Source organism: Pontibacter deserti (assembly GCF_023630255.1).
Lineage (GTDB): Bacteria > Bacteroidota > Bacteroidia > Cytophagales > Hymenobacteraceae > Pontibacter > Pontibacter deserti.
Genome location: NZ_JALPRS010000001.1, coordinates 2,018,498 through 2,133,840 on the forward strand (window position 1 = coordinate 2,018,498; position 115,343 = coordinate 2,133,840).

Below are 115,343 nucleotides of genomic sequence, written 5' to 3' on the forward strand. Positions count from 1 at the left end.
TATCTTTTTCTGAAGCAGTTGCCCAGCTAAGTTTCACTTTGTTGTGGTCTGCTTTGGCAGCAAAACTTATCAATTCAACAGGAAGTATACCAGGGGCTTTAGTTTGTTCGATGCTCCAGGTCATACTAAAATCATCAATAGCTAGACCATGATCATCGTAGAGGTCGTTCAAATCTTTCCAGCGAAGCATAACATAATGTCCGGCAGGTATAGTTACGGGTACCACAGCTGACAAAAACTTACGGTTTGCAGATGCATTTCCGTCTAAGCCGCCAGGGGCTGATTTAAAGACAGGGCTTTTAAAATCGAGCTCTGGCACATTTGTCCAGCCGGCATCTGATTTTGGGGACAGATTAAAGGCAGCTGCATCAGCGTTTATAGCATACCAGAAAGTTGTTGCCTGTTGGGGAGCTGAAGAGCTTGAACTACGCCATTGCTCTCCTGTAAAGCTGATGTTGAGGGCTGTAATGTTACTGCCGGTATTGTTCTGTATAAGTAATCCCCATGCAAATTCGCCAACTGTAGCGGTAGCCGAACTGATAGCACCTAATGCACGATCTGTACTACCGGCCGGTCCAAAACTATAAAGTCCACCAGCGTTTGAAGATCCCGTACCGTAAAGCAAAGTTGTTGTAGTAGGTATAGTTCGATTCAGGTACCACCCCGGGAAGTACTGTGTGCCGCTTACCCATGTTCCTGTGCTTGTTGCTGGTAGCGCATCAAAGTTTTGGGAATAACTTGTTGTGAAAGAATTAATACTGATCTGGGCACTAGCATCCGGAGAAACTAATAGTCCTAGTAAGAATGAGCCGCAACATAAAACTTTTGTAATCCGAGTAAAATGTTTCATCATACGCTATTATACCTTAAGCTGTAATCCTATTTCTTTAGTGGAACCCCCTGCTCCAATAATTGTCAGCTTAACTTTCTGCGTATTATTATAGTTCAATTTTTAATTACAGAGTATTGAAAAATTTCTATTTTGTTGTTGCTACCCTAGGCATGTGTCTACTCATGTTTAATTAAGCATCGAAAAATTGATTATATTCAAGGGTTAAGATATAAATAGATCGTTTATGAACACGAAACTTCTCATGACCTCCAGTGCAATAGTTTTGGGTATTACAGGCTTATTGCTTTCATTTCTACCGCAGGAGATTTTGGAATACGCTGGTGCAAGTTCAGTTGTGCTCTTCCCAATTTTCCTGCAACTGCTTGGTGCTGCCTATTTGGGTTTCGCCATGCTAAACTGGATGGCAAAAGGCAACCTGATTGGTGGTATCTATAGCAGGCCTGTTGCTATAGGTAACCTGGCACACTTCGTTATCGGCGGACTAGCCCTTCTAAAATCTGCATCTACGGTACCTGATGGAACAGCAATGTGGATAGCAGGTGCCGTTTATACTATTTTCGCTGCACTGTTTGCTGTAGTTACTTTCACACATCCTATCAAGGAAGTACAAACTTCAAAGGCATAAAAGCATATACTTATTAGTCCGGTAGTTCATCCGGAGAAGAGCATTTACCAAGGGCTGTGTTTAAAATAATCCTCTGGCAAAGCCAGGTGGCAGCAGACTTCTGTCCTTTATTTTTGTCTTCTTAACAAATTAACAAATCAATTTTTCCACAGGAATAGGTCAATAACAGAACGTGTTAGCTATTTTTCCACGTAACATACCCATCGTTTTGATTTTTTATTCCTAAATCTTCAAATTACCTTAGCAGTCTAAACCTGTTTTATTATGACTCAATTCGGAAATAACGCAGACATCCGCAACGACTGGAGTCTGGACGAGATAAAAGCGATTTACTATAAGCCAGTGCTCGAACTAATTGTAGAGGCGGCTAATGTTCATAAAAAATACCAGGCTACCGGAGAAGTACAAGTGTGTACTTTACTTTCTGTTAAAACCGGTGGTTGTCCTGAGGATTGCTCCTACTGTCCGCAGGCAGCGCGTTTCCATACTGATGTAGAAGTACATAAACTGTTGAGTCAGGAGCAGGTGCTAACTGCAGCACAGCGTGCAAAAGATGGTGGCTCTACCCGTTTCTGCATGGGTGCTGCATGGAGAGAAGTGCGCGATAACCGCGACTTCGACAAAGTGCTGGACATGGTGAAAGGCGTTAACGAAATGGGCCTTGAAGTTTGCTGCACGCTTGGTATGGTTAACGAATACCAGGCCGAAAAGCTGAAAGAAGCTGGCTTGTATGCTTACAACCATAACTTAGATACATCACAAGAAAACTATAGCAATATCATTACCACCCGTACCTACGACGACCGCCTGGATACGATTGAAAACGTGCGTAAAGCTGGCATCTCGGTTTGCTCTGGTGGTATTATTGGCTTAGGTGAGACTGATGAAGACCGTATCGGTATGCTTCATACCTTGTCTACCTTAGTGCAGCATCCTGAATCTGTTCCGGTAAATGCGCTGGTTCCGGTAAAAGGTACACCACTTGAGAACCAGCCATTGGTTACGGTCTGGGAAATGGTACGCATGATCGCGACAGCCCGTATCCTGATGCCAAAAACAATGGTTCGTCTGTCGGCTGGCCGTGAGCGCATGAGCGTAACTGATCAGGCTTTATGCTTCCTGGCTGGCGCGAACTCCATCTTCACAGGTGAAAAACTGTTGACAACGCCAAACCCGGATTTCGATCAGGATAAAGCCATGTTCGAACTGTTAGGTTTATCTCCACGCAAATCGTTCAAAGAAGAAGCACAGCACGTGTGCTAGTTATTAGTACTTAGACATTAGATATTTCTTTTACTGATTACTCATTCAAGAGTCTAAATACTAACATCTAATGTCTAACATCCTAAATAAACTGCAGCAAAAGCTGGCTGAACGGGCAGCGCAGGGGAACTTGCGTGCGCTTAAAACCAGTACCGGCCTGATAGATTTCTGTTCTAACGATTACCTCGGGCTTGCCCGTTCTGAAAAGCTTCGTGAGTTAATAAGTCAGGAAGAAGACAAGTATAAATCATTGCCATTGGGCGCGACCGGCTCCCGGCTTTTATCCGGTAACCACCCGCTTTTCGAAGAACTGGAACGTATAATCGCAGCTTATCACAAAGGTGAAGCGGCATTGCTTTTTAACTCTGGTTACATGGCAAATGTGGGGTTGCTATCGGCCCTACCGCAGCGTGGCGATACCGTTTTTTACGACGAAGCCAGCCATGCTTCTATGAAAGACGGTTTGCGCCTGAGTTTTGCGAAGAGCTACAGTTTTAAGCATAACGATGTAGCTGATCTGCAACAAAAGCTAAAGCACGCTACCGGGCAGATTTATATTGTGGTAGAATCGGTTTACTCGATGGATGGAGATAAGGCTCCGCTTGAAGAACTGGCTATACTTTGTGATGAGCATAATGCCGCCCTTATAGTTGACGAAGCCCATGCAGTAGGCCTTTATGGAGAAAAAGGAGAAGGCTTAACAGCAGCTTTGGGTTTACAGGATAAAGTTTTTGCACAGGTGATAACTTACGGTAAGGCCATGGGCAACCACGGCGCCGCTATAGTTGGTCCAAAGGTGCTCCGCGAGTTTCTGATAAACTATAGCCGGGCATTTATTTATACTACCGGATTGCCAACGCATACTTTGCTGGCTTTAAAATGTGCTTATAGTTTGCTACCGCAACTACAACACGAACGTGAGCGGGTTAAGCAACTGGCAGCTCAGCTATACAGTCAGTTTAATACTATTAGAGGCATCCGATGCACACCCGCGGATAGTGTTATACTTTCTGTGTTTAAAGAAGATGCCGCCCAGTTGAAGCCGCTGGCTTTAGCTTTACAACAACAAGGTTTTGATGTACGTCCCGTTTTGTCGCCAACTGTACCGGAAGGCAAAGAACGACTGCGGGTAATTGTACACGTTTATAATACTGAAGAAGAAATTGTGGGCCTCGTGCAGGCCATAGCCAACCACTTATGAAACGTTATTTTGTGACAGGCATCGGTACGGAAGTAGGGAAAACCGTTGCCGCCGCTATTTTAACCGAAGCCCTGCAAGCCGACTACTGGAAACCAGTGCAAGCCGGCGGACTTGATTATACAGATACAGACACGGTGCGCAGCTTGGTTTCTAACCCTGTTTCTGTTTTTCACCCGGAAGCTTATCGCCTTAAAATGGCTGCATCGCCGCATAAAGCTGCCGCTGCCGAAGGTATAGAAATTGATGTACGCGGCATTACCTTACCCGAAACCAGCAACAACCTGATTGTGGAAGGTGCCGGTGGCCTGATGGTACCCCTAAACAAACGCTACCTTATACTCGACCTGGTGCAGCAACTGGGCCTGGAAGTGGTATTGGTATCGCGCAATTACTTGGGCAGCATTAACCACACGTTACTTACTGCTGAAGTGCTTCGCTACCGTAAGGTGCCAGTGGCCGGCATTATTTTTAACGGAGAAGAAAACAGCTCTACCGAAGACTTTATTGTGAAGTATACCGGCCTTCGCCGCCTGCCTTCTATCCGCCAGGAAGCTGATTTTTGCCCGGAAACCATCGCCCAGTACGCAAAAGAATTTGTGCCATATCTGTAACATCAACCAAGTATAGCCTATAGTTAAAACTCTACTAAACAGCATTTTATTAATCAATTAATTCCTGATGAACTTAGCCCAACGCGACCAAAGTATAATCTGGCACCCGTACACGCAGATGAAGACGGCCGATTTACCTATAGCTATAGTTCGGGGCGAAGGCCCTTTGCTCTTTGCTGAAGACGGAAAGGAATATATTGATGCCGTAGCATCATGGTGGGTAAACCTGCACGGACATGCACACCCCTATATAGCTGAAAAAGTAGCATCACAACTACAGACACTGGAGCATGTGATTTTTGCCGGGTTCACACATCAGCCTGCCGTAGAATTAGCTGAGGGATTACTGAAGATTTTGCCGGAAGGTCAGAGCAAAGTATTCTATTCAGATAATGGCTCTACAGCTGTGGAAGTGGCGCTTAAAATGGCGATACAATACTGGGCGAACATCGGTACTCCTAAAAAGAAGATCATCGCATTCCGGGACTCTTACCACGGAGATACTTTCGGGGCCATGGCCGTGAGCAGTCGCAGCGCTTTTACCGCTCCGTTCTGGTCGTACCTGTTTGATGTAAAATTCATAGATGTACCAGTACCTGGCAACGAAACTGAAACTATAAATCAACTTAAAACATTAGCTTTAGCCGGCGATGTAGCTGCTTTTATTTACGAGCCATTGGTATTGGGTACGGCCGGCATGGTAATGTACACACCTGAAGTGCTGGATGAATTGATGCAGATCTGTCAGCAGCATGAGATACTAACTATAGCCGATGAAGTGATGACAGGCTTTGGACGCACCGGAAAATTGTTTGCCAGCCATTACCTGCAGCACAGACCCGATATGGTTTGTTTATCGAAAGGCCTGACTGGCGGTACTATGGCGCTGGGCGTAACAACCTGTAACGATAAAATTTACGACGCTTTTCTGGCTGATGATAAGAGTAAGACATTGTTCCATGGCCATAGTTATACCGCCAACCCTGTTGCCTGCGCTGCAGGTATAGCCAGCCTGGAGCTACTGCTCAACCCGGTTACACAACAAAGTATAATTCGTATTGCTACAAAACACCAGGCTTTTGCAGAAGAACTCAAACAACTTTCAGGAATACGGGAAGTAAGACAGCAGGGAACTATACTTGCCATTGAATTTGCCGACGAAAGCACCTCTTATTTTAGCAACCTGCGCGATACACTTTACAATTTTGCCTTAGGGCAAGGGGTTATACTTCGACCATTGGGTAACATTATCTACATTATTCCGCCTTACTGTATTACAGATGAGCAACTGGAGAAAGTACACCAGGTTATACGTGGTATGCAGCTGCTGCTTACAGGTCAGCTAAACTCAAACTAAAGTCTTTGCAGGTATGAGCTTGCGGCTTGTGTAGTTGTGCGTACTTTTGCAGAGATTTGAAAGCTGAGAAAGAATATATCGTTATTAAAGGTTGCGGAGCAATTTCGCCACTAGGATCCAACCCTGGTGATATTGCTCAGGCTTATACTTCAGGCATCCCTGCTTTCAAAACAACTTTTCATCAGGAGCAGCCTACTCCCGTTGCAGTGCTTCCCGAAAAGGCAGAACACCAACTACAGGACCTTCTCAAGCAGAATCCAAACTATAAACACCTGGACAAGTCTGTTCTGATGGCAGTGTTTGCGGCACGCCAGGCAGCTGAACAGGCAGGTTGGCTACAGGAAGGATTCACTGATCATGATTTAGGTGTAAATATAGGTTCATCGCGAGGTGCAACCGGTTTATTCGAACAGCACCTGGACACATTTCAGCAGAGACAATTAACTGCCAGCGCTTCTCCTACCACTACTTTAGGCAACCTATCGAGTTGGGTAGCACATGCCGTTAATGCCGGTGGTGCTCAGATCAGTCATTCTATAACCTGCAGCACAGCACTTATGGCTGTTGCCAATGCAGCTGCCTGGTTAAAGGCAGGTATGGCTAAACGCTTTTTAGCTGGCGGCACCGAAGCCCCGCTCACTGACTTTACTATAGCTCAGATGAAAGCTATCGGTATTTACTCTAAATTACACAACCATACGTACCCTTGCCAGCCTTACGCTATGGTAAAGCAGAACACTTTTGTGTTAGGCGAGGGTGCCGCTGTTTTGGCCCTTGAACTGGAACCTGCCTCCATTATAACTCCCGGAACTATAGTTATAGAAGCTATAGGGTTAGGTTTTGAGTCTATTAAAAGTAAAACGGGTATCTCTGCTGATGGTCTTAACTTTCAGCAATCAATGCAGCATGCGTTACACCAGCTGCCAGACAACGAAAGAACAGTTGACCTGATAATTACACACACTCCGGGTACGGCTGCAGGCGATACTGCGGAGTTAAATGCTATCTCATCTGTTTTCAAAGAAGGGCTTCCTGCCATCACTACAAACAAATTTTTACTGGGTCATACTTTAGGCGCTTCTGGTGCGCTAAGTCTGCAGTATGCACTGTATATTTTACAGTCTCAGACTTTTCCTACCTTACATTACACAAACAACCTTCCATTTTCTGCTTCACACAAAAAGTATAAACGAATTATGGTAAACGCGGCCGGTTTTGGCGGAAATGCTGCCAGCATTATACTTAAACAACTATAAGCTTATTCAATAAATAGTATTTACCTAAGAAGCAATTGATTACGTGTTATAACACAAGATAAAATATCTTAAAAAAAGATAGCTAGTCATTTCTGTATTCTAATTTTTTATTGTTATTTGCACCACCAAATAATGTGACTATTATAATAAAACCATATAACTGTGGCATTTGCCAGTGCAATGGGTTTATCAAATTAATTCCAAAAATGTAAGCTTGATTATTATACTAAGTTAACCTGCCTCTATTCTACCTTCTCCAGAAGACAAAATAAAACTGTTAAAATTTTAGTTTTTAATTCCTTTTAGCCAAAATGGGAAAAACTTTACTTGACACTACGTTAAGCAGTCTGGTATTGCTTTGTCTTTTGTTTCTGCCTCACCTCTCTTTTGCCCAGACCCCCGGCCTGGTATATAAGATAGCTACTAATGGAGGTAATAAAATCTTGGACCCGGACGGAAACGGATATGTTTCCAAGACTACAGCTGGATTTCAGTTAGTAAACGGTATACGGTTAGACGAAGGCGCAGATTACAGCGAGATTCCGTACCGACCCTTTCCTATCTTTATGGATGAACCACTAGCCGACCTTAAAACCGGGGGCAGCTATGGTCATACTGATTATGCACCTAAAGTATACGATTCGAATGGAAAGCCTGTAGGCTCCCCGCTGGCTTCGTTCTTTGATGGGACCAACTTTCTTTTTCGGGTAAGGCTGGCAGGACAGTCGACAGCATCAAAAGGCTATAGCATCCTCATCGACTCCAATAATACACTAACCGGCGGCTCCCCAAATCCTGGTTTTGAATTTGAAGTAGTACTGGCTACTAACTTTGATGTTAGAGTATACGACCATAGAACAAACATAACAGGCGGAGAAATTATTTTCAGCGGATCAGTAGATCAGTATTCTCAAAAGGCCATTGCAGGATCAACAGGTGGTGGTGATGCAGATTACTTTTATGATTTTTTTGTACCGATGTCGGCCTTCAAAGGGGCAATAACCGAGACAACGCCGCTCCGCATGACTGGTGTTACAGTTACCAGCGCTAAAAGCGGTATTTTCGGAATCTCCTCGGATATTGGAGGTATTGATGATAATGTAGTTAGTGGAACCGTTGTTGATGCCTGGAAATCAATAATCAATAATACTCCGTTATCTACTCCAACAGAAATAAAAGATACTGGTTTTACTCAGATAACAGCAGCAGCACCTTCAGTAAATAGCCCGCTTTATACCAACAGCACCGAAATCTCAGGTACTTCCATAGAAGCTGCTGGATCAGTAATAACAGTTTACAGAAATGGGGTAAGTATAGGCACTGCTACAGTAAGTTCTAATGGGTCCTGGAAGCTGCAAAGTTTGTCACAAACGTTATTACAAGCCGGTGATAAAATTAGAGCTACAGTAAAGCCTACTTCTGAATCTTTATCAGCTTTCTCTTCTGAAGTTACAGTTATAACCGGAACATGTAATACTCCAGCTCCTCAAATAGTTTCAAGAGAGCCAGGTGGTAAGGGCTTTAACTTTAATACAAATGTATTAGGTGCTCAAACTATCAAAATCTACAAAGACGGAGTTTTATATCAAACTGATAATTCCATTACGGCAACCTATACCCCTTACCCTATTGTCTATAAGTGTGGTACAGGAAATTGCTTTCCTAGTGGTTCGTATACTGTTTCTATAACCCCGACAGGGCAATGCGAATCTCCAGTCTCTAATAGCTTTTGTGAGAGTACGTCCGGATCACCCAGTACGTCACCTGTTGTTTCAACCACTAGCTTAACAACTACATCAACTAGTATTTCAGGCACTTACAATACTGCTGGCACGTTAAAGCTTTTTAAGAATGGTGCAGAGATATCTGGTAAGACAGCAACAACAACTTCTACGACCTTTACCTGGAGCATAAATTTGTCTGGTATTACCCTGGCTGCAGGTGACAGATTTTGGGTTGTAGGCACACCAGCAACAACTTCAAGTTGTACAATTGCAGAAGCTTCGAATGTATTAACCGTTCAGCAACAATCTACTTCACCAACTATAACAGGCACCTACTGCGGGCCAACTACAACTATAACTGGTACCTCTTCAGAGGTTGCCGGTACTTCTATTATAGTTTATGTTGGTACTACTCAGGTAGGCACTACTACTGTTAACTCATACGGGTCCTGGACAGCAACAATTACCAGTCAGTCATCCGGCACTATAACCGCAACCGCCACTGCCCCAAATAAAACAGTCAGTGCTTCGTCTGCAGGTGTGGTGATAGGTACTGTATATTCATCTGCTTCATTAGCGATAACTGGCACTGAAACATCTGGTACAATCTACGAAGGCAGCACAAGTGTAAAAGGTACTGCGCCGGCTGGTGCTATGGTTACGCTTTATATAAACGGTGCGGCATATGTAGATAAAGATGGCACGGCAATTACAACTATAGCTACCGGCGGCAATTTCTTATTTAGCAGCATCTCTCCTTTTGAACTATATGCAGGAGCTATACTTACCGTTACAGCCCGGGCCAGCAGCACATCTTGCGAGAGCGCAAAATCTGCTGGTGTAACAGTTGCCTGTAATGCTGCAAGCACTGCTATTACGGCTACTTTTACAGATGCTAAATTCTGCCCTAATACCCCAGTATACATTAAACTATCTACTTCAGAGGCAGGTGTAATTTATAATATTTATAAAAACGGAGTCGCTTTCGGGTCTTCTGTTCTTGGAACCGGTGCTGCAATTACACTGCAATCTGACCCTGTAACCATAGATGGTACTATACTTCAGGTAAAAACTATAAAAGTTGGTGCTCCCTGCCAGTATAACATTGGTGGCGATATGCCGGTTAGCTTATATCCTGAAGTACCAAAAACATTTACCGTAACAGCTAGCCCCGAATCATCAAGCTGCGCAAATGTTAACACTACTATAACTGTACTTGCTGCCCAAGCAGGCTATTCTTATCAGCTTATCAATTATGATACAAAAGAGAAGTTAGGCAGCCTGGTCATTCCTTCTGCTGATGGCAACCTTGCTTTTCCTGCTGTGTTAGTTTCTAAAACAACTACATATGGTGTTATCATCAAAAGTACAGCATCAGGGTGTGTGGCAGAAAACACGATCCTTAAAACAATTACTATAAGTGGCGGACCGGATGTGAACAAAGCCGTTACAGCCAGCCAGTCTACTGTATGTACCAATTCAACAGCAGCAATTAGTGTAGCAACGCAAGGCAGCACGTACACTTACAAGATTTACCAGGAAGGTAATGCAACAGCTTTAGCTACTTTCTCAGGTAATGGCACTACTATAGCTACACCTTTATCAGCGCCGTTTACTACAACAGGTATCAAGAACTTTTATGTAACCGTTTCGGAAACCAATGGCTGCTCTAATTTAGTGCTTAGCCAGAAAGTAAGTATAACAGCTACAGATGGCACTGGCGGAACCGTATCAGCGGGACCAAACTCTACAAACTGTGGCAGTACTTATACGTTAGCTGGTAGCATACCTACACCGGGTACCGGCATCTGGACAGTAGTATCTAAACCAGCTACGGCAGCAAATCCTGTATTTATCGATAACACCTTATATAATACCCGTGTTACAGGTTTGGTATCTGGCGTTTATGTATTTAGCTGGGCAGTAAAATCCAGCTGTAGTGGTGCTACTACCAATAGTACCGTTACTATAACAGTAAACTGCGCAGCAGAGTACAGTGTCAGGTCGAATAAACTGATTACAGATTATGTAGATGGAGAAACACTGGCAACTGTAACAGACCCGGATGGAATTCAGGGGGCACAGCTTGTAAAAGGCTCTCTTCCTGCCGGTACTACCTTAAACACAAGTACAGGTACTATCTCAGTACTTAACAAGGATAACTTGTTAGCCGGCAACTATGATTTTATTATCCGCACTACTGATGTAAATGGTAAAACAACTGATTCACCTCTGAGTATGCGGTTTTATAGTTCAAGTCTGCGTCCAACAGATATCAGACCACTTCCCGTAGAGTTGGTATACTTTACAGCCACTTGTAAGGCTTATCAGATAGAACTGCAATGGATGACGGCTTCAGAATTAAATAACGAAAGATTTGAGATTGAGCGTAGTACCGATGGCAGAAGTTTTGTACAAATAGGTACTGTAAGTGGTAACGGAACAAGCAACAGTTCTCATCGCTATACTTTCATAGACACTAAACCCCTTGCAGGAATTGCATACTACAGGCTTAAACAAGTAGACTTTGACAAGAAAGCCGGTTATAGCAAAATGATAGAGGTTAATAACAAACTACTTGCCTCAGGCAAAACATTACAAGCCTACCCTAACCCGTTTTCAGAGAAGCTAACTTTAATTTTAACTGCACCTGCAACCGAACAAGCTATACTTACAGTTTATAACCTGCAGGGCCGCCAGTTACAAAACGTTTCATTAACGCTCGAAAAAGGCATAAATAACTACGAAATGGCTACGCAGCAGCTTGCAAATGGTATTTATATACTTAAGATAACCGGAACCAATACGGAAGCCACCCTAAAAGTAATGAAGAAGTAAAGCTATACTTAAAGTATAAACTTAAAGGCCAGCCAACAAGCTGGCCTTTTTAATTTAATTGTGTTACAGTCTATACCCAAAAGCTGCGCAGTTTTTGTTAATTTTGCAGCTACCTTAAAATACAATTACACGCAAGCTTTTAAATGAAAGTATTAAAATTCGGTGGTACCTCTGTGGGGTCTGCTGATAGGATGAGAGACGTTGCGAACCTGATTCACAACGGCGAACCAAAAATTGTTGTGTTGTCTGCTATGTCGGGCACTACCAACAAATTGGTACAGATTGCTGAAACGCTGTACCAGAACAAGAACGAAGACGCGAATGCGCTGATTGATGCGCTGCATGATAACTATAAACAGGTTGTAGAATCGCTCTACACCACCCCGGAAAAAAAGAAACAGGCAAACGAACTGCTTTCCCATCATTTCGATTACATCAGGGCCTTTACCCAGGACCTGTTCACGATACATGAAGAGCGTGCTATACTTGCCCAGGGCGAGTTGCTGTCTACGGCTTTGTTCCAGTTTTTCCTGGAAGAGCAGCAAATCCCATCGGTATTATTGCCGGCACTTAATTTCATGAAAATCGATGAAAATGAAGAACCGGATGCTGCCTACATCGCCAAGAACATCAGAACAGAACTGGAGAAATATCCGGAAACAAACCTGTTCATTACCCAAGGCTATATCTGCCGCAATGCTTTCGGTGAGATCGATAACCTGAAGCGTGGCGGTTCTGATTACTCTGCATCGCTGATAGGTGCTGCCGTAGATGCATCTGAAATCCAGATCTGGACAGATATTGATGGCATGCATAACAACGATCCACGGATTGTAAAGAACACCTACCCGATTGCGGAGCTTTCTTTTGACGAAGCAGCTGAGCTGGCTTATTTCGGAGCTAAAATTCTGCACCCGAGCAGCGTATTGCCCGCAAAGCAAAAGAATATACCGGTGCGCCTGCTCAATACCATGCAGCCGGAAGCCAAAGGCACCATCATCCATGGCGAAACATCAGGTGGTGGCATTAAAGCCGTAGCTGCTAAAGATGATATTACAGCTATAAATATAAAATCGGGCAGGATGTTGCTGGCCTATGGTTTCCTGCGCAGCGTGTTCGAAGTATTTGAGCGTTACAAAACGCCGATCGATATGATCACAACTTCGGAAGTAGCTGTTTCTTTAACTATAGATAACAACAAGTTCCTGAACGAGATCGTGACCGAGCTGAAAGAATTTGGCCAGGTAGAAGTTGACCAGGACCAGACAATTATCTGTGTTGTAGGCGACTTTATAGCAGAGAAGAGTGGCACCAGCCTGAAAGTATTTGAATCATTAAAAGAGATTCCATTGCGCATGATATCATATGGCGGGAGCACAAACAACATCACCCTGCTGATAAATACATCTGATAAAGTAGCGGCGCTAACGAAGCTGAACGAGGGGATTTTTTAAGGAACGCGACCATGCTGAAACAATATATACAGGAGCTGCAGCAGCAGACTACTCCTTTTTATGTCTATAACTTAGAGCTGCTTCGCCAGACATTGCAACTTGCCAAGACCGAAGCAGCCAAGTATAACTACCATGTACATTATGCTTTAAAGGCCAACGCCAACGCACCTATACTTGCCGAAATGCTGCAAGCAGGTTTTGGTGCAGACTGCGTAAGCGGTAACGAAGTAAAACGTGCCATAGAAAATGGTTTTAAACCGGAGAACTTAGTTTTTGCTGGTGTTGGCAAGTCTGATGCCGAGATAAACTATGCCCTGGACCAAGATATTTTCTGCTTTAATTGTGAATCGAAGCACGAACTGGAGATACTGAATGAACTGGCTGCAGCCAAAGGCAAAACTGCCAGAATAGCTTTGCGCATTAACCCGAACGTAAATGCCAATACCCACAAGTATATTACGACGGGCCTGGAAGAAAATAAATTCGGTATTAATGCCTGGGAACTGGAAAGTGTACTTGAGTTGCTGCAAACATTGCCAAGTATAGAACTGATTGGTATCCACTTCCATATTGGTTCTCAGATCACAGACCTAACTGTTTTCAAGAATCTGTGCACGCGTGTTAATGAGTTTCAGGAGTGGTTTGTAGCCCATAACATTACATTGCCACATATAAATGTGGGCGGTGGCCTGGGTGTAGACTATTACAATCCGGATGCAAACCTTATCCCTGATTTTGAAGCCTACTTTAACTTGTTTAACCAGTTCCTGGAGGTTCGTCCGGGGCAGCAGGTGCATTTTGAGTTAGGCCGGTCACTGGTAGCCCAATGCGGTACGCTAATCTCACGAGTGCTGTACATCAAAAAGGGTATAACTACTAACTTTGCTATACTTGATGCGGGTATGACAGAATTGATTCGCCCGGCGCTGTACCAGTCTTACCACCAGATAGAGAACCTGACAAGCGAAAAACCGGAAGAAAAGTACGATGTGGTAGGCCCTATATGCGAGTCGAGCGACTGTTTCAGAAAGGCAGTTATACTTCCGGAGACTAACCGTGGCGATTTAGTGGCTATCCGAACGGCTGGCGCTTACGGCGAAGTGATGGCCTCGGGGTATAACCTGCGGGAGAAAGCGAATGCTGTATATTTATAGTATAGCTAAAGTATAAAAAATTAAAAGCCCTGCTTCACAAAGTGAAAGCAGGGCTTTTAATTTTGGTTGGCCATAACTACTGCGCAAGTATAAAATCCGGAGTAGCGTGTGCAATGCCTTTCTGCTCTTTCAGTAAGTCAGATAGCTCTAATGCATTACCTCTGGAATATTTATCTACCTGAAGCAGGTAAGTATCTGCACCAAGTGGCCCAATCAGTTTAGCATGATAGTTGGCAGCAAACTCTTTAAGCGATGGCACTCCACCAGCATCTGTTTTCACCATCACCTCATTGCTAAGTCCTATCTGCTGGTTACCATCCATCACAAAATAAGGGCCTGCATATTTTATGGCTTTGTCTTTTGCGAGTTCACGAATAGCCTGTTCTGTCTGGGCACAGTTAAGCCCGTTCATTAAATTTAATGTAAACATCATTCCAGTCTGGCTGGCACGCTGGCTGTGTATGCCTGCCACAAAACCATATCTTGTAATTACCTGCTCGCGCTGCGCCTGTGTCAGGTTCTCGTCGAAAGCCACCACTACACGGCTCGTATTTATGGTTCCAAGGTTTCGGAGTTTAGCGCCAGAGAAGTAACTATAGTTGGTACAGCCACCGGCTGCTTTCAGGGGGTTCAGGAGTTTCGGATCAAAGCGAACATTCCGTATCGGGGATACATTATCCTGCCTGCAGCCGGCTAATGTAAAGATCATTATTATAGTTATAATACAGGGTAAAAACGTTTTCATAGTCATGGCTCATAAAGTGTTCGTAACTACTTATTGTACGTACACTTACAACTAATAGCCATTGTTTACCACTACTATTTAGTATACTTATTCAACTCTAAACCCTCTATATAATACAATAAAAACAGCTTCTCTGGAGTTGCATTAAAATATCAATTCGAAAACACACAAATCAGCTATAAACAACTGCTTCTGTATTGCAATTTTTCAGTGCAATATTATGAGCCTGTGCAGGAGTGATTTCAGCCATAAATATGCGTTCTGCAGCCAAATAAGCAGATAAGCTTTTCAGCGTTTCGCTTTCTATACTTGCTGTATAATATGCTACCCCTTCTGATTCTGATATTTTATTAAGCTCTATAAAGTCAGCTGCCGGTAACACTAAACTGGAAGGACATCTCAGATACAAGTTGATTTTATATTCTTTGCTTAATGCAATGGCTCTGGTATCTGCTTTAGGATATACATAGCGATACCCTGACAATGCTGCCGATACATCTGCCCATACCGCAGAACCTGTAGGATGGCTGCCGGCTCCCCGTCCTTTTAAAAACTGTTCTCCTGCAAAAACAGGTGCTATAGTTACGCCATTTGTTTCATTGGTCACTCTATAAAGTTCACTCTGTTCAGAAACCAAAGCGGGCAGCACCCGAACATATAATTGATCGCCAGAATCTACCACAGCGGTTGCTACTAACCTTATTCTGGCACCTATACGCTCAGCAAATTTCAGGTCATGTTCTGTAATGGAATCAATCCCAAACCGCAGCACCTGCTCCGGCTTAACGCTTACCCCGAAAGCGTGCGCTATTATCAGGCAAAGTTTGTTTACCGAATCAAAACCTCCTACATCCAGTGCTGGGTCAGCCTCTGCAAAACCAAGCTCCTGTGCCTGCTGCAAAGCACAGGTATAACTCAATCCTTCGGCTTCCATTTTAGAAAGTATAAAATTGGAAGAACCATTCAGAATTCCGCTGACCTGCTGTAATGGCTCCGAACTATAGTAGCTCTCCAGTATTCGGATGATAGGGATACTGCCTCCTACCGCTGCTTCGTATAATAAAGTGCCTTTATACTTCTGTTGTAGTTCAAGTAGTTCGGGCAAGTGTGTGGCCAGCATCTTTTTATTTGCCGAAACTATAGTTTTACCTGCCTGCAGTGCCTGTTTTACTATACCATAAGCATCCTCAGCATCGCTTATCAGTTCCGCAAGTATAGTTATACTTTCATCCTGCAACAGCTCCTGCGGGTTATAGGTAAAAGCTGAAGATGGCAGACTACGCAGCTTCTCTTTGTCCTTCACGCAAATCTTTGCTACTTCTATACCTGCCGCTTCAATGGTTTGCAGTACATCGTAAAGGCCTTGCCCTACGCACCCGAACCCGAATATCCCGAGCCTGATGTCAGACGGTTTGTTTTTCATAGTAGTATGGTTGGTTTACAGTTTCAGATTTATAAAACTTGCGGATAGCCTCCGTCAGTTGTTCCGTTTCCACTAAAAAGCCATCATGGCCATAGTTGGAGTGCAGCAACGCAAATGCAGAACCTGGCACTTGTTGATTCAGGAATTGTTGCTCTTCCACCGGAAATAGCAGATCGGTATTTACCCCTACAAACAGTGCTTTAGCTTTCAGATGAAGTAGTGCCTTCTCCACTCCGCCCCTGCCACGCCCAATGTTATGTGAGTCCATAGCCTTTGTTAGCAACCAGTAAGTATAGGCATTAAAGCGTTTAGCCAGTTTATCGCCCTGGTATACCTGGTAACTGGAGGCTCTGTAGTTATCGGTAATGCTATTGCCGGGCTCCTGCTGCGAAAGGTTGTAACTTATGTAGTGCCGATAAGAAAGCATCGCGATGGACCTGGCTGTTTTCAACCCTTCCCTGCCTGCTGTTTCACTATTACTAGCCCAGGTCGGGTCCTGACGGATGGCCATCCGCTGGCTTTCGTTAAAGGCTATTCCCCAGGCGGAATGACGCGCATTAGATGCCACATGGACCAACCTTGCAAAAACATCCGGCTTCTGCAACGCCCATTCCAATGCCTGTTGCCCACCCAACGACCCGCCTATGAGCGTGTGCACCTGCTCCAGTTCCAGTTCCTGCCGCAGCAGGTCAAAAGCACCTATTATATCACGGTTTGTGAGCTGCGGAAAACTATGGAAGTAAGGTTTAAGCGTGTTCGGGTTGATAGAGAGAGGTCCCGTCGATCCATAACATCCGCCCAGCATGTTTGCACAAACTATAAACCATTCTTCAGGATCGTATAGCTTACCTTCTCCAAAAAGGCCGCCCCACCAATCAGTAACTTCAGCGTTGCCGGTAAGAGCATGGCACACCCACACCACATTATTACGCTGCAGGTTTAACTGGCCGTAGGTAGTATAAGCAAGCTGGAAGCCGGGCAACGAGAACCCCGACTCCAGTTTAAACTCCTGCTGATAATGAAAAGTATGTTGTTGTGTGGACATATGAATTTCTAGTTAAGCACAGGTTCTGGCACTGCATTTTTTACAGCAGCAAAGGCCAGTTCAAAATCTGCTTTAATGTCTTCTATGTGCTCAATGCCAATTGAAACGCGAAGCAAGGTTGGCTCAACGCCTGCACTTAATTGCTCTGCATCCGAGAGTTGCTGGTGGGTTGTAGATGCCGGGTGAATGATCAAAGTTTTAGCATCGCCTACGTTTGCCAGGTGGCTCACCAGTTGCAGGTTATTTACAAAAGTTTCTGCCTGCTTTTTATCCCCCTTCAGTTTAAAGGATAGTACACCGCCAAAACCGCGCTTCAGGTATTTCTTAGCCAACTCATGGTACTTGCTGGATTTCAGACCCGGGTAGTTTACACTTTCCACCAGGTCGTGCTGCTCCAGCCACTCTGCCAGTGCCTGTGCATTCTGCACTGTTCTTTCTACCCTTAGCGAAAGTGTTTCCAGGCCTTGCAACAACTGAAAAGAGTTAAACGGACTAATTGCCGGCCCAAAATCGCGTAAGCCTTCTACCCTTGCCCTGATAGAAAAAGCGATGTTACCAAACGGACCATCCGTACCAAATACTTCCCAGAAGTTGAGGCCATGGTACCCTGCTGATGGTTCTGAGAATTGCGGGAATTTACCGTTGCCCCAGTTAAAGTTTCCGCCATCTACAATCACGCCACCTATACTTGTACCGTGCCCGCCTATCCATTTGGTAGCCGACTCTACTACCACATTGGCTCCGTGCTCCAGTGGCCTGAATAAGTAACCGCCTGCTCCAAATGTATTATCCACCACCAGCGGTATATCATACTTTCTGGCAAGTGCAGCTATACTTTCAAAGTCCGGAATATTGAAGCGTGGGTTACCAATTGTTTCCAGGTAAATGGCTTTCGTATTTTCATCTATCAGCTTTTCATAGCTTTCCACTTCATCATTCTCTGCGAAACGGGCATCTATGCCTAAGCGCTTAAAAGAAACCTTGAACTGGTTATAGCTACCACCATACAGGAAACTGGTACTCACAAAATTATCCCCTGCTTGCAGAATATTGGTAAGTGCAATAAACTGGGCTGCCTGCCCTGAAGCAACTGCCACAGCGGCCACACCACCCTCCAGAGCTGCAACGCGATTCTCGAAAACATCGGTGGTAGGGTTCATAATGCGGGTGTAAATGTTGCCAAATTCTTTCAGGGCAAACAGGTTGGCACCATGGGCAGCATCTTTAAAAGCGTAAGAGGTTGTTTGATAGATAGGCACTGCTCTGGAACGTGTTGTTGGATCGATTTCCTGGCCTGCATGTAATTGTAATGTTTCGAAACGATGTGTAGTAGACATAGTGGTTCTGATTAAAATGTATAAAATGAGTTGAGTTGCGAAATGCAAAAAAGATGTGCGGATGCAGCAGAGGGAACTACAGGTATTTACCTGCAGAAGTCTGCCGGACACACTTGTTCAGGAAGCTAAAAGATTAGCAACAGCAGCAACAACAGGTCGGCATGCACATGATGGACCTGAAGGCAAATAAATGAGATGCTCCGTGTAGTTTGGCTACCGGATAAAATACAAAACTGTGCTGTGTTGGCTTGATTCCCTTTTTCATGTTACTATCAATTTATATTCATCCGAATTTCCGGATTCAGGAATTAGCACCTTTACCATAGGGGTTAGGTTGCTAGCGCTTCACAGAGCCTGTCTCTCCACGCTTCTTTATAAATCAACAACCGTAAGGGTTAATTGACTTGATGATGCAAACTTAGACTACCTTTACTCAAAAAACAAAATAACGGATATGTTTTTTATAAAAATATTTTTCTAACTTAAACATTTAAACCTGTAAACCAACATCTTACATCCAAAAGCATAAGTATAAAATAAAAGCACAACCCGGTTATAGTTACTAATACATAACAAGAAAATGACCTGAACATAGCCGAAAGTTTTCTGTTGCTAAGTCGGGATATACAACCAGAACTTGCTCACATGAAGATACTTTTAACAGGTGCGAACGGCTATATTGGCAGAAGAATTTTACCTGTGCTTGTGGAGCAACAGCATGAGGTGATAAGTATGGTGCGCGACCCCCGTCGCTTCGAACTGCAGGATTCACTTAAAGATAAAGTACAAATTTTTAAAGGCGACCTGCTGCAACCAGATACCCTGGAAGCTTTACCTAAAGACATAGATGCAGCCTACTATCTGGTGCACTCGATGGGTGCCTGGGGAGATGACTTTGAACAAGCAGAACAAACTTCTGCCGAAAATTTTGTTACCTATCTTAATCAAACATCTGCTGAGCAGGTCATTTACCTGAGCGGAATTTCCAATGCTGCACATCTTTCAAAGCACCTGGCCTCCCGCAGGCATGTAGAAGATATACTAGACCTGGCAAAAGCAAATTTAACCGTACTTCGTGCCTCCATTATCATAGGCTCGGGTAGCGCATCGTTCGAGATAATCCGTGACCTGGTAGAAAAATTACCCGTGATGATTACACCCCACTGGCTTAACTCCCGTTGCCAGCCTATTGCCATCCGGGACGTGATCTATTACCTGACTGCTGCATTAGGCAACCCTGCCTGTTATGAAAAACGGCTAGAGATTGGCGGCCCGGATATACTTACCTATAAACAAATGCTGGAGAAGCTGGCAGAAGTGCGCCACTTAAAACGCTTTATTTTTACTGTTCCCGTCCTCACTCCCAGGTTATCGTCTTACTGGCTATACTTTGTTACCAGCACCAGCTTTGCTATTGCCCGCAGTTTAGTGGAGAGCCTCCGGAACGACACCATCGTACAGGATAACCGCATACAGGAAATCATACCGCATCAGAACCTGCCCTACCAGAAAGCGCTACAACTGGCTTATGCCAAAATTGAGCAGAACATGGTGATCAGCAGTTGGAAAGATGCCTTGGTAAGTGGCACGATGCAGCTTAATTATATGGATTTTGTACAAATACCTGAGCACGGTTTACTTACTGATAAACAACGTATTAAAATTGAACAGGATCCTGCAGTTGTATTGGAGAATATTTGGCGTATAGGTGGTGAGCGGGGCTGGTATAAAACAGATTTTTTATGGGAAATACGTGGCTTTCTGGATAAGATGGCTGGCGGTGTAGGCCTTAAACGGGGCCGTAGACACGCAACAGAAATAAGGGTCGGCGATAGTATTGACTTCTGGCGCATATTGGTTGCAGATCGCCCTAAAAAGCGTTTGTTGTTATATGCAGAAATGAAAGTACCCGGCGAGGCATGGCTGCAATTCAGAATAATTAATGAAAAAGATGGTTACTACCTGGAGCAGTTAGCAGCTTTTCGCCCTGATGGGTTGCTGGGCAGGTTGTATTGGTTTGCTATGCTTCCCTTTCATTATATCATCTTCAGAGGTATGGCCAGTAACATTGCACATTTTTCTCCGGCACCTAAAGCACCCGCCAAAGCATAGAAAGTTACAAATACATCGAAAAATACAAACTATAGGGTTTATAATATAAAACTTTACCTATACTTGCGAGTATACAAGCCCAAGTCTTTCAACCCATTTTTTTCGTGAAGACTACTACTTCTACAGTAGAAGTAAAGACGTAAAATTTTCGCCCTTTAAAAATAAAGCTAACTTTGCTCTCCGACATACCTAACGAACTAATGGAGGCCATTAAAGAAACTAACTTCTCCTTTGCCGGTCAGACCGGTTTTTACAGGGGCAAAGTTCGCGACGTTTATTATTTCGATGACCGGTTAGCTATAGTTGCTACGGATCGTATCTCTGCTTTTGATGTGGTACTGCCACGTGCCATACCTTACAAAGGGCAGGTACTGAACCAGATCGCCAGCCTTAACCTCAAAGCTACTTCCGATATACTTCCGAACTGGGTACTTTCTACTCCTGATCCTAATGTAACCATTGGGTTGCGTTGTGAGCCATTTAAAGTAGAGATGGTGATACGAGGCTACCTGGCAGGACATGCCTGGCGCGAGTATAAAGCCGGAAAGCGCACCCTCTGCGGTGTTACATTACCGGAGGGCTTAAAAGAGAACGATAAACTTCCGCAGCCAATTATTACCCCGACCACGAAAGCTGACGAAGGCCACGACGAAGACATTTCTAGAGAAGAAATTCTGTCGAAAGGTATTGTAAGTGAGGAAGATTACTTAAATTTAGAACGTTATACACAAGCACTTTTTGCACGTGGCACCGAGCTAGCTGCGCAACGCGGATTAATTCTGGTTGATACCAAGTATGAGTTTGGTAAACAAAATGGCCAGATATTTCTTATTGATGAAATCCATACGCCAGACTCGTCTCGTTACTTTTACAGCAAAGGCTACGAAGAGCGACAGCAGAACGGCGAGCCGCAGAAGCAACTATCAAAAGAATTTGTTCGCCAGTGGCTGATCGAGAATGGATTTCAGGGGCAGGAAGGACAAACAGTTCCGGAAATGACGGATGAAGTTGTTGAAAATATCTCAAAGCGCTATATAGAGCTATTTGAGGTATTTACGGGGCATTCCTTTGTAAAAAGTGACTATAATCAGGCACTACAGCGCATTGCGCAGAGTGTGGAACAAAACATTTTTAGCTTAAAAGATTAGATTTTTTAATGTATATTTTGGTACATTCGCATTTAAATCCATATTGGTAGATCTATGAAGTACACGATTGATAAGAAAGAGAACTATACTATAATCACGATAGATGAGAAGAAGCTGGATACTTCAATAGCTCCAGATCTTAAGTCTGAGTTTGTGAAGCTGAACGCTGAAGGGATCACCAACCTGATTCTAGACCTGAACAACGTAAAATACACCGACTCTTCCGGACTGAGCTCTATCCTGATTGCAAACAGACTATGCAATTCTTCTAATGGCTTACTAATTTTAACAAGCCTGCAGGACCACGTAATGAAGCTGATCTCTATCTCTAAACTAGAGTCAGTTTTAAATATACTGCCTACTGTAGAAGAAGCTATTGACCGTGTATTTCTGCACGAGATTGAGCAGGATCTAACAAACAAGGAAGACTAAGCATAACCGCTGGCCGTGGATTTCGAACTCAGGATTTTGGGTAGTTCGTCGGCCACACCCTCGGCAAACAGACATCATACCGCACAGGTACTTACCATTGGTAACCAGATACACCTGATAGATTGCGGTGAAGGTACGCAAATGCAGCTGATGCAATACAAGATAAAGCATCAGCGCATTTGCAATATCTACATCAGCCACCTGCACGGCGACCACTATTTTGGCTTAGCCGGTTTGCTCTCCACAATGTATCTGCAGGGCAGGCAGTTACCCCTTCATTTATTCGGCCCTCCGGGCCTCTCCGAAATCTTAAGCCTGCAGTTCAAGTATTCGGGCACCAACCTAAGCTACAAGCTTATTTTTCATGAGTTGGATACCACCTGCTATAAAAAAATTTTTGAGGACAAGCAGATAACCGTGCACACCATACCTATGGAGCACCGGGTACCTACCTGTGGTTTTATTTTCCGGGAGAAGCCCAAGCCACGCCCGCTTATAAAGGAGAAACTGCCACCTTACCTTACACCACCGCAACTGGTACGCCTGAAGTGGGGAGAAGATATAAATGACGAACAAGGTAACCTGCTGCTGGCTAACAAAGAGGTAACACTGGATCCAAAGCATAGCCGTAGTTACGCCTATTGCTCCGACAGCCGTTACAAACCAGACCTGCTGCCTTACCTGCGCCACGTAGACCTGCTGTACCATGAGGCTACTTTCCTGAGCGACATGGAAGAGCGCGCTTCCCAAACTTTCCATAGCACTGCCCGCCAGGCTGCCGAAATGGCTGCCGCCGCCGAAGTACGTCATTTATTACTTGGCCACTTTTCTGTGCGCTACAAAGACCTTACGCCGCTGCTTACGGAGGCGCAGGAAATATTTGAAAAAACCGACCTTGCCACGGAAGGAAGTATTTTCAGTGTAAGAGAACAGCACCGGTAAGCCTGCATCAACTTTCCATCTAAAGTATAAAACCTTTTAATAGCCGGTGTGCTAAATATAACTAGTTTGTTTAAGCCTGCAGAAAGTATAAATTTACCTGATATTATACTTCATCCTGATAAGCCAGCCAAACTATGAGCACTACTACCCTCGAAAAGAAACGCACTAATCTTTTTATGGCGCTTAGCGGAGTATTTTTGGCCAACGCCTTACTGGCTGAGTTGATTGGAGTTAAAATATTTTCAGGGGAGGCGCTGTTTGGCTTATCGGGCGTGCAGCTTAACATACTGGGCAGCAAACTCGATTTTAACCTGACGGCTGGCGTTATCATCTGGCCTGTTGTGTTTGTTTCTACGGATATAATCAACGAGTACTTCGGGAAGCAGGGCGTGAAGAAGGTAAGTATACTTACAGTTATACTTATACTTTATGCTTTCCTGGTGATAACTATAGTTACCGGGCTGCCGCCGGCGCAATTCTGGGTAGAGCTTAACAGCAAAGATCCGCAAGGCAACCCGTTCAACATCGATTTTGCTTTTAACACTATTTACCGCCAGGGGCTGGGCATCATCATCGGCTCGGTAGTGGCTTTCTTGGTGTCGCAGTTGCTGGATGCTACGGTTTTCCATTGGCTGCGCAGATATACAGGCAGTAAAAAGATATGGCTTCGCGCCACCGGCTCTACGTTGGTTTCGCAGCTAATCGATAGCCTGGTTGTATTGTTTATTGCCTTTTACCTGTTCGGCAACTGGACACTGGAACTAGTATTTTCAGTGGCTGCCATCAACTATATCTATAAGTTTTGTGTAGCTATATTGCTTACTCCTGTGCTATACCTGGCGCATTACCTGATTGATGAGTACTTAGGTAAACGGGATGCAGAAGAGTTAATTGAAGAAGCTGCCATAGAAAGCGAAGCCTAACCTTAAAGTATAAAATTGCTGAAGCGTATGATAAAGATTGCAGTAGCCGGAATTGGCGGAGTGGGCGGATATTTTGGCGGAAAACTGGCGCAGCATTATCAGGACTCTGATGAGGTAGAAATATACTTTATTGCACGCGGCGAGAATGAAAAAATCATCCGGCAAAAGGGATTAACCGTAGAAACCCCGACTGAAAATTTTACAGCACATCCCAAACTGGTTACTTCTGATCCTACCCAAATAGGTGAAGTTGACTTGTTAATCTGTTGCACAAAAAGCTATGACCTGGAGCAAAGTATACTTCAGCTTAAACCCTGCATCAGCCGCAACACGGTTATACTTCCGCTTCTTAACGGTATTGATAGTTACGAACGTATAAAAGCCGTTTACCTGGAAAATGAAGTATGGGAAGGCTGCGTGTATATCGTCTCAAGGTTAACTGACCCCGGACTGGTGACAGTATCCGGGGATTTTAATTCGTTGTTCTTTGGCTCAGATAATGGCACTAATACTAAACTCGAGTTGGCATTGCAGCTCTTTAAAGAAGCCGGCATTAGCGCCACATTATCTCAAAAAATAAAGCAGACGATATGGGAGAAATATCTCTTTATCTCAACTATAGCTACGCTTACTTCATACCTCGATGTCAGTATCGGAGCAATTTTAGCTAAGCAGGAAAACCTGGATCTGCTATACTCTCTTTTGCAAGAACTTATACAGGTAGGTAAAGCCAAAGGAATTAACTTACAGGAGGATAGCGTTCAAAAGACAACGGCAAGAATGGCAAAACTGCCTTACGAAACCACCTCCTCTATGCACTCCGATTACCAGAAAGGCAAGAACACAGAAGTAGATTCACTGACAGGGTATGTCGTAAAACTGGGACAGCAGCTGCAAATACCTGTACCTACTTACACGCGTCTGTATGCCGCACTTAAAAACCTGAGAAACGAAGCTATCTGAAAGTATAAATTTCAAAAAATAAAAAAATTACACTTACCGCTATTGCATAAATAGATTTAGCTATTACCTTTGCACCCCGCATAAGGAAACAATGACTGCACACTTAGCACATACACAAATTTTTATCACAGGATACGTTCTGCACGACCTGTAAGAGTACCAGGCTTACCCGCTTTGGGGCACTCCTGCCCTACCTCTATTTTAAATTTTGATGTTTACTTAAAAGGCATTTCCATGTTTAGAGGAATCGCTTTTGTGCTGTGCGGAGCTTGTAGCTTCGGTATACTTTCGACGTTCGTAAAATTAGCATATAACGAAGGCTTTACCTTGGGTGATGTAACTGGCACCCAGGTATTTTTTGGGTTGATTATTCTTTGGGTGATAGTACTGTTACGCAGGCTGATTTATAGCCGCGGAAACAGTGCATCGCTTAAGGAAGCCCTCCAACTTATTGCCATAGGCACTACTACCGGCCTGGTAAGTATTTTTTACTACAAGTGTGTGCAAACCGTACCGGCCTCTATTGCCATTCTGCTTTTAATGCAATTTACCTGGATGAGCTTACTACTCGACTCCATTGTAAAACGCAAACTGCCAACGCTCTTACAAATCGGCACAGTGCTGCTGGTGCTTCTGGGTACTGCTTTTGCCGGCAACCTTTTCTCAAATTCTTACCAGGAAATCTCTTTAACCGGGATAGGTTTTGGTTTACTGGCTGCTCTCAGCTATACTTTCTTTTTAATGATAAATGGCGCCGCCGGCAACAATCTGCACCCCACCACCAAAAGTGCTTTGCTGCTTACAGGTGCCTGTATACTTATATTCTCCATATTCCCGCCTGTTTTCCTGGTTAACGGAGCGCTTACAAACGGCCTGTTTAAATGGGGACTGGTGCTTTCGGTATTCGGAACAGTGCTGCCGCCGCTGTTCTTCTCGTATGGTATTCCGCGCATTGGCTTGGGTTTAAGTGCTATACTTAGCTCTGCAGAGCTGCCTGTGGCTGTGCTTATGTCGAGCCTGGTGTTGCAGGAGCAGGTTGTGGCTATACAGTGGTTTGGGGTTATACTTATACTTGCCGCCATCGCCTTATCAAACCTGAACTCTTTACGGAAGCAGAAAGAAGATCCGCAATTGGTATCTGCTTAACTATAGTTGGGTATCTGCATTTTTGATGGGCATTTTCAGCTATTTCCATTAATTTGCAGCCTTAACACAATCCGTAATTTATGGCACGTTACCTAACCGGGATTCAGAGCACCGGCCGTCCGCACCTTGGCAATTTACTGGGCGCTATTTGCCCTGCTGTTGAGTTCTCTAAAACATCAGATCAGGAAGCTTTATACTTTATAGCTGACCTGCACTCGCTTACCACCATCCGCGATGCAGAAGTTTTAAGACATAACACCTACGCTGTAGCGGCTGCCTGGCTTGCTATGGGTTTAGATACAAACAAGCATATACTTTACCGCCAGTCCGATGTGCCATTTGTAACAGAACTTGCCTGGTACCTGAACTGCTTTGCCCCGTTCCCGATGCTGGCTAATGCGCACTCCTTTAAAGATAAATCAAGTAGGCGTGGTTTGGCAGATGTAAATGCCGGATTGTTTACTTACCCTGTGTTAATGGCTGCTGATATTCTGATGTATGATGCCAACTTTGTACCTGTAGGGAAAGACCAGATCCAGCACCTGGAAATTACCCGTGACATTGCCAGCTCGTTTAACCACATTTACGGCGAAACATTTGTGTTACCGGAAGCCAAAACTGACGAAGCCGTGATGACCGTACCAGGTATAAACGGCGAGAAAATGAGCAAATCGTACGGCAACATCATCGATATTTTTGAAGCAGATAAGCCACTGCGCAAAGTTGTGATGAGCATTGTAACAGACAGTACGCCACTGGAAGAACCGAAGAACCCGGACGAGGATACAACCTTTAAACTGTATAGTTTACTGGCTACCCCGGAAGAAATTGAAACTATGCGCCAGAATTACCTGGCCGGTGGCTACGGTTATGGCCACGCGAAGCAGGCACTTTATGATAAGATACTGAGCAAGTATAGCAAAGAGCGTGAACTGTTTAACTACTACATGAACAACCTGCCTGAGCTGGATAAGAAATTGAAAGAAGGCGCTGACAAAGCCAAAGCTATTGCTGCGCCTGTATTGCAGCGTGTACGCCAGAAATTAGGTTACTAACCTACAGTTTATACTTAAAAAAGGGCAGCTGAAATCTCAGTTGCCCCTTTTGCTTTATCAGGTTACTTCTCCAGCAGGAAGTATAGAGTCTGAGTTGGATCATTTGCACTTGGAGGAATTGCTGTGAAGTTGCTGCTTTTGATCTGCCAGCCGTTGTTTTGATACTCACTTACCAGCTTCATCACTTCGGTATAATCTTTCTTATGCTCAGCTTTCACCTGCTTTGTTTGGAAGGCCTGATTGCTTCCAGATAAGTAGATTGTCATATCTTTATAATTCCTATTTACTGCCATAATAGTCATGGTTTCTTTGGCAGTACCTTGCTCATACTGTTTGAAGCCGAAGAGAGCGGCTGCGGCAAAGAGGAGGGTAAAAAGTATAGCTTTGTTCATGTTTGTAATATTTTAAAGTGGATAATATTAATTATTAAAAATATACTACGAACACTATATCACAAACTATAAAAGCGGAGGTGGCAACTTAACAACAGGCTGCTGCCTCTGCTTTTATAGTTTGTAGTATCAAATTTTCCGGATGAGAAAGCTTCAGTTGTTAGTACGCAGAAACCTGGTTATTAAACTATAACTTATACTTATAAAAAAGGGGCAGCTGGTTTCTCAGCTGCCCCTTTTGCTTTTATACTTAATAGCAGGATTATAATTTCCCGGCTTTACTTATTTCTTGGTTAAAGGTGCACCTACTGGTATGCCACAATCGTGGCCTGGCTGACCGTGCGGCGGGTTTGTGCCTGGAGCAACTGTTTGAGGTTGTGTAGTTGATGGCGTAAATGTTGGTTGTGGTACAGATAAGTTCGGCTGAGCCGGAGAGTTAAGCGGTGCACCAACTTTAATATCGCAACGGTGGCCCGGCTCGCCATGTGGCGGGTTCAAACCTACCGTAGTTGCTGGTGTGGTAGCCTGGTTAGGGGCAACTGTTGCCGGGGCATTAGCAGCCGGTGCAGTAGTTGTTTTGGTTTCCGTTTTACCGGAATCAGAGCAACTCATCAGGCCAACAAATAAAGCTGCCACTGCAATCTGGAATGTTATTTTCATGGTGCGTTTTGTTTTGAGCGGAATCAGAAACTAATATACGTATAAATGCTGATAAAGAACACTGTATCAGCTGTATACTTATTGTTTAATCCCCACAGATATATGATATAGTATCTGGTCCTAAACCTATACTACTATTTATTAACGAAGAATAAGTACTTAATTCTGGATAGCCTTTCGAGTTATAATTATGTGATTTTACATATTGCTCTACAATCTGCCCATTTTTGTTTTTTATAACCACTTTTAGAATATTGTTAGCTATTAGTAAATCCAGGCTTATCCTCTCATAGTCATCTCTTATCATACTAAAGTAGGGTGAAATAGCATAGAGTGGATTTATTTTATTATCATATTCAACCTCTATAGAATTAAATAATTCATCGTTTGATGTTATCAAAATCTTATTCTCTTCCAGGTAAGAATAAGTATTAGTGAACCGATCGTCGTACATTTTTATAAGTTGGCCTTTTGTATTATACTCAAATAAGTTACTATACCAATAAGTAAGATGCCCATCCCATTGTCTAAAAACATTTCGCTTTACCAATTGATCAGCACTATTGTATTCATAGGTAAAATAATCTAGCAAATCACCATCATTATTAAATCTGGAATACTTTATAATGTTGCCTTTGCCATCATATTCTAGTTTATAGTTTAAAGTAGAAAATGCTACCGGACTGATTTGCTTTATTTCCTTAAGTCTGTATTGCTTGTCATATACATATTTATATTTGACCCCATGGATAATAGCCTCGTTTATCAAACATTTATCCTTAAGAGTAACTGCTTCATCTTTTTCGCAGGCTAATATGGTAAACAACAAAAGAATTGGAATCAGATATTTCTTCATGTCATGTTCTTAGTAAGACTGTATAAAGCAGTTTAGTTTTTGCCAATAGCAATAACAGGAAGTTCAGCAGCGATCATTTCCTTCAGGTAATCGGTTCTGTCTGTTTTTAGGTTCTTCAGGAAAGGAATAATCGCATCTCCGTAGCTCCTTTTAGAGTAAGCATAAACAAGTATAGCTTTTTGGCCAGCACCAACCTCTATTTGCTTGTATCGGTAAACATTAAATTCTGCGATTGCTATTTTATCATTCTTCTTTTCACTGAGAATGAAATCAACTATAAACTCTTTTCCGTTTGCGCTTTCGTTAACCTGGTAATTACATAGTTCATCAGTTTGCTTTCGCTTCGCCAGTTCTTTTACTTTTTGGGCAACAGCTTGTTCAGCTTCCAGGTCAGTAGCAAACAGGTGGATGGTGAGCATCTGGTTAAAGTTCTCCAGCTTCTCCCCTTTCGGCAGATATTCCTGTATGTAGTAGATATCGTTTGGTTTATCTGTCCAGGCTAGTTCAAATTTACTTTTGTTAAACTTCAACGGCCCTTTTACCGACAGCCTGTCTATGGTATTATCAGATACAAAGGTGAAGGAGAACAGGAAGATGGATAGGATGAGTAAAGAGTGTTTCATGTTATAGGTTTTAAAGTAATTCGTATTCAGATTATTTCTTACTGCTTTTTTTAGTGGTGATAAAAACTACACCTTGTTTACCCATTTCACCATACATCATAGTTATCTTCTTATCTGTCTCAGCTTTTATAGTTTCCACATCTTCCAATTTCAAGTTATTCAGGGCCTCCATTGTATAACCACGTCCGTCAAGTATAATCAGTGGAGAAGGATTTTGTGTGATTGGGAAAGATTCACGAACAACTGTTCTCCCATCTTTATCTTTTGTAATTGATGCTTCTATTTTACCTTCTCTTTTGTTGCTGGTAGAGTCGTAAGTATAGTTAAGATCAGTCTTCATCACTTCCACCACTTTCAGGTACAGGTCAGATTTGGTAGCATCTTGAGCAAAAGTATAAGATGCTGTAAAGTATAGCAGGGTGATTAGTATAAGCTTTTTCATTTACTGATTTCTACTTGTTGACTGGATTGAGTTTGTGAATTTACTGTTATCTTTAAGTTGTTCACATTCATACTCATCTGCATATCTAAATCAGACTCATGTTTCGTAGTGAATCTATTTTCTATATCGTATTCAGATATCCCTTTACCTGAACCTGTAGCTGTAATATTAGATTGCTCCACCGTCATGTCCAATTGAACTGTTTGGACAATATCAAAAAAAGCAATTTGACTTTTAATGTCTTTTAGCTTATAAATTGTATTTATAGTTATCTTAACTGGGCTCATTCCAGCTATAGGAATAGTCATTGGCAACGCTTGTGTAAATTCGTCTCCAATCTTCATTGGCTTATCAGGAAAACGAATTTGGTTCTGCATACTCTCTAAAGTAGCTTTCAGAGTATATCGTAGGCTTTCATTCAATTTTTCACTAATTAATGTATCAATTACAAATTGATTATCAGCTTTATAGTTACCCTTTACAATAAGGCCAGAAATAGGGCTTTCTTCCTCGGTGGTTTTGCCGTTGCTAATGTTTACAGATGTTGCTTTATCGTAATTTATAGTAGCTGGAAAACTTTTGTCTTTGCGAATTGCTCCAGTGTTGATAGTAGAGATCATATTGCTTGAGCTCTCCGTTTTAATTGGAAGCTCTATTCCCTTTGCATTGATTTTTGAAATTAAATCATCAGGTCCTTCAAAATTCACCGAAGAGAGAGAATGACTTTCTACTGTAGTAGTATATTTTGTATCGGGTAAAAATTTATTTGATAATACTACTTCCTTTTTCTGTGCAAAGGCTATAGTTGTATATACAAACAAGAATAGTAAAAGGAAAAATTTTTTCATTTCTAAAATTGTAAAATAGCAGATTTGGTAAATAAAAGCTGGTTTGGTAATACTCAATTGTACAATTAATAATATTCAGCTATCACAATATAAGTAGAACACATCAAAAGCCAAGTATAAAAATTGCCGCACCTACCTTGGCATAAAGCCTTGGCAAGTGCGGCAAGTATAAATGTTAACTCTTTAGTGCTTACTGTTAACTGTAAAGCTATTCGGCTGTCCAGAGTACGCGCTCCTGGTCTGAAAGTATAAGCAGGATACGTGGCGGGTTAGCTACCAGCACCAAACGCATCTCTACTCCCGGAAACTTATCCGACTCCACCCAAACGCCTTCGCTCTCTTCGCCTTCTTCCAGTTCTTTCCCATCTACAGAGCTGGCCAGGTACGCAGTTGGTAGCAGTATGTCGGCATCAGACTTTATTTTGCTGTGTACATCTTCCAGTACTTCTTCCAGGTAATCGCCGTACGTTTCGTTAAAATCATCTTCCAGGTCGTGCAGTTCTTCTTCTACATCATCGTAGCGTGCATCGTTATAGTCCAGCTTGTTCAGCTCTTCCTTCTTCTGTAAAATGGCAACAAGGTCTTTGTTCAGCGTATCTGCGTTCATAGCTTTATTCTGTTTTTTACAAATTTGAAAACATGCCGTAGCAATTGCAAGCATTCCGGTGATAATTTACTTACAGCCCTCCCATTTTTGATAAAACTATAAAAGCTGTATTTTTACGTAATACATTGTAACACTAATACTACAGACTATGACTACCAAGACGATAACTTCAGAAAGTATAGCTACCGATATCCTACCTTTAAATGGCACCGATCATATTGAGTTTTATGTAGGCAACGCCAAGCAGGCAGCCCATTTTTACCAGACTGCCTTCGGTTTTAAACTGGTGGCTTATGCAGGCCCCGAAACCGGTGTACGCGACCGCGCCTCTTATGTGCTGCAGCAGGAGAAAATCCGTTTGGTACTTACAACCGGTATCAGCCCTGATTCTGACATTGCCCTGCATGTGCACCTGCACGGCGACGGCGTAAAGGTGCTGGCCCTGTGGGTGGATGATGCAGAAGAAGCTTTCCGAGGCACAGTGGCGCGCGGTGCAAAACCAGCCATGGAGCCTAAAACGATAACCGATGAGTTTGGCGAAGTTAAAATGGCATCTATCCATACCTACGGCGACACTATCCATACTTTTGTAGAGCGCAAAAACTATAGCGGTGTGTTTATGCCGGGTTACGTAGAGCGCACTTCTGAGCTGCAGGTAGAGCCTGTTGGCCTGAAGTATGTAGACCACTGCGTAGGCAACGTGGAGTTGGGTAAAATGAATGAGTGGGTGAAGTTCTACGAAGATGTGATGGGCTTTAAACTACTGCTTACTTTCGACGACAACGATATCAGCACCGAGTATACTGCCCTGATGTCGAAAGTAGTATCAAACGGTAACGGATACATCAAATTCCCGATAAACGAGCCAGCTGAAGGTAAAAAGAAGTCGCAGATAGACGAGTACCTGGAGTTTTACCGTGGTGCGGGCGTACAGCACATCGCCGTTGCGACAAATGATATTCTGCATACCGTAGCTGAGCTGCGCCGCCGTGGTGTAGAGTTCCTGCGCGTGCCGGATACCTATTACGAAGACCTGATCGAGCGTATCGGCCATATTGATGAAGACATGGCTGACCTGCGCAAACTGAATATACTTGTTGACCGTGACGACGAAGGTTATCTTTTGCAGATCTTCACAAAACCGGTAGAAGACAGACCGACTGTATTCTATGAGATCATTCAGCGTAAAGGAGCTAAATCGTTTGGTAAAGGCAACTTCAAAGCTTTGTTCGAAGCCATTGAGCGTGAGCAGGCCCTGCGTGGTAACCTTTAGGCTTTAAATAAAGTATAGCCCGGTGTAAACCCGAGCTAAAATCTCTTTATTTTGATATTTATATATCACACCAGTTCTTCCGGAAGTACACTTGTACAGAAAGGGCTGGTGTGATTTTTTGTCCCTACACAACATGAGTACAACACAAGAAACAACTATGATTGAACCTGCAATTCAAGAAAAAATAAATGGCTGGCTAAACGGCAACTACGACGAAGCCACCAAAGCAGAAATCAACGAATTACTGGAGCGTAACGAGCACGAAGCGCTGTCGGATGCTTTTTACCGCGACCTGGAATTTGGTACCGGTGGCCTGCGTGGCATTATGGGTGCAGGCAGCAACCGCATGAACCGCTATACATTGGGTATGGCAACACAGGGTCTGTGCAACTACCTGAAAGCTAACTTCCCGGGAGAGCGTGTGAAAGTAGCCATTGCCCACGACAGCCGCAACAACTCCCCTGAGTTTGCCCGCATTGCTGCCGACATCTTCTCAGCCAACGATATTGAAGTATACCTGTTCCAGGCGCTTCGCCCTACGCCGCAGCTATCGTTTGCCATCCGCCATTTAGGTTGCCAGAGTGGCGTGGTGGTTACCGCATCGCATAACCCGAAGGAATACAACGGCTACAAAGTATACTGGAACGATGGCGCGCAGGTAACTGCCCCGCACGACAAAAATATCATCGCCGAAGTAAACAACATCACAAGTATAGATGAGGTGAAATTTACTCCTAAGCCAAACAACATTCACCTGTTGGGCGAAGAAATGGACGAAGCCTATATCATGAAAGTGATTGGTTTATCTATCTCGCAGGATGCCATTAAACGCCAGCACGACCTAAAGATCGTTTACACCCCGATACATGGTACAGGTATAACGTTGGTGCCTAAAGTGCTGCAGCGTTTTGGTTTTAGCAATGTAACTATAGTTGATGAACAATCTGAGCCAAACGGCAATTTCCCGACCGTAGTTTACCCGAACCCCGAAGAAAAGGAAGCCATGACGCTGGCCCTAAATAAAGCCCGTGAAATAGATGCTGACCTTATACTTGCCACCGACCCTGATTCAGACCGTGTAGGTATAGCCGTGAAAAACCTGAAAGGTGAATTTGTACTCCTGAACGGTAACCAGACTGGTGCGCTACTTATAAACTACCTATTGCAGGCATGGCAAACAGCAGGTAAGTTAACTGGCAAGGAGTTTATTGTTAAAACCATAGTTACAACAGACCTGATAAAGGACATTGCAGAAAGCTATGGCGTGAAGCACTACGAAACCCTTACCGGCTTTAAATACATAGCTGAGAAAATACGTGAGCTGGAAGGCAAAGAAGTATATATTGGCGGTGGCGAAGAGAGCTATGGCTACATGATCGGTGACTTTGTGCGCGACAAGGATGGTATCTCAGCCTGCGCCCTGATTGCGGAAATGGCAGCTGTGGCAAAAGACCATGGACAGAGCCTGTTCGAGATGATGGTAGAGATGTACGAGAAGTATAATTTCTATAAAGAAGAGCTGGTATCGTTCACTAAAAAAGGACAGCGCGGCGCCGAAGAGATTCAGCAGATGATGGCTGAAATGCGTGCAAACCCGCCGCACACTATAGCTGGCTCTAAAGTAGTAGAAATAAGCGACTTTAAGCTTAGTGCCCGCAGAAACCTGGTTTCAGGTGAAGTAAGCCAACTTGGCCTGGAAAGCTCTAACGTGCTGCAATACCTGACCGAAGATGGAAGCAAAATATCTGCCCGCCCATCCGGTACAGAGCCAAAGATCAAGTTCTACATCAGTGTTAACGAGCCGCTGGCATCTGCAGCTGATTTTGATGCAACAGAGCAGAAACTGGATCAGAAAATAGAGCAGATACTGGTTGACCTGAAGCTAAAATAAGAAGTTATACTTGAAAAAAGCCCGCTCAACTATAAGTTGAGCGGGCTTTTTTATTAGTTATCTTTTAACCTGTCTTCCAGTTTCGACAGCAAGTTCAGAAACTGGTCAGATTTATATTCTATACTTTTCAAACCATCATGTGCCTGATCGATCTGCCCGCTATTGTAAAGGCTAAACAGCTCAAGAGCCGTGGAATTCAATTCTTTATGTACAGTGGCGAGTTCGCTCATTTCGGGTTCGTGTAAATAACGCACATGCCCTACGGTGCTGAACCACTGGCTCACCGGACCAGAGCGCGAGAAGAAAGCCTCATCATATACACCCCCATAAAGTACAGACCGTACCTTGGATTTGTATAGGATGTGCTTTATCCGAAGCTGCTGAAAGTCGAGTTGGGCTAAATTCATTTAATTGCCTCTCTTACCATAATACCACACAGTTGTCTGCTACACATGACCTATCTCCTGCAGCTTTTTCTTAAAGATTACCTGATCAGTCACTTCGTAAGCGAAAACCAGAATGCCTGTTACCTTATCGCTAGTGTACATTGCCTGGTAAATAAATGTCAGGTAAACCTCTTCCAGTAACCCATTGTCCTGCCTGTCTAGCTTTATAGGTACTTCTTCAGCTACAAATTCTTTACCTGTAGTATAAACAGTATCCAACAGGTCAATAAAGCCCTGCTCAATTACCTCGGGCAAAGCTTCAGCAACAGACTTTCCTATCAGATCACGTTTCGGGAATAGCATCTGGTAATTCTCGTTCACCAGTTTAAAACGATGCTCAGGCCCTTCTAACACACAAAATATAGCCGGGGCTTTCATAATCAGCTTTTCCAGGGTCTGCCGTTCTGATTCGGCTTTCTCAAATGCAAGTTGCACCTGATCTGAAAGTATGGCCATCTGCTCGTTGGTGTACAGCAGTTCCTGTACCATTTTCCGGGTATCATGTATATCCGTAGAGCTGCCCACCCACATGGTTATATTTCCATCAGCATCTTTCATAGGCAGCGAACGGCACAGGTGCCAGCGGTAAACTCCCTCTTTATCACGTTTGCGCAGTTCTACGCGCATTGCTTCGCCTGCTTTAAAGGCAGTCTCCCATTTTTCCATTGTGCTTTGCAAATCATCCGGATGAATGATTTCATGCCAGTTCTCCTGCATCAGCTTTTCCAACGGAATGCCGGTATACTCTTCCCATCGCTTATTAAAGTAGGTCAGATTTCCTTCTCCGTCTGTTGTAAAAATGAGTTGGGGCATTGCCTCCGCCATAAACTGAAACTTTTTCTGACTGGTATCGAGTGCATGTTTTGCCTGCTCTCTTTCAGTTACATCTGACGTATGCTGAATGATGTATTCCACGTTGCCGGCAGCATCTAATACAGGCGTATGAGAGGCTTCCCAATAACGTACTTCGTAAGAGCCATCCGGTTTGGTCAGGTCATAACGGGTAACATCCAGATAATCTACTTTTTTTGTGTTCAGCGCAATATCCAGTGATTTACGAACGGGGTTCTGTTCATAAGGCACATCTTTTTCGGGAAAAGCTTCCAGCAGGAACTTCAGACCAAGTATATCTTCGCGCTTGCGCATCGTGATCTGAAGATAATAATCTGTAGCAGCTAAAATTTTATATTCCGGTTCCGGAGACAAGACCACAAGGGCTTCAGGTACTTTTTCGAACAGCTTTACAAAATCCATAATACAGGCAGGTATTCAATTTTAGTAGCAGATGGTATCAAAGTTAGGAACTATAGTTGGCTCTGCAACGACTAGAAACGCATAAACAGGCATAGTGTTTAAACTATTTTGCCTTAATTTTAGAACCTGCTATTCAGATACAAGCATCTGAATATCTTATTAATTAAAAATGAGAAGTATAGCCTCTGTTTCTGGCTTCTCGTTTACCATTACATACAATAGCAATGAACAATAATTTTGATATTATAGCTGGTGTTATTAAAGCCAGGAGAACTACAAAGCCACCACAATTGTCCGGGAAACGCATACCCGATGAGCAGGTATGGCAACTCCTGGAGTTAGCAGACTGGGCACCTACACACGGACACACAGAGCCATGGAGATTTAAAGTATATGCAGGCGATAAAGTAACTCAGTTCTGCCAAAGCCACGCTAGCCTTTACAAGGAACAGTCATCACCTGATAAGTACCAACAGGAAAAGTATGAAAAGCTCCTGCACATGGGTGATAAAGCCTCTCATATACTTATTGCTTACATGCGTCGTGGCGATTTACCTAAGATTCCTGCTTTAGAAGAGATTGCTGCCACCTCCTGCGCAATACAGAATCTGTTACTTGGAGCTACTGCGTTAGGTATAGCCAGTTACTGGGGTTCCGGTGGCATGGCCTATCACCCTGCCATGAAAGATTTCCTTCACCTGCGCGAAGAAGATGTAGTATTAGGTATTTTATACTTAGGTTATTCCGAAAAAGAAGCACCAGCTGGAAAAAGAGTAGTGCCGCTAAGTGATAAAGTGGAGTGGATGTGATTTTTAATAATCTTATAAAGTATAAGGGCGTTATAATTCTATAGTTTCCGTTGTCCAACCACCCCTACCCCTCCTTGTCTAAGGAGGGGAGCTTTTATTGTTACTGCTATAGTTGCTGTTATAGTTTTATAGTTGCTGCTTTAACACCCCTATAGTCCCCTCAAGGGGACAGTTTTTGCTTCAGCCAATTCACCAGTTATAGTTCTATAGTTACATCCTGTCGAGCGGACAGGTCGCGACCTGCCCCTACGAAACTATAACCACGAGAAAAGCTATGCAACTATAACTTCTCCTCTAACTATAAGTTAGCTATCGAACTGATATCAGTCTTTGGGTGGAGCGCCTTTGATTTGTTGCGGTGCCGCAAGGCAACACGAGCACAGCGAGGGTAGCTTCAAATCAGCAGCGCGAGGCCCAAAGACGAGGCCTCCCGGCCATGAGGGCACCAAAGGAAACTATAGATCTGTAGGTAGGTAAAGCTCCCAGGACTACTAGTGGCTATGAAAGGATAACTTGGTCTGAATAAGTATAAACCTCAACTATAGGACATATAAGATCCCTCGGTTACGCTCGGAATGACAACAGAAAGTATAAAACATAAACCTATAGAAAACGAAAAGCCGCTGGCTTTTGGCACAGCGGCTAATCTACCTTTGGCTATACTTTTATACTATAACCAATGCTGCTTAAACGCAAACACTAGCTGTATATTATCTTAACTAAAAATTAAAATGGCGGTTCTTCATCAAAATTAGAACTTGGGAAACCGCCACTTCCTTTGCTTCCATCGTTCATGCGGCTTCCTAAACGGATAGAGCCAGGTGCTTCGGCATCGAAGGTACTATTTGGTAAGGCATTAAAGCTATTAAACCCGTCTCCGGCAAAATCAGAATCCAAGTTAGTAAACTTTGTATACTTACCAATAAACTTCAGCTGCACATTCTCCAGAGAACCGTTACGGTGTTTTGCAATGATCACCTCACCCACACCAGCTGTCGGGTTACCCATTTCATCTTCAGTGATACCGTAATATTCCGGGCGGTAAAGGAAGCAAACCATGTCAGCATCCTGCTCAATAGACCCGGATTCACGAAGGTCAGAAAGCTGTGGTCGTTTATCGCCACCACGCGTTTCCACGGCACGGCTTAGCTGTGACAATGCGATTACAGGTACGTTAAGTTCCTTCGCCAGCATTTTAAGCGCACGCGAGATGGAGGCAATCTCCTGTTCGCGGTTACCACCACCCTTGCCTTCAGCGTTACCGCTCATCAGCTGCAGGTAGTCAATAATAATCATCTGTATATCGTACTGCGCTTTTAGTCGGCGGCACTTGGTACGCAACTCACGGATCGAAAGACCTGGGGTATCATCGATAAAGATAGGTGCTTCCGTCAGTTTAGAGATCTTATGGTTGAGCTGTGCCCACTCGTATTCTTCCAGGCTACCTTTTTTGATCTTCTCAGAATCAAGCTCAGCCTCAGACGAAATAAGACGGTTAACCAGCTGCAGCGACGACATCTCTAGTGAGAAAATGGCAACACCTTTCTTAAAATCAACCGCCGCATTGCGCATACACGAAAGTACGAAGGCCGTTTTACCCATTGCCGGACGGGCAGCAAGTATAATTAAGTCGGATTTTTGCCAGCCTGAAGTTACACGGTCAAGAGCAGTAAGGCCTGTCGGAACACCTGTCAAGCCATCATCCTGCTTGCGCTTCTCTTCCAGTTCTTTAATAGCCTGGTGCATCAACGAGCGCATGTCGTCGAAATTCTTACGAATGTTGGATTCCGATACCTCGTATAGTTTGGCCTCGGTTTTATCCAGCAGCTCAAATACGTCGGTGGTATCTTCAAAAGCGCTCGACAGTACTTCCGAAGAAATAGTGATCAGGTCGCGCTTAATGGAGTTTTCGGTGATGATACGTGCGTGGTACTCGATGTTTGCTGCCGAGTTTACGCGGGTAGTAAGCTGCGTAACATAATATGCGCCGCCGGCCAGTTCCAGTTCGCCCTGCTCGCGCAGCTGGTGCGTAACGGTAAGTATATCTATCGGCTCCGACTTATCGAATAAAGCAAGTATAGCTTTAAAGATGCGTTGATGTGCTTCCTTGTAAAAACTCTGCGGTCGCAGAATATCGATTACTGTAGTAAGGGCATCTTTTTCTAACATCAGAGCGCCTAACACGGCCTCTTCCAGATCCAGCGCCTGCGGTGGCTTTTTGCCAAGCTCCGATACAGCAGGTGTTTTCTTCTGCCATCCGTTGCGTTGTCCCGCCGGGCGTACGTTCATTTGCATTTCCTCCATAAGCACAAATATATAGCTTCTTATATAGCCTTCGCAGGCAATTAGTTGTTAAAAATTCCTCACGCACATATCAACACTATTTACCCGACCTGTTAACAATATAAAAAGATTTCCATACACCTTTCCACAAAATATCCACATATTAGTGTATAGCTATTTTTATTTAGCAAAGGTCTTCTAACTTTGTCTGTTTGCAATATCATTTGCACGGTTTTATGGAGAAGAAGGAATTACAACGCATCCACCTGATTGCTATTGGCGGAAGCATTATGCACAACCTGGCACTGGCCCTGCACGACAAAGGCCTGCACGTAACAGGATCAGACGACGAGATTTTTGAACCCGCTAAAAGCAGGCTGGCTGCGGCTGGCTTACTTCCGGCCCAGGAAGGCTGGTTCCCGGAGAAGCTGGATAAAACTATAGACGCTGTTATACTGGGTATGCACGCCCGCCCGGATAATCCCGAGTTATTAAAAGCGCAGGAGCTGGGATTACCAATATATTCCTTCCCGGAGTTTATTTACGAACAAAGCAAAGACAAACAGCGCATTGTAATCGGCGGTAGTCACGGCAAAACCTCTATCACGTCTATCATCATGCATGTGCTGAAGACGTTAGGCCGTAAGTTTGACTATGCTGTTGGTGCCCAGATAGAAGGCTTCGACCGAATGGTAAAACTAACCGATGATGCACCAATCATTATCATTGAAGGAGACGAATACCTGTCTGACCCGATCAAGCTCGTACCTAAATTCCACCTGTACCACCACCACATTGCCGTGATCAGTGGCATCAGCTGGGATCATATCAACGTGTTCCCGGACCCGGAAATGTACCGCGACCAGTTCCGCATTTTTGCTGAAATGACCCCTAAAGCCGGTACCCTGATCTATACAAAAGATGACGAACAGGTACAGTTAGTAGCCGTGCCGCGCAACCCTGCTGATATCAACTATATAGGGTATGGCGTGCACGAGCATACGATAAAAGAAGGTAAAACTATACTGCACACCAAAAAGGACGGCGACATTGAGATACAGCTGTTCGGGGAACATAACCTGCGCAATATTAATGCGGCCAAGGAAGTGTGCAAGAAGATAGGTATAAAGGCACACGACTTTTACCAGGCTCTGAAAACATTTAAAGGTGCAGCCAAGCGACTTGAAAAATTAGGAGAAACAGACACCACGGTTATCTTCCGTGACTTTGCCCATGCTCCATCAAAAGTAAAAGCCACTACCGAAGCTGTAAAAGCGCAGTATCCACAGCGCAAACTGGTAGCTGCCCTGGAACTGCACACCTTCAGCAGCCTGAACAAAGACTTTATACCCCAGTATGCCGGTGCCCTGGATAAAGCAGACGAGGCAATCGTTTACTTTAACCCGAAAACCATAGAGCACAAGCGCATGCAGATGCTGACGGAAGAAGAGCTGAAAGCTGCTTTCAAAAACCCTAACCTGAAAGTATACACAGACTCTGAAGCACTGCAGCAGCACCTGCTAAACTATAACTGGCAGAACGCCAACCTGCTGCTTATGAGCTCGGGCAACTATAACAACATCAACATGGAGGCGCTGACCAAGGCGGTTCTAAACGCATAATTTTATGAAACTGAACCTGAAACGCCCCATCGTATTCTTCGACCTGGAAACCACCGGCACCGACATCTGCAAAGACAGAATTGTAGAAATAAGCGTGCTGAAAGTTAAGCCCGACGGCGAGGAAATTTTGAAAACCCGCAAGATCAACCCGACAATTCCAATTCCGCTGGAGTCGAGTTTGATACACAAGATTTACGATGAGGACGTAAAGGACTGCCCTACTTTTGCACAGGTGGCTAAAAACTTAGATGAGTTCATGAAAGGCTGCGACCTGGGCGGGTATAACCTGATCAGGTTCGATATCCCGTTGCTGGCCGAGGAGTTTCTGCGTGCAGGTATTGATTTTGACCTTGATAATCGAAATGTAGTAGATGCCTGCCGTATTTTCCATATGATGGAGCAACGTACCTTATCAGCAGCCTACAAATACTACTGCGATAAAACTTTGGAAAATGCACATAGTGCTGAAGCTGATACGGTAGCAACTTACCATATTTTAATGGCCCAACTGGACCGTTACCAGAACACCCCGGTTGAGATTACGGAAGGCATTGAAGAATTTCCGGTACAGAATGATATGGCGCAGCTGCATAAGTTCACGTTCCAGAAAACAGCTGATTTGGCTGGCCGCATAGTCTATAATAATGCTGGGCAGGAAGTATTTAACTTTGGCAAGCATAAGAATATAGCAGTAGAGGAGGTGCTGCAAAAAGAACCAACTTATTACGACTGGATGATGAAAGGTGATTTCCCGTTGTATACTAAAAAGATCTTAACCCGCATCCGCCTGCGCAGCATGCAGAGCAGTATATCGTAAGCTATACTTTACAAACAAAAAAGGCTGCCAGTAATGGCAGCCTTTTTTGTTTAATCTGGTTGGGGAACCGGTGCAGGTCTTTTTGTTTCACCTTCCCGCATGTTCCGTAACCTTGCATCTTTTAGCAACTGATTTGTAGAGCTTTCTTTCTGCTCGCATAAGTTGCCAGGGGCGCGGCTTTCACATTCGCAACCTGTTATCTGGTTACCCGAAAATGTAAAGTAGCAGAAACTACAGCCTGTTCCGGCACCGCATATATACTTGTTACTGTTACTACTTAGGTATAAACTGTTATCGGAGGCTACATCTAGCTCCAGGGCCATAGCACGGTAAGCACCGTTGCGTATACCCATGCCTACTAAGTAATATCCGGCTTTATCCTGTTTTGTCTCCTGCACCTTACGTATCATCACCTTATCTACCACCGTTCCATCGCCGAACTCCTTAATAAAAGGCTGCATCAGGTCCTGAGGTGGTACAATATAATCCACACTATCGAAAACCACCTGTGCTAAAAGCTGCCCGTTGTAAGCTGCTGAGTCAGCACTTTCTCCTTCCGCTAGTTCTTCAGGGTCTTCGCTCTCTTCCGGAAATGCTTCGCGGCGGGTACAGGCCCCGGCCATCAGGAGCACAATTGCAAATATTGCAACCAGGCGGGCGCTAACCGGCATTGTGTACCAGTGGCGCATAAGGGTGATTTTAGACATAGATGTTAGGTGCTTTAATGGGCTTTATTTTCTGTAATATTTTTTTGCTTCAGGTATAAAGCTCTTCAGGTTGTTCAGGCGTGTGCCGGCGCTCGGGTGAGTCGACAAGAACTCGGGTGGTGCCTGTCCGCCTGCTTTTGCCTCCATACGCTCCCAGAACGGAATAGCAGCCTCAGGGTTATACCCTGCCATAGCCATAAATATCAAACCTAATCTATCAGCTTCTGTTTCCTGGGTACGGCCATACTTAAGCATTCCGAGCTGTGAACCAACGCCATAAACGGCCATCACCAAATTCTGAGCTGTGCCTGGTTGCGAACCAGCCAGTGCTGAAAGTGTTTGTCCGCCGAACTGTTGCGCCAATGCCTGGCTCATTCGTTCGTTACCGTGCTTGGCAATTGCGTGAGCTATCTCATGGCCCATTACGACAGCAAGGCCAGTTTCGTTTTGTGCAACTGGTAAAATTCCGGTATAAACTACGGTTTTTCCGCCAGCCATGGCCCATGCGTTCACTTGTTTGTCTTCAATCAGGTTAAATTCCCATGCAAAACCCTGTAATTCAGCTGACATTCCATTTTGTGCCATGTATTGCTCCACGGCTCGTTGAATGCGCTGGCCGGCACGTTTTACCATAGCAGTAGACTGTGCGTCGCGCGATAGTTTATGCTCTTTTAAGAATTGGTCGTAGGCGTCATAACTCATCGACTGCATTTGCGCGTCGGATACGAGGTTAAATTGTTTACGGCCCGTAATTGGTACCGTGGTACAGGCAGCCATCATAACTACAGCTGCTGAAAAAGTTATTATTTTCTTATACATAATTTTAAATTTTTAATGACTATACTTTATAGTTCAAATTCTGAACCAAAAATAGTATTAGCCAGCATATCCAACGATAAATAAATCAGGAAATTGCTATATAGGAAGTATAAACCTTGTTACTTACTCAGTATCAGTCACTCCCGCCAAAAGACAATTACCTGCACATTTATACGTTCCAGAGACAGGCTATAGTTGTGCAATACTTTATACTTGCCAATCAAGGCTGGCAGTACATTCTGGCTATACTTTAGAAGTATAGATCAGAACCATAGTGCCGTTAACAATAAATTCATCACTTTTTTCTGTACAATTCGTTAGAAACGTTATTTTTGGAATACAGAACCCTTTACATCTATTCCGCACCAATGAAAATCTTAGCCATCGGGCGTAACTACGCCGACCATATAGCTGAACTAAAGAACGAAGTACCCGACGAACCTGTCATTTTTTTTAAACCGGACACAGCCATACTTCGCCACAACGAGCCTTTTTATTACCCGGACTTTAGTAACGACATCCATCACGAAGCAGAACTTATACTTCGTATTTGCCGCGAAGGAAAGAATATTGATAAAAAGTTTGCACACAAGTACTACGATGGCATTGGCCTGGGTATAGACTTTACGGCCCGCGATCTGCAAAGCAAAGCCAAAGCCAAAGGATTGCCCTGGACGTTGGCCAAAGGCTTTAATGGTTCTGCCCCGATCTCAGAATTTATACCTCTAAACCAGTTCCCGGACCTGAAGAATATCAACTTTAGGCTGGATGTGAACGGCGAGACAAAGCAGAAAGGAAGCTCGCAGCTGATGATGAACGATTTCGATGATATCATCTCTTACATTTCCCGCTTTATTACGCTAAAAACAGGCGATATTATATTTACAGGTACACCCGAAGGCGTAGGCCCGGTTAAGATTGGCGACAGATTAGAAGGCTATATTGAAGACAGAAAACTGCTTGATTTTGAAGTTAAATAAGATATTCCCGCTTTTTATACTTGCCATACTCAGCACCCTGGACCTGGCAGCCCAGTACAATCCGCCTTACACGCCAACCCCTGGTTATTTCCTGTTCCCGATAAAACCCGGCGAACGCAATTACCTTTCCGGAAGTATGGGCGAGATACGTTCCAACCACTTCCATGGCGGTTTGGATATTAAAACTGACCAGCGGGAAGGCCTGAATGTATATGCTGCAGCCGATGGCTATATTTCACGGGTTAAGCAATCTACGTACGGGTATGGCAACATCATTTACATTACGCACCCTAACGGGCTGACGACTACCTATGCACACCTACAAAAGTTTGGCGATCCGCTGGGCACGCACATCCTTCAGAAGCAATACGAGAAGCAGACCTTTGAACTGGAGTTGTTTTTTGATAAAGACCAGTTCCCGGTAAAGCGTGGGGATATTATAGGCTTATCAGGTAACACAGGTGGCTCCGGTGGTCCGCACCTGCACTTCGAAATTCGTGATGCCCAGGACAGACTGTATAACCCGCTGAAGTATAAGTTTGCTGAGATAATAGATACCACACCGCCGGATATTTTTAGTCTGGGCATTTTGCCGCTTAACATTCATGCGCGCATCAATAACCAGTTTAACAGAGCGGAATATCGCACTAAGAAAGTAGGCACTAACTATAGCATACCTGACACTATTTATGCAAATGGGCTCTTGGGGTTAGAAATACAGACTACGGACCGTTACGACGGAACTACCAACCAAAACGGCACGCAGGAGGTAACGCTTTATGTCAATAACAAACCGATCTATAACCATGAAATAGAGCAGGTTCCTTTTGAGCTGTCGCGCCAGGTATCACAGCACATTAACTATTATATGTATAAGCGCAATGGCCGCACCTTCCAGAAAGCATTTATAGACCACGGCAACGACCTGCCACTTTATAAAGCCAATGGCAAACAAGGCCGCTTTAGTGTGCATCCGGACTCCACGTACCAGGTAAAACTGGTTGCTAAGGATACTTATAATAATGCGACTACACTTAGTTTTATAGTGAAAGGCCAGAAACCGGTATTTACCCAAACGCTTGCCAAAACGGTAAAAAAGCCGGATATGCATTACGAGATCATCGGGAATATATTAAAAGTTAGCGCTACCGATACCAGCAGCACGCCGCGCAATGTGGAGTTGTTTGTAAGTGGCAAGCGTTTTGACCTGGTACCAAGTTATATGGCTAACTCAGCATCGGTGGCTTTATACGACCTGCGCGCCGGTATGCCGGATTCGATAGGTTTCTGTAACGTAGGCAAAAGCTTTACTTATGAAAAAATGATCCCGCCAGGTGTAGAAGTAAACTATAAAAATGACTACCTGAGCATAGATTTCGGCAAAGAATCGCTGTACGATACATTGTACCTGAACACCAGCAAGAACAGCGATGTAGTTACCATAGGTGATTTTTATACACCACTGCATAAAGCCATAAATGTTACCATTAAAGTAGATACCACAGGTATAGATCTGGATAAAGCGGCTGTATACTTCTTGGGTTTAGGAAACGGACGTGGCTTTACGGGCGGCAAATGGAATGGCAATGCCATCACGTTCAGTACCAAAAATATGGGCAAGTTTAAAGTAATGCAGGATACCAAGGCACCAACTATAAAACTGCTCGGCAAAAGCCCGGCCCAGATCAGGTTTAAGATTGGCGATGATCTGTCAGGGGTACAATCATTTAATGCGTGGGTAAACGGCCAGTGGGTACTAATGAAATATGAGCACAAACAGGCGCTGATTTACTCTGAAAAACTCGATAAAAGTGTACCTTTGTCCGGTGAAGTAATTTTGAAGGTAAAAGACATAGCCGGAAACGAAGCTACTTACACTACCAAAATCTGACGTAAACTATGAATCTGAATATCGGCGATAAAGCCCCGGAGTTTGAAGGCAAAGACCAGAATGGAAATACGGTTAAGCTGAGCGACTACCGCGGTAAAAAAGTAATTTTATACTTCTACCCGAAAGACGATACCAGCGGCTGTACCGCTCAGGCCTGTAACCTCCGCGACAACTATAGCGACCTGAAAAAAGAAGGCTACGAAGTAATCGGGGTAAGTATAGACAGCGAGAAATCGCACCAGAAGTTCATCAGCAAGTATGAGCTACCCTTCACCCTGATAGCCGATACCGAGAAACAGATTGTAGAGCAGTACGGCGTGTGGCAGGAGAAATCAATGTACGGCCGGAAGTATATGGGCACGATGCGCTATACGTTCGTTATCGACGAAAACGGGGTGATACAGGATATCATAACTAAGGTAAAGACCGCCGACCACACACAGCAGATCCTGAAGTAAACATAAGAAGCGCAGCTATCCACACGGGTAGCTGCGCTTTTCGTATATTTGAATACCAATTCTTAATTCATAATTTCTAATTCATACTTAAAACCGTGAATCCACACAACAAAAGCATTGAAGAGCTGAAAGACATTTCATCTCAGGTACGTCGCGATATCGTGCGTATGGTGCATGCAGTAAATTCCGGCCACCCGGGCGGTTCGCTTGGCTGTACTGATTATTTCGTGTCGCTGTACTTCAAGCTCATGAACTACAGCACTGAATTTAAAATGAATGGTCAGGGCGAAGACCTGTTCTTCCTGTCAAACGGCCACATCTCCCCTGTATGGTACAGTACACTGGCTCGCGCTGGTTTCTTTGATGTTGCTGAGCTTGCCACGTTCCGTAAATTAAACTCAAGGTTACAAGGCCACCCGGCTACTGAAGAAGGCCTGGAAGGTATTCGTGTAGCTTCAGGCTCGTTGGGCCAGGGTTTATCGGTAGCTGTTGGTGCTGCGCAGGTTAAAAAACTGAACAAAGACAACAACCTGGTGTACGTGCTGATGGGCGATGGTGAGGTAGAAGAAGGTCAGGTTTGGGAAGCTGCCATGTATGCTGCTCACCATAAAGTAGATAACATCATTGCAACGATAGACTTAAACGGTCAGCAGATTGATGGGTCTACGGATGAAGTAATGAGCCTTGGAAGCCTGCGCAACAAGTTTGAAGCATTCGGCTGGAACGTGCTGGAAGCAGACGGTAACAACTTTGAAACACTGATACCGGCCCTGGAACAAGCTAAAGCCCAGACAGGAAAAGGAAAGCCAGTATTGTTACTGATGCACACGGAAATGGGCTATGGTGTAGACTTTATGATGGGTTCGCACAAATGGCACGGTGTAGCACCAAACGACGAGCAGCTGGAAATTGCACTGCAGCAGCTGGCAGTTAAACATGCATCAGATTACTAATAAGCTATAGATTTCAGTTTTATACTTCGGTTAGGAAACCATGGCATTCTGGTTTAGAAAGGTAGGGATTCTCCTGCTGTTGCTGGTTTTAACAGCAACCGGAATGGCTATTGCCCAGGATAAAAAACCAAAGCCTAAAACACGCATTCTGTTTCTGCTGGATGCTTCGGGGAGTATGATGGCCAAATGGGAGAATAGCGACCGTATGAGCGTTGCGAAAGACCTGCTGGCCCACCTTGTAGATTCGCTGGAGCGGTTTGAGAACGTGGAAGTAGCCTTACGGGCTTACGGCCACCAGCACGGCCGCGAGCTAAACGACTGCAAGGATACCAGACTGGAAGTACCTTTTGCGGTAAAGAATGCAGGTACAGTTAAGAAAAAGCTGGGTGAGATAATTCCGCGGGGGAATACACCAATTACTTATTCTCTGGAGCAAACAGCAAAAGATTTTCCGGAAGACCCGCGTGCGCGAAATGTAGTAATCCTGATTACAGATGGTTTGGAATCTTGTAACGGTGATCCCTGTGCAGTGTCGCTGGCCTTGCAAAGAAAGCGTATTTTTCTGCGCCCGTTTGTAATAGGTATAGGTATAGAAGCCGAGTACGAAAAACAGCTCAACTGCATTGGCCAGTACTTTAATGCTGCCGATGTAAAAACCTTTGAGAACGTGCTCACCGAGATCGTCACCCAGACATTAAGCGAAACCACCGTTAGCGTGGAGTTACAGGACGAGAATGGCCGCACGGTAGAAACGAACGTGAACATGACGTTCCTGAACTCGCTTACTGGTTTGCCGGAGTATAACTTTGTGCACTACCTTACCTCGCAGGGTAAGCCAGATATGCTGGAGATTGATGCACTGATGCCTTATGACCTGGTAGTGAACACTACTCCTGTGGTAATAGAACGCGACCTCAAAATAAGATCAGGCCGCCATAATGTCATCAAAGTAAAGGCACCTCAGGGCATTTTATACCTGCGCCAGGATGGGCCATCGCCTTACGGCCAGTTGCAGACTATAGTACGCCAAACTGGTGAAGTGCGAACCCTGAACGTGCAGCCTTTCGGTGATAAGCATAAATACCTGACTGGAAAGTATGACCTGGAAGTACTGAGCATGCCCCGGGTATACCTGAAAGATGTAGAACTGAAACAAGGGCAGATTAAAACCATAACCATACCGCCGCCAGGCCAGCTTTCTATCTCTTCGCAGATGCAGGGCTATGGCAGCATTTATACTTTAGATGAAAACGGTACACAAAAATGGTTATGCAACCTGCCTGAGAATAATAGCAAAGTAACTATACCGCTGCAGCCCGGTAACTATAAATTGGTGTACCGCATGAAGAATGCACAGTCAAGTAAGTTTACAGATGTGCAGGATTTCAATATTCGGTCCGGGGCAACAACCAATGTAAAGATTTTTAACAGATAATTAACAGGTTATACTTTAAAGTATAGCTAGCAACTTCTGACCTTTAAGAGATAAAAGTATACAATGAAAGATTTTCCATACACAGAGAAAAAAGATACCCGTTCTGGTTTCGGAGCTGGTTTGCTGGAGCTTGGCCGCACTAACCCAAATGTAGTTGGCCTGTGCGCCGACCTTACCGGCTCACTTAAAATGGATGCCTTCCAGAAAGAGTTTCCGGAGCGTTTCTTCCAGGTGGGTATTGCCGAAGCCAACATGATCGGCCTTGCTGCCGGTATGACCATCGGTGGTAAAATTCCATTTACAGGTACATTTGCCAACTTCTCTACAGGCCGCGTGTACGACCAGATCCGTCAGTCGGTAGCTTACTCTGGCAAGAATGTTAAGATCTGTGCATCTCACGCCGGCTTAACGCTGGGCGAGGACGGTGCTACACACCAGATACTTGAAGACCTTGGTATGATGCGCATGCTGCCGCACATGACCGTTATCAACCCATGCGACTTTAACCAGACCAAAGCAGCAACTATAGCTGTTGCCGAGCACGAAGGTCCGGTTTACCTGCGTTTCGGCCGTCCTACGGTTCCTAACTTTACGCCTGCCGATCAGAAATTTGAAATTGGTAAAGCCCTGATGCTGAACGAAGGAACTGACGTAAGTATATTTGCTACCGGCCACCTGGTTTGGAAAGCTATACTTGCAGGTCATATCCTGGCGGAAAAAGGCATCAACGCTGAAATTATAAATATCCACACCATTAAACCTTTGGATGCGGAAGCCATCTTAAAGTCTGTAGCTAAAACAGGTTGCGCCGTTACAGCTGAAGAGCATAACCGTTTTGGTGGTCTTGGCGATGCCGTAGCACAGGTGCTGATCTCAAACAATCCTGTTCCTCAGGAATATGTAGCCGTAAACGATACTTTCGGCGAGTCTGGTACGCCAGACCAGTTAATGGAGAAGTATGGCCTGACTGAAAACAACATCGTAGCTGCTGTAGAGCGCGCCATCAGCAGAAAAAAAGCTTAACAGTGCTCAGTTAACAGTAACCGGTTAACAACTATAAGTTAACAGGCTGTGCTGGAAAAGTACAGCCTGTTTTTCTTTATACTGCTTACTGCTAATTTAGAACTGTTTACTGCACACTATTTACTGTTACCTGTAAAAGTGGAAGACAAAGAGATATTAGAGAAGTTCGCTAACCCTGACAGCCGAAACCTGGCCTTTAACCAGCTTGTAAGGAAGTACCAGCAGAAAGTATACTGGCACATCCGCAAGATGGTGATCGACCATGAAGACGCCGACGACCTTACGCAGGAAGTTTTTCTGAAAGTATGGAAGCACCTGGAAAATTTCAGGCAGGATGCGCAGCTCTATACCTGGCTTTACCGTATTGCCACCAACGAATGCCTGACCTTCCTATCAAGTAAAAAAAGAAAGTTCTTTTTACCGATAAATGATGTTGCCACGGAGCTGGCAGAAAAGATCGATTCTTCCACGGATATTACCGGCGACGAGATACAACTTAAACTACAGAAAGCACTCCTTAAACTACCTGACAAGCAGCGCCTGGTATTTAACATGAAGTATTACGACGAATTGAAGTATGAGGAAATTTCTGAGATTCTAGGTACTTCTGTGGGGGCTTTAAAAGCATCTTATCACCTGGCTGTTAAAAAAATTGAAGAATTTCTGAAGCAGGATTAAACTATTGAAAGTAAACGCCATCTAACAGGTAAGAATATGAATACCAAGCATAAAAATTTTAATTTAAGCGACCTGCCCAAGCGCAATGTGTATCAGGTGCCGGAAGATTACTTCGACCGCCTGCCAATGCGCATTATGGAGCGTACAGCTGCTACTCCACAACAACAATGGCTGTCGGTACAGATATGGCAAAGCCTGCGGGTAGCTGTGGCACCGCTTGTTATGTTGCTGCTGTTTGTTGGCGTATTCTACTTTAGTTCAGAGTCGGTGCCGGAGCAGCAGGCATTAAACCTGGCTACCGTACCAGATACCGAAATAGTAGATTACCTGAGCACTTATGCAACAGTAGAGAGTGCCGACTTGGCAGAACTGAATACGCTGCAGCAACAGGAGCTAACTTCAGAATTTTTGAATGTGAGCGCTGCCACCGCCGAAGAAGAGCTGGAATATTATCACTTAAGAGATACTGATTACTAATTCACCCAATAGCATGAAGCGTTATATTTTATTACTGGTTTTCTGTGCGTTGCTGTTTGCCACAGATACTGCATTTGCGCAGGATAACCAGAGTGCACAGGAGAAACGCGAGCGCGTGGAAGCCGCTAAAATTGCTTTCCTGACGGATAGAATGGAGCTTACTTCTGAGCAGGCTCAGAAATTCTGGCCACTCTACAACGAGTACGAATCCAAGCGTCGCGAACTTTTAAAAGCATACCGCAGTGGTTACAGGCAAAATGTAGATGAACTGACTGAACAGGAGGCCAAAGCTCGTATTGAAACGATGTTTACAACCCGCGAAAAAGAACTTGCCCTGGAGCAGGAATATGCGGCAAGATACATGCGCGTGATCTCAAATAAACAGCTGATCAAACTCTACCGAGGAGAACGCGATTTCACTAAAATGCTACTAAAGCGCCTGGACAACAACCGGGCTTCCAGATAAAAGAATTTTGGCTAAGTTGAATGAGCAGAGGCGTCGCTGTAATGGTGGCGCTTTTTGTTTTTATTGAGCTTAGGTTAGCATTTCGAGCTTAATCTCTAGCTAACCTTAAAGCCCACACTTTACCAAAAGCCTTTGCTCCTGCTCAGCATCTTCTAATTCTTTAAAGTATAACTTCCTTGTTAAGTAACAGCGTAAATGAGTGTACAGACAACGCTTTAGTTTAAAGCGTAAGTAACCCGCTAATAAAGCAATAACATTTAAATCGTCTTTCTCAGTATATTTGCTTAACCACTTACCTTACTAAAACCAGCTATGAAAAAACAACCTGTCATTCCCTCTCAGATTTTCCTGGAGACTGAGCGGCTATACCTGCGCGAACTAAACCCAGAAGTATACAAATACCTGTTTACCGAATGTAACAGTTCCCGCATTGCAGAATATTTAGGCCTGAGTACCAGCAAAGAAGTAGAAACAGAGCGCGAGAAATATAACCAGGGAATGGAGACGTTCTATTCTACCTTCCTGAGCTTTCATATACTGGATAAACAGAGGGGTAACGTACTAGGTAAATGCGGATTTCATACCTGGATACCGAGCCATAGAAGAGCTGAAGTAGGTTATGAATTGTATGCTGATGAAAACAAAGGGAAAGGTTACATGACGGAAGCATTAGGTGCCATCCTGAAGTATGGTTTTGAGCAAATGAACCTGCACCGCATTGAAGCTTATATTGCCAGCTATAATATTCCATCTGCCAAGCTGCTGCAACGATTCGGCTTTACACAGGAAGGCAATGCCCGCGGACATTATGTAGTGAATGGTGTAAATGAAGACTCGCTTCTGTTATCTTTGCTGCAGCCGGAATATGAGCAACAGAAAAGCTCCTGGGGTGTAAAAGATCAGGCAATTCATAATTTATAGCTACCCATTGAAGTACATTATACTTAATAAACCCTACGAAGTACTCACGCAGTTTACCGACGAAACTGGCCGTGCTACGCTGAAAGATTATGTAAAGATACCGGACATTTACCCCGTTGGCCGCCTCGATTACGACAGCGAAGGGCTGGTGCTGTTAACAGACGACAAAACACTGCAACACCGGTTATCAGACCCAAAGTTTAAGATCGAAAAAACGTATTGGGTGCAGGTAGATGGCCTGCCAACCGAGGAAGCATTGGAAGAATTACACCGTGGTGTAAGTATAAAAGGAGTAAAAACCGCACCAGCCAAAGCCAGTATTTTACAACCTGCCCCTCTTGTTTGGGAACGCTCCACTCCTATCCGTTTCCGGAAAAATATTCCAACAACATGGGTAGAGATTAAAATATCGCAGGGCATGAACCGGCAGGTACGCCGCATGACAGCCGCTGTAGGTTACCCTACCTTACGCCTTATTCGCCCAGCTATTGGTCCTCTTGCCTTAGGTGATTTACAGCCCGGTGAGTACCGAGAACTTACAACCGAGGAGATAGCAGAACTGAAAAGCCTTACTGCTGGCAGTAGCTATAAAAAACCGGTAAAAAGCAAAAATACCGGTGGTCGCCACTACGACAGCCGCCAGAACTCAAGCCGTCCAAGACCTTACAAGCCTAAAGATAACAACCTTTAATACCTGCTTTGGGAAATATATTCCCAAGCTGGCGCGAGTCTCCAGACTCGTTCCTAATGTATGGTGTTGTGTCTCCAGACGCAACTGGGCCGGCAGGGGTGAAGGGCAAAGAGGCTAGCTATAGTTCATTAGTTGGTCCAACAACCCCTAACCCCTCCTTGTCTAAGGCGGGGAGCTTTTCTGCCTTTGCTATAGTTGGCATTATAGTTTTATAGTTCCCATTTCAACACCCCTGTAGTCCCCTCAAGGGGGCAGTTTCTAACCTCGTTACAGTTAGTATTATATTTACAGACTGTGAACGGACAAACACTACCTGCACAACATACTTATACTTTGTTGCCTGTAATATGCTTCACGATCTTTACGGCGTGTTCACGGGAGTTCTCAATAAACCATACTCTTGTATCCATGCCGCCGCAAACCACACCTGCCAGGTAGATACGAGGCATATTTGTTTCCATGGTTTCAGGGTTGTGCGTAGGGTGTTTCAGTGCGTCGTGGCTCAGCTCTATTCCGAGCTTTTTCAGGAAAGTGAAGTTCGGTTGGTAACCTGTCATGGCCATTACAAAATCGTTGGCTATAGTTATCACGCCGTCCGGAGTATCAATATCTGCTTCATCTTCGCGTATCTCCAGCAACCGCGAACTGAAATAAGCTTTTACTGCTCCTTCTGCAATTCTATTCTCCAGGTCAGGTTTTACCCAGTACTTTATACTTCCCAGTTCCGGCTCCCGCACTACCAATGTTACTTCGGCACCTTTCCGGTAAGTTTCCAGGGCTACATCGGCGGCAGAGTTGTTGGCCCCTATCACCAGTACTTTTTGCTTGTAGTAGTAATGCGGGTCGTAATAATAATGGCGTACTTTTGGCAGCTCTTCTCCCTTAATGTTCAGCAGGTTCGGGATATCATAAAAGCCTGTAGCAACTATAATGTGTTTCGATTTATAGTTGGCTTTGCTTGTGCTCACTAAGTATAGATCTTCTGATTCAGGAGATACAGCCAGTACTTCTTCAAAAAGGTTAATTTCCAGATCACCTGTTTCCGCTACTTTACGGTAATATTCCAGTGCTTCGGCACGGTTTGGCTTCGGGTGGATGCTCGGGAAAGGATAACCACCGATTTCCAGCCTGTCGGCAGTAGAGAAAAAAGTCATGTTGAGCGGGTAGTTAAACAGCGAATTAACTACGCAGCCTTTCTCCACGATCAGGTAAGTAAGGCCGGCTCTTTTAGCTTCCAGTCCGCAGGCCAGCCCTATGGGGCCGCCACCGATTATAAGTATATCGAACGTCTTCAAGTTTACTATTTTTCCTTCAACAGCTATACGGGTATTAGGTTTATCTTTTGTGCTTAAGTTACCGGTAAGTATAGAATTTCACACTCTAAACTCTTACACTCACCTGCCCATCTTGTAGTATTCACAAGTATTTTTGTAAAGTATACATATTATAAAGTAAAACAAACTCTACTTTTGTAAAATTTACTTTACATTTGTAAAACAAACCTTACATAACTATAAAATCATGAAAACACGTTTCCTTTTTCCGTACCGGTTTAAGATAATCGGTTGGATACTGCTGGTGCCGTCTTTTATACTTGGCCTGCTCCTTATTTTATCAGACCAAGATATTTTTAACCTGGAAGCAACTGTTTTTGCCCTCTACGATAGTGGCATTTTCGAGCCTGTTAAAGCTTTTTCGCCTATCCGAAATAACATTGTGGATGAACTGATAGCCATTACCGCTATAGTTGGTGGTTTGCTGGCTGCTTTTTCACGTGAGAAAGACGAAGACGAATATATTTCCCAGATCAGGCTGGAGTCGTTGTTGTGGGCTACCTACATCAATTATGGTTTCCTTATTTTCTCGATCGTTTTTATTTATGGCATTGCTTTTTACCAGGTACTGCTGCTCAACATGCTCACGGTGCTGCTTATTTTCCTGATCCGGTTTAATTTTATACTTTACCGTACCTCTAAAGCCTACGCATGAAAAATACGTTAAAAGTGCAACGGGCCATTCATAACCTGACCCAGGAAGAACTGGCCAAAAAAATAGGCGTAAGCAGGCAAACTATAAATGCCATGGAGCTGAGCAAGTATGTGCCCTCAACGGTGCTGGCGCTTAAGCTGGCGCGTGTGTTCGATCAGAAAGTAGAAGATATTTTTACGCTGGAAGAAGATGATTAACAGGCTCTAAACCTTAACTTAAGGCAACAACAATTCTGACCTATGATTTTAAATAAACCTGTCGAATCCTTACCTGTAGCTCCGGATCTATACCTGCGCCCGGTAACCGTAGCTGATGCACCGGCTTTGTTCAGGATCATAGATAGTCAGCGCCCGTACCTGCGTGAGTGGCTGCCTTTTGTTGACCTTACCCGACAGGTTTCTGATACTACTTTATACCTGCAAACCATAACCTTAAGCACCACCGACAAAGTTTTTGTAATACTGGTTGATGAGGTCGTATCGGGGCTGATCGGGTTTAAAAGTATAGAGATGTTTAACCGGAAACTGGAAGTTGGCTATTGGCTGAGCCAGCACCAGCAGGGCAAAGGGATAATGCGCCGCTGTTGCAGCCGGCTGATAAAGTATGCATTTGAAGAGCTCCGGATGAATCGTATTCAGCTTAAAGTTTCTCCAGAAAATCACCCTAGCCGCAATATCCCCAGAAAATTAGGTTTTACGCTGGAAGGTATAGAACGTGAAGGCGAACTCCTGAACGGCAATTTCCATGATCTGGAAGTATACAGCCTGCTTAAAAAAGAATGGCAAGCGCAACAGCCGGTTTAATCTATTTATTTGGTTAACTATTGTCAGAGCCAAGCAACAGCGAGATAGGCCGCATGTGCTCGTGCTTATCTGCAATAAGCTTAAGTATAGCTAAAAACGGGATAAACAGGATCATACCGGATGCACCCCAAAGTATACCCCCGGCAACTATAGCCAGTAACGTAAACAGCATATTTACCTGTAGCCTGTAGCTCACAGCCCACGGAAAAATAAGATTCGCTTCCAGGTACTGCACTGCCGCAAACACAATTACAACACCCAACGGATACCAGGCCGAGTCGTACGTAATCCAGGCTACAGCCATGGGTAGTATAGCCCCAATGGTGATGCCAACATAAGGTATAAAGGTAAGTATAGAAGCTACCACCCCAAAGAACAGCGCATGCGGCACACCAATTATTAGCAGGCCGATTGTATTTAGTGTGCCTACAATGGCATAAACTATAGCCATTCCTTTTATAAAATTATAGTAGGTAGTAATTGTTTCCTGCAGTATGGTTTTGATCTTATGATGCTCGGTCCGGTAAAAGAGGGAAAATAATGCTCTGGCTAATTGTTCGCGGTTATAAAGAATAAGTACCACGTACAATGGGATGAGCACCAGCAGCACCACCGATACTACCGAAGTATAAAGCAAACTCTGGATCATACTTAAAAGATTGGCAGCTATGTTATTTCCCATACTCTCAAGCCAGTTAACCTGCCGTGCCACTTTTAGATTAAATTGCTGCTCCAGGTGCGCGCTAATATCCTGCAAAGCAGCTAACAGCTTTTGCTGCAGATTCGGCCACTCTTCTACCAGGCGCATTAACTGGTTTACCAGCAGCCAGGTAAGCCCGCCAAAAAGAATGAGCAACACCAGCAGGCAAACAGAAATGGCTCCCCAGCGAGGTATACCCCTTAGCTCCAGCCAGCGACAGATCGGGTAAAGCACAAAACTGATGAGCAAGGCAAAACTAAGCGGCACAAACAGCGAACGACCTACATACAGCACAATACCCAGCAATACGGTGTACTGCAGCAATTTTAGCCAGTTTACCTTAGTGCTTGTATCCATAATAACTGTATATTGGTGTACCGTTATACTAAACCAGCCTAAACAAAGCTATAATCTGTAAAAAAATGCTAACCTGTTCTATGAAAAAAAATCTGGTACTGTTACCTGCTATACTTTTGTGTGTATCGGGTGGTGTGTCTGCACAAAACCTGAAATCAATATCCCAGGAGAAAGCTACGCGAATTGTTAAAACCCTGAGTGCCGACGACATGCAGGGCCGTGCTTCTTTTACGCCTGGCGGAGAAAAAGCGGCAGATTTCATCGCATCGGAATTCAAAAAAACGAAACTAAAATATCTGCCTGGTGCCAATAGCTATAAACAGACGTTTAAAGTGTACCGTGTAACGCCAACTAAACTGCAGGTAAAGCTGAATGGCGAAACTATAACTGAAGATAAATTATTTGCCAGCACCACTCACAAAGACCTGAACTGGCAAGTTACCTCCAACCGCAAAATTGTAACTATAACCGAAAGCGATGACATTCGGAAAACACTCTCTGATGCTTACCAGTTAGAAGAAGATGTCCTCGTGCTGGTACATCCTGCTCATGTTAAAGCTTTTGCGAACTACCAGCGCTACCTGAGCCGTGGCGGTATAGTACAGAAAACCGGTAAAGGTGCCAGCAAAGTTTTTATACTTACTGATGTGGCACACCCGCAGGATTATGCGGTAGCAATGGAGAACAAAATTGAAGAACTGCAGCTGACCAATGTGGCAGGCATGATAGAAGGCAAACGCAAAGATGAATACGTCGTTTTCTCAGGCCATTACGACCACATTGGTACCCACAAACCTATTGATGGCGATACCATAGCCAATGGTGCCGACGACGATGCATCGGGTACAACAGCCATGATGCTATTGGCGGATTTTTATAAGAAGCAGCGCAAACCGGAACGTACGATCATTTTTGTTGCTTTTGCTGCCGAAGAAATAGGCGGTTACGGTTCCAAACACTTCTCCGAACAGCTGAATCCGGACCAGATCATGGCTATGTTTAACATCGAAATGGTAGGCAAGCCTTCTAAATTCGGTCCTAACAGCGCTTACCTTACCGGCTTCGAAAAATCTAACCTGGGTGAGCTGATGCAGAAACGCCTGCAGGGTACAACATACAGCATCTACCCCGATCCATATCCAAAGCAAAACCTCTTTTACCGCTCCGATAATGCTACACTGGCTCGTTTAGGTGTTCCGGCTCATACAATTTCATCGGTACAGATAGACCAGGACAAAACCTACCACACTGTGAATGATGAGTTCGAAATGCTGGATATGGCGCACTTAACAAGTATGATCAAAGGCATTGCCCTAGGTTCTTATGATGTTGTTTTCGGTAAAGCAACCCCTACACGGGTAGACAAGTCGCAGGTGCAGTAATAGAAAGAAATAATTTCCTAATAAACAGACAAAAGCCCGCTAACATAGTGGGCTTTTGTCTGTTTATAGTTTGCTGCCGTACACTAATAGTAGGAGAAGGATTGTAGAGGTTGATTGGATGTTTAGATTTTTACTACTGCTGATACTGCTCCTAAGTACCACACCCTTACGGGCGCAGGAGCCAACTATAAACTGGGGCCCGGAAATCCCCCACAGTTTCCGGAACCTGAACAAGATGCAGGTTATAGGTATTGGTAAAAATGGCTCTTTTTATACCCGCTATACCGAAAACCATCAGATCACGCTCGAACTATATAACCAGGAAAATCAGAAAGTATGGGCAGTGGCCATTGCTCCACAAAGTCCGGATGGCACCCTGGCAAAGTTCGAAGCACTTACCATGTTCAACCACCAGGTATACCTCATCTCCTCTGTGGGCGACAAGTATAAAAAATCTGTTTTTGGGCAACCCATAGATGCAGACGGCAACTATCTGCCTACTATTCGCCTGCTGGCAACCACAACACCTGATGCTGAAGTATATACCAGATCAGAAGGTGGCAGGCTTTTGCTTGTGTTACAACAACAGGCCGAACCGCAGCAGACTTCCGTAGCTTTATACTTTGGTTCACTAACACCCCTCTGGACCCAAAGTATACCTGTTAAAGGCGAGATCAGCGAGATGCATATAGCAGCTAATGGCACCTCGTTTATACTTACCAAGCTCCCGGCTACCAATTCACCGGAATCGGCATTTTACCTGTACCGCTTTGAAGGCCGCAATGGCAAGAGCAGCGACAAAGCTATTGGCAGCACCGCAAATCGTCCGCTACAGGCAAAAATGTCCAACTACAACGGCGATATTGTGGTAGCAGGCGTTACGTCTCCGGCTCCATTTGTTGCAAGCCTGCAGCCAGAGCCAACCGGTACTTTTTTCTACCGCTTCCCGAAAGGCCGCTTCCGAAAGTACACACTTAACTACGCTCCTATCGACAGCCTTTTCCTGCATAACTATAAGTTCTATAAACCAGACTCCGACCATAGCCAACGTTTGCGTAACCTGCAACTGCAACACCTTATGCCGCTTACAAATAACCGCATAGTGCTGCTTGGCGAAGTGTATACCTTAAAGGGAGATCAGAAAACAGGTACCCATCATACAGATGATATCCTGGCGGTTGCCTTTGCTTCTAACGGCCGGCCTGTGTATACTACCAGTGCCAACAAGCACCAATCGGGGCAGGCGAACCAGGTTCGATTAGGGTCTTATTTAGCCACCACCGCCCAGGATACTGTAAAGCTGATCTACCTCGATTTTGAATACAACTATAATGAAAAAGATCAGATCATTATGGCGAGCCCGAGAGCTGTGCTAAAAACTCCGGTGCTGGTATCTATACTTCCGGATGGTGCACAAAAGGTAAAGCCATTGCGCAACACCCGCACCGGACGACATCAGAAACTTTACCTGTGTCCTTTATCGGCTTTTCCTGTCAGTAAAAAAGAGTTTATTGTACTTGGATCCGGCAACGGCTATTACAAGTATGGCAGGCTCAAATTTTAAAGTATAGCCTTTGCGCTTCTTCAGAATAATAACAACAGGTATAAACTCCACTGCCGATCATACTAAAACAGAAAAATCATATTTAATCTATTGCTCTAATTCTTATCTTTGGTAAACAACTAACTAATCAATTTCATCCTACCATGAATAAACGTACTTATCTGAGTATGTTCCTGGCAGCTGCGCTTGCACTCCCTTGCAGCACCGCCCTGGCCCAGGACAAAAAAGATGACAAGAAATGGAAAGTGGACGCAGCCCACGGCACCGAAAAAGAAGTAACCGTAACCACCGACGAAGGCACCTGGATGAGCCTGGACGTTAGTCCGGATGGCAAAGAGATCGTGTTCGATATGCTCGGCGACATATACATTATGCCGATTTCGGGTGGAAAGGCAAAATTGCTGCGTAGCGGCCGCGCTTACGAAGTACAGCCACGTTTCAGCCCGGATGGCAAATTCATTTCCTTCACTTCGGATGCAGGTGGCGGCGACAACATCTGGATAATGAAGCGTGACGGTTCTGGTGCAGAGCAGATCACAAAGGAAACGTTCAGATTATTAAATAACGCAGTCTGGACGCCGGATGGCCAGTATCTGATCGCGCGCAAGCACTTTACCAATACACGTTCGTTGGGTGCCGGGGAGATGTGGATGTACCACCGCACAGGGGGTGCAGGTATACAGCTGACAAAGCGTAAAAACGACCAGCAGGATGCCGGAGAGCCTTTTGTATCGCCGGATGGCAAGTATGTTTATTACTCTGAAGACATGAGCGGTGGCTCTACGTTTGAGTATAACAAAGACCCGAATGGCCAGATCTATGTCATCCGCAGAGTTGACCGTAACACAGGAGAGATCGAGAATATAGTTACCGGTAACGGAGGTTCTGTTCGCCCGACTATTTCCAGAGACGGCAAACACATTGCTTTTGTGCGTCGCGTGCGTACTAAATCTGTGCTGTTTGTGCAGGATTTGAAAACCGGTGAGCAATGGCCGTTAACGGATAACCTGAGCAAAGACCAGCAGGAAGCCTGGGCTATCTTCGGTGTATATCCATCGTTCTCCTGGACTCCGGATAACAAAAGCATCGTTTACTGGGCAAATGGTAAGATCAATAAGATTGATGTTGCGAACCAGAAAGTAACCAACATTCCTTTCGAAGCAACTGCTACGCATTATGTTTCAGATGCTGTACGCCACGACTTCAGCAAGAATGGTGGCGTTTCTCCGAAGGAGTTTACAGCTAAAGCAATCCGTCACGCCGTAACATCTCCGGATGGAAAGATCCTGGTATTTAACGCTGCCGGGCACATCTACAAAAAAGAACTGCCAAACGGTAAGCCGGAGCGCATCACCAAAGGCAGCGATTTTGAGTTCTACCCGTCGTTCTCCCCAGATGGCAAGCATATCGTTTATTCTACCTGGAACGACGATAACTATAGCGCCCTGATGAAGCTGGACATCCGTAAGAAGAACGCTAAACCAACTAAACTTACATCTGAGAAAGGTTTCTACACCAATGCTTCGTTCTCGCCAAACGGTAAATTTATAGTTTACAACAAAGAAGGCGGTAACAACCACATGGGCTACGCACACGGCAACGAGCGTGGTATTTATTACATGGAAGCCGATGGCGACAAGCCTACTTTCGTGCAGAAAAACGGTTCTTCGCCACAGTTTAATGCCTCATCTGACCGTATTTTCTTTACAGGTTTTGCCGGCGACAAAGCAGCCTTTAAGAGCGTAAACCTGCAAGGCAAGGAAGAGCAGACACACTATACTTCGAAGTATACAGACCAGTTCTACCCAAGCCCTGACAACAAGTGGATCGCGTTTGTAGAGTTGTTTAACGGCTATGTGGCTCCTTTCTCAACCAACGGTTCAGGTTTAGACCTGAGCGCTGAAACCAAAGCAGTGCCGGTTGCCCGCTTCACCCGCGATGCCGGTACAAGCATCCATTGGTCTGGCGACAGTAAAAAAGTGAACTGGGTACTGGGAGATGAGTATTTCTCAAATGATATCAAAAACCGCTTCTCGTTTGTAGAGGGCGCACCTGAAAAACTTCCTGCTATCGATACGACTGGGACCAAAATCGGCCTGGTGCTAAATACCGATACACCGGAAGGTAAAGTAGCTTTCACGAACGCGCGCATCATTACCATGAAAGGAGACGAAGTGATTGAAGGCGGAACTATAGTTGTGGACGGCAACCGTATTGTAGCTGTTGGCAAAGGTGTTGCTATACCTAAAGATGCCAAAGTAATTGATGCTGCCGGTAAAACAATCATGCCTGGTTTAGTGGATGTGCACGCGCACTTGGGTACTTTCCGTAATGGCATGACGCCGCAAAAACAATGGTCATACTATACCAACCTGGCTTATGGTGTAACCACTACCCACGACCCATCCTCTACTACCGAAATGGTGTTCAGTCAGTCTGAGGCCGTGAAAGCCGGTGCCATGGTTGGTCCTCGTATTTACTCTACAGGTACTATACTTTATGGTGCCGATGGTAACTTTAAAGCAGTTATCAATAACCTGGATGATGCCCGTTCGCACCTGCGCCGCATTAAAGCGGTGGGTGGTTTTTCGGTGAAGAGCTACAACCAGCCACGCCGTGAGCAGCGCCAGCAGGTAATTCAGGCGGCCCGCGAACTGGACATGACCGTGGTGCCGGAAGGTGGCTCTACGTTCTTCCACAACATGAGCATGATCCTGGATGGCCACTCTGGTATTGAGCACAACATACCTGTTGCACCGCTTTACAAAGATGTGGTGGAAGTATGGAAAGCATCACAAACAGGTTACACCCCTACGCTTATTGTAAATTATGCCGGTAGTTCCGGAGAGTATTATTGGTACCAGAAAACCAATGCCTGGGAAAAAGACCGCCTGCTGAAATTCACGCCTCGTTCTGTAATTGATGGTCGCTCACGTCGTGTTACCTTAGTGCCTGATGAAGAGTACAAGAACGGCCACATCCTGACTTCAGAGTCTTGTAAGGTACTGACCGATGCTGGTGTGAAAGTGAACCTGGGTGCCCACGGACAGCTGCAAGGCTTAGGCGCGCATTGGGAACTATGGATGCTGCAGCAAGGCGGCATGACCAACCACCAGGCACTTCGCGCTGCTACTTTAAACGGTGCCGAATACATTGGTATGGGCAAAGACATCGGATCCTTGGAAACTGGTAAACTGGCTGACCTGATCGTACTTGACAAGAACCCGCTGGAGAACATCCAGAACTCGGAGCACGTGAAGTATACGATGGTAAATGGTCGCCTGTACGATGCCGCAACAATGGCAGAAATGGGCAACTATAACAAGCAGCCGGGCAAATTCTGGTGGGAAAACAGCCGTACCGCCACCGCATTCGACTGGCACGAAGACACCAACACCCGTTTCGAAGGTATTGCTGGTGAGCATTGCACCTGCCGCCACTAAGATTTAGAAGTATAAAGTATAGAAAAAGGCTGTTCCATCAGGAGCAGCCTTTTTTGTTTTTTAATCATGGTTAAATAAAGGATTTATAGTATATTCCTTTAAAAGATAAACCTATGAAACGCTGTCTTGCTCCTATACTTCTGTTAGCTCTTATTTCCTGCAACACCAATGCCGAACAGGTAAAGGATGATAAGTCTATAGAAAGCTCAGTAGAGATAGCAGTAAGTATAAACCCGGCAGGCAGAACTATATCAGAAAGGTTTCCGGAACCTACCGGTTTCACCAGAGTTAAAGCACAGGAAAACTCCTTCGCAGCTTACTTGCAGAACTTCAAACTTAAACCACATGGTGCAGTAGTACATTACTACAATGGTAAAGTAAAGCCCAATGATGATGTGTATGAAGCCGTACTGGACATTGATGTCGGTAACTATGACCTGCAGCAATGTGCAGATGCTGTGATGCGTTTACGGGCAGAATATCTGTTTAAGCAAAAGCGCTTTAGCGACATACATTTCAATTTCACCAACGGCTTTAAAGCTGATTACAGCAAGTGGCAGCAGGGCTACAGGGTAAACGTGAATGGTAATACCACTAATTGGGTAAAAAAGGTTGCTCCTTCTACAGCGTATACTTCCTTCAGAGATTATCTGAAGCTGGTGTTTACCTATGCCGGAACAAAATCCTTGGAGAAAGAAATGAAAGCCATAGCCATTAAAGACATAAAAATTGGTGATGTTTTCATTAAAGGCGGCAGCCCGGGCCATGCGGTTATAGTTGTAGATATGGCAGTAAATGTGCAGACAAATGAAAAGCTGTTTCTGCTGGCACAAAGCTATATGCCTGCTCAGGAGATACAGATTCTTAAAAACCCCATGAGCCCTAATTTGAGTCCCTGGTACAGCACCAACTTTACCGGTCCCTTATTTACACCTGAATGGACTTTCCAGAAGAGCCAGTTGAAGCGGTTTTAAAGTATAAAAGTGATTATGGTGCGAGCGTTCACGCTCATTAAAAACTATAACAGGGCTTCTGACCCAATTTCTACTTATGCCAGTTTTACAGGTCCATTCGGGTTTGCACTACTAAAAGTATAATCATCAGCTTTTGTAACCAGGCCGGCTTCTACAGGACGCTGCTCAATGTAATCTATCTTCTGCTGAAGCATTTCTTCAGTAATTCGTTCAATGGAGTGTTTATGATCCCAGAATTGATAATTATTAGTGTGCCGGATACTTTGCTTATAGTGTCGGAACATGTTCAGCAACCACTCTTTTCTATTTTCGTTTGAGTTAGTTTCTATTAGCTTTATGATCTGCTTACCGGAATAGCTTTTAAAATCAATAAGTATTTCGCTTAGTTTCACTCTCCCGATTGTACAGATAATGTGCACATGACTGGGCATAATGCAATAACTATAGATATTCATGCCTTTGTGCCCACTGCAGTAATTCAGGTCATCTACTAACTCGTCCAGATATTCTTTCCTGGTAAAAACATCTATCCAGCCTACAACCGGAAGGGCTATAAAATAAATAATCTTTGGTTGCATCTTATTATTTCCTGACATAGTGGTACCTACCGGAAAGTTATGGTAAAGTATAAAAGTAAAGGAGCCTTAGTCGCCCGCTATAGTTTGGTACAAGTGTAGGCGCTCAAGCCATGATACTTGCTAACCTTTTACAATCAGTAATTATTTTACCGCTGCTATTACCCGCTTGATTAGCTCATTCGGGTTGCCGTTGTGCCAGCGCCAAACTATAACGATGTCATGCTCCGGGTCTACCCATACGGTATTCTGGCCGGCGCCTAGGGCTGCGTAGCTGGTAGTTGGGGCATCTGGCCAGGCTTTGCCTTCGGTATTCAGCCACCACAGGTAACCATAATCCGGACCAACAGTGCCTCGGGAAGTTGTGGCTTCTTTCACCCATTTTTCTGAGAGTAGCTGTTTGTTTTTCCAGCGACCGTTGCGCAGGAACAGGTAACCGAAACGGGCTTCGTCGCGGGCACTTATCCAGAGGCCACCACCCCAGCGCGTACCGCCGCTCACCGATGGCATTTGCTTGCCGTTAATCTCTACTACTGAATTTCTGTAAGGCACCCATCTCCAGGTTTCAGAAGCACCGATCGGGTCCATTATTTCATCTTCCAATACTTCCGGCAAAGGCTTTTCCCACAGGCGCAGCAACGACAAGGCAAAGCGGTTGATGCGAACATCGTTATACTCATAAAAGCTGCCAGGCTCCTGCAGCTCGCGTGGTTTGCGCTCTCCACGGCCAAATGCTTCTTTGCCAACAAAGTCATACTTCTTGCCCCACATTTCGCCTTCCCACTCACTCGTCTGGCGTGCATGGTGCTCCCAGGTTACTTTGCTGTTCTGTTCCATATCGTAGCCACCATCCTTCACATACTTTGCCACCGGGTCGTTTGTACTTTGGATCATGCCTCTATCAATAGTTAAACCAAGTATAGTTGAGAGAAAACTTTTGGCAACGCTATAAGTTGGGTCTGCAGCTTTGGTATCTCCCCACTCTGCCACAATGTAACCGTCTTTAATAATAATGCCGTTTGTGCTGGCACGGGTAGTTGGCAGTGGTCCCAGTGGCTCTCCGAAAATCTCTTTTTGCGTAGAGAAGTCTTTTTCTATCTGGGTTGTTTCCTGTGTTTTGGCCCACTCTACTGCTTGTTGCAATAAGGTGGCATCCATACCTACGTCTTCAGGTTTTTTGGTTTGCCAGTTATTGTCTTTGCCCGGGTAGTATACTTTTGAAGTAGCAGAGTCAGCACTTGATGCGGAACTGGATGTCTGCTTCTCAGAGCACGAAAAAATGGCTAGTAGTACAAGCAGGTAAGGGTAATTTCTGAGCTTCATCAAAAAGAAAGTTAGGTGAGTCTGCTAAAATAAGCACAGGATGTTTGAAAGCAAAAGCGGCCACCTGTAAATCAAGTGGCCGCTTCTTTTATTTATAGTTTATACTTCCAGTACATAATACGGGATGGGCTTATCCAGCTTCTGTAAGAGTGGTTTGGCTACGTTAAATACCTTCACTCCTTTGGCAGTTTCGCCTTCTAAAGTACCTACGTGGGCATGCCCGTGAAAAGCAGCCAACACCTGCCTGCGCTCCAGTGGCTCTGCCAAACGCGAGGAGCCAAGGAAAGGATAAATGGCTTCCGGCTCGCCTTCTATAGTTGCCGCAATTGGCGCATAGTGCAGTACCGCTATTTTAGGCACATCCGGGTGCTCCGTTTCCAGGCGTGACAGAGCTCCATCTAACTTCAACGATTCATCTACGGCTTCCTGTACAAATTGCTTCATCATGGGTTCGCCAAACATGGCCAGCATAGCACGGTTAAAACCACCACCAAAGCCTTTTACACCGGCAAAGCCCACACCTTCCAGCACGATCATGTCGCCGTCCAGCATATTTACCCCAGCCTGGGCCAGTACCGTTCTGATAGCATCGTTTTCGTTGTGGTCATAATCATGGTTGCCAAGCACAGCTACTACAGGTATAGAACAGGCTCTTAGCTCCTGGCTCAGAATCTCAGCTTCCGAAGCCCGTCCATGGTCCGTCAGGTCTCCACAAATAAGGAGCACATCCGCATCAGCCGACACGTCTTTAAAAAAATCTGTCCATTTGCCTTTGTCAGTATCACGCACATGTATATCACCAATAGCGGCAATGCGCGTTTTCTTCTTTTTTTTATCCATTAGCCTAAATGGTTTTTATGGTAACCACCTTATACTCCCACTCGGTAATATCGGTTTTGTACTGGGTCTGATCGATGATCGGCCCGCGACAAACTTTTTCTAATGAAGCCGGAAGTTCGTACTGATGCTGCGCACGTTGGATCAGCTCGTCAAAAAGCCATTTAGGTATAATATCTCGGTCGGCGGGGTACACAAACTGGAAATTGATGATCTGGCTCAAAAGCAATTGCCAGTGCTGGTCCAGGCGGCTAAACAAACGTTTCCAGTCAAGCTTATGGCCATACTTCAGGAACAGGTGATTTACATCGGCACCATCGTAGCGTTCGCGGTTCTGCACATAAATCTTACACCAGATCAGTTCTTCCGGAGCCAGGAACTTTACAGGTATACCAAACACTTTACCCTTCACGGCATATTCATACCAGCTATCATCAACAGTGCAAATGTTATTTACCGTATCAAAAATGATATCTATATAATAACCATTCTGAAATACTTTCGCCAGCCAGCGGGCATCCGTAATTTCAGTTTGATACCCTTTGTCGTTCAGGTATTTAAGATGATACTGGTACTCGCTGGGCTTACAGAAAATATCCAGGTCTTTCATGTCGCGCACAATGCCGGTATACTCATACATGGCGTAACCACCACCCAGCAAGTATGGTGTAGGGCTGTCTTTCAGGAGCTCAAGGGTTTTTTTATAAAAGTCGTTGGCAATTTCCTGGCTGTTAACAACAACGTCGTTATTAGCCACTTTTTTGCCGTTCAAAACAACTTTATCTTCTTTTATCTTCTTCATATAGGATGTTACTAATAAATAGGTCTTGTTGCTGGTTCCGGGGCATGTATCAGGCAGGAGGCACAACAAGTAGGTAGGTTATTTACTTAATTCTGAAAGAATAGTTGTTCATCGAACACAAGAAAACACCCGTATACCTGCTGAAAGAAGTACAAATACTATTTACTTATACTTTATGCTCCAGATAAAGATTTACTCTGATTTTGTGTGCCCTTACTGCTTTTTTGGGGAGGTTGTATTGCAAAAGGCCCTGCAGGGGATTGAAAAAAGTGTACAAATTGAATGGATGCCTTTTGAACTGCGGCCCTACCCCACTCCTACTCTTAAACCGGAAGAGGATTACCTGCAAAATACCTGGCGAGATTCGGTATACCCGATGGCAGATCAGCTTGGGATAGAAATTGTACTTCCTGATGTATCGCCGCAGCCCTACACCGAGCTGGCTTTTGAAGGATACCAGTTTGCCAAAGAGCATGGGCAAGGAGAAGCTTATACGCACCGCATGTTTACTGCCTTTTTCCAGCAGCAGCAGGATATTGGCAATGTAGATGTACTTACCTCGCTGGCCATGGAAATAGGTTTGGATGGAAAGGCTTTTGAACAGGCACTGCTAAACCGCGATTATAAAGTAGCACACCAGCAGGCACTGCAACATGCTTATAAAGAGGCTGGCATTTCGGCTGTACCTACTTTTGTAATAGGCAACAAAATGGTGCGTGGTTTACTTCGCGAACAGGACCTCCGTAAACTAATAGAGCAGGAACTGGCATCTGCTGACACGTAATTCCTGCTCTGCTTCCTGTTTATAGTTTATACTTACCAGCCTGAAGTTCTGCGTCGGCCGCCACCCAGCACACCTCCAAGTAAACCGCCCAGCCCGCCTGAGCCCATACCACCATACCCACGACGACCATTCAGGCCACCAAGTATAGAAATGATGGAGCCAAGTCCGCCACCGCGTCTCATGCCGCCTCCCATCATACCTCCACCCATCATTCCGCCGCCCATAGCACCGCCAAGTAAGCCACCTAAAAGGCCGCCGCCCATGCCGCCCATCATACCACCGCCACGTCTGCGCATCATTCCGGATAAAACTATAGGCGCTAAAATGCCTAACATACCTGTTACCATTCCTGGTGAAATTCCTGCGTTCTTAAACATATCACCAAAGCCGCTTTTGCTCATAAATGCCTGTGAGGTTGGATCTTCGCCGTGCTGCTTTGCTTCATCGGCTTTGTCAACAAACTGCTCCAGTATACTGTACTGTTTCTGATCTACACCCAGGTAATCTGCTATATCTTTTATGCGTTCCTGCTCATCTGAAGTATACTGGCCGTCGGCTTTGGCAAAGCTGATGATATCGGTTACAAAAGAGAAGCGAAGCTGGCTCTTTTTTAGTACATCTAAACATTGCTGCAAACTGATCTGGGATGGATTCTTCGCAATCTGTACTACTTCCTGCTGCAGGTTTGCCGGCAGTTCGGCAACTTCACCCATCATTCTCAGAAACTCCAGTTCTTCCTCGCTTGCTGTACCATCGGCTGATGCCATAGTGGCCAGTGCTCCAAAATAAGCTCCTTTTTCTTCCTGCGAATAGTCTTTTAATAGCATTGTTTGTTCTTGTTCCATAGCTTTCGTGTTAATGTATAGTGCTGTAATAACGTCCGCTACAGATGTCGGGTTAATGTAATTTATACTTTATGCTGGTGATTTGGCAGCAGCTACAACCAGAACACAAAAGATACAGGCATAAAAAAATCCCCTGCCAATGTATAGCCGGGGATTTATCTACAGATAAGGTGTATATTACCTCATCGGGATTTCCATGAGCAGCAACTCTGCATCAGAAGAAGCTTTTATACTTACATTCTCAGTATCAGAAATACCCATTCCGTCGCGTTTGCTTAGCTTTTCGCCATCTATCTCTACTTCACCTTCCAGCACAAAAGCATACACGCCATTGCCCGTTTTATGTAGTTTATAGTCTTCAGAGAAACCAGTCTTTAAAGAACCCAGTGTAAACCAGGCATCCTGATTAATCCAGATGTTTTCCGCATCTTTCTCCGGCCCTACTACCGTTTGCAGTTTGTTCTGGCGGTCGGCGGGGTTAAAGGTCTTCTGCTCGTAACGTGGCGTTATGTCCTGCTCTTTCGGGAACACCCAAATCTGCAGAAAGTTTACCTGATCGGTTTTAGAGTTATTGAACTCAGAGTGCGTTAAGCCACTGCCCGCCGACATGATCTGCACATCGTTCGTCTTAATCACTTTTTTATTTCCGGTGCTGTCCTGGTGGGCCAGTTCCCCCGACAATGGAATAGAGATGATTTCCATATTATCGTGTGGGTGTGCACCGAAGCCCATACCCGGTGCTACAATGTCATCGTTCAGCACACGCAGCAACCCAAAATTCATGCGTTCCGGGTTATAGTAGCGCGCAAAACTGAATGTATGGTGAGAATCGAGCCAGCCATGGTTTGCATGGCCTCTCGTATTTGCTTTATGAATTACTTTCTTGCTCATAGTTTATGAATTATTATTTCCAGATACCATTAAATACTAACTCCTGCAGCGGCTTTCGGTTACGTGGAGCTACTTCGCGTGCCTTCAGGTGATCCGGCAGCTGGCTTGGGTCGCCTAGATAACCAATTGCCATCATACTTACCGGTTCGTATCCTTCGGGTATGCCCAGCACTTCGCGTGCTTTATCGGCACTAAAACCACCCATTATATGCAGGTGTAGTCCAAGCTCTGTTGCCTGCAATGCCAGATTAGCTGTTGCCATACCTGTATCGTGCCAGGCATAGGCATTCCGGTTTCCGTTGTTGCTATAGTTCGCTTTAGCTACGCTAAGTATAAGCACAGGCGCATTTTTTGCCCAAAGCTGGTTTGCTTCTACCAAGCAGCTAAGCAGTTTTTCATAAGCTTCTGGGTTATTCTTAGTTGCAAACACAAAACGCCATGGTTGCTCATTCATAGCAGAAGGAGCCCAACGGGCAGCTTCAAATATTGCTTCCAATTTTTCATCTTCTACCGGTTTGCTGTCGAATGCTCTGGGGCTCCAACGGTCCTGTATCAGATTATGCACTTCTATTTTATTTTCTGTTTCAATCATAGTATTCATTAGATCAGCTTTTGCCATATAAAGATACAAAAGTATTTAATGTATATACATTTAATGTACGTACAAAGTTTAATTTTATTCAATTATTTTTGATGTGTTGCTGGTAAAAGAACCTAAACAGGAAGTATGGTTAGCACAAGATGCAGATAGAAGTCTGAAGTTTTGGTTTTTATTTTTTTAATGTCTGAATCAGGATTTCCGGGATTAGTGGATGGACAGGATACTAAAGTATTTGGGACGGTTCTCTGCTCCTGCTAGCATCTGGGTTATATTTTATAGTTACTTTGGTCCAACCACCCCTTTATCCCCTCCTTGTCTAAGGCGAGGAGTTTTTCCTCGTACAAGCTTACACCCCTGTAGTCCCCTCAAGGGGACAGTTTTGTCTTTGCTATAGCTTCAAGTATAATTTTATAGTTACAGACCATGAGCGGACAGGTGGTGACCTGTCCCTACGGATCTACATTGCAGGAGAAGCTAAGAGCTAATATTTCTCTATTAACTGAGGCAGCTACTATCGAAATGATCACAGGCTTTGGGTGGAGCGCCTTTGATTTGTTGCGGTGCCGAAGGCAACACGAGCACAGCGAGGGGAGCTTCAAATCAGCAGCGCGATGCCCGAAGACGGGGCCCCGCGGCCGTGAGGGCACCAAAGCCAACTATAAAACGGTAGGTAAGTAAAGCTCCCAAGATTAGAAGCTACTATGAAAGTAAAGCTTGGTTTAAGATGTAGGAAACTTTAGCTATAGTATATCAGACGCTCACAGGAGCTGCGCACGCTGCTAGGTCTTTACCTATCACTCAAAATGACAAATAGAATCTATAGGACATATAAGATCTCTCGGCTACGCTCTAAATGACAAATACTAAACTATAAACCTAGCTTTCTGAGCGCCAGCAGGCAAAGCGCAACCGAACCTGAAACATTGATCTGACCACTCAGCACCATATGCTCCACCTCCTGAACAGGTACGTGCAGCACTTCTATACTTTCCGATTCGTCGAGATCCTGTTCCGCAATTTTGTAGGCATCGCGGGCTAGGTAGAAGTATATTTTGTTTGTGTCTTTGGTAGGGTTGTCGATCACTTCGGCTACCAGCTCCATGTTATCAGAAGTATAGCCGGTTTCTTCCAGCATCTCGCGGCGGGCAGCCTCCAGGGGGTTGTTTTCGTGGTCATCTATCACACCACCGGGTAATTCAATAAAAATATTAGCAGCAGCATGCTTGTACTGTTTCACAAATATCACCTGCCCATCTTCCGTAACCGGGAAAGTAAGCACTACATCCGGACGCACACTCACATAGTAATCATCCAGCACCATGCCGTTTGGCAGCTCCACTTCGTCGCGGCGCAGCTTGTACCACTTCTCATTAAAAACCAGTTCCGATTTCAGTACTTTCCAATGTTTGGAACTTGGGATATGTTTGTTTGCAGACATGGGTGCAAGTTATAGTTAATCGGCGTAAAAAAGCCACACTTACTTTTCAGTGAGCGCGGCGTTCGTTATAATGCTTGTTTATAGTTTTATTTTTTCCCATTCTGGCTGAGCATATACTCATTTTTGCCGGCTACTTTTTCTTTTACAGCTTCCTGCCAGTCCTGGCCTGTGGCCGATAAATACTCCGACTGGTTCCACTGCTGGTTTTGCTTAAGTTGCTCATCCACCTGCAGTATGTATAATTCGTGGCCTGGCTGTTCCTTTACTACAAAGCCGCAGGAGCGCATCATGGCTACTATAGCTGCATGGTTAGGTGCCCACCAGTTAGTCAGGTCTCCGGCCATTTTCTTTTCGATAAAAGCCATTTTGGGCCAGCCTTCATCCAGCATGCGTTCTCGGTCATTTATTCCAAAATCTTCCGGCACATCGGCTACTTCTTTACCCGGCATGGTCAGCGTTTGGAACACCATCATGTTGCGGCATTTTTGAGAAAGTATATCCAGGGAGAGCAGCGGGTACCGAAGGTGATAAAGCACACCCATGTACCAGATCAAGTCGAACTGGCGGTCCAGGCGGGTAACATCGTATACCTGCATCTGCTTCAGCTCTATTTTATCTTCCAGTCCAAACTGCTTAGCAGCCCATTCAGCCTGGCGCAGGTAATGCGGATCCACATCTATACCCAACACATTGGCCCCGCGTTTAGCGAGTTCTATACTATAAAAGCCGGCATTACAGCCAATGTCCAGCACATTCCAGCCACTCAAGTCAGCAGGCATAAACGGCTCCAGTTCCTTCCATTTAAAATTTGGAAAGTCGCCCAAACGGTGATTTGGTGCGGTCTGTTCCCCGTTTGGTAAATGCAGGTTATGAAACCATGGCCCCAACTGCTCTATCTCCGACATAATTTAATTTTAAGTGAGTGATTGAGTGAATGTGTGAAATAAAGTTTACTGCTAACTGTTTACTGTACTTACCGTCATAAGTTCCTGTGCGTAGCTTTCCAGTTCTTTGGCGCGGTGTGCTGCGGTGTGGTTGTTCATCACTTTTCTGCGGGCACGCTCGCCTATCATTTTACGCTCTGATTTGCAGATCTCACGCAGAAAACCCAGTGTATCTTTAGCTGAATAGGATACGAGTATCTCCTCCCCTATAGTAAACAAGCTATCCAGTCCGTCCCAGTAATCTGAGATGATCGGGGTGCAGCATGCCGCAGCTTCGAACAGGCGCACACTTGGTGAGTAGCCGGCCTTGATCATATCGGCGCGGGTAATGTTCTGTGTAAAGCGCTGGCTGTTGTAAAACTTGCGGTGCTCTGCCGGCGGCAGGTGATGGATATACTCTGTGTTGGCAGGCCATTGTATACTTGCCGGGTACTGCGGACCAGCTACCACAAAGCGTCCTGCAGGCCATTGGCGCGCTGCATCCAGCATCAGTTTTTCCAGTGGCGGCTGGCGGTCATCAGAGTAGGTACCCAGATATCCCAGATCCCATTTCACTTCCTGGTATTCCGGGTAGTATAGCTCCGTATCAAAAGAGCAGTAAAGGGCACGTGCTGCCGGCGAGCCATACTTTTTCTCCAGAAGGTCCAGTGTAGGGCCGCCTGTAAACGACAGGTACAGATCGTATTGCGGGATCAGGTTGGGATGCAGGTATTCGTAATCTTCTCGCTCCAGTTTGGCCAGCGTTACCGGGGTATCGATGTCGTAGAAAGCTTTAATACCATGAGCAGTTTGTATAGCCCACTCGCCTACCTGCACGCCTTCCGGCACATACGAACCAACTATAACCATATCCGCTTCGCGTACCTGTTCAGTAAAGCGCTGCTGCAGGTCATCCATCGAAGTATAAAGTTCGGTCTGGCAATAGTCAGGGTTTGGCAGGTCGCGGTGGTCGGCATACCAAGGCTTATCGCGCTCCAGGAAAAGAATGTTGTGGCCCCTGTTTTTAAGCTCGCGCACCAACCCGCGGAAGGTGGTAGCGTGGCCGTTGCCCCACGACGATGTAATGGTCAGGCCAAGTATTACGATGTTCATGCCAGTGCTTCGTTTGGTTGTTTTACTTTCGCGTATAGCAGTTGCTCGAGCTGCTCCGCACGGTGATTATACGTGTGCGCAGCCAGTACTTTTTTATAGGCTGCCTCTCCTATTGCTTTCGCTTTTTCTTCGGTCAGATCGGCAAGTATAGTTGCTACTTCAGCGCCATCTTTTGCTACCAGTATTTCCTTATCCGGCTCAAAAAAGAAGTCGATGCCTTCCCAGTAATCCGTAATGATGCAAGCCCCTGCACCGGCTGCTTCGAACACGCGCGTAGCCGGCGAGAAACCATAGCGGGCCATACTTTCGCGGCTGATGTTAAGTACAGCTTTTGGCGTACAGTTAAAAGCATTGTGCTCATGAGTGTACACGTGGCCAATATAGTTCACGTTTTCGCTCAGGTGCTTATCGCCCCAGCCGCTGCCGCCAAGTATAAACTTCTTATCCGGGTTAGCTTTTGCAGGCTTCAGGAAAAACTCTTCTACACGTGCTTCGCGGTCTGGCAAGCGGTTACCTAAAAAGGCAAGGTCGCAGGCAAAGCGCTCGTCTGGCTCCACCGGGAAGTGGGTGGCAGTATCCAAAGCATTATAGATCGGTACACACTTTTTAGCTCCCAACGCTTCGTAAGCATTTACTACAGGGTCGCCGCCGCCATAGGTCAGGATCATGTCGTATTGCGGAATGTAGGTCAGGAACGGGTCCACCAGGTTGTTGTGCACGCGATCCAGCGTAGCCGGGGCATCCACATCCCAGAAAACCACCAGCCTGTCATCAGTCTGCAGTTTCAGCACTTCGCGCTCCAGCAGTTCATCAAACACACCCACGCCGCTGGCTTTTACTACCATGTCGGCTTCTGCGGCCTGTGCCAAGCATTTGTACACCGCATCTTCCGTAGCTTCGTACACCACTACTTTTGCCCAGTCCGGGTCGTCCATGTCGCGGTTTTGCTGGCGGTCGTAGGCATCAGGCTCATAAAATGTAACCTGGTGGCCACGCTCGCTAAGTGCACGAACTATACCTCTGTAGTAGGTAGCTGCTCCGTTCCAGTAAGCTGATACCAGGCTGGAGCCGAAGAAGGCGATATTGAGTTTTTTAGATTTCATGCAAGGTTTTTTCTTTTGCGGAAGTATAGATTTTAGATGCAGGTATGCCCAGTTCTTCACACACTTTTTCCAATTCGTTTACGCGGTGGGCACAGGTATGGCGGTTGCGTATCGTTTCCAGGCCATGCGCGGCCACTTCATTTGCTTTGTCAGGATTATTAAGTATAGTTTGCAGGTGCTGTTTCATTTCTTCGCCGGTGCGAGCTATCAGGAAATCTTTTCCCGGTGTGAACAGGTTTTCAGCATCATCCCAAGGCGAAGAGATCAGCGGAATGCCACAGGCCATTGCTTCAAAAGGTCGTATAGTTGGGATACCCGGAAGTGCTTCTACATAAGGTCTGCGGGGCACATGTACAGTTACTTTATACTTTGCAAACTCTTCGGCAGCTTTATAGTTTGGCAGCCAGCCACCGTATTTTATTCCGGCATCGGCCAGTGCTTTGCGTGCATGTTCCGGGTAGCGCACACCGTAAATCTTTGCTTTCAGACCCAGCTCTTTTACCGGATTTATCAAAAACTCGTGCAGCTCGGCTGTACGCTCTTCGTCGCCCCAGTTGCCGATCCACACCAGGTCGCCTTCATACTCTTTTCGTTCGTGCGGATAAAAAACCGAGGTATCAGCGGCTTCGTGCCAGGTCCAGGCGTTGGTGGTCCAACCTTCCTGCAAGTATAGATTTTTGATCACCTCGCCAAAGGCCAATACACCATCATAATGGGTCAGTTCATACTTGGCCATACTTTCGCGCTCGGTTACGGCACGGTGGTGGGTATCGTGGAAGATAAGTTTATACTTGCCGCTTTTAGCGCGGTGTTCACCAATGCGCTTTACCAGGTCATGTTCGCTCCATTCGTGTACCAGTACGAGGTCGGCATCAGCCAGTACATCATCCAGGTTTATGCTTTCAAGCTTGTAAAAATTGGTGCTGATGCCAAGGTAATACTGCTGTAGCTCTTCCAGTTTCTCCTCTCCATAACCCTCTACTAAGTTTTGCAGGCTCCAGCCGTTTTCCGGTTCGTATACTTTTACCTGATGACCACGCTCCTGCAACTCCCCGACTATACCTCTTAAAAAATGCGCGTTACCGTGGTTCCAGTCAGAAAGTATAGAATGGTAGAAAAGGACTAGCTTCATGTGCTAATTTTGATTTAGTGAGTAATTGAGTGAATTTGTTATTGTTAAACTTTGAATGAATGGTGGGTATAGTCGTCATTTCAGATGCAGCGAGAAATCTATCAGAGAATCTGAGATAGATCTCTCCCGCTGATCGAGGTGACAAAGGAATTATTCACCCATTCAAAATTCAGTTATTCAGAATTTGGCTTAAGCAGTTACAGGTTCGTTGAGCAATTGTCTGTAGATGTGATTGTAATCCTGTGCCATCTGATCAGCGGTGTAGCCATGCGAGCGCTTTACAGAGCGGCAGGCCATAATGTTACGGCAGAATTCATCTTCTATAAGCCCGTTTATGGAATCGCGCAATTCATCAGCATTGTTAGGGTCGGCATACTTGGCAGCATTTCCCCATATCTCTGCCTGGCTCTCTGTTTTGCCCACTACCAACGCACAACCCGACATAGCGGCCTCTAAAATTGTTAAGCCAAACGGCTCATATTTTGCTGGCAGCGCATAAATAGATGCCCGGGATAACCAGTCTGATACTTCTTTAGTAGTTAGCTTACCGAGGAAATGTACGTTCTCCAGTTCTACTGTTTTACCGGTAGCCGGATGTTTATCGTCGCCGGCAATGTAAACCGGCCATTGCAGCTCAGCAGCAATGTGAGCAAGCATCGAAATGTTCTTAGCTTCGTCCCAAACACGACCCAGGCTAAAAACAAAAGGCTCTTTTCTACCAAACTGGAAATGATGCTGCCCGCGACCATTATAAACTACGCTGCTCTTTCTGAATGGCCCGTATAGTTCTTCGGCCTGGTGCAACATGGCCTGTGTTGGTGCCACTACCACATCAGCAGCCTGTAATCCTTTTTTAACAAGCTCTTTATACTTGTTCCATTCTTTAGGAGCCTCTTCGTCTTTCACGGCCTTCCACCAGCTCAGCACACAAGAGTGTACCACCGCAACAACAGGTTTTCCCCAATCCAGGGCAGCGTGCGCCATACCATTCAGGTGAATAAGGTCCGGCTGTATTTCATCTCTCAGTTGCAGCAGCCATTCCCCGGCCTTTTCTACATCTTCCCAGGGGTTATCCATCCACTCCAGCTTAAAGTCGCTTTCGTAAATGGTAAGGTTGCTGATGGCAGCGGCCTCTTCGCGTTGTTCTTCGGACATGCGGCCTCCCATGGTAGCTACTGCTACCTGTGTTCCTGTCTGCTCCAGTGCTCTGGTCAGTTCCAGCGTATAGGTCCAGACGCCGCCAACCGTATCGGCTGTCATTAAAATCTTCGAAGGGTGGTGATGATGTACTTCCATGATATTATCTCCCGTAAATTTTATCTAATACTTCTGCTACTCTCACAAATTCTTCGGCCTCTTCGTTAAAGCCTTCGCCTTTAGCCAGACGTTCTGCCCAGTCCACTCCTGCTCTTCCCGACCAATCATCAGGTGGTGAGCACAATACCTCTGTTTTAGTACCGTAATAGCGCTCGGCTACAAAATCGTAAAAAGACCCGTTGGTGTTTTTCAAGGCTACGCCGCCTTCTGTGCCATAAAATGTAGCGTTGATGATGGCTTCCTGGCCTGCTGGTAAATTCCAGGAACAGGTTAGCTGCAGATGTGTGCCGGTTGCTAAGGCTATACTTGCTGTGGCATAATCTTCTACCTTGCCTTCGGCCATACTTATAGGTTTGCCTTTTGCAAATAGCTGGCTGTGCACTTCCTTTACTTCCGGGAAGTTCAGCGACCATAAGGCCAGGTCTACCAGGTGCACGCCAAGGTCTATTACACAGCCGCCACCAGAAAGTTTCTGTTCATAAAACCAGGCTTTATCCGGGCCATAGGCATTATGAAAAACCAGCTCTACCGCATAAATATGGCCTAACTCACCTGACTGCACCACCTTGTATACTTCCTGCATGGCTTTTGTGTAGCGGTACGACAGGTCCACGCCTAACAGTTTGTTATGGCTGCGGGCAGTATCTACTACACGGCGGGTTTCTTCTATGTTACGGCCAAGGGGCTTCTGGCAGAAAACAGCTTTACCTGCTTCCAGGGCCAGCATACTTTGCTCAGCATGAAAAGCACTTGGCGTAGCGATCACTACTCCATCTACTTCAGGTTCATTAATGACGGCTTCCAACGAATTTACCTGTGTAGCTCCAGGAGCACTTTTCAGGGCTTCAGATGCATTTTGAGGCAAGGTATCAGCTATAAAAGCCACTTCGCCGGCTCCATTTTTTGCTATCACTTCCATGCGGTTTCGGCCAATCCAGCCGACACCTAAAAAGCCTAGTTTAGGTTTGGTTGATGTCGCCGAAGAAGGGATAACTGTATGTTGTTCCTGATCAAGTATAGTTTCCTGCATGTACTAAAAAGTTATTAAGGCCTTCACAAATCCATCAGGGCGTGATGTCAGATCATGAAAGGCTTCGCCAATATTTTCTAAAGTATAGGTATGGGTGTAGAGCTTTTCAGGATCGATGGCACCCTGCTCCACGGCTATAACTGCTGCTTTTATACCTTTGATGTACTCCTGTGGGTCCCGTTCGTGTGCGTTTATCACATCCAGGCCACGCCAGTTCCAGAGTTGGATGTTTACCTGCCGCATGCCATCCTGATGAAAACCAGCGATAATGAGTTTGCCGCGTTCTGCGGTAAGTTCGCCGGCCAGGTTAAGCGGCCATTCTTTTCCGGTGCACTCTACTACGCGTTCGCAGAACTTTCCGTTGGTCAGTTCACTAACTTTTTGAATAATTTTATAGTGATCATCCATTTTGATCACCTCATCTGCACCACATTGTTTTGCCACATCCAAAGAGAAGTCGCGCTGGGAAATAGCTATAACCCGTGCTCCCGCATTTTTGGCCAGTTGCACCAGCAAAGCCCCCAGAAAGCCAATACCAAGTATAGCTACTGTTTGCCCTGCTGAAATATCGCTGCGCTTGAAGATGTTCATGGCACAACCCAACGGCTCTCCCGGAAAAGGCTTACCCGCCAACGTATCAGGCAGCTTCACCACCTTATCAGCATCGGCTATGTCGTAAGCAGCATATGATTTATAAGACAGCGCTGCTACGCGATCACCGACTTTTACATCGGTTACGCCTTCGCCAACGGCATCTACCAAGCCCCAGCCTTCGTGTCCCGGATTGCCGGCCTCTACGGGGTAGTTAAACCACTCCCGGCCTTCCCACACCGGTATGTTAGACGCGCACAAACCGCAGCCTTCCAGCTTAACCCGAACCTGGTTTGCGCCGGGTTCGGGCAGCGGTACTTCCTGAACTTCCACAGTTTTAGGAGCCGTTAGTACTGCAGCCTGCATAGTGGCAACATAAGTTTGTGTGGCTGTTTTTTTTTCTGTTGTAAGGGTGTCTTGGTGTTGCATCAGGCTACAGCTACTTTATTTTCTGTTTCAACTTTTTCTTCGATGTCTGCTTTTTCAGAGGTCAGGATCATTGGCACCTGCAAGCCACGGTTTTCGCACAGCCACTGATAAAGCTTTGCCACACCCTCCTGCACATTGTGCTTCGGATACCAGCCGGTTGCTTCCTGAAACTTGCGTGTATCGGAAACATAATAGTGCTGATCTCCGGGGCGCCAGTCTCCAAACGAAAGTGCAATCTTCTTGCCCCTGTACTTACCTATAGTTTTAAGCAGTTCAAGCAGGCTTACCGTATTCTCGGGGCCGCCGCCAATGTTAAAGGCTTGTCCTTTTATGCTAGGCATGTGCTCCTGCGCCAGTAAAAATGCATCTACCAGATCTTCTACAAAAAGGATATCCCGAACTTGCTTGCCATCTCCATAGATACTGACAGGCTTACCTTCTATGGCCCGGATAGCAAAATGAGCAACCCAGCCCTGGTCTTCGTTGCCATACTGGTGAGGACCATAAATACAGCTCATCCGGAAAACAACGGCAGGTATATCATAGGTGCGGGCGTAGTCGATCACATACTGGTCGGCAGCTCCTTTAGAGCAACCATACGGACTATGAAAGTCGAGTACGCGTGCCTCACTGATTCCGTTTTCTTTTATATTCTCATCTGCAGGGTAATAGCGTGATCCATTTGAAATGAATTTAAGGTCTTCCAGGCCGCCGTATACTTTGTTAGTGGATGTGAACACCAGCGGTGGCGGGTTATCCTGTTCTCTGATCGCTTCCAATAAGTTGATAATGCCACGCGCATTAACTTCAAAATCGTTGAGCGGCAGGTCGAGAGATGTGGTTACGGCTACCTGTGCCGCAAAATGGAAAACAGCTTCGGCACGTTTCATTACTTTACGCACCGTTTGCAGGTCGCGAATGTCCCCAACGTATACTTCCAGCTTATGGCCATAGGTGTCATGCAGCCATTGCAGGTTCTGCTCTACCCCGTCGCGGTTCAGGTTATCGAATATCATTACACGCTTTCCATCATCCAGCAGCCGCTTCGCGAGGTTGGTACCCACAAATCCGGCTCCACCTGTAATTAATGTATAAGGTGCTGTGTCTTCAGCTAAGGTGCGTTTAATAAAATCCAACTGATCCAGTTTTTCGATGCCGTGTTTTGCCCATAGCCTGTAAAGCAGTTTAGTTGAACCATCAGATTTTTTCAATCCAAAATGATACTCCCGGTCATCAAGGTGGAAACCGGCTACCGTAGGCAGGTTGGCATCCAAGTCGCTGATACCATACCAATATACCCGTGTAGCATCTGCTTTCAGAGCTTCTTTAAATTCCTGTACTTGCTTGAATTCATCATGCTGCCAGGTCGAAAAGCCGGCTTCAGTAATCCAGAGTTCGGCTTTGCAGTTGTTCTGGTTCATTACCTCCCGCACTGCTTTTATCTTTTCTTCCCAGCCATCCCATACCTGGTCGAACACATATGGGAAACCATGTATACCTACGGCATCAATGTACTGCATCACGCCGTGGTCGAACATGCTCTGCAACCAGTTGGGGTCTATCGGGCTCATGCCTCCCAGCAATGTTTTTTTACCACGCTGCTGGCACCAGTAGGCTGCACCACCCACCATTTCGGCAAATTTGTTCCAGCCATAGTCTAAGGTAAAATCATACTCTACTTGGTTATTTGGCTCGTTCCATAGTTCTACCCACTCAAAGTGTTGCCCATGGTCGGTGATGAATACATCCAGGAAATCGGCATAGGCTTTTTTATCTTTTGGTGGTGCCGATGTGCGGGGCTTTTCACCTATACTTGGTGGAGTATACAGAAAGCATGGAAGTATATTTATTTCTTTAGCCAGCGTAGGTATCAACCAATCGTACCAGCTCTTTCCTTCCGGAGTATAATAGTCGGCCCAGGATACACCGGTGCGCAGTTCAGTTACCCCCAGTTCCTTCAGGTCTTTTAACACCTGCATTACATGCTCCCGCTCCCCAGGTCTGAACCATTCAACAAGCCCTACAACAGGAAAAGTATTCTTTACTGTATTATTATGCATTTTCATAATCTGTAATTCTGATTCTTGTTGAGAAGGATATTAAACTGTAAGACCCCGGGCAGCCAGTTCGGCGCTCGCTTCGCTTACACGGTCATAGGCAATCTGCCCTTCGAGCCAGTCAGCCAGTTCTTCCAGGCCACCATTAAATTCTACCTGCGGATAAAAGCCCAGTATCTGTTTTGCTTTAGAGATATCGGCGTAGCAATGTCTGATATCACCTACTCTATACTTGCCGGTAACTTCCGCGACTAAGTGCTCTTTGTTCATTACTGTTGCCAGGCGCTCAGCAATCTCACTTATAGTATAGTTGTTTCCGCTGCCCACGTTAAATACATGGCCATTCGCTTCGTCTTTTTCCATTGCCAGGCGACAAGCTAAAGCCACATCACGCACATGCACAAAGTCGCGCTGCTGGTAGCCATCTTCAAAAATCATTGGGGAGTTGTTGTTCAGGAACCGGGATGCAAAAATGGCCAGCACACCAGTATAAGGGTTAGATAATGCCTGCCGCGTGCCATACACATTAAAGAACCGCATGGCTACTGTTGGTATGTTATAAGCGCGCCCTACCATTAAGCAAAGGCGCTCCTGGTCGTATTTGGAAAGTGCGTAAACCGATGATAAACAAGGGGTTTTGGTTTCGGGGGTGTGAAGCGGCTCTAATTGATTGCCTGCAGCATCGTAAAGTTCCCAATTGGCAGCTTTCAGTTGTTCCAGCGGTCGTTCTTCAGCGGTTACCACTTCGCCCTGCTGGTTCTTATACAGCCCCTCGCCATAGATGCTCATGCTGCTGGCCACTACCAGCTTTTTAACAGGGTTCTTGATCAGGGCTTCCAGCAATACAGCAGTGCCAATATTGTTGACGTCTGTATACTCTTTTATCTCATACATGCTCTGCCCAACGCCTACCATTGCTGCAAAGTGGTAAACTATATCCACACCTTCCAGGGCACGTTTTACATCTTCCGGGTTGCGCACATCCCCTACCATCAGTTCAACATCTTCGTGCAGGTATTCAGGCCGCCCGCAGTCTTTGCCATGCACCTGTTCGCTCAGGTTATCCAGCGCTCTTACACTATAGCCATGCTTCAGTAATTCATCCGCCAAATGAGAACCAATAAAGCCGGCTCCGCCTGTTATCAAGACTTTGTTTTTCATAGTTTATATGTGTTGTTTGTAATCAAAAGCTAAAATGGCTGCGCAGTTGGCCTTATAGTAATATGGTTCGCAGAAACCCCCTCAGGCTGTTGCAATGCATAAAGCACTGCATCTGCTACCGCCTCAGGCGATAAAGCTCCATAACCTATACTCTCAACCGTCTGACTTCCAGATATCGTATTTTCAAAAAAAGCTGTGTCCGTAACTCCGGGCGCAACTACCGTTACTCTTACAAAAGGCAGTACCTCCAGGCGCAGTGTTTCTGCCACTACCTCCAGCGCAGTTTTGGTTGCAGCATAAATACCACCATAGGTATAAGCCTTTCCGGCAGCTACCGACGAAATGATCACCACATCGCCTTTGCCTTTCTCCAGCATAGCCGGCACAAAAGCCCGGATCAGCCGGAGTGTACCTAACAGGTTTGTTTCAATTACCTGCTTCCACTTTTCGGGGTCACCTTCCGTAAGCTTCTCGTGCACGCCACGGCCAGCACTACATACCAGTATATCTGGCAGTCCCAACTTTCTATTTAATTCTGTAAACAAAGTGTCTGTGGCAGGTGCGGAGACCACATCACTTTTAATGTATAAGGGCTCTTGAGGCAGGGTATCGGGGAGGTTCAGATCAGCAACAGCCGTTTTTACGCCATGTTCCAGTAGTTTTGCAGCAATCGCTTTACCAATACCGGAAGCCCCACCACTAACTAATGCTTTTCTACCTCTCAGGTCCTGCACGCTATATTTAAAATTTAATATTTAAGTATAGTTTTTAGTAATTTATCGTGATAGGTACAAACGTAACGGAAGCAAATTGGGTTGTTGATGCTGAAATACGACTATATTTTCATAGCTTAATTTGCGGGTATATTTGCTGCAAACACACTTTTAGTTACAGTAAAACTTCTGCTGCTGCCTTTGGTATTGCACTACTGTTTGCTATATAGTAGCTTGGCTGTTGCACTTTTAATTTAAGTAAACACTTACCTTGTCCATGAACTTTGAAAAAGACCTGTATCTCGAAGATGATCATGTATTACTTCGCCCGATCAAGCCAGGTGACCTGGAGCAACTACAGCCAATAGCCCTAGATGCAGATACCTGGCGCTGGTACGTTACGCGCATTGCTAACATACAGGACCTGGAAGAGTGGGCACAGGCAGCATTTAATGACAGGCGTGACCACAAGCGCTACCCTTTTGTGATAGTTGATAAAGCTACCGGAAAACTTGCTGCCAGCACCGCTTATGGTAACATCTCAGCGTTTGATAAGCGACTTGAGATCGGCTGGACATGGCTGGGCGAGGATTTCAGAAGTACGGGGCTGAACAGACACTGTAAGTTCCTGCTGCTGAGCTATGCTTTTGACGTGCTGCAGTATGAACGGGTAGAGCTGAAAACAGACGTGCTGAATATCCGATCCCGGAAAGCTATACTTAAAATAGGGGCCACAGAAGAAGGTACGTTGCGCAGCCATATGTTAATGCACAACGGCCGCCGGCGCGACACAATTTATTATAGTATTCTTCGGCCGGAATGGCCTGCTATAAAAGCTACCATATTTACAGATTTAACCTTTACCTGTACACAAGTATAACTTACATCGTATAGTTGGTGTAATTCATCGGCTATACTTTGGAAACTCCTGCTCCTAAACGTATTTTCCTGATCAGGCATGCCAGACCACAGGTTTCCGGCAAAGGTCTGTTTAATGCTGCACGCGCCCGGCAGTATATAACAGATTATGATGCAGCACAGGTAGAAGAATTTATACTTGCCCACGAAGCCCTTCCTTATAAGCAGATCACCAAAGTACACTGCAGTACCTTGGTCCGCTCGCAACTTACTGCCAAGGCTATTTTCGGAGATGATGTTAATCTGATCATCGACCATAATTTCCGGGAGTTTGAGCGCAAAATATTCTCTCTTCCACTCCTGCAATTACCTATCAATCTCTGGTTAGTAGGCGCGCGTATTCTCTGGTTCCTGGGGCTTAATAGCCGTGGTATCGAAACCTTTAAAGAGGCGCGCCATCGTGCACGAGCCGCCGCAAAACAACTTTCTGAAGAAGCTGAACGCGAAACTATAGCCGTTTTGGTAGCTCACGGGCTATTAAACTTCTTTATAAGACGCGAATTAAAACGATTAGGCTGGCAAATTTCTGTGAAAGGAGGCAGCGGTTTTATTAGTGTAAACGGGTTTGAAAGAGCTTAAAAGCCAATAAGTTATAAAAAATAACCTCAAAATATAAATCTAATAGCATTATATACGTATGAAGCTGTATTAAGCAGATGGAAAGGTGCCCCTGCATTACCTTTTCCCTGGTTTTTATACTGCAGGTTATTATTAATCACTTCAAATCATACCCATCATGAAGAGAAATTTACTGTTAATTCTCCTTTTTGTCTGTGCGCTTACAAGCAGCGCCTGGGCTCAGGCACTTGTCGTGTCAGGAAGGGTGACATCAGCAACCGACGGTACAGCCCTACCCGGCGTAACTGTACTTGAAAAAGGGTCTACTAACGGGGTTACAACCAACAGCTCGGGAGAATATCAACTAACTGTTAGCCCCAACGCAGTACTGCAATTCAGATTTGTAGGTCTTACTACACAGGAAATTCCTGTAAACGGGCGGTCAAGTATAAATGTACAGATGAGCTCGGATGAACAGCAACTGAAGGAAGTAGTAGTTGTGGGGTATGGTACTCAGCTGAAACAGGAACTGACAGGTAACGTTGCCCAAATATCCGGAGAGCAGATAGCCAACGTTCCGGCTCCATCCCTGGAATCGGCATTGCAAGGCCGTGCTGCTGGTGTTTACATAAACCAGGGTAGTGGTAAGTTAGGTTCCGGTATAAATATCCGCGTACGTGGTGCTGCTTCTGTATCGGCAAGTAACCAACCGCTTTATGTGGTAGATGGTATACCTGTAACCTCCACTGACCTGGGCTCAACCAACGCTGAGCCGCTAAACCCGATAGCGGATATCAACCCGAATGATATCGAATCTATTGAGATTCTGAAAGATGCCTCAGCTGCCGCTATTTATGGATCCAGAGCATCAAACGGGGTAGTAATTATCACAACTAAGCGCGGTAAGGCAGGTAAAACAAACGTTAACTTTAACTACTATACCGGCTGGAGCAAGCCAACCAAGATCAGGGAATTTCTGAACGCAGAGCAATACATTGAGCTATTTACAGAAGCAGCTGAAAATTCAGATATCGACCCAGCTGACATATTCGATTTTTTTGGGCTGGATATAAACTCAGAAGTTGACCAGAACTGGGACGAAGAGCCATTTCAGAATGGAAGTGTATCGCAGTATGAAGTATCTCTGAATGGCGGTAGTGATAAGACTCGTTTCTACATAAACGGTAACTATAACACAACGGATGGTATTATAGTTGGTAACGAGTTTGACAGAGCAACAGGCCGCATAAACATAGATCATTCTATATCAGACAGATTCAGATTAGGAACCAACCTATCCCTGATCCGCACCCTGAACAAACGTGTATCTGATGACAATGCTTTTTCTAACCCGATTCAGCTTAATGCGTTACCACCTATCCAGCCCAAAATAGACCCTGAAACAGGTGAACTTAACAGACGCACATTATACTATAATAACCTTATAGACCAACGAGATGGCTTTAACGATGCCCTCACTTACAGAACTATAAGCACTGGTTACTTGGAGTTTGATATACTTTCTAACCTGCAGTTCAGAACAGAACATGGTATAGATTTCCTTAATCTTCAGGAAGAACTATACTTAGGCAGGCTGACAGAAGATGGCGGCCCATCAGGTTATGGTTATAATGCCCAGTTTACCTCCAGTAACTATAACACTAACAATACACTAAACTACAATACTGTACTAAGCGATGTTCATAAACTGGACTTCCTGGTAGGTTTCAGTTATCAGAATGCAAATTCCAATGGCTCTTCTGTTGAAGCCAGAGGTTTCCCAAGCGACAAATTTCAAAAGATCGCAAGTGCTTCCCGTATTATTAGCGGCAGCTCTACCGGCACAGATTATGCATTCCTGTCTTACTTTACCCGCGCTAATTATGTACTGAACGAGAAATACTTGTTTAGTGGAAGTGTGCGTGTAGACGGTTCATCCAGGTTTGGTGAGGATAATCGTTTTGGTACCTTCCCTGCTGCATCTGCAGGCTGGATCATGACAGGAGAAGATTTCCTGAGCGAAAATAAAGTAGTAAGTTTCCTGAAATTACGTGCGAGCTATGGCCTTACCGGTAATGCTGAAATAGCCAACTTTGCACCACTTGCACTTTACAGTGCATCTGCCTACGAAGAAGAATCCGGCCTTGTACCAAGCCAGCTACCTAACCCTGACCTGCGCTGGGAGAAGACAAAACAGTTCGATATAGGTTTAGACTATGGTTTATTTAACGACCGTATTACCGGTGAAATAGATTACTATGTTAAAAATACAGATGACCTTCTGCTGAACCTGCCTTTACCTGCTACCGGTGGCTATACCTTCATTACAAAAAACATTGGCAAACTGGAGAACAAAGGTTTTGAGTTTGTGATAAACACCCAGAACCTGGTCGGAGAATTTAGCTGGAACACTAACTTCAATATAGCATTCAACCGGAACGAGGTTACAGACTTAGGTGGCAATACCATTTTCGGTGATTCCAGGGGATTAGGTCAGATCCGTGAAGGTGAGCCAATGGCTGTTTTCTGGGGTCCGAAATACGCTGGTGTTGACCCGGATAATGGTGATGCTCTATACTATGTTCGTGCCGGCAGCGATGAAATAACAAACGATTATAGTTTAGCAGAAGATCAGAAAGTAGGTGACCCGAACCCCAAAGCCATAGGGGGTTTAACTAACACCTTCTCTTATAAAGGATTTGACCTGAACGTATTGATGCAGTTTGTAACCGGTAATGACATTTATAACATGGCTGGATTCTTCCAGTCAGTAAACGCAGACTTCTTCGATAACCAGACCCTTGACCAACTGGATCGCTGGCAGAAACCAGGTGATATTACAGACGTGCCACAAGCCAGGTTATTTGGTGGAAATGGTTCCGGCACATCCTCAAGATGGGTGCAGGATGGATCATTCCTGAGAATTAACCAGGTGAATCTAGGTTATAAACTGCCTGATAACTGGATAAGCAAAGCAAAAATGACATCAGCACGTGTTTATTTGCAGGCAACTAACCTGCATACCTTTACCGATTATGATGGCTATGACCCGGAAGTAAACACTACTTACTTCGGACGCAGCAACGTAATGCTTGGCCACGATTTTTATACACCTCCGTTGGCAAAAACATTTACTATTGGCGTAAACCTGGGGCTATAACCAACCTTAAAATCATCTGATATGAAACTGAAAAATATATTACTGGCATTTATACTAACGTCAAGTCTTGGAGTCACCTCCTGTGATGACCTGCTCGATGTTGAACCGCAACAGTCTATTGATGCGAGAGATGCGATCAATACACCTGAGGATTTGCAGGGCGCTGTAATTGGTATGTATTCTATACTTGGCGAACCTGAACTGTATGGTACCAACCTGTTATTATTGCCAGAACTACAAGGCTCTGAAGAAAATCTAACCTGGTTAGGTACTTTTGCAGGTTACCGCCAGGTGAGTTTAAAAAACATGACTGCTGATAACTCTGAAGCACAACGCACCTGGATTACTGCTTATGAAGGTATAAACCTGGCCAACATTGTTCTGAGTAAGCTGGATATAATGGAAGACCCTGATGAGCGCGACCGTGTAGAAGGCGAGGCACTGTTTGTAAGAGGTATCCTGCATTTTGAGTTGGTAAGGATGTATGCCAAAGCCTGGAATGATGGAGACCCTACTAACGCTAATGAAAATCCGGGAATACCAATACGGTTAACACCTACAACTACTGAAGCTGAGGCAGCCCAGTTACCGACACGCGGCTCAGTAGCAGATGTATATGCCCAGGTGCTGGAAGACCTGCAAGCTGCAAAAGAACTACTACCAGAGCGAAACGACGAGCGGGCTAATACTTATGCAGCAAGCGCCTTTTTATCAAGGGTATACCTGCAACAGCAAAACTATGCTGGTGCCCGCGACGAAGCCAACAGAGTAATTGAAGAAGGAGGTTTTGAACTTAACCCATCTGTAACATCCATTTTCAGGAACGATAACACTGCCGAGGCTATTTTTGAGATACAGCAGAACGACCAGAACAACGCGGGCTCTGCCAACGATGGTCTTGCTACATTTTATGCTGACCTGGAAGGTATAGGTCGTGCCGATATAAGTGTGAATACAGAGTTCTCAGATGAGAACCCGAACCGCTACACTACTTATGATTTGTATGAAGAAGATGATGCGCGATTAAATCAGCTCTTTTATGAAGGCTTCAACTTTGGAGCCATCACAACGGGTAAATGGACAAGCCCTGGGCAAAATATTCCGGTTGTGCGCCTGGCAGAAATGTACCTGACCCGTGCTGAGGCAAATTTCAGGCTGGGTACAACTGTTGGAGCCACTCCCCTGGAAGATATCAACACCATCAGAATACGTGCTGGCCTGAACCCTTTACTCATCGTTACACTGGATAGAATCCTGCTGGAGCGACGTTTAGAACTAGCTTTCGAGGGCTTCCGGATTCATGACCTGAAACGTACCGAAACTGACCTGATTGGTCGTGATCCAGAAAATGGGGCTGAAGAATATGTAATTCCCTGGAATGCTGCTGAACTGATTTACCCGATACCAAGACGTGAAATAGACGCCAGCAAAGGATCGTTGAAACAGAATGAAGGCTATTAAGTTTGATAGCTTAGCTGAACTACAAAAAAGGCTCCTTACAAAGAGGAGCCTTTGCTTTTAAACTGAAATATAAATTGAGTTAAGTTAAAGTATAGATCTGAAATTAAGATTAATTTGCATCATGTTTAATCTATACTTTATCTATGAAGCTAACTTTTACCATTTCCCTTGCGGTTGCCCTGCTACTATACTTTCCTGAACGGGCTTTTTCTCAAAACAATACCGACGGTGCAGCCAGTAAAACGGTGTACGAGTATGTAGAAACCATGCCTAGTTACAATGGTGGTCAGGATGCTATGCTAAAGTACTTGTCTAGTAGTATTCCTTATACAAATGCTCAGGCGCAGGGGCTAGTAGTTGTTAGTTTTGTAGTTGATACTGATGGGAGTGTAAATCAGGTAAAAGTATTGAAGAGCCTGCATCCTAAACTGGATTCTGTTTGTGTGCAGTCTGTGAAGAACATGAGTGGCCACTGGACATCTGGTTACCAAAAAGGCAAGCCTGTTGCTGTGCGCTATACCTTACCGGTAAAATTCACAAATAATAGCTCCGGGTCTTCGACCGACAAACAGGATATGCCCGAGTTTACAGGTGGCCGAACCGCTTTCGAGAACTTTATGTATCGGAAAGCGAAATATCCTAAAGGCGCTAAAAAGCACGGTACAATATATGTTTCATTTATCATCAATGAAGATGGCTCTCTATCTGACTACGCGCTGCAGAACAGCCTTGAACCTATACTTGATGAAGAGGCTCTTAGATTAGCTAAACTGACTGAAGGCAAATGGATACCTATTGAAAAAGACGGTAAAAAAGTGAAGATAAGGTATACCATGCCGGTAGTATTTTAACCTGTAAACTTCTATAACAAAAAAAGCCCGCTGCCAAAGTATAGCAGCGGGCTTTTTTATGAAGTATAGCCTGACTAAAACTCCCAGTCGTTGTTAAGGATGGAAATAGCGTGGTAGGCAGTCATATCGTACTGGCATGGCACCACTGAAACATAGTTGTTCACAATAGCCCATTCGTCGGTATCTTCTCCTTTGTCGTGGTTTACAAAGCTGCCTGTCATCCAGAAGTAGCGGCGGTTACGTGGGTCTAGTCGCTCATCAAACTCTTCCTGCCACTTGGCATGTGCCTGCCGGCAGATCTTTATACCTTTTATTTCTTCATCGCTTTTCTTCGGGAAGTTCACATTCAGGGCTGTATTTTCCGGGATCGGGTTTTTGAGTGCCTGGCGGATGATCTGCTCCACAAAAGGCTCGGTATGCGAAAAATCTGCTTCGTGGCCATAATCACAAAGCGAGAAGCCAATAGCTGGCAGGCCTTCTATGGCAGCCTCAATAGCCGCTGACATAGTGCCGGAATATAATACGCTTATACTTGAGTTAGAGCCGTGGTTAATGCCGCTTACTACCAGGTCAGGTTTGCGGTCTTTCAGTACATGGTGCTTGGCCAGTTTCACGCAATCTGCCGGGGTGCCGGAGCATTCATAGGCTTCTATACCCAGGTCATCAAAAGCAATGGATTTATCCAGGCGCAGCGTGTTACCAATTGTAATGGCATGTCCCATTCCTGACTGAGGCCCGTCCGGTGCAACCACTACTACCTCTCCTACCTTCATGGCTACCTCAACCAAAGTGCGTATGCCCGGAGCCGTTATGCCATCGTCGTTCGAAATGAGAATCAGTGGTTTAGCCATTTTTATTATTTTTAGTTGATGTAGAACAAAATAAACGAATTTGTTTTTCGTGCTAATATACGACAACCCGATGCAGGTCATCAAGGTTTAACAATCTTTTAATACCCGAATACTGAAGCTATGATTATCAAAAACATATTTTACGCAATACTGCTGGGGGTGGGCATGGCCGCCTGTCTCTCGCAGAACGATAAGAGCGGAGAAGGAGAAACGGCCGGCACTACCCCTGAGCAATCCGCTACTGAAATAACAGAGCAAAATATAACCCCTACAGCTGAACAACTACAGATTGCGCCAGACCGTGTCGGCTTTATAACTATAGGTCAGAATATAGAACAGATGCGCCAGGCCATACCTGCCGGTTTTACTATAACAGACACCACGTTGCAGCAGGAAGGAATGCAGGCAACAGCCTATATTATAAAGCCGGACCAGCAAACAAAAGGTATACTTGTAGAGCAGCAATGTAAGCAGGACTGTAATGTCTGGCGGCTTAATGTACAATCAGATTTATATAAAACAGCTAAGGGAGTACATGTTGGCTCCACTTACAGCGAAGTACAGAACATACACCCGATAAGCACTGTAACACTGGCTGATGGCGGACTAGTAGCAGTTGCAAAAGACGGTGGAATGACATTTGTTTTAGAAACGGCACAGATTCCTGCCAACCAGCGCGCTCGTCTTACTCCTGCCACTGTACCAGCCAATACTCCGGTTAAAGCCATTCTTGTATATTAGTAGTTTGCAATATTTAAAGTGAATTAGTATTATTGCTGAATGGCACTACTTCGCTCCCGTTACAAGTATAAAGATCTTGGTCTGCTGATACTACGCATCGGTATCGGTTTAATGTTTGTTATTCATGGCTGGCCCAAGCTTACCGGCGGACCCGAAAAGTGGGAACAGATAGGTAAAACTATGGAAATGATGGGCATTGATTTTGCACCGGTGTTCTGGGGTTTTATGGCTGGCTTCGCCGAAGTAGTGGGCGGTTTCCTGATCATGTTCGGGTTCTTTTTCCGTATCGCCTGTGCACTGCTGGTAATCACTATGCTGGTAGCTACCGCACGGCACATGTCAGAAGGGGATGGCTTTGGTGGTTATTCTCATTCACTGGAAGCTGCCATTCTTTTCTTTTCGCTTCTATTTATCGGCCCCGGCAAGTATAGCCTGGATAAAGCTATTTTCCCGGGTAAAAAAGACCGCAGAATTTACTAACACCCTCCGATATAAAGTATAACTCCTGCCACACACAAGTATAGCTTTTGTATGGCAGGAGTTTTTTATTTACTGATTCTTCAATTGCCTTACTTAGAACACAATGGTTTTCTCCCTGAAAATCCTTTAAATTACAGTCTCAACATTACAAGCTATACTTACCAATGTTAACCACGCTACTTTTAGCTGCGCTGCTAACGACAGGCACACCCGATAAAACTGACCTGAAAACACCTTACGAAAAAGGAAACGGCAACACTACCGCCACCTACGACGAAACCATAAACTGGTACAAAAATTTTGATAAGGCATATGATGAGGTAAAAATGGTGCCTTACGGGTATACCGATTCAGGTCGTATGCTGCACCTGGTCATAGTTTCTACGGATAAGGATTTTGACCCTGCTTCTGTTAAAAACAAGAACAAGCGTGTGCTGCTGATACAGAATGGCATACACCCAGGGGAGCCGGAAGGTATAGATGCGACCATGATGCTGGCCCGCGACTACCTGCAGGACAAGAACAAGCGCAAACAGCTGGATAACGTGGTGCTGGCCATTATTCCTGTTTACAACATTGGCGGTGCGCTAAACCGAAACAGCCATACCCGCACCAACCAGAACGGACCGGAAGAATACGGTTTTCGTGGCAACTCCCGTAACCTGGACCTGAACCGCGACTATATTAAAACAGATTCCCGAAACGCTAAGCTATTTCACCTGGTATTCCGCGACTGGGACCCCGATGTGTTTATGGATAATCATACTTCAAACGGAGCCGATTACCAGCACGTGATGACGCTGATCGCTACGCAGCACAACAAACTGAACCCAACTCTGGCAAAGTACCTGAACGAGAAGATGGTACCCACTCTTTATAGTGGCATGAAACAGGATAAATTTCCGATGGTACCTTATATGAACCATGCAGGCGATACGCCAGATGAAGGTATAATCGGCTTTATGGAATCGCCACGCTATGCAACAGGGTATACTACGCTTTATAACACACTCGGTTTTGTGCCGGAAACCCACATGCTAAAGCCTTTCGACCAGCGTGTAAAAGCTACCTACAAGCTGATGGAAAACATGATTGAAACAGTACACCGCGATGCTGACGAGATCGGGAAATTACGCGCCAAAGCCAAACAGGAAACCCTGCAGCAGCAGAACTTCGCCCTTAACTGGGAGCTCGATACCACCAAAGTTGATAAGATTCCTTTTATGGGATATGCCGCCAAGTATAAAACGAGTGAAGTGAGCGGAACAGAACGCCTGTACTACGACCGCAAAGCACCATACAGCAAGAACATCAACTACTATAATACTTTTAAACCTACCACTACTGTACAGAAGCCGGTAGCCTACATTATACCTTTTGCCTGGCACGAGGTTATTGATCGACTGAAGACTAACAAGGTAGAGATGCAGCAACTAACCCGTGATACAACTATAACGGTAGACACCTACTACATTACAGACTATAAAACCGGCCAGCGCGCTTACGAAGGCCATTACCTGCACACCGATGTAAAAGTTGAGCCGCGTACCCTAAAGCGCCAGTTTCTGAAAGGAGATTATGTGGTATACCTGAACCAGGAAGCCAATCGTTTTTTAGTTGAAGTGCTCGAGCCACAGGGTGTAGACTCCTACTTCGCCTGGAACTTCTTCGATTCAATCCTGATGCAGAAAGAGTACTTTTCCAGCTACGTGTTCGAAGACCTGGCAGCAGAATACCTGAAGCAAAACCCGAAACTGCGGGAGCAACTGGAAGAGCGTAAAAAGAAGGACCCTGAGTTTGCAAAGAATGGGCGTGCGCAGCTGGACTTCGTTTACCGCAATACCCCGCACTACGAGTTTACACACAACATGTACCCCGTAGGACGACTGATGCAGGACGTAAAGCTGCCTCTGTAAAGTATAGATTATGCTAAAGTATAAAAGCCACCTTAACAGGTGGCTTTTTTGTTTTCAGCCCAAAACTTAGCAGGCAGAGTTTATACTTAGCCAACAGCCAAACCATAGCCCACTACCCAAGTATAAATTATACTATAGTTTATACCTATGGAATTACCGCACGGCTTTCAGAAGATGATAGACTTTGGGCTGGTAGAAGCACTGCTGGGTCGCCGGTCGCGCCGCTTTTTTATGGGTGCCGAGATCCCCGATGGTGTATTTACTTATAAGTCCAGGCATGAGCCGGTACCGCTGTCAGAACTGGAAAAGCTGCTTGTACTAGGGGCATGTGCCGGTAATACCAGCTGGCATCATATGATCTTCCGGGCACAACGGTATGCCCCGCACCTTTCAAACTATGCCGCTGCTGCCGGTGGTCGCACCTTTCCTTCAGCGGCCGGCTTCCATACCAGCATGACCTTTTTTACCGATGATGAAGGTGTTTACGTGCTAAATAACCGCGACGCGCCTGCCAGTGCCGAGCGTGACGAAGCTGGAAACCTTGACTTGAATGCGGTGCTAAATGCTTTAAAAGGCCAGATCACGAAAATACAGGATGGACGTTTAGGCATACCTTGCGAAGTACCTTACATCGAAGCCCACAATACCTGGGTAGTAAATAAGCCCGGAACGTTACTGGTTATACCTGTTGGCGATCTGTCGCAGCATGTGTTGCTTGCCTTATGCTATATGCTCCAGAACGGTCTTGTGCTCACCGATGACATCCATAAACGATCTGTTCCGGGAATTGAAAAGTATAGTCATTTGTATGACCCAGGTAGTGTTTGGCCGATTACTTTTATAGAACAATGGTCAATGGCCGAACTGACTGCTGAGTTAAGTACAAGTTGCTATGCCGGTGCCCTGATGCTGCAGGCAATGGGACTGGGCGGCTGGATGTTTAATGGCATCGACCCATTCAGCATGCTAGGCGCGAGCGGCAATCCGGCTGTGCCTGGCTTAGGCTTCAGGTACGATACAAACGAACAGTGGCCATACCCCAACCCGACCGGACTGCAAAGTATAATGGAAGGCTATTGCCCGCCACATTACCCGAATATGCGTGCAGCAGTAGATGCGGTCTGCGAACGGAAATTTGGCAAAGGCGGGCCGTTTAATATACGCACGCCCGGTCCCTGGAAGGAATCTGCAAAAGTACGCGGCGCAGCGGAAGTGCACTCTGAAGATTTTAGGGAGTGTGTGGCGTTACAGGCGCAGTATATCTACGACACATTTGGCAAATTTCCCGGAACAGTCCCTTCGATGTTTGTGATTATGTACCTGCAGGCGCACCACCTGGACCTGGAGTTTTATGACCAATTTTTCAAGCCCGGAGCATACCTGCATACCCACGCCACTCATATGGCTGACTGGCACAAATAACTACAACCCACTCTCCTATTTCTTATCAATCTCCTATTTACCTATAGTTCAACTATCTGTACTGTCCTACGTTTAACGGCATATTACTATATTCAAACATTATGAAAAAGCATAATAATGAACTGGAAATAGACGAAGACATGGCCCTTGAGCGGAGGACCTGGATCATACAGCGTTTCAGCTGGGTCATTATGCTGCTGATCCTGATTGCAGCGTTACTGGGCTTTACCGGCCGTGGCGGAGCACCAGGTATCAACAAAATGAAAGCTGCTACTGCCTCGCAAAGTATGGAAATAGAATATGAGCGTTTTTTAAGAAATGAAGTATCAGGTGAGATGAAAGTAAACCTAGTTAACATTCCATCAGCAAATCCAAGTGTTTTCTTCAGTAAAGAGTTTTATGAAAATATTCGGGTAGAACAGGTGGTGCCGGAGCCGGAAACAGTGCAGGTAGGCCCTGAAGGGATAACCTATACTTTCCAGGTAAGCCAACCAGAGAGCCACATAATGTTCTATACTAAACCTATGCATACTGGTACTCTAAACATTGTTGTACGTGGCCCGAATAACGATACCGTTACGTTATCACAGTTTGTATACCCTTAATCTGAACTTAAACTATGGATACTATTATAAGAGGGGCAATTGTATACATTTTTCTGCTGATCATTTTCAGGGTAAGCGGGAAGAGAACTTTGTACGATGCCACCGTATTCGATTTTGTGTTATTGCTTATAATTGCAGAAACTACACAGCAGGCTCTGTTAGGAGATGATTTTTCGCTTACCAACGGGCTGTTGCTCATCATGACTCTGATCGTGCTGGATATATTCATCTCCTTGCTAAAACAAAAGTTCATGCCTATAGAAAAACTGGTAGATGGTGGCCCACTGATCATACTGGATAATGGCAGGCTGCTACGCGACCGAATGCGTAAAGAGCGTGTAGACGAAGCTGATATACTTGAATCGGCGAGAGACCTGAAAGGCCTGCAGCGACTAGACCAGATAAAATACGCTATACTGGAAAAGAACGGCAGGATCACGATCATTCCGCAGGAAGAAGAAAGCTAAGCTATAAGCTCCACACGATTTTATAACATAAAAGCCACCTGTGCCGGTGGCTTTTATAGTTTATAGTACAGGTATAGTCTTATTTAAGCATAGATGCCGTGTTGGGGTTAGAGAGTAGTTCTCCGAAGAGCTCCCAGCGCTTGTCCGGGTTATTTTCTGTGCCTCCATTACCTTCGATATAGTTGCGTACCAGTTGCTTACCCAGGTTATAGTTTATCACATAGCTTCTATACTTATCCATAAAGCGGGTACGCTGCAGCGCTTTGTCTTTTGGGTACAAGTTATACTTCACCAGCATGTCAGCGGCCTGCTCACGGGTTATTTTGCCATCTAAGTATAACCTTGCTGCTTCGTTACCGGCAAAATCCAGCTGGCCAATTTTTTCAAGTATAGTATAGTAGCGGTCGGCTTCAGATGCATTTAAACCAGCCAGCGGGAAGAGCACTTCTTTCTCAAACTTCATGCGGTCGCCGGCCGGGAAAGCCACCTCAATGCCATAGTTGGCGCTACCCTCGGCAATCAGGCTTTGCGGGCTGAACAGCGGGTAGATCGAATATTCCTTCCAGCCTTTTTTATCTACTAAGTTCTGCTCCAACAGCACATTAAACACGTGGTGTCCCGGGTAACCTTCATGCGAGGCCAGGTCCACGGCGCGTTCAATGTAGATCGGAAAATCGGTGTTTATCTGAATCAAACTATAGCCTTTGCCTTTATAGTAGTTGTACCCAGACCAGGCTTTGTCTGTAACAAACTCCAATTTAAAGTTTTCCTGTTCTGGTAAAGTATAATGTGCTTTGGTACGGGTGCGGGCTTCGGCTATGGCAGCTCTGAATACAGTATCTAGTCTGGCTTTAGGTATTTCAAATTTAGCGCGGTAAGCATCCCAACGTTCCGTTATACTTCCTTTGCCCGGCAATTGCTTGTCGATGTCAGAAAGTATGGCCTCGAAGTGCGAAAGTTCGTAATGTGGCGGTACAGCATCGTAAAGCAGCCTGGCCTCTTCGTCAAAACCATACTTCTTACCCTGCATCATCTCTACTTTGGTAATAGCCGCGATGATCTGTTTTTTGAACATAGCTACACGGCGTTTCTCATCTGCAGGCAGGTTAGTGGTATCCTGTAGGTTCAGTTGCTGTTGTATGGCTTTAAACTCAGTTAAAAATTCATCCGCAGGAAGTGTATCGGCAGGTTCACCTGTTGGTTTCCACTCTTCCGGACCGTAGTAAGCATCTACAATATCACTGTCGTACTGGCCCAGTTTAAGAAGGGTTTTAACGTAGCGCTCGGCAAGTTGGTCCATGGTAGCCACCTCCGTTTTTTCTGTTTCGGTTTTAGTAGCTGTACAGGCCCAGGTGGCGGTAAGCAGTACAAGTAATAGCAGCGTTTTTTTCAGAGTTTGCATGTAAGGGTAAGTATAGTTTTAAAGCAAGTTATACTTGTTTGGGCAGGATGGAAAGTATAGGTCGGGAAGTTATACTTAGCCCGGGAATGTATCTACCAGGTATAACTATTGATCTGCAGAAAATATAGCCACTCGCATGAGCTAGGCACGCTGCGAATGGCTATGCGTTATTTATACTTCTATTTCGCCTGTTAAGTAGGTTACAGCTTTCCCTGTGATCTTCACCCTCTTTCCCAGATACTCGCAAGTCAGGTTGCCTTGCCTTTTAGATAGCTGCTTTGCCGTCATCACCTGTTTGCTCAGGCGCTGGCTCCAATAGGGAGTAAGTGTGGTATGAGCAGAACCAGTTACCGGATCCTCAACAATGCCTACCTGCGGGCAGAAAAACCGGGATACAAAATCAACCCCTTTACCAGGTGCCGAAACAATGACACCGCGTGCTTCTACTGAATTTATAAGGTTAGTATCCGGGTTAAAGCCTGCCACATCATCCTCTGATTCAAATATCAGCAGGTAATCTGTTTTGCCTTTGTAGGTTTCCCGTGGAGCTTTTCCGAAGGCCTCTACCAGAGCTTCCGGTGTTTCAGTGGCCTCAAATACATCCGTCGGAAAATCCAGTGTAAGGGTATCGGCGCGACGCTGCACACGCAACAAACCGCTTCTGTGCGAGTGCAGGTTTATTACATCGGTTAGGTGGTTGTAATACGTAAACAGCACGTAAGCTGCCGCCAGTGTAGCGTGCCCGCAAAGGTCTACTTCCACGGTTGGTGTAAACCAGCGTATCTCGTAATCATCACCGGTCTTCACTACAAAAGCAGTTTCGGCCAGATTGTTCTCTGCGCCTATCTGTTGCATGGTCTTGTCATCGAGCCACGCATCCAGCACGCAAACAGCAGCCGGGTTTCCGCCAAATACTTTATCTGTAAAAGCGTCTATCTGGTATAGTTTTATCTTTGCCACAATTATAGTTATTGGTTATTAGTTTATAGTTATTTGAGTAAGAGTATAAGTTATACTTTCCGGTACACAATACAACCAATCAGTTCCGGGTGGTCCTGTACCAGGTCGTGTTTACTGGTATGGCGCAGCATCCAAAGTATAAGCATATCGCCGCCGGCAGCTATGGTAAACAGTAGCCCGAACAAAAATACGTTGATGCTGCCAAGTATAAGCCCGGCTATAGTTGGCAGCACGCCCATTACCAGGCCCGGCATCATGCCGCCAAGTATGTAAGGCCTTAGGGGCAGCACTTCTTTGCAGTGGCAATACGGAGTAAGCATTTTCCAGTGCACACCATACTTTATCGACTTCAATCCGTTTTTGCAAAAGGCTGCCCAGGTAAATCCATGCAACAGTTCGTGCACCACTGCCCCCGGAATCATGATCAGGAAAATAAACAAAGGGTAAAGCAACATGGTAAGCTTGTGCTCCCCGTAAAAGCTTTTGATGTTCTGGAACTCAAACTGCTCTGGCCACAGCCATACATAAGCAGGTATAAAAATTAGTAACAGGGGGAGTATAAAGAACAGGGCTAACACGTTGGCTTTTGCAGCACTAACGGTTAGCTCCTGTTTTGTATACTTGCTGCTATCTTCTATCTGGTTTATCATGTGTAACCAAATATAACAACAAATATTTATAGTTGTGGCTGCACCAATGCAGCTGCCGGCATCCTTCAGGTTACATTTTATTAATTACTAGATGTGCTGTATACTTATTAGCTGTTACTCCAGGCATATAAGTTCGAAGATGGCAGCACGATCACGTAATCATGCGAATAGAAGCGCTTCAATTGTGCATCATCTTTTAGTTTTCTGGATTTTCGAAGCAGTTTCTTCATTTGTTCGTTACCCTCAAACCACACCGGTTGATCTTTATTAAGTTTAAAAGCAAAACGGACAGCGTTAATTACATCAGTTTGTTCTTCAATCATTTTATATACCTGTTTTTGTTGCCCCTCATTACATCTTTTATAGGCTTCTACCAGTCGGGCAAATTGCCCTGTACCGTTCAGGTAGCTGTCGTTGGTAAAATATTGATCAGGTATACTATAGCTCAGGTTCGTGATCCGGATAGAGAGTACTTTGTTTCGAGTGATACCATATTCATTTGCCAGAAACCAGCCTTCATATTTATGAAAGTTGTCGTTCGTAAGCTGATAGGTTCGTGTATGGTCTGCCCCACCCCAAAGTATAAATTTGTCTCTTCTGAGTAGCTTCCCGAACTTACTATCATCTGTCAGGTTGTTGATAATGGCTCTTGTTCGCGCTTTCTCACGCATTGCAAAAGCTTCACTTTCGCTCATTCCCATCTCTTTATATACCCTAAAAGCTGTAGAAGCCTGGTCAAAAGCTGAAAGGTTATCTAGCACATTTAATACAAACTGCTTATTTAAATAGGGCCTGTCTTTTACATGAAACCTGGCCGGTGCCTCATGGGCCAGCGAGTCCATATACCCGATCAGTGCTACTGTGTTGTTCTTGAAACTGATAACTTTATCACGGAAATTCTTATGGCCCTGCTGCGTAAAGAATGGACTGAAAACATTGCGGAGCGAGAAATTGAATTCCTGTTCAAAATCAGAGCAAACAATGGTTATCTTCTTTTCCGGGTGGTTAGTGTTCCACTGTTGCACTTCCTTCAGAAAATCAAGCTCTTCCTTGCTGCCAAAGTATGGCTTCAGCACATCAAGCACTTTATCACAGGTATCAGATTTGCAGTTAATATAGGCATTCACGAACGGGGTAGTAGAGTAAGGCACTTCTTTTACCAGCACCGGAAAATCATCAATGGTATTCAGGTGAAAGACCAGGTCACGTGCCGTACGATGCACTGCATTCATCCAATGATTCTCGCCGATCATTACCACCCGTTTCCCCCTTGCCGCCTCATCTATCCACGACATATCGTAATGCCCTTTTTTAGAGGTGATGGTGTTTGCTGTAAGCTCAAAACCAGGAGTTATACTTACATCATGAGAATAGGTGGCACAGTCAGCATTACCCTGTGAAAAGCAACTCAGGGCTGTAGCAAAGCCTAAGAAGCTTAATAAAAATTTTTTCATAAGTTTTATAGTTAGTAGATGGAACAGTTGCAGCGGGTATATCCAGCATCATCAGGCATTGCTTTAAGCCAAATTATTTTCAGGATATTACAAAAGATGAAGTATAAACTGCTTTAGTTGCAGCAGCGCTGATTTTTTTATTTATGAAGCCTGTCTTTGTCTGTATAGCTTTTGAATAGCTCATATAAAAACAAAAAAGCTATATTTGTTAAGCCTGCAAACAGGTGTATCCTAAACCAACTATAATTGTGGCTATCGTTTTAAGTATAGATAATCTCTCGAAAAATTATGGCAGCCTGAAAGCTGTAGATAACCTGACCCTGCAAATAGAAGAAGGCAATATCTATGGCTTGCTTGGCCCTAACGGCAGTGGTAAAACAACCACGCTGGGCATGGTGCTTGATGTGATTCGCCCCAGCAGTGGCAGTTTTTCGTGGTTTGGCGAAGGTATCAGCAAAGCAACAAAGCAACGTGTAGGGGCTATACTTGAAACCCCTAATTTTTACCCATACCTTACTGCCAAACATAACCTGCAGGTGGTAGCCGATAATAAAGGTGTCGGACACCATAACATTAACAAAATGCTGGACCTGGTAGGGTTGGGTACACGCAGCCACACCACTTTTAAAGGCTTCTCGCTGGGGATGAAGCAACGTTTAGCCCTGGCCGCTGCCATGCTAAACAACCCGGAAGTGCTGGTGCTGGACGAGCCAACCAACGGCCTCGACCCACAAGGTATAGCCGAAGTGCGCGACCTTATACTTCGGATTGCAGCCCAGGGTAAAACCATTATACTTGCCAGCCACCTGCTTGATGAAGTTGAAAAAGTATGTACACATGTAGCCGTGCTGCGCACAGGCAAACTGGTAACAAATGGACCTGTAAATACTATTCTATCTGCTAAAGAACAATTACTTATCAGTGCTAATGAACTTGCTCCAGTTCTCCAGTTACTGGAGCGCCTGCCGTACATTACCCAGTTCAGCCAAGAGAAGGAATATATAAGCCTGACCTTGCAGGATGGCTATACCAGCACCGACCTTAACCGCGACATGTTTGCCCAGGGCATTGTGCTCTCGCAGTTGGTGGGTCGCCGCAAAAGCCTGGAAAAACAGTTTCTTGAGATTATCAAATCCTAACGCTGATGAACTTACTCCGAACCGAGTTTCGCAAAATATTCCCTTACCGTACTTTCTGGGTTATACTGGCTGTTTATGTGCTCCTGCTGGTGCTTATACTTTACACAAGCACAAGTGTTGAGATAAATGGTAAAGCGTTGGGTAATGAAACATACCAGTTCCCTGGCTTGTGGATGCGCCTGACATATGTGGCCCATTTCTTTAATCTGTTGCTGGGCATACTGGTTATTGTGCTTGTAACCGACGAATACAGCTACCGCACTGTAAGGCAAGAGGTAATTGATGGCCTTTCAAGGGCTGAAGTAGTGCTGAGCAAATTTTATGTTGTACTGGCTTTGGCAGTTTTCAGTACAGTGTTTCTGCTGGCGCTTGGGTTATACTTTGGCTTACTTTATAGTTCAAACACAAGCATAAATGCCATGTTCAGCCAGATAGATTATCTCTCCTACTACTTTGTGCAGGCTGTGGCTTATATGGTACTGGCTATGCTTTTTGCATTCTTTATCCGGAAAAGCGGGTTGGCCATTATTGCGTTTATTGCCTATACCAAAATTGTTGAGCCACTTATCCACTTTAAGTTACCTGACCACATAGATAAGTATTTCCCGATGAAAGCCCTGGATAGCCTAACTCCTATGCCTGGTCAGGAGCTGTTCGGGCAACTTACCTCCCCTATAGAGCAGCTTTCTCCTGCGATGGCTACGTTACCATCGTTATTATATACCGGCTTGTTTCTGCTGTTCTGCTACCTTATACTTAAAATAAGAGATCTATAAGTTGTTATAGTAATTAACTATAGCCATAAATTCCTGCGGCAGATCAAAACTGAGTTTCTGCTTTCGGGCATAGGCTTTCACAACGGAGGCATGTTTGCCGCAGTAGCTCAGGAAGTCTTTTCGGATATTTGTTAGCTTAACAATTTCGCCATCAGGTTGAAGAATATAGAATTTGGGCTTTATCTGGTCATAATACTCTCCGCTTAACGGATAACCTAACGGATCATAAGTATTGCCATCCATAGAAGATGCCAGGTAAGGGTCTACTGTTTTCTTATTGTAGCTTTCCCGCATCAGCAGGGTGGCTTTTCCCTGGTTCAGCTGCTCGAAAAAAGTAGGCTTTTTGAAATCTGTATAGTCTTTGCCCTGGTCCCAGAAAATAGATTTAAATATGTGGCTCCGGTTGCTGAGTTCATCCGATACTTCGAACTGGGCCACGTTTACCGGCGAGAGCGTACTTAGTGTGCCGTCTTCATTCGATACTGAAATAATATCCTGGGTACGGTAATAGGTGATCTTGCCTTCCAATACATCACCGGTGGTAAGTGTAACAATTCCTTTTGCCCATTCCTGAATATCAATATCCTGCCTGTGCTGGGCGCAAAGGGTGAAGCTGAAAAGTAGTCCTACACCTGTCAGCTTCAATGATCTGTAAGTTAAAAAACATTTCATAGGCTGTCCTTTCCTTTTAAGGGTTTATGCTACACACTGCCTATACTTTTTATACTTAAATAACAACAGAAGAGACCCTCAAAGTATACCTTTTCTAAAAACAGATAGAATTATTTAGGTAACATACTAAAAACAAAAGCCAGTGCATTGCTGCACTGGCTTCATCTGCAATCCCTTCGCAGGAAATTGTTTATTTATTTATAGTTGCACTTTTCAGTATCTCGTGGCCCAGCTTGTCGCGCTTGGTAGCCAGGTACTTTTTGTTATGCGGATTCGGTGCAATTTCGATAGGAACATTGCCCACAACTTCTAAACCATAACCGATCAGTCCGGTACGCTTTTTAGGGTTGTTAGAGATAAGTTTCATTTTGGTAACGCCCAGATCCCGCAGAATTTGTGCACCTACACCATAATCACGCTCATCCATGCCAAAGCCTAGTTCCAGGTTAGCTTCTACTGTATCCAGCCCTTGCTCTTGTAGTTTATAGGCTTTTAATTTATTGATAAGCCCAATGCCACGGCCTTCCTGGTTCATATATACAATCACGCCTTTGCCTTCGCGCTCGATCATTCGCATGGCCTCATGTAGCTGCGGGCCGCAATCACAACGGCAGGATCCGAAAATATCACCGGTTACGCAAGACGAATGCACACGCACCAACACAGGCTCGTCTTCTGCCCAGGTACCTTTTACAAGTGCCAGGTGCTTGGCTCCGTTGCTGCGCTGCGTAAACGCATACAGATCAAAATCACCGAAATCGGTTGGCAACTGTACTGCAATTTCGCGGTCTATCAGGCTTTCCTTTTTTAGGCGGTAGGCGATCAGGTCTTTTATTGAAACCAGCTTCAGGTTAAAACGCTTAGCAACGTGAACCAAGTCCGGCAGGCGGGCCATTGTACCATCTTCGTTCATGATTTCGATAAGTACACCGGCAGGCGCAAGTCCGGCTAAACGAGCCAGGTCTACAGCTGCTTCGGTATGGCCGGCACGACGTAAAACCCCTTCTTTCTTCGCTTTTAACGGAAAAATGTGCCCTGGCTTACCAAGCGAATGCGGATCTGTGTTGGGGTCAACAAGTGCCTGTATGGTCTTTGCTCTGTCGGATGCCGATATACCTGTAGTACAGCCATGCCCGATCAAATCAACAGATACCGTAAACGGTGTAGCGTGCAGCGCGGTATTGCGGCCAACCATCAGCTCAAGACCCAGCTCTTCGCAGCGCTCTTCGGTAAGCGGTGCACAGATCAGGCCGCGGCCATGGGTAGCCATAAAGTTAATGATCTCTGGTGTTACCATCTCGGCAGCACAGATAAAATCGCCTTCGTTCTCACGATCGTCGTCGTCCACCACAATAATTACTTTACCTTGGCGGATATCTTCGATGGCATCCTCGATCGAGTCGAGTTTTATAGTTTCTTGGTTTGTATTCTCCATAAAATGTTTTGAGGCATAAGAACTGATAATGTTTGCCTTAGGCCCTGCTTTTAGAAAACTTATTGCTTCTACTTATCATAACTATAAAACTAAAGGCATTGTTCAATACCATAACCCTACAGATATAGCTAGTATCAGCAGAAAATCGGAAAACTGAACAAAGGTAGAAAGTAAAAGACCTTCTATAAAGATTAAGTTGATTATTTTTATGCGGCTTAGTTGTTATCACCTCTGCTATTTATACTTCTGCCCATGAGATGCTCTGTTATAGTTGCCAATTACAATAACTCCGCTTTTATAAAGCAGGCATTACAATCTATAGAGCAGCAAACCTACCGCAACTGGGAAGCAGTGGTGGTGGATGATTGTTCAACCGATAACTCTTTAGCAATAGTAGATACTTACCTGGCTACTGTTGCTGATAAAACAAATTATAAACTGATACGCTTACTTAAAAATGAAGGGGTGGGCAATGCCAAGAGAGTTGGTGTGAAAGAATGTACAGGAGAACTGGTATTTATACTTGATGCCGACGATGCTTTAACTCCTACTGCCTTAGAAGAACTAACTGCAGCTCACGTTCAATACCCTGCTGCCAGTCTTATTTACTCTACACATTATAACTGCGATGCCGATTTAAATCCTATTGAAGTTGAGCCGACTATAAAACAAGTGCAGTTTTCTGATCTGCTTGAGGACAGTATTTCTCATTTAGCATCTTTTAAGAGGCGGTTTTACGACCTTACCACAGGTATAGATCCATATTTTAAGCTGGCTGTAGACAAGGACATCTATTACAAACTGGAAGAAGTTGGAGATGTGGTGTTTGTAAACAAGCCGCTATATTTTTACCGCATCAGCAAAAGCGGAATTTCACAAGGTTTTGATAACTATATCCGCTCCCGCGACTATAAACTGGCTGCTATAGAAAATGCTATTAAGCGACGTGAGAAAAGCGGGGTAAAACTACCTGACAAGTATAAACTAAGAAAACTACTCGCAGAGATTCACCTGCTGCAGGCTGAAGGACTTGTTTACTCCCGCCAAAGTTTGGGCAAGAAACTTCTGAAGCACCTGGGGCTGGCTATACTTTACAACCCCCTTGGAAGTATAAAACGGAAGCTGAAGGCTGCTTTTATGCTTAGCAGGTTAAAAAGAGCAGTCTTGAGGAAATAGCGAACTTTAGCTTATCTGTTCACAACTATACCCAGCAGGTTGCCGAGCTCTTTATAGTAGGTATTAAGCGTGATGATCAGGTTCAGCACCCGATCTACCTCCTGTGGATCAGTAACCAAGCGGAGCTTTTCTCTTTCCTTTTTCAGCAGGATTTCGGCGTTTCTCCATTTCAGGCGCAGTACGGCGCGTTCGGCACCATAAGGTAGTAAGTCGGTTTCGGTAGGTACAAATACCTGGTGGGTTGCCCAGTTATGACTCAGCTCGTAAGGCTCTGATAAAAGTGAAACAGCTTCTGTCCGGATCGCTTCGTTCGGGTAAGTAATAAAGTCTTGGGCAGTTGGCAGGTTACCGTTACTCAGGCTGTCTTTTACTATCCCGATGATCTGGACATACAGCGGAGTTACAAACTCAATATCATCGAGCTGGTCCAGCATGTATTGGCTGGTGGTAATGCCATCTTCCAGTTCCTGGTCCGGGTAGTGCAGGATCATGCGCACAATCTCGCGCTCATAACGCTTCAGCACATCCGCATCCGAGGCTTCCTCTTCCGGCTCCGGAACAATTGGTTGTGGTGTATAGGTGTCCTGGTTCCCAGCTTTTTGCTGTTGCTGGCGGTCCTGCAGGTGTATTTTGTTGTACTCTGATATCAGTACCTGCTCATCGATATCGAATATCAGGCTGGTGCTCTGGAAGAATACAGTACGCTTTATCGAATCCGGGATCTTGGCGATAGTTGTTACGATCTCACGTATCGCTTCAGCTTTCTTTATAGGGTTGCCTTTGGCTTCCTCGGCGAACAGGCTAGACTTGTAGGAGATAAAATCCTGGGCATTATCTTTTACATAAGCCTTGAAAGCCGTATCGCCTACTTTTTGGATATAAGAGTCCGGGTCCTCACCTTCCGGGAAAGTAACCACCTGCACGTTAAGGCCCTGCTCAAGTATAAGATCTATACCACGCAACGAGGCTTTTATACCTGCCGCATCGCCATCATACAGCACTGTAATGTTATGTGTATAGCGCGCAATCAGCTTTATCTGCCCTTCGGTAAGCGATGTACCCGACGAGGCCACCACATTCTCTATACCACCCTGGTGCAGCGAAATTACATCCAGGTAACCTTCCACCAGGTAGCACATGTCTTGCATGCGCATGGCCTGCTTCGCCTGAAACAAACCATACAGCACATTGCTTTTATGGTAGATTTCAGACTCAGGTGAGTTAAGATACTTCGGACTTTTCTTGTCGTTGGACTTAAGCGTACGGGCACCAAAACCTACCACCCTCCCCGACACGTTATGGATCGGGAACATGACACGTGCTCTGAACCTGTCGTAGCGTTTGTCTTCCTTAACTATAGTTAGCCCGGTAGCTTCTAAATATTTTTGCTTGTACCCCTCTTTTAAGGCAGCATCTGTTAAATCAGACCAAGCTTCTAAACTATAGCCCAGCTCAAACTTCTTTATAGTTGCCGCGCTCATGCCCCGTTGCTTCAGGTACGACTGGCCTATACTTCCTTCTTCGTGGTTAAAAAGCCTGTGCTGGTAGTGCTTGTTGGCAAACTCCGAAACTATAAATAAGCTGTCGCGCTCGCTTTGCTCGTGGCTATATTCATTTGTTTCTTCTTCCGGTACTTCAATGCCATACTTTTTGGCCAGGTGCTTCAGGGCCTCCGGAAAGCTGGCACCTTCCACATCCATAATAAACTGCACTGAATTACCGGCCTTGCCGCAGCCAAAGCACTTGTAAATGCCTTTAGCCGGCGAAACAGAAAAAGAAGGAGACTTTTCGTGGTGAAAGGGGCAGCAGGCCCACATGTTCTGCCCTTTTTTCTTCAGAGAAACATAATCCCCCACTACCTCTACTATATCGGCCTGGAGAATTATCTGATCAACGGTTTCTTTTGGAATAAGGGACATGGTACTACACTTTGCGGAACAACAAAGATAAGGATTTGTCTGAATCAGGATTTACAATATTACCAGATGAGCAGGTTTTTGTAGAAATAAAATTCTATACTTCTTCTCATTGCCTCATCTCCAAATTTCCACATTTCCACATCTTCAAATTACCTACTCAGCTACTCACCAAAGTCTGGTATAGTTTATAGTTTTCTTCATCGAAGCACACGAACAGTACCTGGTCTATTATGGAATCAGTATTTTCGTCGAAGTAGTTCTTAACAGCCTGCACGGCTACGGCAGCAGCTTTGTCTTTGGGATAACCATACACGCCCGTGCTGATATTTGGAAAGGCTATACTTGTCAGTTTATTTGCATCGGCGAGGTGGAGGCTGCTTTTATAGCAGTTGGCCAGTAGCTCCGGCTCCCCATCATTACCACCATGCCACACTGGCCCTACTGTGTGTATTACATACTTTGCAGGCAGGTTTCCTGCTGTTGTTATTACTGCCTCGCCGGTGGGGCATTCGCCTTGCCTAGCCCGTATGGCTTTACATTCTTCCAGTATGGCAGGCCCGCCAGCCCGGTGTATGGCGCCATCCACGCCGCCGCCACCTAACAGGCTGCTGTTGGCTGCATTAACTATAGCATCGGATTTTATTTTGGTAATATCGCCAAGTATAACTTCCAGTCTGGTGTTGTCCATGTTGCTTTTAGCTAGTGTACGCAAGTATAGCTTTTAATTGCCAACCCAGGTATAAATCAGTTCTGCTTCATCTTTCGACTTTATAACAAGCTTTTTCCTCTCCACCCGGAATTCGGTAGCACGGGTAAGCTGTTGCAGGTAATATTCATCAAATTGCTTATAGTTGTCCAGCAGCACATCTTCAGTTACCTGTAAGGGCCCCACATCCAGGTAACCATCTTCATCTTTGGTATTAAAAGAGGCTGTTCCGGTAAAGCTGCCTGATAAGATATTACCGGTCACTGTATTGCTGCCACTCTTAAGCTGATTGCTGGAAAAACTCTCCGGAGCAAATGCAATCTGAACATGAATTACATCGGTGGGTGGCACAACGGTTTTATAAGGATCTTCTATGCGGAGTAACTCCCATTTTCCGGGAAGTATACCAGGTCTGTCTGATTTATTTTCTTCCAGATTTAAACAGGAATTAATGACCATAATGCTGAGAAGCAGGCCCAGCAGTTGCAGAAAAAGTAAGGTGTGATCTGTTTTCATAGTAAGGTAGCATGTTAACTCTTTTATTCTCAAGAGCTTTTTCTCCTAACGATGGTTGCAGAAAGAATTGTATATACCTTTTTAAACTTGCTAAACTAAGTAGCTCCTGCCCTGTTTACTATAGGAATAGAGCCTGCATCAGAATAATTTTGTTTGTATCTTTGCAGCATAATTAAGCGCTGGCTTTAAATACGATTATGGCTATTACAAAAGAAGATATATTAAAAGCCCTTAGCTATGTGGAGGAACCGGATCTGGGCAAAGACCTGGTTACGCTTAACATGGTGGAGGACGTACAGGTAGATGGCAAGAATGTAAGCTTCACGGTTATACTTACTACGCCTGCCTGCCCTTTAAAGGACCTGATCCGGAACGCCTGCGAACGTGCCATCCATACCATGGTTGATAAGGATGCAACCGTTACGGTTAACATGACCTCCCGCGTTACTACTGCCCGCACCGATAATGCTGCCGTAGTTGGTGGTGTTAAAAACATTATTGCAGTAGCATCTGGTAAAGGTGGCGTGGGTAAATCTACGGTTACAACAAACCTGGCTATTGGCCTGGCGCAGTCTGGTGCAAAGGTTGGTCTGATAGATGCGGATATTTATGGTCCTTCGGTGCCAACTATGTTTGGCGTAGAAGAAGAGCGCCCGCGCATGATCCAGGGCGACCACGGAAAGAACTATATTGTTCCGGTTGAGAAGTATGGCATTAAAATGATGTCTATTGGCTTTTTAACTCCGGCTGATGGCGCTGTAATCTGGCGTGGCCCAATGGCAAGCTCTGCCCTGAAGCAGTTTATTTCAGATGTGGACTGGGGTGACCTGGATTACCTGCTGATCGATCTTCCACCAGGAACCTCTGATATACACCTGACAATGGTGCAGGCTTTACCGGTAACAGGTGCAGTTATAGTTACTACGCCACAAAAAGTTGCCTTAGCCGATGCCATGAAAGGTTTGCAGATGTTCCGTCAGCCACAGATTAACGTACCTGTATTAGGTGTGGTAGAGAATATGGCTTACTTTACGCCTGCAGAACTTCCTGAAAATAAATACTACATCTTCGGGCAAGGTGGCGGTAAAGACCTGGCTGATAAATACGAAGTGCCGCTTTTAGGTCAGATTCCGATCGTACAAAGCATACGTGAGAGCGGCGACGCCGGAACTCCTGTGGTTTTACAGAACGATTCTCCTGCTTCCGGTGTTTTCAAAGAGTTAGCCCAGGCTGTAGCACAACAGGTATCTGTTCGTAATGCAACCATAGGCAAAACACAACCTGTAGAAATTAAAAGCTAACGATATATGGCAGCCATTAACGTAGACGAAAACTTCCTGCTCCGCATAGAGAGTGCATTAGACCAGATCAGACCATACCTGGAGGCAGATGGCGGCAACGTAAAAGTGCTGGAAGTAACTGAAGATATGGTGTTGCGACTGGAATTGCTGGGCGCCTGCGGCTCCTGCCCTATGTCTACCATGACGCTGAAAGCTGGTGTAGAGCAATCAGTTCTACGGGCAATTCCTGAGATTAAAGCCGTTGAAGCTGTAAATCTTACTCCGATAGGCGGATAAAAATAAATAACGTTGTTATACTTTGTGCAGCCTTGGCTTAAATAAGCCAGGGCTGTTTTTTTGTCTGAACCAGGATTTTCAGGATTAATGGATTAACAGGGTTTACCCCTTCCCGACCTTCCCCTTTTAAAGAGGGCCCCTACCCCCAGAACAGGGGAAGGAGTTTAATAAGACCTCGTAGCGTGCGCAGCTCCTACGAGCGTCTGGACTGTAGTTTCATATTTGCCGCTGCACTAACCCTTGCCTGCGCCTTTACCTCACCCCAACCCTCTCCTAAAAACTGGAGAGGGAGCTTTAACTGCTTAATTTGTCATTTCGACCAGCGGGAGAAATATGGGTGCTGTAGTTACTGTAATAACATCCCCCTGCCCCCTTCAAAGGGGGACTTTCTACTAAGCTATAATTGCGAGTATAGTTTTATAGTTACAGTCCATGAACGGACAAGTCACGACCTGTTCCTACGGAATTACATTGCTGAAAAAACGATGCAACAATACTATTTCAAATTATAGCTTAAGCAGTAGCTATCGAACTGATCACAGTCTTTGGGTTGAGCGCCTTTGATTTGTTGCGGTGCCGAAGGCAGCTCGAGCTTAAGCGAGAGCAGCTTCAAATCAGCAGCGCGATGCCCAAAGACGAGGCCTCGCGGTGGTGAGCGCACCAAAGCTGGAAATGAAACGATAGGTTTGTAGAACTCCCAAGATTAGAAGTAGCTATAAAAGTATAGTTTGTTTCAAAAAGTACAGGCAGTAACTATAAGCTGAAATAGATTTCTCGCAACACTCGAAATGACAAATTAACAATCAACTTTCTCATCCGTATCAAAATAACTATATTTGCCTACCTATTCTTACTACACAGCACTATGTTAAAAGCCAACGACCCATCCCTGCATTCATGGATAGAGATTGCGCCGAACAGCGATTTCCCGATACAAAACCTCCCATTCGGTATTTTTGAAACCGACGACAGAGACCCACGCGTGGGCGTTGCCATTGGCGACTATGTACTGGATCTGCTGGCAGTGGCAAGGCTTAACTTTTTTGAGCTGATCGACATTGACCCGAATGTATTTCACAGGCCTTACCTGAACGATTTTATTGCCTTAGGTAAGCCAACCTGGCGCGCGGTTCGCAACCGTGTGTCTGCCTTACTTCGCAATGATAACGATGAGATTAGCCGAAGCAGCGACCTGATAGATAAGTGCCTGGTAAAACAGAGCCAGGCACGTATGCTGATGCCGGTAAAAGTAGGAAACTACACCGATTTTTATTCCAGCATTGAGCATGCAACAAATGTGGGCACCATGTTCCGTGACCCTAAAAATGCATTGTTGCCAAACTGGAAACACATCCCGATTGGGTATCATGGTCGTGCCTCCTCTATTGTTGTATCGGGCACAGATATACGCAGACCAAACGGCCAGACCAAGGCTCCTGATGCTGATGCTCCAACTTTTGGCCCTACCCGCCTGCTGGACTTTGAACTGGAAGTTGCATTTATTACCGGTAAAGAAACCAAACTTGGCGAAAGTATAACTCCGAACGAAGCAGATAACTATATTTTTGGTTTAGTGCTTTTCAACGACTGGTCGGCCAGGGACATGCAAACCTGGGAATATGTGCCACTGGGGCCATTCCTGGCTAAGAGTTTTGCCTCTTCCATTTCTCCCTGGGTAGTTACCCTAGATGCGCTGGAGCCATTCAAAGTGAAAGGCCCTGTTCAGGATCCGAGGCCACTGCCTTACCTGGAGTTTTCGGGTAACCACAACTACGACATTAACCTTGAAGTGCTGATACAACCGGAAGGAGGTAAAGAGACCAGCATCTGCCATTCCAACTTTAAGTACATGTACTGGAACATGAACCAGCAGCTGGCACACCAAAGCAGCAACGGCTGTAACATCCAGATTGGTGATATGTATGCTTCCGGAACTATAAGTGGCGCAGACAAAGGCTCTTATGGATCGATGCTGGAACTTACCTGGCGTGGTACACAACCTATACAATTAGCAGACGGCACCGAACGCAAATTCATCAACGATTACGACACCGTAATCATGCGTGGCTTTAGCGAGAAGAATGGTATCCGTATAGGTTTTGGTGAAGTGAAAGGCAAAGTACTTCCTGCCTTGTAATACCGCATTTCTTAGACTTTACATGTAAACTATAAAACCACTGCCCGGGCAGTGGTTTTATAGTTTACAGCGATTTTGCCCGCTTACCTGTTTAACCGTATATTAGCAGAACCAACCATAGATGCCATTAGCATCTCGAAAACTTTACCAGATGGCTTACAAAACCATAGATCCGCAGGACGTTAAAACTGCTGAAGTACATGCCCTGTTGTTAGGTGCTATTGCCCCACGCCCCATTGCCTTTGCCAGTACCACCGACCTGGAGGGAAACGTAAACCTGAGCCCCTTCAGCTTTTTTAACGTGTTCAGTGCCAAGCCGCCTATACTTGTTTTTTCTCCAGCCCGCCGCGTGCGCGACAATACCAGCAAGCATACACTGGAGAATGTAATGGTAACAAAGGAAGTGGTGATCAATATCGCCAACTATGAAATTGTAGAACAGATGTCGCTGGCAAGCACGGAGTATGACCGTGGCATAAATGAGTTCGTGAAGTCAGGCTTAACTCCCGAAGCATCTGTATTAATAGCTCCGCCACGTGTGAAGGAAGCACCAGTTTCGTTTGAATGCAAGGTAAATGATGTGATCAG

General features: G+C 45.1%; 108 protein-coding genes and 1 riboswitch (2 of these 109 running past the window's edge). Of the genes, 61 read left to right on the forward strand and 47 right to left on the reverse strand.

Annotated elements, in window-relative coordinates; genetic code table 11:
• On the reverse strand, positions 1-853 hold the 5' portion of the coding sequence (locus MJ612_RS08760) for a T9SS type A sorting domain-containing protein (RefSeq protein WP_187033118.1). It extends 452 nt beyond the left edge of the window; 853 of the gene's 1,305 nt are visible here — the first part of the coding sequence; it begins with the start codon at positions 851-853; its stop codon lies beyond the left edge, outside the window.
• A 223-nt stretch (positions 854-1,076) separates the two neighbouring features.
• On the opposite strand from MJ612_RS08760, the gene MJ612_RS08765 reads away from it, so the two are divergent.
• From MJ612_RS08765 to lysA, 9 genes are all read left to right on the forward strand, one after another.
• On the forward strand, positions 1,077-1,478 hold the full coding sequence (locus MJ612_RS08765) for a hypothetical protein (protein WP_187033119.1): 402 nt from the start codon (positions 1,077-1,079) through the stop codon (positions 1,476-1,478).
• A 264-nt stretch (positions 1,479-1,742) separates the two neighbouring features.
• Complete coding sequence (gene bioB, locus MJ612_RS08770) at positions 1,743-2,741, forward strand: biotin synthase BioB (RefSeq protein WP_187033120.1); 999 nt, start codon at positions 1,743-1,745, stop codon at positions 2,739-2,741.
• Positions 2,742-2,811: 70 nt separating this feature from the next.
• Positions 2,812-3,942, forward strand: coding sequence for an aminotransferase class I/II-fold pyridoxal phosphate-dependent enzyme (locus MJ612_RS08775; RefSeq protein WP_187033121.1), 1,131 nt, complete (start codon positions 2,812-2,814; stop codon positions 3,940-3,942).
• Positions 3,939-4,553: a dethiobiotin synthase gene (gene bioD / locus MJ612_RS08780; RefSeq protein ID WP_187033122.1), complete on the forward strand. Its 615-nt coding sequence runs from the start codon at positions 3,939-3,941 to the stop codon at positions 4,551-4,553. The genes MJ612_RS08775 and bioD overlap by 4 nt, the downstream gene beginning before the upstream one ends.
• 67 nt (positions 4,554-4,620) lie before the next feature.
• Positions 4,621-5,910, forward strand: a complete 1,290-nt coding sequence (bioA, locus tag MJ612_RS08785) for an adenosylmethionine--8-amino-7-oxononanoate transaminase (RefSeq protein WP_187033123.1) — start codon at positions 4,621-4,623, stop codon at positions 5,908-5,910.
• 56 nt (positions 5,911-5,966) lie between these two features.
• Positions 5,967-7,166, forward strand: a complete 1,200-nt coding sequence (locus tag MJ612_RS08790) for a beta-ketoacyl synthase N-terminal-like domain-containing protein (RefSeq protein WP_187033124.1) — start codon at positions 5,967-5,969, stop codon at positions 7,164-7,166.
• A gap of 311 nt (positions 7,167-7,477) precedes the next feature.
• On the forward strand, positions 7,478-11,728 hold the full coding sequence (locus MJ612_RS08795) for a T9SS type A sorting domain-containing protein (RefSeq protein WP_187033125.1): 4,251 nt from the start codon (positions 7,478-7,480) through the stop codon (positions 11,726-11,728).
• Positions 11,729-11,871: 143 nt separating this feature from the next.
• Positions 11,872-13,182 carry an aspartate kinase gene (locus tag MJ612_RS08800; RefSeq protein WP_187033126.1) on the forward strand — a complete coding sequence of 437 codons (1,311 nt, stop codon included), beginning with the start codon at positions 11,872-11,874 and terminating at the stop codon, positions 13,180-13,182.
• 11 nt (positions 13,183-13,193) lie between these two features.
• Positions 13,194-14,336, forward strand: a complete 1,143-nt coding sequence (gene lysA, locus MJ612_RS08805; protein ID WP_187033127.1) for a diaminopimelate decarboxylase — start codon at positions 13,194-13,196, stop codon at positions 14,334-14,336.
• Positions 14,337-14,412: 76 nt separating this feature from the next.
• Here lysA and MJ612_RS08810 read toward each other — a convergent pair whose 3' ends face one another.
• The 4 genes from MJ612_RS08810 to MJ612_RS08825 all read right to left on the reverse strand — a co-directional run bounded on the left by MJ612_RS08810 (position 14,413) and on the right by MJ612_RS08825 (position 18,886).
• A complete protein-coding gene (locus MJ612_RS08810; protein WP_187033128.1) occupies positions 14,413-15,045 on the reverse strand; it encodes a hypothetical protein in 633 nt (210 codons plus the stop codon).
• Positions 15,046-15,253: 208 nt separating this feature from the next.
• Positions 15,254-16,504, reverse strand: a complete 1,251-nt coding sequence (locus MJ612_RS08815; RefSeq protein ID WP_187033129.1) for a homoserine dehydrogenase — start codon at positions 16,502-16,504, stop codon at positions 15,254-15,256.
• On the reverse strand, positions 16,485-17,549 hold the full coding sequence (gene metX / locus MJ612_RS08820; RefSeq protein WP_187033130.1) for a homoserine O-acetyltransferase MetX: 1,065 nt from the start codon (positions 17,547-17,549) through the stop codon (positions 16,485-16,487). Before metX ends, MJ612_RS08815 begins: the two co-directional genes overlap by 20 nt.
• Positions 17,550-17,557: 8 nt before the next feature.
• Positions 17,558-18,886, reverse strand: a complete 1,329-nt coding sequence (locus MJ612_RS08825) for an O-acetylhomoserine aminocarboxypropyltransferase/cysteine synthase family protein (RefSeq protein ID WP_187033131.1) — start codon at positions 18,884-18,886, stop codon at positions 17,558-17,560.
• 274 nt (positions 18,887-19,160) lie between these two features.
• Positions 19,161-19,267, reverse strand: a riboswitch (SAM riboswitch).
• 264 nt (positions 19,268-19,531) lie between these two features.
• Here MJ612_RS08825 and MJ612_RS08830 point away from each other — a divergent pair.
• The 8 genes from MJ612_RS08830 to trpS all read left to right on the forward strand — a co-directional run bounded on the left by MJ612_RS08830 (position 19,532) and on the right by trpS (position 27,607).
• Complete coding sequence (locus MJ612_RS08830) at positions 19,532-20,998, forward strand: SDR family oxidoreductase (protein WP_187033132.1); 1,467 nt, start codon at positions 19,532-19,534, stop codon at positions 20,996-20,998.
• Positions 20,999-21,198: 200 nt separating this feature from the next.
• Positions 21,199-22,146, forward strand: coding sequence for a phosphoribosylaminoimidazolesuccinocarboxamide synthase (locus MJ612_RS08835; RefSeq protein ID WP_187033528.1), 948 nt, complete (start codon positions 21,199-21,201; stop codon positions 22,144-22,146).
• Between the two features lie 54 nt (positions 22,147-22,200).
• Positions 22,201-22,578 carry an STAS domain-containing protein gene (locus MJ612_RS08840; protein WP_162346346.1) on the forward strand — a complete coding sequence of 126 codons (378 nt, stop codon included), beginning with the start codon at positions 22,201-22,203 and terminating at the stop codon, positions 22,576-22,578.
• A gap of 15 nt (positions 22,579-22,593) precedes the next feature.
• A complete protein-coding gene (locus MJ612_RS08845; protein WP_187033133.1) occupies positions 22,594-23,520 on the forward strand; it encodes a ribonuclease Z in 927 nt (308 codons plus the stop codon).
• Between the two features lie 134 nt (positions 23,521-23,654).
• The gene (locus tag MJ612_RS08850; RefSeq protein WP_187033134.1) at positions 23,655-24,443 is read left to right on the forward strand and encodes a queuosine precursor transporter; all 789 of its coding nucleotides are present in this window, start codon (positions 23,655-23,657) and stop codon (positions 24,441-24,443) included.
• A 27-nt stretch (positions 24,444-24,470) separates the two neighbouring features.
• A complete protein-coding gene (locus MJ612_RS08855; protein WP_187033135.1) occupies positions 24,471-25,406 on the forward strand; it encodes a ketopantoate reductase family protein in 936 nt (311 codons plus the stop codon).
• Positions 25,407-25,640: 234 nt separating this feature from the next.
• Entirely contained in the window at positions 25,641-26,552 is a 912-nt protein-coding gene (locus tag MJ612_RS08860; RefSeq protein WP_187033136.1) for an EamA family transporter, read from the forward strand.
• 80 nt (positions 26,553-26,632) lie between these two features.
• Positions 26,633-27,607 carry a tryptophan--tRNA ligase gene (gene trpS, locus MJ612_RS08865; protein ID WP_187033137.1) on the forward strand — a complete coding sequence of 325 codons (975 nt, stop codon included), beginning with the start codon at positions 26,633-26,635 and terminating at the stop codon, positions 27,605-27,607.
• Between the two features lie 62 nt (positions 27,608-27,669).
• On the opposite strand, the gene MJ612_RS08870 is transcribed toward trpS, so the two are convergent.
• The 7 genes from MJ612_RS08870 to MJ612_RS08900 form a co-directional block, all read right to left on the reverse strand.
• Positions 27,670-27,999 carry a hypothetical protein gene (locus MJ612_RS08870; protein WP_187033138.1) on the reverse strand — a complete coding sequence of 110 codons (330 nt, stop codon included), beginning with the start codon at positions 27,997-27,999 and terminating at the stop codon, positions 27,670-27,672.
• Between the two features lie 282 nt (positions 28,000-28,281).
• Positions 28,282-28,659, reverse strand: coding sequence for a hypothetical protein (locus MJ612_RS08875; protein ID WP_187033139.1), 378 nt, complete (start codon positions 28,657-28,659; stop codon positions 28,282-28,284).
• An 85-nt stretch (positions 28,660-28,744) separates the two neighbouring features.
• Positions 28,745-29,515: a hypothetical protein gene (locus tag MJ612_RS08880; RefSeq protein ID WP_187033140.1), complete on the reverse strand. Its 771-nt coding sequence runs from the start codon at positions 29,513-29,515 to the stop codon at positions 28,745-28,747.
• A gap of 32 nt (positions 29,516-29,547) precedes the next feature.
• Positions 29,548-30,138, reverse strand: coding sequence for a hypothetical protein (locus MJ612_RS08885; protein ID WP_187033141.1), 591 nt, complete (start codon positions 30,136-30,138; stop codon positions 29,548-29,550).
• 31 nt (positions 30,139-30,169) lie between these two features.
• Positions 30,170-30,580 carry a hypothetical protein gene (locus tag MJ612_RS08890; RefSeq protein WP_187033142.1) on the reverse strand — a complete coding sequence of 137 codons (411 nt, stop codon included), beginning with the start codon at positions 30,578-30,580 and terminating at the stop codon, positions 30,170-30,172.
• Complete coding sequence (locus MJ612_RS08895) at positions 30,577-31,428, reverse strand: hypothetical protein (protein WP_187033143.1); 852 nt, start codon at positions 31,426-31,428, stop codon at positions 30,577-30,579. The genes MJ612_RS08890 and MJ612_RS08895 overlap by 4 nt, the downstream gene beginning before the upstream one ends.
• A gap of 208 nt (positions 31,429-31,636) precedes the next feature.
• Positions 31,637-32,035, reverse strand: coding sequence for a hypothetical protein (locus MJ612_RS08900; protein WP_187033144.1), 399 nt, complete (start codon positions 32,033-32,035; stop codon positions 31,637-31,639).
• Positions 32,036-32,213: 178 nt separating this feature from the next.
• On the opposite strand from MJ612_RS08900, the gene hppD reads away from it, so the two are divergent.
• Both hppD and MJ612_RS08910 read left to right on the forward strand, forming a co-directional pair.
• Positions 32,214-33,308 (forward strand): 4-hydroxyphenylpyruvate dioxygenase, encoded by a 1,095-nt coding sequence (gene hppD / locus MJ612_RS08905; RefSeq protein WP_187033529.1) that lies wholly within the window; start codon positions 32,214-32,216, stop codon positions 33,306-33,308.
• Between the two features lie 157 nt (positions 33,309-33,465).
• Positions 33,466-35,199, forward strand: a complete 1,734-nt coding sequence (locus MJ612_RS08910; RefSeq protein ID WP_187033145.1) for a phospho-sugar mutase — start codon at positions 33,466-33,468, stop codon at positions 35,197-35,199.
• 53 nt (positions 35,200-35,252) lie between these two features.
• Here the strand turns inward: MJ612_RS08910 and MJ612_RS08915 are convergent, their stop codons facing one another.
• Both MJ612_RS08915 and MJ612_RS08920 read right to left on the reverse strand, forming a co-directional pair.
• Complete coding sequence (locus MJ612_RS08915; protein ID WP_187033146.1) at positions 35,253-35,606, reverse strand: histidine kinase; 354 nt, start codon at positions 35,604-35,606, stop codon at positions 35,253-35,255.
• Positions 35,607-35,645: 39 nt separating this feature from the next.
• Positions 35,646-36,899 carry a PAS domain-containing protein gene (locus MJ612_RS08920; RefSeq protein WP_187033147.1) on the reverse strand — a complete coding sequence of 418 codons (1,254 nt, stop codon included), beginning with the start codon at positions 36,897-36,899 and terminating at the stop codon, positions 35,646-35,648.
• A 224-nt stretch (positions 36,900-37,123) separates the two neighbouring features.
• Here MJ612_RS08920 and MJ612_RS08925 point away from each other — a divergent pair, with 224 nt between their 5' ends.
• Entirely contained in the window at positions 37,124-37,708 is a 585-nt protein-coding gene (locus MJ612_RS08925; protein ID WP_187033148.1) for a nitroreductase family protein, read from the forward strand.
• 726 nt (positions 37,709-38,434) lie between these two features.
• On the opposite strand, the gene dnaB is transcribed toward MJ612_RS08925, so the two are convergent.
• Positions 38,435-40,012 carry a replicative DNA helicase gene (dnaB, locus tag MJ612_RS08930; protein ID WP_187033149.1) on the reverse strand — a complete coding sequence of 526 codons (1,578 nt, stop codon included), beginning with the start codon at positions 40,010-40,012 and terminating at the stop codon, positions 38,435-38,437.
• Positions 40,013-40,227: 215 nt separating this feature from the next.
• Between dnaB and MJ612_RS08935 the strand changes: the two genes are divergently transcribed.
• Together MJ612_RS08935 and MJ612_RS08940 are read left to right on the forward strand one after the other, a co-directional pair.
• A complete protein-coding gene (locus MJ612_RS08935) occupies positions 40,228-41,613 on the forward strand; it encodes a UDP-N-acetylmuramate--L-alanine ligase (RefSeq protein WP_187033150.1) in 1,386 nt (461 codons plus the stop codon).
• Positions 41,614-41,617: 4 nt separating this feature from the next.
• The gene (locus tag MJ612_RS08940) at positions 41,618-42,430 is read left to right on the forward strand and encodes a 3'-5' exonuclease (protein ID WP_187033151.1); all 813 of its coding nucleotides are present in this window, start codon (positions 41,618-41,620) and stop codon (positions 42,428-42,430) included.
• A gap of 50 nt (positions 42,431-42,480) precedes the next feature.
• Here MJ612_RS08940 and MJ612_RS08945 read toward each other — a convergent pair whose 3' ends face one another.
• Complete coding sequence (locus tag MJ612_RS08945; RefSeq protein ID WP_187033152.1) at positions 42,481-43,137, reverse strand: hypothetical protein; 657 nt, start codon at positions 43,135-43,137, stop codon at positions 42,481-42,483.
• A 24-nt stretch (positions 43,138-43,161) separates the two neighbouring features.
• Positions 43,162-43,956 (reverse strand): M48 family metallopeptidase, encoded by a 795-nt coding sequence (locus MJ612_RS08950; protein WP_187033153.1) that lies wholly within the window; start codon positions 43,954-43,956, stop codon positions 43,162-43,164.
• A gap of 116 nt (positions 43,957-44,072) precedes the next feature.
• Between MJ612_RS08950 and MJ612_RS08955 the strand changes: the two genes are divergently transcribed.
• The 12 genes from MJ612_RS08955 to MJ612_RS09010 all read left to right on the forward strand — a co-directional run bounded on the left by MJ612_RS08955 (position 44,073) and on the right by MJ612_RS09010 (position 53,929).
• A complete protein-coding gene (locus tag MJ612_RS08955; protein ID WP_187033154.1) occupies positions 44,073-44,210 on the forward strand; it encodes a hypothetical protein in 138 nt (45 codons plus the stop codon).
• 114 nt (positions 44,211-44,324) lie between these two features.
• Positions 44,325-44,936 (forward strand): fumarylacetoacetate hydrolase family protein, encoded by a 612-nt coding sequence (locus MJ612_RS08960; protein ID WP_187033155.1) that lies wholly within the window; start codon positions 44,325-44,327, stop codon positions 44,934-44,936.
• Positions 44,923-46,827, forward strand: a complete 1,905-nt coding sequence (locus tag MJ612_RS18350; RefSeq protein WP_317233044.1) for a M23 family metallopeptidase — start codon at positions 44,923-44,925, stop codon at positions 46,825-46,827. Before MJ612_RS08960 ends, MJ612_RS18350 begins: the two co-directional genes overlap by 14 nt.
• 8 nt (positions 46,828-46,835) lie before the next feature.
• Positions 46,836-47,285 carry a thioredoxin-dependent thiol peroxidase gene (gene bcp / locus MJ612_RS08970; RefSeq protein ID WP_187033156.1) on the forward strand — a complete coding sequence of 150 codons (450 nt, stop codon included), beginning with the start codon at positions 46,836-46,838 and terminating at the stop codon, positions 47,283-47,285.
• A 95-nt stretch (positions 47,286-47,380) separates the two neighbouring features.
• A complete protein-coding gene (locus MJ612_RS08975) occupies positions 47,381-48,238 on the forward strand; it encodes a transketolase (protein WP_187033157.1) in 858 nt (285 codons plus the stop codon).
• A gap of 40 nt (positions 48,239-48,278) precedes the next feature.
• On the forward strand, positions 48,279-49,673 hold the full coding sequence (locus tag MJ612_RS08980) for a vWA domain-containing protein (protein WP_187033158.1): 1,395 nt from the start codon (positions 48,279-48,281) through the stop codon (positions 49,671-49,673).
• Positions 49,674-49,736: 63 nt separating this feature from the next.
• Entirely contained in the window at positions 49,737-50,696 is a 960-nt protein-coding gene (locus MJ612_RS08985; protein ID WP_187033159.1) for a transketolase family protein, read from the forward strand.
• A gap of 138 nt (positions 50,697-50,834) precedes the next feature.
• Complete coding sequence (locus tag MJ612_RS08990) at positions 50,835-51,374, forward strand: RNA polymerase sigma factor (RefSeq protein ID WP_187033531.1); 540 nt, start codon at positions 50,835-50,837, stop codon at positions 51,372-51,374.
• Positions 51,375-51,410: 36 nt separating this feature from the next.
• A complete protein-coding gene (locus MJ612_RS08995; RefSeq protein WP_187033160.1) occupies positions 51,411-51,851 on the forward strand; it encodes a hypothetical protein in 441 nt (146 codons plus the stop codon).
• A 13-nt stretch (positions 51,852-51,864) separates the two neighbouring features.
• Positions 51,865-52,317: a hypothetical protein gene (locus tag MJ612_RS09000; protein ID WP_187033161.1), complete on the forward strand. Its 453-nt coding sequence runs from the start codon at positions 51,865-51,867 to the stop codon at positions 52,315-52,317.
• Between the two features lie 312 nt (positions 52,318-52,629).
• Positions 52,630-53,238, forward strand: a complete 609-nt coding sequence (locus MJ612_RS09005) for a GNAT family N-acetyltransferase (RefSeq protein WP_187033162.1) — start codon at positions 52,630-52,632, stop codon at positions 53,236-53,238.
• A gap of 7 nt (positions 53,239-53,245) precedes the next feature.
• Positions 53,246-53,929, forward strand: coding sequence for a pseudouridine synthase (locus MJ612_RS09010; protein ID WP_187033163.1), 684 nt, complete (start codon positions 53,246-53,248; stop codon positions 53,927-53,929).
• Positions 53,930-54,255: 326 nt separating this feature from the next.
• Here MJ612_RS09010 and MJ612_RS09015 read toward each other — a convergent pair whose 3' ends face one another.
• Positions 54,256-55,233, reverse strand: coding sequence for a YpdA family putative bacillithiol disulfide reductase (locus MJ612_RS09015; protein WP_394802024.1), 978 nt, complete (start codon positions 55,231-55,233; stop codon positions 54,256-54,258).
• 217 nt (positions 55,234-55,450) lie between these two features.
• Here MJ612_RS09015 and MJ612_RS09020 point away from each other — a divergent pair, with 217 nt between their 5' ends.
• Genes MJ612_RS09020 through MJ612_RS09030 form a run of 3 tightly spaced genes read left to right on the forward strand, consistent with a single transcriptional unit; the run spans position 55,451 to position 56,721 of the window.
• Complete coding sequence (locus MJ612_RS09020; protein WP_250419103.1) at positions 55,451-55,918, forward strand: hypothetical protein; 468 nt, start codon at positions 55,451-55,453, stop codon at positions 55,916-55,918.
• Entirely contained in the window at positions 55,915-56,115 is a 201-nt protein-coding gene (locus MJ612_RS09025) for a helix-turn-helix transcriptional regulator (protein WP_187033165.1), read from the forward strand. Before MJ612_RS09020 ends, MJ612_RS09025 begins: the two co-directional genes overlap by 4 nt.
• 42 nt (positions 56,116-56,157) lie before the next feature.
• Positions 56,158-56,721, forward strand: coding sequence for a GNAT family N-acetyltransferase (locus tag MJ612_RS09030; RefSeq protein WP_187033166.1), 564 nt, complete (start codon positions 56,158-56,160; stop codon positions 56,719-56,721).
• A 13-nt stretch (positions 56,722-56,734) separates the two neighbouring features.
• Here MJ612_RS09030 and MJ612_RS09035 read toward each other — a convergent pair whose 3' ends face one another.
• Complete coding sequence (locus MJ612_RS09035) at positions 56,735-57,778, reverse strand: AI-2E family transporter (protein WP_187033167.1); 1,044 nt, start codon at positions 57,776-57,778, stop codon at positions 56,735-56,737.
• Positions 57,779-57,858: 80 nt separating this feature from the next.
• On the opposite strand from MJ612_RS09035, the gene MJ612_RS09040 reads away from it, so the two are divergent.
• The 4 genes from MJ612_RS09040 to MJ612_RS09055 all read left to right on the forward strand — a co-directional run bounded on the left by MJ612_RS09040 (position 57,859) and on the right by MJ612_RS09055 (position 65,141).
• Positions 57,859-59,160 carry a M20/M25/M40 family metallo-hydrolase gene (locus MJ612_RS09040; RefSeq protein ID WP_187033168.1) on the forward strand — a complete coding sequence of 434 codons (1,302 nt, stop codon included), beginning with the start codon at positions 57,859-57,861 and terminating at the stop codon, positions 59,158-59,160.
• 118 nt (positions 59,161-59,278) lie between these two features.
• Entirely contained in the window at positions 59,279-60,724 is a 1,446-nt protein-coding gene (locus MJ612_RS09045; RefSeq protein WP_187033169.1) for a hypothetical protein, read from the forward strand.
• A gap of 143 nt (positions 60,725-60,867) precedes the next feature.
• Positions 60,868-64,167 (forward strand): amidohydrolase family protein, encoded by a 3,300-nt coding sequence (locus tag MJ612_RS09050; protein WP_250419104.1) that lies wholly within the window; start codon positions 60,868-60,870, stop codon positions 64,165-64,167.
• 113 nt (positions 64,168-64,280) lie between these two features.
• Positions 64,281-65,141 (forward strand): DUF4846 domain-containing protein, encoded by an 861-nt coding sequence (locus MJ612_RS09055; protein WP_187033170.1) that lies wholly within the window; start codon positions 64,281-64,283, stop codon positions 65,139-65,141.
• A 74-nt stretch (positions 65,142-65,215) separates the two neighbouring features.
• On the opposite strand, the gene MJ612_RS09060 is transcribed toward MJ612_RS09055, so the two are convergent.
• The 4 genes from MJ612_RS09060 to MJ612_RS09075 form a co-directional block, all read right to left on the reverse strand.
• Entirely contained in the window at positions 65,216-65,737 is a 522-nt protein-coding gene (locus MJ612_RS09060) for a transposase (RefSeq protein ID WP_187033171.1), read from the reverse strand.
• A gap of 123 nt (positions 65,738-65,860) precedes the next feature.
• On the reverse strand, positions 65,861-67,039 hold the full coding sequence (locus MJ612_RS09065; RefSeq protein ID WP_187033172.1) for a serine hydrolase domain-containing protein: 1,179 nt from the start codon (positions 67,037-67,039) through the stop codon (positions 65,861-65,863).
• 99 nt (positions 67,040-67,138) lie between these two features.
• On the reverse strand, positions 67,139-67,879 hold the full coding sequence (locus MJ612_RS09070) for a metallophosphoesterase family protein (protein ID WP_187033173.1): 741 nt from the start codon (positions 67,877-67,879) through the stop codon (positions 67,139-67,141).
• 4 nt (positions 67,880-67,883) lie between these two features.
• Complete coding sequence (locus MJ612_RS09075; protein ID WP_187033174.1) at positions 67,884-68,678, reverse strand: nucleotidyltransferase; 795 nt, start codon at positions 68,676-68,678, stop codon at positions 67,884-67,886.
• A gap of 175 nt (positions 68,679-68,853) precedes the next feature.
• Between MJ612_RS09075 and MJ612_RS09080 the strand changes: the two genes are divergently transcribed.
• The gene (locus MJ612_RS09080) at positions 68,854-69,462 is read left to right on the forward strand and encodes a DsbA family oxidoreductase (RefSeq protein ID WP_187033175.1); all 609 of its coding nucleotides are present in this window, start codon (positions 68,854-68,856) and stop codon (positions 69,460-69,462) included.
• Positions 69,463-69,494: 32 nt separating this feature from the next.
• On the opposite strand, the gene MJ612_RS18355 is transcribed toward MJ612_RS09080, so the two are convergent.
• From MJ612_RS18355 to MJ612_RS09100, 3 genes are all read right to left on the reverse strand, one after another.
• Positions 69,495-70,307 (reverse strand): tellurite resistance TerB family protein, encoded by an 813-nt coding sequence (locus tag MJ612_RS18355; RefSeq protein ID WP_187033176.1) that lies wholly within the window; start codon positions 70,305-70,307, stop codon positions 69,495-69,497.
• A 177-nt stretch (positions 70,308-70,484) separates the two neighbouring features.
• Positions 70,485-71,198 (reverse strand): pirin family protein, encoded by a 714-nt coding sequence (locus MJ612_RS09095; protein WP_187033177.1) that lies wholly within the window; start codon positions 71,196-71,198, stop codon positions 70,485-70,487.
• A gap of 13 nt (positions 71,199-71,211) precedes the next feature.
• Positions 71,212-71,790: a nitroreductase family protein gene (locus tag MJ612_RS09100; RefSeq protein WP_187033178.1), complete on the reverse strand. Its 579-nt coding sequence runs from the start codon at positions 71,788-71,790 to the stop codon at positions 71,212-71,214.
• Positions 71,791-72,222: 432 nt separating this feature from the next.
• Between MJ612_RS09100 and MJ612_RS09105 the strand changes: the two genes are divergently transcribed.
• Positions 72,223-72,477, forward strand: a complete 255-nt coding sequence (locus MJ612_RS09105) for a hypothetical protein (RefSeq protein ID WP_187033179.1) — start codon at positions 72,223-72,225, stop codon at positions 72,475-72,477.
• 190 nt (positions 72,478-72,667) lie between these two features.
• Here MJ612_RS09105 and MJ612_RS09110 read toward each other — a convergent pair whose 3' ends face one another.
• From MJ612_RS09110 to MJ612_RS09160, 11 genes are all read right to left on the reverse strand, one after another.
• Positions 72,668-73,237: an NUDIX hydrolase gene (locus MJ612_RS09110; RefSeq protein ID WP_187033180.1), complete on the reverse strand. Its 570-nt coding sequence runs from the start codon at positions 73,235-73,237 to the stop codon at positions 72,668-72,670.
• Between the two features lie 86 nt (positions 73,238-73,323).
• Complete coding sequence (locus tag MJ612_RS09115; protein ID WP_187033181.1) at positions 73,324-74,142, reverse strand: TIGR04290 family methyltransferase; 819 nt, start codon at positions 74,140-74,142, stop codon at positions 73,324-73,326.
• A gap of 51 nt (positions 74,143-74,193) precedes the next feature.
• Complete coding sequence (locus MJ612_RS09120) at positions 74,194-75,273, reverse strand: CgeB family protein (RefSeq protein ID WP_187033182.1); 1,080 nt, start codon at positions 75,271-75,273, stop codon at positions 74,194-74,196.
• On the reverse strand, positions 75,270-76,376 hold the full coding sequence (locus tag MJ612_RS09125) for a CgeB family protein (RefSeq protein WP_187033183.1): 1,107 nt from the start codon (positions 76,374-76,376) through the stop codon (positions 75,270-75,272). The genes MJ612_RS09120 and MJ612_RS09125 overlap by 4 nt, the downstream gene beginning before the upstream one ends.
• Positions 76,366-77,508, reverse strand: a complete 1,143-nt coding sequence (locus tag MJ612_RS09130) for a CgeB family protein (RefSeq protein WP_187033184.1) — start codon at positions 77,506-77,508, stop codon at positions 76,366-76,368. The genes MJ612_RS09125 and MJ612_RS09130 overlap by 11 nt, the downstream gene beginning before the upstream one ends.
• A gap of 189 nt (positions 77,509-77,697) precedes the next feature.
• Positions 77,698-78,804: a glycosyltransferase family 4 protein gene (locus tag MJ612_RS09135; RefSeq protein ID WP_250419105.1), complete on the reverse strand. Its 1,107-nt coding sequence runs from the start codon at positions 78,802-78,804 to the stop codon at positions 77,698-77,700.
• A 4-nt stretch (positions 78,805-78,808) separates the two neighbouring features.
• Positions 78,809-79,855 carry a Gfo/Idh/MocA family protein gene (locus tag MJ612_RS09140; RefSeq protein ID WP_187033185.1) on the reverse strand — a complete coding sequence of 349 codons (1,047 nt, stop codon included), beginning with the start codon at positions 79,853-79,855 and terminating at the stop codon, positions 78,809-78,811.
• Positions 79,856-79,858: 3 nt separating this feature from the next.
• Complete coding sequence (locus MJ612_RS09145; RefSeq protein WP_187033186.1) at positions 79,859-80,875, reverse strand: MDR/zinc-dependent alcohol dehydrogenase-like family protein; 1,017 nt, start codon at positions 80,873-80,875, stop codon at positions 79,859-79,861.
• Positions 80,875-82,941, reverse strand: coding sequence for a GDP-mannose 4,6-dehydratase (locus MJ612_RS09150; protein ID WP_222619731.1), 2,067 nt, complete (start codon positions 82,939-82,941; stop codon positions 80,875-80,877). The genes MJ612_RS09145 and MJ612_RS09150 overlap by 1 nt, the downstream gene beginning before the upstream one ends.
• A 33-nt stretch (positions 82,942-82,974) precedes the next feature.
• Entirely contained in the window at positions 82,975-84,093 is a 1,119-nt protein-coding gene (locus MJ612_RS09155; protein ID WP_187033187.1) for an NAD-dependent epimerase/dehydratase family protein, read from the reverse strand.
• Positions 84,094-84,122: 29 nt separating this feature from the next.
• The gene (locus tag MJ612_RS09160; RefSeq protein ID WP_187033188.1) at positions 84,123-84,827 is read right to left on the reverse strand and encodes an SDR family oxidoreductase; all 705 of its coding nucleotides are present in this window, start codon (positions 84,825-84,827) and stop codon (positions 84,123-84,125) included.
• Between the two features lie 256 nt (positions 84,828-85,083).
• Here MJ612_RS09160 and MJ612_RS09165 point away from each other — a divergent pair, with 256 nt between their 5' ends.
• From MJ612_RS09165 to MJ612_RS09185, 5 genes are all read left to right on the forward strand, one after another.
• Positions 85,084-85,686: a GNAT family N-acetyltransferase gene (locus MJ612_RS09165; RefSeq protein ID WP_187033189.1), complete on the forward strand. Its 603-nt coding sequence runs from the start codon at positions 85,084-85,086 to the stop codon at positions 85,684-85,686.
• Positions 85,687-85,724: 38 nt separating this feature from the next.
• Positions 85,725-86,303 (forward strand): histidine phosphatase family protein, encoded by a 579-nt coding sequence (locus MJ612_RS09170; protein ID WP_222619733.1) that lies wholly within the window; start codon positions 85,725-85,727, stop codon positions 86,301-86,303.
• Positions 86,304-86,460: 157 nt separating this feature from the next.
• On the forward strand, positions 86,461-89,442 hold the full coding sequence (locus tag MJ612_RS09175) for a SusC/RagA family TonB-linked outer membrane protein (protein ID WP_187033190.1): 2,982 nt from the start codon (positions 86,461-86,463) through the stop codon (positions 89,440-89,442).
• 21 nt (positions 89,443-89,463) lie between these two features.
• Positions 89,464-90,903 carry a RagB/SusD family nutrient uptake outer membrane protein gene (locus MJ612_RS09180; protein ID WP_187033191.1) on the forward strand — a complete coding sequence of 480 codons (1,440 nt, stop codon included), beginning with the start codon at positions 89,464-89,466 and terminating at the stop codon, positions 90,901-90,903.
• A 143-nt stretch (positions 90,904-91,046) separates the two neighbouring features.
• On the forward strand, positions 91,047-91,754 hold the full coding sequence (locus MJ612_RS09185; protein WP_187033192.1) for an energy transducer TonB: 708 nt from the start codon (positions 91,047-91,049) through the stop codon (positions 91,752-91,754).
• 74 nt (positions 91,755-91,828) lie between these two features.
• Here the strand turns inward: MJ612_RS09185 and surE are convergent, their stop codons facing one another.
• Complete coding sequence (surE, locus tag MJ612_RS09190) at positions 91,829-92,605, reverse strand: 5'/3'-nucleotidase SurE (RefSeq protein ID WP_187033193.1); 777 nt, start codon at positions 92,603-92,605, stop codon at positions 91,829-91,831.
• A 120-nt stretch (positions 92,606-92,725) separates the two neighbouring features.
• Here surE and MJ612_RS09195 point away from each other — a divergent pair, with 120 nt between their 5' ends.
• The 6 genes from MJ612_RS09195 to MJ612_RS09220 all read left to right on the forward strand — a co-directional run bounded on the left by MJ612_RS09195 (position 92,726) and on the right by MJ612_RS09220 (position 98,236).
• Positions 92,726-93,346, forward strand: coding sequence for a mechanosensitive ion channel protein MscS (locus MJ612_RS09195; RefSeq protein WP_187033194.1), 621 nt, complete (start codon positions 92,726-92,728; stop codon positions 93,344-93,346).
• 39 nt (positions 93,347-93,385) lie between these two features.
• Positions 93,386-93,826 (forward strand): DoxX family protein, encoded by a 441-nt coding sequence (locus MJ612_RS09200; RefSeq protein ID WP_187033195.1) that lies wholly within the window; start codon positions 93,386-93,388, stop codon positions 93,824-93,826.
• A 164-nt stretch (positions 93,827-93,990) separates the two neighbouring features.
• Complete coding sequence (locus MJ612_RS09205) at positions 93,991-95,742, forward strand: M14 family zinc carboxypeptidase (RefSeq protein ID WP_187033196.1); 1,752 nt, start codon at positions 93,991-93,993, stop codon at positions 95,740-95,742.
• Positions 95,743-95,889: 147 nt separating this feature from the next.
• Entirely contained in the window at positions 95,890-97,164 is a 1,275-nt protein-coding gene (locus MJ612_RS09210) for a hypothetical protein (protein ID WP_187033197.1), read from the forward strand.
• Positions 97,165-97,265: 101 nt separating this feature from the next.
• The gene (locus MJ612_RS09215) at positions 97,266-97,769 is read left to right on the forward strand and encodes a hypothetical protein (RefSeq protein WP_187033198.1); all 504 of its coding nucleotides are present in this window, start codon (positions 97,266-97,268) and stop codon (positions 97,767-97,769) included.
• A gap of 14 nt (positions 97,770-97,783) precedes the next feature.
• Positions 97,784-98,236, forward strand: coding sequence for a DUF421 domain-containing protein (locus MJ612_RS09220; protein ID WP_187033199.1), 453 nt, complete (start codon positions 97,784-97,786; stop codon positions 98,234-98,236).
• Between the two features lie 79 nt (positions 98,237-98,315).
• Here the strand turns inward: MJ612_RS09220 and MJ612_RS09225 are convergent, their stop codons facing one another.
• The 4 genes from MJ612_RS09225 to MJ612_RS09240 form a co-directional block, all read right to left on the reverse strand.
• Positions 98,316-99,638 (reverse strand): hypothetical protein, encoded by a 1,323-nt coding sequence (locus MJ612_RS09225; protein WP_250419106.1) that lies wholly within the window; start codon positions 99,636-99,638, stop codon positions 98,316-98,318.
• Positions 99,639-99,809: 171 nt separating this feature from the next.
• Positions 99,810-100,598, reverse strand: a complete 789-nt coding sequence (locus MJ612_RS09230; protein ID WP_187033200.1) for a PhzF family phenazine biosynthesis protein — start codon at positions 100,596-100,598, stop codon at positions 99,810-99,812.
• Between the two features lie 50 nt (positions 100,599-100,648).
• The gene (locus tag MJ612_RS09235) at positions 100,649-101,248 is read right to left on the reverse strand and encodes a DUF3267 domain-containing protein (RefSeq protein ID WP_187033201.1); all 600 of its coding nucleotides are present in this window, start codon (positions 101,246-101,248) and stop codon (positions 100,649-100,651) included.
• Positions 101,249-101,355: 107 nt separating this feature from the next.
• The gene (locus MJ612_RS09240) at positions 101,356-102,702 is read right to left on the reverse strand and encodes a TraB/GumN family protein (protein WP_187033202.1); all 1,347 of its coding nucleotides are present in this window, start codon (positions 102,700-102,702) and stop codon (positions 101,356-101,358) included.
• A 224-nt stretch (positions 102,703-102,926) separates the two neighbouring features.
• On the opposite strand from MJ612_RS09240, the gene MJ612_RS09245 reads away from it, so the two are divergent.
• Entirely contained in the window at positions 102,927-103,841 is a 915-nt protein-coding gene (locus MJ612_RS09245) for an ABC transporter ATP-binding protein (RefSeq protein ID WP_250419107.1), read from the forward strand.
• 5 nt (positions 103,842-103,846) lie between these two features.
• Positions 103,847-104,617 carry an ABC transporter permease gene (locus MJ612_RS09250; RefSeq protein WP_187033203.1) on the forward strand — a complete coding sequence of 257 codons (771 nt, stop codon included), beginning with the start codon at positions 103,847-103,849 and terminating at the stop codon, positions 104,615-104,617.
• Here MJ612_RS09250 and MJ612_RS09255 read toward each other — a convergent pair.
• Positions 104,612-105,289 carry a hypothetical protein gene (locus tag MJ612_RS09255; protein WP_187033204.1) on the reverse strand — a complete coding sequence of 226 codons (678 nt, stop codon included), beginning with the start codon at positions 105,287-105,289 and terminating at the stop codon, positions 104,612-104,614. The two genes, MJ612_RS09250 and MJ612_RS09255, sit on opposite strands and share 6 nt — an antisense overlap.
• A gap of 190 nt (positions 105,290-105,479) precedes the next feature.
• Positions 105,480-106,724 carry a bifunctional 3,4-dihydroxy-2-butanone-4-phosphate synthase/GTP cyclohydrolase II gene (locus MJ612_RS09260; RefSeq protein ID WP_187033205.1) on the reverse strand — a complete coding sequence of 415 codons (1,245 nt, stop codon included), beginning with the start codon at positions 106,722-106,724 and terminating at the stop codon, positions 105,480-105,482.
• Positions 106,725-106,976: 252 nt separating this feature from the next.
• Here MJ612_RS09260 and MJ612_RS09265 point away from each other — a divergent pair, with 252 nt between their 5' ends.
• Positions 106,977-107,900, forward strand: a complete 924-nt coding sequence (locus MJ612_RS09265; RefSeq protein WP_187033206.1) for a glycosyltransferase family 2 protein — start codon at positions 106,977-106,979, stop codon at positions 107,898-107,900.
• A gap of 11 nt (positions 107,901-107,911) precedes the next feature.
• On the opposite strand, the gene dnaG is transcribed toward MJ612_RS09265, so the two are convergent.
• The 3 genes from dnaG to MJ612_RS09280 form a co-directional block, all read right to left on the reverse strand.
• A complete protein-coding gene (dnaG, locus tag MJ612_RS09270) occupies positions 107,912-109,819 on the reverse strand; it encodes a DNA primase (RefSeq protein WP_187033207.1) in 1,908 nt (635 codons plus the stop codon).
• A gap of 157 nt (positions 109,820-109,976) precedes the next feature.
• Entirely contained in the window at positions 109,977-110,507 is a 531-nt protein-coding gene (locus tag MJ612_RS09275; RefSeq protein ID WP_187033208.1) for an O-acetyl-ADP-ribose deacetylase, read from the reverse strand.
• Between the two features lie 33 nt (positions 110,508-110,540).
• Positions 110,541-111,041: an META domain-containing protein gene (locus MJ612_RS09280; RefSeq protein WP_187033209.1), complete on the reverse strand. Its 501-nt coding sequence runs from the start codon at positions 111,039-111,041 to the stop codon at positions 110,541-110,543.
• 197 nt (positions 111,042-111,238) lie between these two features.
• Here MJ612_RS09280 and MJ612_RS09285 point away from each other — a divergent pair, with 197 nt between their 5' ends.
• From MJ612_RS09285 to MJ612_RS09300, 4 genes are all read left to right on the forward strand, one after another.
• On the forward strand, positions 111,239-112,342 hold the full coding sequence (locus MJ612_RS09285) for an Mrp/NBP35 family ATP-binding protein (RefSeq protein WP_187033210.1): 1,104 nt from the start codon (positions 111,239-111,241) through the stop codon (positions 112,340-112,342).
• A gap of 6 nt (positions 112,343-112,348) precedes the next feature.
• Positions 112,349-112,618: a NifU family protein gene (locus MJ612_RS09290; protein WP_187033211.1), complete on the forward strand. Its 270-nt coding sequence runs from the start codon at positions 112,349-112,351 to the stop codon at positions 112,616-112,618.
• An 865-nt stretch (positions 112,619-113,483) separates the two neighbouring features.
• Positions 113,484-114,755, forward strand: coding sequence for a fumarylacetoacetase (gene fahA, locus MJ612_RS09295; RefSeq protein WP_187033212.1), 1,272 nt, complete (start codon positions 113,484-113,486; stop codon positions 114,753-114,755).
• A gap of 121 nt (positions 114,756-114,876) precedes the next feature.
• A protein-coding gene (locus MJ612_RS09300) for a flavin reductase family protein (protein WP_250419108.1) crosses the window boundary here: on the forward strand, positions 114,877-115,343 show its 5' portion. Its footprint extends 478 nt past the window's final position; only the first 467 of its 945 coding nucleotides appear in the window; the start codon lies at positions 114,877-114,879; its stop codon lies beyond the right edge, outside the window.

Coding starts and splice junctions, on each gene's coding strand:
- MJ612_RS08765 (WP_187033119.1), top strand. CDS start 1,077: ATGAACACGAAACTTCTCATGACCTCCAGTGCAATAGTTTTGGGTATT.
- MJ612_RS09060 (WP_187033171.1), bottom strand. CDS start 65,737: ATGTCAGGAAATAATAAGATGCAACCAAAGATTATTTATTTTATAGCC.
- MJ612_RS09105 (WP_187033179.1), top strand. CDS start 72,223: ATGAGCGGACAGGTGGTGACCTGTCCCTACGGATCTACATTGCAGGAG.
- MJ612_RS08870 (WP_187033138.1), bottom strand. CDS start 27,999: ATGAACAAAGCTATACTTTTTACCCTCCTCTTTGCCGCAGCCGCTCTC.
- MJ612_RS09255 (WP_187033204.1), bottom strand. CDS start 105,289: ATGAAATGTTTTTTAACTTACAGATCATTGAAGCTGACAGGTGTAGGA.
- MJ612_RS08825 (WP_187033131.1), bottom strand. CDS start 18,886: ATGTCTACTACACATCGTTTCGAAACATTACAATTACATGCAGGCCAG.
- MJ612_RS08880 (WP_187033140.1), bottom strand. CDS start 29,515: ATGAAGAAATATCTGATTCCAATTCTTTTGTTGTTTACCATATTAGCC.
- MJ612_RS08795 (WP_187033125.1), top strand. CDS start 7,478: ATGGGAAAAACTTTACTTGACACTACGTTAAGCAGTCTGGTATTGCTT.
- MJ612_RS09020 (WP_250419103.1), top strand. CDS start 55,451: ATGAAAACACGTTTCCTTTTTCCGTACCGGTTTAAGATAATCGGTTGG.
- MJ612_RS08835 (WP_187033528.1), top strand. CDS start 21,199: ATGGAGGCCATTAAAGAAACTAACTTCTCCTTTGCCGGTCAGACCGGT.
- MJ612_RS08900 (WP_187033144.1), bottom strand. CDS start 32,035: ATGAACGCAGATACGCTGAACAAAGACCTTGTTGCCATTTTACAGAAG.
- MJ612_RS09070 (WP_187033173.1), bottom strand. CDS start 67,879: ATGGATAAAAAAAAGAAGAAAACGCGCATTGCCGCTATTGGTGATATA.
- MJ612_RS09150 (WP_222619731.1), bottom strand. CDS start 82,941: ATGAAAATGCATAATAATACAGTAAAGAATACTTTTCCTGTTGTAGGG.
- MJ612_RS09030 (WP_187033166.1), top strand. CDS start 56,158: ATGATTTTAAATAAACCTGTCGAATCCTTACCTGTAGCTCCGGATCTA.
- MJ612_RS08875 (WP_187033139.1), bottom strand. CDS start 28,659: ATGAAAATAACATTCCAGATTGCAGTGGCAGCTTTATTTGTTGGCCTG.
- MJ612_RS09050 (WP_250419104.1), top strand. CDS start 60,868: ATGAATAAACGTACTTATCTGAGTATGTTCCTGGCAGCTGCGCTTGCA.
- trpS (WP_187033137.1), top strand. CDS start 26,633: ATGGCACGTTACCTAACCGGGATTCAGAGCACCGGCCGTCCGCACCTT.
- fahA (WP_187033212.1), top strand. CDS start 113,484: ATGTTAAAAGCCAACGACCCATCCCTGCATTCATGGATAGAGATTGCG.
- MJ612_RS09095 (WP_187033177.1), bottom strand. CDS start 71,198: ATGAGCAAGAAAGTAATTCATAAAGCAAATACGAGAGGCCATGCAAAC.
- MJ612_RS08960 (WP_187033155.1), top strand. CDS start 44,325: ATGAAAATCTTAGCCATCGGGCGTAACTACGCCGACCATATAGCTGAA.
- MJ612_RS09055 (WP_187033170.1), top strand. CDS start 64,281: ATGAAACGCTGTCTTGCTCCTATACTTCTGTTAGCTCTTATTTCCTGC.
- MJ612_RS09180 (WP_187033191.1), top strand. CDS start 89,464: ATGAAACTGAAAAATATATTACTGGCATTTATACTAACGTCAAGTCTT.
- MJ612_RS09155 (WP_187033187.1), bottom strand. CDS start 84,093: ATGAAAAACAAAGTCTTGATAACAGGCGGAGCCGGCTTTATTGGTTCT.
- MJ612_RS09145 (WP_187033186.1), bottom strand. CDS start 80,875: ATGCAACACCAAGACACCCTTACAACAGAAAAAAAAACAGCCACACAA.
- MJ612_RS09210 (WP_187033197.1), top strand. CDS start 95,890: ATGGAATTACCGCACGGCTTTCAGAAGATGATAGACTTTGGGCTGGTA.
- MJ612_RS09065 (WP_187033172.1), bottom strand. CDS start 67,039: ATGAAGCTCAGAAATTACCCTTACCTGCTTGTACTACTAGCCATTTTT.
- MJ612_RS08995 (WP_187033160.1), top strand. CDS start 51,411: ATGAATACCAAGCATAAAAATTTTAATTTAAGCGACCTGCCCAAGCGC.
- MJ612_RS08890 (WP_187033142.1), bottom strand. CDS start 30,580: ATGAAAAAGCTTATACTAATCACCCTGCTATACTTTACAGCATCTTAT.
- MJ612_RS08830 (WP_187033132.1), top strand. CDS start 19,532: ATGAAGATACTTTTAACAGGTGCGAACGGCTATATTGGCAGAAGAATT.
- MJ612_RS08915 (WP_187033146.1), bottom strand. CDS start 35,606: ATGAATTTAGCCCAACTCGACTTTCAGCAGCTTCGGATAAAGCACATC.
- bioD (WP_187033122.1), top strand. CDS start 3,939: ATGAAACGTTATTTTGTGACAGGCATCGGTACGGAAGTAGGGAAAACC.
- MJ612_RS08945 (WP_187033152.1), bottom strand. CDS start 43,137: ATGTCTAAAATCACCCTTATGCGCCACTGGTACACAATGCCGGTTAGC.
- MJ612_RS09205 (WP_187033196.1), top strand. CDS start 93,991: ATGTTAACCACGCTACTTTTAGCTGCGCTGCTAACGACAGGCACACCC.
- MJ612_RS09175 (WP_187033190.1), top strand. CDS start 86,461: ATGAAGAGAAATTTACTGTTAATTCTCCTTTTTGTCTGTGCGCTTACA.
- MJ612_RS08840 (WP_162346346.1), top strand. CDS start 22,201: ATGAAGTACACGATTGATAAGAAAGAGAACTATACTATAATCACGATA.
- MJ612_RS09260 (WP_187033205.1), bottom strand. CDS start 106,724: ATGGAGAATACAAACCAAGAAACTATAAAACTCGACTCGATCGAGGAT.
- MJ612_RS09235 (WP_187033201.1), bottom strand. CDS start 101,248: ATGATAAACCAGATAGAAGATAGCAGCAAGTATACAAAACAGGAGCTA.
- MJ612_RS09165 (WP_187033189.1), top strand. CDS start 85,084: ATGAACTTTGAAAAAGACCTGTATCTCGAAGATGATCATGTATTACTT.
- metX (WP_187033130.1), bottom strand. CDS start 17,549: ATGTCCACACAACAACATACTTTTCATTATCAGCAGGAGTTTAAACTG.
- MJ612_RS09005 (WP_187033162.1), top strand. CDS start 52,630: ATGAAAAAACAACCTGTCATTCCCTCTCAGATTTTCCTGGAGACTGAG.
- MJ612_RS09280 (WP_187033209.1), bottom strand. CDS start 111,041: ATGAAAACAGATCACACCTTACTTTTTCTGCAACTGCTGGGCCTGCTT.
- MJ612_RS18355 (WP_187033176.1), bottom strand. CDS start 70,307: ATGGAACAAGAACAAACAATGCTATTAAAAGACTATTCGCAGGAAGAA.
- MJ612_RS09130 (WP_187033184.1), bottom strand. CDS start 77,508: ATGAAGCTAGTCCTTTTCTACCATTCTATACTTTCTGACTGGAACCAC.
- MJ612_RS09290 (WP_187033211.1), top strand. CDS start 112,349: ATGGCAGCCATTAACGTAGACGAAAACTTCCTGCTCCGCATAGAGAGT.
- MJ612_RS09140 (WP_187033185.1), bottom strand. CDS start 79,855: ATGCAGGAAACTATACTTGATCAGGAACAACATACAGTTATCCCTTCT.
- MJ612_RS09025 (WP_187033165.1), top strand. CDS start 55,915: ATGAAAAATACGTTAAAAGTGCAACGGGCCATTCATAACCTGACCCAG.
- MJ612_RS08920 (WP_187033147.1), bottom strand. CDS start 36,899: ATGGATTTTGTAAAGCTGTTCGAAAAAGTACCTGAAGCCCTTGTGGTC.
- MJ612_RS09275 (WP_187033208.1), bottom strand. CDS start 110,507: ATGGACAACACCAGACTGGAAGTTATACTTGGCGATATTACCAAAATA.
- MJ612_RS09200 (WP_187033195.1), top strand. CDS start 93,386: ATGGCACTACTTCGCTCCCGTTACAAGTATAAAGATCTTGGTCTGCTG.
- MJ612_RS08885 (WP_187033141.1), bottom strand. CDS start 30,138: ATGAAACACTCTTTACTCATCCTATCCATCTTCCTGTTCTCCTTCACC.
- bcp (WP_187033156.1), top strand. CDS start 46,836: ATGAATCTGAATATCGGCGATAAAGCCCCGGAGTTTGAAGGCAAAGAC.
- MJ612_RS09265 (WP_187033206.1), top strand. CDS start 106,977: ATGAGATGCTCTGTTATAGTTGCCAATTACAATAACTCCGCTTTTATA.
- MJ612_RS08800 (WP_187033126.1), top strand. CDS start 11,872: ATGAAAGTATTAAAATTCGGTGGTACCTCTGTGGGGTCTGCTGATAGG.
- MJ612_RS09075 (WP_187033174.1), bottom strand. CDS start 68,678: ATGAAGAAGATAAAAGAAGATAAAGTTGTTTTGAACGGCAAAAAAGTG.
- MJ612_RS08925 (WP_187033148.1), top strand. CDS start 37,124: ATGAACAATAATTTTGATATTATAGCTGGTGTTATTAAAGCCAGGAGA.
- MJ612_RS09185 (WP_187033192.1), top strand. CDS start 91,047: ATGAAGCTAACTTTTACCATTTCCCTTGCGGTTGCCCTGCTACTATAC.
- bioA (WP_187033123.1), top strand. CDS start 4,621: ATGAACTTAGCCCAACGCGACCAAAGTATAATCTGGCACCCGTACACG.
- MJ612_RS09035 (WP_187033167.1), bottom strand. CDS start 57,778: ATGGATACAAGCACTAAGGTAAACTGGCTAAAATTGCTGCAGTACACC.
- MJ612_RS09110 (WP_187033180.1), bottom strand. CDS start 73,237: ATGTCTGCAAACAAACATATCCCAAGTTCCAAACATTGGAAAGTACTG.
- MJ612_RS08895 (WP_187033143.1), bottom strand. CDS start 31,428: ATGAAAAAATTTTTCCTTTTACTATTCTTGTTTGTATATACAACTATA.
- bioB (WP_187033120.1), top strand. CDS start 1,743: ATGACTCAATTCGGAAATAACGCAGACATCCGCAACGACTGGAGTCTG.
- MJ612_RS08810 (WP_187033128.1), bottom strand. CDS start 15,045: ATGATCTTTACATTAGCCGGCTGCAGGCAGGATAATGTATCCCCGATA.
- MJ612_RS08910 (WP_187033145.1), top strand. CDS start 33,466: ATGATTGAACCTGCAATTCAAGAAAAAATAAATGGCTGGCTAAACGGC.
- dnaB (WP_187033149.1), bottom strand. CDS start 40,012: ATGGAGGAAATGCAAATGAACGTACGCCCGGCGGGACAACGCAACGGA.
- MJ612_RS08935 (WP_187033150.1), top strand. CDS start 40,228: ATGGAGAAGAAGGAATTACAACGCATCCACCTGATTGCTATTGGCGGA.
- lysA (WP_187033127.1), top strand. CDS start 13,194: ATGCTGAAACAATATATACAGGAGCTGCAGCAGCAGACTACTCCTTTT.
- MJ612_RS08815 (WP_187033129.1), bottom strand. CDS start 16,504: ATGAAAAACAAACCGTCTGACATCAGGCTCGGGATATTCGGGTTCGGG.
- MJ612_RS09045 (WP_187033169.1), top strand. CDS start 59,279: ATGTTTAGATTTTTACTACTGCTGATACTGCTCCTAAGTACCACACCC.
- dnaG (WP_187033207.1), bottom strand. CDS start 109,819: ATGTCCCTTATTCCAAAAGAAACCGTTGATCAGATAATTCTCCAGGCC.
- MJ612_RS09100 (WP_187033178.1), bottom strand. CDS start 71,790: ATGATTGAAACAGAAAATAAAATAGAAGTGCATAATCTGATACAGGAC.
- MJ612_RS08775 (WP_187033121.1), top strand. CDS start 2,812: ATGTCTAACATCCTAAATAAACTGCAGCAAAAGCTGGCTGAACGGGCA.
- MJ612_RS08855 (WP_187033135.1), top strand. CDS start 24,471: ATGATAAAGATTGCAGTAGCCGGAATTGGCGGAGTGGGCGGATATTTT.
- MJ612_RS09240 (WP_187033202.1), bottom strand. CDS start 102,702: ATGAAAAAATTTTTATTAAGCTTCTTAGGCTTTGCTACAGCCCTGAGT.
- MJ612_RS09225 (WP_250419106.1), bottom strand. CDS start 99,638: ATGCAAACTCTGAAAAAAACGCTGCTATTACTTGTACTGCTTACCGCC.
- MJ612_RS09285 (WP_187033210.1), top strand. CDS start 111,239: ATGGCTATTACAAAAGAAGATATATTAAAAGCCCTTAGCTATGTGGAG.
- MJ612_RS09115 (WP_187033181.1), bottom strand. CDS start 74,142: ATGTCGGAGATAGAGCAGTTGGGGCCATGGTTTCATAACCTGCATTTA.
- MJ612_RS09000 (WP_187033161.1), top strand. CDS start 51,865: ATGAAGCGTTATATTTTATTACTGGTTTTCTGTGCGTTGCTGTTTGCC.
- MJ612_RS08850 (WP_187033134.1), top strand. CDS start 23,655: ATGAGCACTACTACCCTCGAAAAGAAACGCACTAATCTTTTTATGGCG.
- MJ612_RS09135 (WP_250419105.1), bottom strand. CDS start 78,804: ATGGAAGTACATCATCACCACCCTTCGAAGATTTTAATGACAGCCGAT.
- MJ612_RS09220 (WP_187033199.1), top strand. CDS start 97,784: ATGGATACTATTATAAGAGGGGCAATTGTATACATTTTTCTGCTGATC.
- MJ612_RS09195 (WP_187033194.1), top strand. CDS start 92,726: ATGATTATCAAAAACATATTTTACGCAATACTGCTGGGGGTGGGCATG.
- MJ612_RS09215 (WP_187033198.1), top strand. CDS start 97,266: ATGAAAAAGCATAATAATGAACTGGAAATAGACGAAGACATGGCCCTT.
- MJ612_RS08980 (WP_187033158.1), top strand. CDS start 48,279: ATGGCATTCTGGTTTAGAAAGGTAGGGATTCTCCTGCTGTTGCTGGTT.
- MJ612_RS09120 (WP_187033182.1), bottom strand. CDS start 75,273: ATGAACATCGTAATACTTGGCCTGACCATTACATCGTCGTGGGGCAAC.
- MJ612_RS09250 (WP_187033203.1), top strand. CDS start 103,847: ATGAACTTACTCCGAACCGAGTTTCGCAAAATATTCCCTTACCGTACT.
- MJ612_RS09040 (WP_187033168.1), top strand. CDS start 57,859: ATGAAAAAAAATCTGGTACTGTTACCTGCTATACTTTTGTGTGTATCG.
- surE (WP_187033193.1), bottom strand. CDS start 92,605: ATGGCTAAACCACTGATTCTCATTTCGAACGACGATGGCATAACGGCT.
- MJ612_RS09080 (WP_187033175.1), top strand. CDS start 68,854: ATGCTCCAGATAAAGATTTACTCTGATTTTGTGTGCCCTTACTGCTTT.
- MJ612_RS08860 (WP_187033136.1), top strand. CDS start 25,641: ATGTTTAGAGGAATCGCTTTTGTGCTGTGCGGAGCTTGTAGCTTCGGT.
- MJ612_RS09125 (WP_187033183.1), bottom strand. CDS start 76,376: ATGAAATCTAAAAAACTCAATATCGCCTTCTTCGGCTCCAGCCTGGTA.
- MJ612_RS08940 (WP_187033151.1), top strand. CDS start 41,618: ATGAAACTGAACCTGAAACGCCCCATCGTATTCTTCGACCTGGAAACC.
- MJ612_RS08985 (WP_187033159.1), top strand. CDS start 49,737: ATGAAAGATTTTCCATACACAGAGAAAAAAGATACCCGTTCTGGTTTC.
- MJ612_RS08950 (WP_187033153.1), bottom strand. CDS start 43,956: ATGTATAAGAAAATAATAACTTTTTCAGCAGCTGTAGTTATGATGGCT.